Below are 115,343 nucleotides of genomic sequence, written 5' to 3'. Positions count from 1 at the left end.
CGCTTTGTCGCGCGGTGTGCAGTTGGACAGCAAGGGCGGCAGCAGCGGGCTGGGCCTGGCGATCGTCTCGGACATTGTCGAAGCCTATGGCGGACGCCTGACCATGACCAACGCCGATCCAGGCCTGGTGGTGACCATAGCCATGCCCCGCCACGGCTGACTCAGGCAAAGCCCGGGAAATAGTCGACCTTTATCTTCGAACGGCGAACGCCCATGGCCAGCAGCTTGTCGCGCATTGCCTTGACCATGGCCTGAGGCCCGGAAATGTAGAAGGTCCGCTCCAGGTAGTCTGGGATGGCGAGGCGCACCAGCCGCTGGTCGATATAGCCGGGATACTGGCCGCGCTCGGCGCCCCTGGCCACGGCAAAGACTGTCTTGATGCCCAGTTCCCGTCTCGCCGCGCCGAGCACATCGCGATAGGCAATGTCCTGCTGGGTCTCGGCTCCGTAGAGGACGACGATCGGCCGTCTTTCATGACTGTCGATGAGATACTGCAGCATCGAGCGGAATGGCGTGATGCCGATACCGCCGGCCAGGAAGGCGATCTTGGCTTCAGGATCGGCCGGCAGGGTGAAGTCGCCGGCGAGCTGAGAGGCGTGGATCGTGCTACCCGGCTTCATCGTGCCCAGCGCCTGCTTGAAGGCGCTCGATTGCGGATAGAACTTGACGCCAAGTCGTATGGATTGCTCCGTTGGCGCCGATGCGACGGTGAAATAGCGACGATTGCCGCGATTGTCCGAGCGGTCGAGACCGAGCGTCCATTCAAGATACTGGCCGGCCTGGAAGGCAAGCTTTCGCGGCGACCTGAAGATGAAGTCATAACTGTCGGCCGCCGATTGCTCGATGCGCTCGAGCGTTAGCACAAGGCGCCCCTTCGGGCTCACGGCGTAGGCGAAAAGATTGCCCGCCAGGAGCGCCAGCTCCGGCGTGAAATAGAACGAGCCGATATGGATGTTGGGCGCGAACAGGAAGCCGACGATGGCGGCGAAGGCGAGGCGCGGCCAGCGCGTCGTCGGCGCTGTCAACGGCTCGGTCAGCATCACGAAGGCGAAGAACAGCAGCGGCGACGAGCCCACCGTCTCCTGCAGCGCGGAGGCGTATTGCGACGGGTCGGTGGTCGCCAGGATTGTCGCAAGCGCGACAGCGACGAAGGTGGCGACCAGATCGAGCCGCCGCAGCTTGCGCATGATCAGGAGGCCTCCGGCAAGCACGACTGGGAGTAGTTGCAAATTACCTCCGACCCACCAGCTGGCCGGCTGGTCGAGAAGCAGCGCGGTCAGTGCCACGCCCAGAGCGGCGGGATTGAACAGGTGCTTCCCTCCGATGGCGAGAATGAATTTGGATGAAATCGCCCAGACGCAGGCGAACACCACCGCGCATATCCCCTTTACGTCCGTGGTGGCCACCGGATCGAGGATGAGCGCCAGGATGAGGGCGGTGATGTAGACCGACTCGTTGTTGGCGGGAACCTTGAAGACGGCGGCAAAAACCCTGTTGGTGATCCAGCAGACGGCCAAGATCAATCCCGTCGAGAAGGCGAGGGCGATAGGGTCATGCGGCAACAGTTGGAAGAAATCGAGCACGAGAGCCGAGCCCAGCAGGGCGATCAGGTAGTAGAGGACCAGCCGGTACATGGTCTGATGGTCGAGAAGCCGGTCGACGGTCTTGATCATGGCTGGCAGAAGGCTCCGAAGCCGCTCGTTGGCGTGGCTCGACCGTTTCGGTCGACGACGTAACCTTCGAGGCCAGGCGCCTGCTCGAGAAACAGAATGCCTTCCCGGCCCATGGCGAAGGCGGCAGTGGCGAAACGGTCGGCTTCCAACACATCCGACCCGATGACGGTCAGGCTGACGATCTCGGTGACCGGATCGCCAATCCCAGGCGAAACGTAATCGCCAATCCCAGGTGGAATGTAGATGTGCTGCCCGCGCACGTAGGTGCCGGAGGTGGCGACGCCGTGTCCTCGCGGATAGACGATCTTGATGATCTCATCGGCTTTGAAGGGATTGCGGATGCCGACGCTCCAGTCGAGGCCAGAAGCGTTCTTGCCACGGGGCTGGATATCGCCACCGGCCTCGATGAAGAAATCGCCAACGCCGGCCCGCTGGACGATCTCGGCTGCGTTGCGGATGGCCCAGCCCTTGACGATGCCGGACGGATCCAGCGAACCGTCGGGCTTACGGATGTCGAAATATCCACCGGTCTGACTTTTGGTATGTTCGGCGAGAGCCATCACTTCCATCATTCCGCCGCTCCAGTCGCGGACCGGAAGGTCGCCACGGTTGATGGCCGAAATCTCGCTGTCGCTCTTGTAGGTGCTGAAGCGTTGGTCGATCTGCCCGAAATAGTCGAAGACGGTGTCGACAAGTGCCGCGCCCGTGGGGCCACCGATGTCGACAGTGATGGGCATCCCCATCAATATCCTGGTCTCGCGCATGGATCAGGACGATGCTTTTTTCAACGCGCCGCCAAGCGACTGGATGAACGCCCTGCTGGTCAGTGTCGCGCCCGAAATGATGTCGACGTTGGCGCTTTGCGCGCTGATCGCCTCATCGCGCAGCATCGGCAGCGCCTGCCTGTTGATGTTGATCGAGGTCCGGCGGTCATTCGGGTATTTCAGGACTTTGAGGGATGTGAGACGGCCGCCCTGGATGGACGCCTGGATCTGGAGGAGGCCGTAGTATGCATCGGTGACGGGGCCGGTGTAGGTCCCGTCGGCAAAGCCGTGACCAGCCGGCTTTGTGCTGGGATTCACGGAGAGCTTCATGCCGGCCTTGATGACGTGGGCGGATGCCTGCGGATAACTCGGCCTCGGCTGGGGAATGGGTATGTAGACCGCCGGGGTGATGGCGAAGGATGCTGCCTGGGGCGCGGCATCGGCGATGAATTGGGTCGGCGTCTGTTTCGGCGGTGGGGCGGGTGCCTGCGAAAGCTGAGGCTGACTGACCGCAAGCGGCTGGTTCTCAGCGGCGACCGGCTTTGCCGCTTGCTTTTCTTGGGCGATCGCGGTGGTGGTTTCGCTGCCGGCCGTGGCTGGTCGGCTTGCCGGCGGCTCGAGCCGCAGGCCTTGCTCTTCAATCGCAGAAGCTGGCAGGGCGGGTGGCGCAACGGCACCCGCCAGAGCAGGCGCCGGATCGACCGGCTGCAACACGCTGTCCCTGTCTTCCGCAGCGTTGGCGGCACCTGCTGCGTCGATCATGTCGGCGGCAGGACCCTTGCCCGCCTGATCCCAGACGTAGGCGCCTGAAGATGCGAGCACAAAGAGCGATAAGGCAATCTGTTTCATAGGTGTCCAATTCCACGTTGAGCCGAGAGTCCGGAAAGTGGTTTCGAACGCAATATCCCATAGCGAAGCTGACAACTGGCTGTCAGATCGGTTGTCCCTGGGAGGGATCTGCCAGGGCATGACGCAAGCGTAGTTGATTTGATGTCGTGAGATGCCAGCGCGGATCGATCCCGCTCCTCGTTGGCCGAGGATACACGGTGCCAGGGATCGATGATCCCACCGGAGCTATGCGGACACGGTTGCTGCATCATCTGGCGCGCGCTGTGGCCCACGATCGGGACATCAACGGCCGCGTTGGATGATCGCGCTGCCGAGTTTGTTATGACGCTTGCACTTTCGGCAAATTCCACTCCGCGTTTCGGTGGGCATAATGGACCCGCCTGTTGAGCGCGAGCGGCGTCGTCGGCAGGCACGGCCCCTCGCGGGGCCGTGCCTGCCGACAGGAAGCTGATCAGAAGAACCCGAGCTTCTTTGGGCTGTAGCTGACCAGCATGTTCTTGGTCTGCTGATAGTGGTCGAGCATCATCTTGTGCGTCTCGCGGCCGATGCCGGATTGCTTGTAGCCGCCGAAAGCCGCATGCGCCGGATAGGCGTGGTAGCAGTTGGTCCACACGCGGCCGGCCTGGATGGCGCGGCCGAAGCGGTAGCAGCGGTTCGCGTCGCGGCTCCAGATACCGGCGCCGAGGCCATAGAGCGTATCGTTGGCGATGCTGAGCGCTTCGTCATCGTCCTTGAAGGTCGTGACAGAAACTACCGGCCCGAAAATCTCCTCCTGGAAGATGCGCATCTTGTTGTGGCCCCTGAACACGGTCGGCTGGACGTAGTAGCCACCCGCCAGGTCGCCAGGCAGAACGTTGCGGGCGCCGCCAGTCAGCACCTCGGCGCCTTCCTGGCGGCCGATGTCGATGTAGGACAGGATCTTTTCAAGCTGCTCGGACGAAGCCTGGGCACCGATCATCGTCGTCGGGTCGAGCGGATCGCCCTGCACGATCGCCTCGACGCGCTTGAGCGCGCGTTCCATGAACCTGTCGTAGATCGATTCATGGATGAGCGCGCGGCTCGGGCAGGTGCAGACTTCGCCCTGGTTCAGCGCGAACATGACGAAGCCTTCGATCGCCTTGTCGAAGAAGTCGTCGTCCTCGGCCACAACGTCCTTGAAGAAGATGTTGGGCGACTTGCCGCCCAGTTCCAGCGTAACGGGAATGAGGTTCTGGCTGGCGTATTGCATGATCAGCCGGCCCGTTGTGGTTTCGCCGGTAAAGGCGATCTTGGCGATGCGCGGTGACGACGCGAGCGGCTTGCCGGCCTCGAGGCCGAAGCCGTTGACGATGTTGAGCACGCCTGGCGGCAGCAGATCGCCGATCAGATCGGCCCAGAGCAGGATGGCGGCCGGGGTCTGCTCGGCTGGCTTCAGCACCACGCAGTTGCCGGCCGCAAGCGCGGGAGCAAGTTTCCAGCATGCCATCAGCAGCGGGAAGTTCCACGGGATGATCTGGCCGACCACGCCGAGCGGTTCATGGAAATGATATGCGACGGTGTCGTCGTCGATCTGCGAAAGGCTGCCTTCCTGGCCGCGCACGGCACCGGCGAAATAGCGGAAATGGTCGATGGCCAGAGGCAGGTCGGCGGCGGTCGTTTCGCGGATCGGCTTGCCGTTGTCCCAGGTTTCGGCGCAGGCGAGGAGATCGAGGTTCTCTTCCATACGATCGGCGATGCGGTTGAGGATAAGCGACCGCTCTGCCACGCTTGTGCGTCCCCACGCGTCCTTGGCGGCATGGGCCGCATCCAGGGCCGCCTCGATGTCCTGGGCATCCGAGCGCGCCACCTCGCACAGCAACTGACCGTTCACCGGCGAATGGTTCTCGAAGTAGCGGCCGGAACGGGGCTCGGTCCATTTGCCGCCGATGAAATTGCCGTAACGCTTGTCGAAGGGCGCCTTCACCGGGCGTGAGAATTCAACCTTGTTCATGTGTCTTCCTCCCAAACGGACGTCGCGGGATGCGACGTTTCGGAAAGGAGATTTTGCGATTTCCGCCACCAAGTCACCGTGCCGAGGACCGTGGGCGACAAGCATGTGTCGCAGAATTGCGACACTCATGCTGGAGGTCGAAGGTCAGTGAGGCCGGTGGACATCCAGGCGGTTGAGCTTCCGGTGAAGCGTCGCGCGGCTGATGCCAAGCGCCTGGGCAGCCGCCGAGACATTGCCGCCCGCTCGCGCCAGCGCACGCTGCAGCATCCCGCGCTCTGCCTCGGCGAGGATTTCCGGGCCGGTTTCGCCCCAGCCGAGCAGATCGGTCGCGGGCATCGGCTTGTCGAGACACTGTTGCGTGATGCCAAGCGCCAGCCGGGCCGAACGTGTCGCGCCGACCACAAGGTCATCGGCGTCGACGGCGATCAGCGCGCCGGAACCTTTGTCACTCACCGGCGCCACCAGAATGCGCGCCCTCGGGAATGCCACCTTGAAGTTTTCCGCCTCGATCCGCCGCGCCGCGTCGACCACGGCAACCGAAATGAGATTGGCGAAGGCTTCGGTCAGGTCGGCTCGGCAGGAAGACACGTCAAGCGCAGCTACTAGCTCTCCCTGGTGATCGTAGATTGGAGCGGTGGTGCAACTAAGCCCCGTGTTGCGTGTATGGAAATGCTGGTCGCGGTGGATTGTCAGCGCGCGCCGTTCGACCAGGCAGGTGCCGATCCCGTTGGTGCCTTGGCTTTCTTCGTTCCAGACGGAGCCCGTCCACAAGCCCCAGGAACGAAACGTCTCGTCATCCACAGGCGCGCCGCGCCGTTCGACCGGCACGCCGTCACGATCGGCGAGCAGGACACAGCATCCGACGCCGCCTACAGCAAGATAGAGACGGTCGAGACTCGATTGGGCAACCCGGACGAGTAACTCGACGCGCTGTTGGGCCTGTCCCAGTTCGGTCTCGGTGAGGTAGCGTGGGGAACTGCAGTCGGCCGGGTTGAGCCGATGCAAATTTGAAGACCGCCGCCAAGATGCGACCAGTGCTGACTTCGCCGCTGCATCCGAAGCGATGGCGGCCTGAATGCGATCGGCATGATGACCGGATAGGTCTCCGCCCATGCTATCCTCCCAAACCGGACTCTTTCCTTTAATTCCTGCACTATCGCCGGTGTCGTGCCAGGGTCTGACTTCAATCGGTGCACTGTCAATTCGACAGAAGACTCAGAGGAGGCGGCACTGAGCTACGCATCTCGCTGAACCATAGTCGACCTCGCCGCGAACACTCCTTGCCGTAGGGCTCCCTTCAATTGGTTCAAAAGCCTAGCAGAACGAACCGGGCATTCTTTGATCGAGAGCAAGGTCTGCGCAGTCCGCGGAACGACTGCCAAACCCTTTGAATAGAGATCGAATGCCGTCTCCATTTCGCTCACGACATCGATGCCGGAGAGCACGTTCTTGACCTGGGAAAGATTGAAAACAGCAGTCATCACAGCCCCGCGGCGCAGGAAACTGAACCTGATCGAAGACTGAAAACACTCATCTCGGGAAAATCTGCCGAATGGCTCGCAGCGACGGAATCTTCCGCCCGATGCGGGGCGAGATCATTCCCGCTGCCGAAGGGGAAGGGGTGCGCATGTGCATCCACCCGGGCTCGGGAGCCGCCGCCGAGGTTTTCAAGACGGGTTGGCCGGGTCATGGCCGAGATAGTCTGTGCTAAGCAGTTCGTGCAACCTGTTGGCGGCCGCACTCAGGAATCCACCTCGACGCGTAACGATGAAAATTGGAATGGTAAGCGTCAAATCCCTGACGTCGATCGTGGTGAGCGTTCCGGCGGCGCGTTCCTCGGCGACACCGCTTTCGGCCATCAAGGCGAGACCAAAGCCTGCTTCGACGAGACGCTTTTGCGCGGTCAGGCTGTCGACAGGCGTCCAGTCGACGTCGCCCAGCCCAAGTGTCTGGAAAATGCTGAAGACGTGCGACGCCCAAATTTCGCGCTGCCCCGGGATCTCGGGGAAGGCGATCCACCGCTCATCGACCAATCCGGAGAGAGACGGGATCGACCCGCCAGCCAAGGCATGATCGGTTGAGCAGACGACCTGCAATCCTTCCACGCCGAGGCAATCATACTGCAGGTCAGCTGAGCGATCCCGGTCATAGCGGATGCCAATTGTGGCTTCGCCACGCCGCACCAGATCGCTGACCTCGGTGCTGCGGACTGTCTGCAGCGCCAGGTCCACGGACGGATGACCGGCTGCGAAGCGCTTCAGTATGGCGGTAAGGCGGGTGCTGGCCAGAGTGCCCACGACCGCCAGGGACACGGGACCCGCGTTCTCCGTCTTGAGTGCTCGAACGGCGGCCTCGGCATCCTGCAGGGCGGCAAGCGCGCGCTCCGCATAGGGCAGCAGGACGCGCCCCGCCTGGCTCAGCGCGATGCCATTGGACATCCGCTCGAAGAGCGGCATGCCAAGCTCCTGCTCCAACAGGCTGATACGATGCGAAATGGCTGGCTGTGTCCGGTTCAGAACGCGAGCCGCTGTCGAAAAGCCACGTTGCCGATAGACCGTCAGAAAGGTGTTCAGTGCTTCAGCGTCCATTTTCGCCTATAAATAGAATTTATGAGGTAGAGAAATATTAGAAATTGGACGAATGGGGTCAAGCCAAATAGCAATGTCCTCGTCTGCAAATTCCAGTGGAGAGACGGTCATGGCCACCCAGGTTGAGAAAGCGATAGCATTTAAGGCGCTGCACTCGACGGAACGTGGTTTCGTCATGCCCAATGCATGGGACGCGGGAAGCGCGGTCGTCCTGGCCGAAGGCGGCGTCCCGGCACTCGGCACCACCAGTGCTGGCATCGCTTTCTCGCTAGGCAAGCCCGACTTTGACATTCGAGATGCAAGCAGCGTGCTGACACGCGAAGAGATGTTCCAACGGCTTCGGCAGATCGTCGACGCCGTCGTCTTGCCGGTGAACGGCGATCTCGAGGACGGCTACGGCCGCGATGCACAATCGGTTGCCGAAACGATAAGCCTTGCCATCGCGGCGGGCCTTGCTGGCGGCAACATTGAAGACAACAACCCTCGTACCGAAGGCCTCTACGAGGAGAAGGTTGCCGTCGAGCGCATAAGGGCGGCCAGAGGTGCGATCGAGGCAAGCGGCGGCGCCTTTGTCTTGAACGCCAAGATCGATGCATTCCTTGTCGGGGTGCCTGATCCGCTGGAGACAGCGATAAGGCGGGCGAACCTGTTCCTCGAGGCGGGTGCCGACTGTGTGTATCCCTGCGGTCCCAACAATCTGGACACGATCCAAACCTTGGTCCGCGAAATCAATGGTCCGCTCAACATTGTCATCGGTTGGGGCACCGTGCCCCTGAGCGTGCCGGTGTTGCTCGACATCGGTGTGAAACGGGTCAGTCTCGGTGGCAGCATAGCACGATCCGCGCTTGGCCTTGTGCGCCGCAGTGTCCGCGAATTGTGTGACCAGGGCACCATCAATTTCGCGGCCGACCAGATCGGCCAGCAGGAACTGAACGCTCTCTTCTCAAAGATGACCGCCTCAAGGTGATCGGATCGCCGGCGCGTCGCCGTGTGCGCAGGCGCCATTTCACGCAGGCAAACCAAGACGAATGCGGAGATCGGCGGCCCCGATGCTCCGATCGAATCCATGGGTTCAAAAAAGGGGGAATGGAAGTGACCAAGTTGCTGAGATTGGTGCTCGCCGTGCCACTGCTTGTATTCGCGGCGGCGGCGGCGGCGGACACGCTTGAGAATGTCAAGGCCGCCGGCTTCGTCAAATGCGGTGTGAGTACAGGCGTTACCGGGTTTTCAACACCCGACAACAAGGGTGAGTGGTCCGGTCTCGATGTCGATCTTTGCCGCGCTGTTGCAGCTGCAATTTTCGATGATCCCAATGCGGCCAAATTTTCCCCCTTGTCGGCCAAGGAGCGGTTTACGGCCATCCAGTCGGGCGAGGTCGACATCCTTCAATACAACACCACATGGTCTCTCAACCGCGACACCGCCCTTGGCCTGAACTTCAGAGCCGTCAACTACTATGACGGCCAAGGCTTCATGATCAATTCCAAGAAGTTGCCGGCGGTAAAATCTGCCCGGCAGCTGGACGGTGCTTCGGTCTGTATTCAGACGGGCACGACCAGTGAGTTGAATGTTGCCGACTACTTCAAGGCCAACAAGATCGAGTACAATCCCGTCGTCTTTGAAAAGCTCGAGGAAATCCAGTCCGCGTACGATTCCGGACGCTGTGATGTCGTCACCATCGACCAGTCGGCGCTGTACAGCGTCCGGCTGACGCTCGCCAATCCGGCCGACCACATTGTCCTTCCCGAGGTTATTTCAAAGGAGCCGCTTGGATCGGCGGTCCGCCAAGGCGACGACAGGTGGTTCGATATCGTCAACTGGACCCACTACGCGATGGTGACTGCGGAGGAACTGGGCATAACCCAGGCCAACGTCGAGGACATGAAAGTTAATGGCAATCCTGAAGTGAAACGCGTTCTCGGCCAGGAAGCGGACAGCAAGTTGGGCGCGGATCTTGGTCTCGATAGCGACTGGGTTGCTCGCATCGTCAAGCACGTCGGCAACTACGGCGAGGTTTTCGAACGCAATGTCGGCGCCGGGAGCCCGTTGAAGATCGCCCGCGGCATCAACGCTTTGTGGACCAATGGCGGTCTGCAATATGCGCCGCCCCTGCGCTGATGCCGTACACCCAATTCAAACTGCGCCGCTGTCGAGAGACCACATGATGCCCGACGGAAAGAGTCCGACACAGACGGGCATGAACACGCGGCTGGCGCGTATCGGTTACGAGCCAAGTGACTATTTCGGGTTCGTCAATCCGCCCGTGGTGCATGCATCGACCGTGCTTTTCCCCAATGCTCGAACGATGGCGGAGCGGGGCCAGAAGTACATCTATGCAACACACGGAACCCCAACCACCGAGGCACTTTGCCATGCCATCGATGCGTTGGAAGGTTCGGCCGGCACGGTCCTGGTCCCGTCGGGTCAGGCGGCCGTCGCCCTATCGCTGCTGGCTTTTCTTTCGGCCGGTGATCACGTGCTGATCACCGATTCCGTCTATGCACCGACCCGCCAACTCGCGGATACCGTGTTGAGCCGCATGGGGATAGAGGTCGAGTATTATGAGCCGCGCATTGGTGCCGGCATCAAACGGCTTTTGAAATCAAACAGCAAAGTCGTCTTCACCGAGTCTCCGGCCTCCAACACGTTTGAAGTGCAGGACATTCCCGCGATCGCCAGAGGCGCTCACACGGGCAACGCTGTCGTGATGATGGACAACACCTGGGCGACACCGCTGTTCTTCCGGCCGCTCGACCATGGCGTCGATATCTCGATCCATGCGGCGACGAAATATCCCGCTGGCCATTCCGACCTGTTGCTTGGCACGGCCTCAGCGAATGCCGCAACCTGGCCAAGGCTCTGGGCGATGTTCCTGGCGCTCGGAATTCCCGCCGCGCCCAATGACACATATCAAGTTCTGCGTGGTCTGCGCACGATGGGGGTGCGGCTCGCCCACCACCAGAAGAGCGCGATCGAAATCGCGTCGTGGCTCGAGCATCAGCCCGGCATTGCGGGTGTGCGCCATCCCGCCCTTCCGAGCCATCCCGACCATGCCATCTGGAAGCGCGATTTCTCCGGTGCGAGCGGGGTCTTCTCGATTGTTCTCGAAGGCGATCCGCAGGCGCACGCATTTCTCGATGCGCTGACGATATTCGGCCTAGGCTTTTCCTGGGGTGGCTATGGCAGCCTCGCCATGCAGGTCGATCTCGCGGATCGGACCGTCGCTGCCGGCGCTTTAAAGGGGGCGCTGATCCGTTTGCAAATAGGCCTCGAGGACATCGAGGACCTCAAGCAGGATTTGGTGCGTGGATTGAGAGCGGCAACACGCGCAGGCCAACCCGGCATTGATCAATCGGTTTTTGTGAAGGAGATCTGACTTGGCGAATCCGCAGGACGATGCTGATACATCCAAGGCGCCCAGCGCTGCAGGTCTGGGCGAGTTCATGCCGAGCGGCGCCGATGAACCGCTTCACGTGCGGGCGGCGCCGGCACACGCCAACCCCTATCCCTTCTATTCTCGTCTGCTTTCTGGCGCGCCGATTTATCGAGAGGGGCCGGGCGAGCCTTGGGTCGTCGTCAGCGCGGCAGCGGTGAACGCCGTGCTGACCAGCCCRCTTTGTCTGACGAGGCCGGCGGTCAACCGGGTGCCCGAGCCGCTCATCGGTACGCCTGTCGCCGAGATTTTCAGCCGCCTCGTGCGGATGAATGATGGAGAAATTCATTGTCCGTTGAAAAGCACGGTGACGGCTACATTCGAAGGCTTGAGCGAACGGCGTATCGCAGATCTCACGGCTGATCTGGCGAAGGACCTGGCGGCAACCATCGTGCCGGAGAGCGGCGGCGAGCGGCTGAACCAGTTTGTTTCTGCCTTGCCGGCACAGGTCATCATGAGTCTGCTAGGAATTCCGGCCGACAGCTTTTCGGACGCCTCACGCTGGATGGGCGACTACGGCGCGGCGGCAACGGCAGCGGTTACGGGTGTTCCGACGCTCACCGCTGCCATTTTACAAGCCGGCGCTGACAGTTCGGCCAAGCTGCTCGATCTGTTTCGCAGCATGGTGGAAGCCCTGCGCGTTGATGATTGCTCGCTGTTTGCCATGCGCCAAGCGGCCTGTTCAAACCGGCTGGATGCGGATTTGGTGATCGCCAACGGCATAGGGCTGATGGCGCAAGGCTTTGCCGGAACCTCCGCCCTGATCGGCTCGACCCTTATCGCGTTGGCACGCCATCCCGATGTATTGGCGGCTGCCCGCCGCGATCGCGCCGTGCTTGGGCTGGCCATTCAGGAGGTGCTACGGTTCGATCCGATAACACACAGTACCCTTCGCTTCGTGGCCCGCGATGGCTTCGTCGCTGGGCAAGAGATGCAGGCCAATGACATGATCATCGTAACCCTGGCGGCGGCCAGCCGCGATCCGGCAATCAACCCTGATCCGGATAGCTTTGATATATTTCGCGACCACAGACGATACCTGGAGTTCGGCGCCGGCGTGCATGCCTGCCCTAGCGCCGTACTCGCGACGACGATCACCGAGATCGCCCTGTGCCATCTGCTTGATCGAGGCATCGTTTGCGAAGGCCTTGAGGAAAGGGTTTCCTACCGACCCTCAGCGCATGTCCGGATGCCTGTTTTCGGTGTTTAGGTCTCCGCTCAGTCAGGAGAGGAGCCGGCGACCGTTCGAGCGGTTTTGACGGCCCAACCTCAGGGCGAGGGGTTGTTGCTGTGGCTGATGAATTGCGGATCGCTGCTCGTGCAGCAGCCTGCCGCGCACAACGCCTCGCGCAGTCCCCTGCATCTCCAACTCCCTTGCATCTCCGACACTGAATGGCCCAGGTCGAACTATGCTTCGGGCCAACACTATGTGCCTGCTCCGGCAGCAACTCGGGCACGCCGGACATAGCATTTGACTTGAAACCGCAGTGCCTGTAGCTTTTGTTTTGCCTGTTGAGCAGGCAGGTGGCAACGAGGCCACCGTTTCAGATCAAGGCAAAAGGGCCTCCCTTTGACTCCGCTTCAGGAGCCATCGGGAGGCCTTTGTCGTTTGTGCGATACCGACCGAGAAGCCGAGGGGAACAGGCGCCGGTTGGCCAGAACAATGGGGAGAGGCGCGGAAGGCATATAAGCCTGCTGCGATCCGTTTCCGAATTCATGGCCAAAGGCACTTAACCGAGGAAGCGCGGGCACGGACAAGGGCGTCTCATCGCGACGACGGGCCTCCACGCAACGCGATTGACCCAGGAGGGTGCAATGACGAAAACCTCGGACATCGACAAGCTCGATGAAGTCGACCACGTCCTCGGCGACGAATACGAGCACGAACCCGTTCCCGCTTCGGCCAGGCGAAGCACTTTTTCTGTGACGACCGTTTGGATCGGCTTCCCGATGATCATCACCGGCGCCATGACCGGATCCATCCTCGTGCTCGGCATGGGGTTCCGAAATGCGCTTTGGTCCATGATCATCGGCAACCTCATCATGTTTGCCTATGTCGGCGCGCTCGGCGTTCTGGGCACACGGCGCGGCATGAACTTTGCGCTTCTTGCCTCCATTGTCTTCGGCAAGAAGGGCTATGTCTTCGCCTCCGGCCTGCTGTCGACGTTGCTGCTCGGCTGGTATGCCGTTCAAACCGGCATCACCGGCGCCCTCATCAGTTCGACCTATGGGCTGAACTACGTCGCCATGACCACCGTCGCAGGACTGCTCTATATCGGCATCACCTTCATCGGCGTGCGCGGCCTGCATCTCATCGGCCTGGTGTCGGTTCCGTTGTTCGTGATCCTCGGCGGTTGGGTTGCGCTGGATGCCGCGGCAACGTCAGGATGGACTGCCATCCTGAACTATCCGGGCAACAACGGTGCCGCGAGCATGACGATGGGCATCGGCCTCACCGTCGTCATCGCGCTTTTCATCGATGCCGGCACCGTCACTGCCGACTTCAACCGTTGGGCGAAGGACTCCCGCAGTTCCATCATCGCGACCTTTTCAGCCTTTCCGTTCGCCAACGTCTTGGCGATGCTGGTCGGTGGCGTGATGACCGCAGCCCTCGCCGTGCCCAACGCCAATCCGTTCGGCGCCGACAACATCTTCGGCTACATGAACGGGCGGCAGATCGGTTGGCTTAGCGCGCTGGCTTTCCTGTTCCTCTACTGCAATCTCGGCTCGGTCTGCGCGCATTGCCTCTACAATTCGGCAACGGGTTGGTCGCGCATTCTGCATACACGCATGCGCGTCATGGCCGTGGTGCTGGGCGTCATCGGCATCATCGTTGCCGCCGGCAATGTCTGGGCTTTCTTCATCCAGTGGCTGTCGCTGCTCGGCGTCGTGGTGCCACCGATCGGCGCCATCGTCTTGGTCGACCAGTACCTTTACCGCAAGAACGCCGAGATCAGCGAAGACTGGCGGCCAAACGCCTTCATCGCCTGGGCAATTGGATCGGCGGTCGCACTGATTGTCGAGTTCTATGCGCCGCATTTCTCGACTGCCATCAGCGCCATGCTGGCCGGCGGCATCGCCTATGCAGTCATCGGTCGGCAGCCGCAGACCGTGCGCGCCGCAGCTTGAATTGAACCCGGGCGGGAGCGTTCCGGCGGTCCCGCCCCATACGCAAAGAGAGTGAAACCAAAATGGCAGACCACGAGATCTTCGACCTTGGCGATTTCAAATTCCAGCGTGGAGCCACCTTGCGCGGCGCCAAGCTCGCCTACAAAACCTTCGGGAAGCTCAATGCCAAGAAGGACAATGTCATTGTTTATCCGACCTGGTATTCAGGTCAGCAACAGGACAATGAATGGCTGATAGGCAAGGGCATGGCCCTCGATCCGGCCAAATACTTCATCATCATCCCGAACATGTTCGGCAACGGCCTGTCATCCTCGCCGAGCAATACGCCCGAACCTTACAACGGACCGCGCTTTCCCAAGATCACTATCTACGACAACGTGCGCGCACAGCACCGGCTCATCACCGAGAAGTTCGGCATCAAGAAGATCAGGATGGTGGTCGGCTGGTCCATGGGCGGCTTGCAGTCCTTCCAGTGGGGCGCACTCTATCCCGATATGATCGACCTCATCGCGCCGTTCTGCGGCTCGGCCAAATGCTCGCGTCACAACTTCGTCTTTCTGGAGGGCGTCAAGGCAGCGCTCACCGCCGACGGGACGTGGGCTGAAGGTTGGTACGACACGCGCCCGACCCGCGGTCTGCGCGCCGCCGGCCGCGTCTATGCCGGCTGGGGTTTCTCGCAAGCGTTCTATCGTCAGGAGCTCGATCTCAAGGACCTCGGCTTTTCCAGCCTGGAGGATTTCCTGGTTGCCTTCTGGGAGGGACATTTCCTGGCGCGCGATGCCAACAATCTGCTTGCCATGCTATGGACCTGGCAGAACGGCGATATCTCCGACAACGAAGTCTATCATGGCGATTTCAAGAAGGCGCTCGGCGCCATCAAGCCGAAAGCCTATGTCATGCCCTGTCGTACCGATCTTTATTTCCCACCGGAAGACAGCGAGATGGAGGTCGCCAACATGCCCAATGCGAAATTCATTCCGATCGAATCCGTCTGGGGTCATTTCGCCGGCGGCCCAGGCACCAGCCCCAAGGATGTCAAGTTCCTCGACGGGAAACTGAAGGAATTGCTGGCCGGTTGACCGCGATCGCGGCCGCCCGCAGGATATGGGCGGCCGCGTCCGCACAATCAGAAAAACGACGTTGGGGACACGGGATGATGTTGGGGAACCATGGGAGCGTAGATTGACCAGATCGAGCAATACCTCCGAACCTTGGCGCGTCGGGGTCCTCTTTTCCCGCTCGGGCTTCATGGCCCTCATCGAGGAAACGCAGTTGCGGGGCACGCTGACGGCGATCGAGGAAATAAACGACGCAGGTGGCGTGAACGGCAGACCGATCGAGCCGATCTGCTACGATCCGGGTTCGCAGGCCAGCGCCTTCGGCCGCTACGCCAAGCGACTGATGGTGGAGGACGGCGTCAGCACGATATTCGGCTGCTACACGTCGAGCAGCCGTAAGGCCGTGCTGCCTGTTGTCGAACGGCTCAATGGTCTGCTTTGGTACCCAACCCTTTATGAGGGTTTCGAGTTTTCTCCCAATGTCATCTACACCGGCGCCACGCCCAACCAGAACAGCGTGGAGCTCTGTCGCGTGCTCATGCAGACCTATGGCACGCGCTTCTACTTCATCGGCTCGGACTACATCTATCCGCGCGAATCCAATCGCATCATGCGTGAGTTGATCCGCAACAGCGGCGGCAGCGTCATCGGCGAATCCTATATAGGCATGGGCGCCAAGCGCGCCGATTTCCTGCCGGTCATGCGCGACGTCAAACGCGCTCAGCCTGACGTCATTTTTTCGACCGTGGTCGGGGACGGCACTGTCTATCTCTACCAGGCCTATGCCGATCTCGGACTCAATCCGAAGGTGATGCCGATCGCCAGCCTGACCACGACAGAGGCCGAGATCCGCGCCATGGGCCATGATGTCGGCGAAGGCCACATCACCGCCGCTCCCTACTTCCAGGGCGTTGGCAGCGAGCGCAACTCGACCTTCGTGCGCCATTATCAGAAGCGCTATGGCGATGATGAGCCAACCAACATGTGCCTGGAGGCCTCGTACTTCCAGGTCAATGTTTTCGCCAAGACCCTCGAACAGACGGACTCTATGGATACCGAGATTCTGCGGGCGTCGGTGATGGGCTCCGAGTTCGAGGCGCCGCAAGGCGATGTCGTCATCAACCCGCTCTGGGGCCACGCGGATCTGTGGACGCGCATCGGTCGTGCCAACAGAAAGGGCCAGTTCGACCTCGTCTATGAATCGCAGAGCTGTGTTCTGTCCGACCCTTATTTGCTGGGGTACGGCCGAAGCCTTCGCCAGCGAACGCTTGAACTGACCTGACCGACGGCAGCAAGGGAGGACCATCATGCAAGAAACCGTCGACATGAGGAACATTAGTCGCGACAAGTCGGGGCAGGGCGGGCCGCAGCGAAAAGAAGGCGGCGTCTACGCCCAGACAGTCGCATCCCCCGCGGCCAAGTCGCTTTGGGATCTCAAGGTCGCCGTCGTCGTCGAGCGCGACGATGATGGCGAGCGCCTGATACGCGAGCTGCAAAGGCTGCGCTGCCAGATTCACCACGAATGGCCAATGCCGCCGCAGATACCGGCGCACTGCGATGTTGTCTTCTGCGCTCTGTCGGCGGACCTGCCGCAGAGGCTGCCCTGGATACCGGGTGAGCCGGGGGCCGCGCTTGTCGTTGTGGACCGCGGCGACGGTCCGCTCGATCTGCAGCTTCTGCACAATTGCGCAGCGCATGGCGTGTTGCACTATCCCACCACGGCGCGGTCGGTCCAGGCCGTGCTATCACTCGCGCGAAGCCATTTCCTCTACGAGCGCCGCCTGCGCGGCCGTATCGACAAGCTCGACGAGAGCCTGCGTACGATGCGTAGCGTGGAGCGGGCAAAGTCGGTGTTGATGCGCGTGAAGAACATCACCGAGGAAGAGGCCTATAACTATCTTCGCCGGCAAGCGATGGAGCGACGGGTCACGATCGGCGCCGTTGCCAATGCCATTGTTGACTCGCACGATCTTCTCAGCTAGCGTTTTTGAATTGGCGGCAACGATGCCGCTGGCGAAATACAGGTAACGGAACCTCACGGCATTCGCGGAAGCGGAACGTGGGGTTTTTTGTTGCGAACGACAGGGTTCGCGAGCGGCGTCCAGCCGCGCACATCAAAGGCAATGAGGCCTCGAAACGATCTGCTTCCGGCGGATCGCTTCGAGGCCTTTTTTCATTTTCAGGGGAGAAAAAATGAACAAGGACCGTCGCAGTTTTCTGAAGGCCACCGCCGCGCTCGGCACAGTGTCTCTCGTTGGATTCCCGCATATCTGGAACAAGAATGCTTCACTGGCACGCGCGGCCGACGGCCAGATCAAGGTCGGCGTGCTTTTCTCGCTGACCGGCACCACCGCCATCATCGAGGAATCGCTGAACAAGGCGACGATCATGGCCATCGAGGAGATCAATGCCGCCGGCGGCATCAACGGCATGCAGATCGTACCCGTGGTCGAGGACCCAGCGTCCGACCCGGCCACCTTCGCCGAGAAGGCGCGCAAGCTGGTGCTGTCCGACAAATGCGTTTCGGTGTTCGGCTCCTATACGTCGGCCAGCCGCAAGGCCGTACTGCCGGTGTTCGAGAAGCAGAACAACCTCTATTGGTACCCGACGCTTTATGAGGGCCGCGAGTGCTCGAAGAACGTCATCTATACCGGTGCGGTGCCCAATCAGCAGCAGGATGATTTCGTTCCCTGGCTGGTCAAGACGTTCGGCAAGCGCTGGTACCTGATCGGGTCGAATTACATCTATCCGAAGGAAGAGAACAATTACTGCAAGAAGCTGCTGGCCGAGCTTGGCGCCGAGGTCGTGGCGGAGGAATATGTTCCGCTTGGCCATTCGGAATTCTCTTCCGTCATCAACAAGCTGAAGGCCGAAAAGCCTAACGTCATCTTCTCGACAGTCGTCGGCGATTCCGTCGTTGCCCTGCACCGCCAGTACCATGCCGCAGGCCTCGATCCCGCAACCATGCCGATGGCCAGCCTCACCACCTCCGAAAACGAAGTGGCGGCGATGGGCGGCGAGGCGGCGGCGGGCCACTTCACCTCCGCGCCGTATTTCATGGTGTGGGACTCGCCCGAGAACCACAAATTCGTCGACGCCTACAAGAAGCGCTGGGGCGCCGACAAGGTCACGCACTTCGTCTCCGAACCGTCCTACTTCCAGGTTCACCTGTTCAAGCAAGCGGTGGAGAAGCTGGCAGGCAGCGATATCACGCCCAACACCATCCGCGAGGCTGTGAAGGGCCAGGAAATGGTGGCGCCGCAAGGCAAGGTCCGCATCGAGCCGGAGAACCTTCACACCTGGCTGTGGCCGAAGATCGGCCAATGCCAGGCCGACGGCCAGTTCAAGATCCTGAAGCAGTCCGCCGACTGGCTGGAGCCGGTGCCTTACAAGGCCTACCCGAACCAGAAGTGCACGGCCGAAGGCCTCAAGCAGATCTGAGACCGCAACTCGCATTGGCGGCGCCACCCGCGGCGCCGCCCTTTCCAACGGTGTGGCCAAAGGCGTGAAATGGACATCCTCGTATCGCAGCTCATGACCGGCCTCAGCATCGCATCGATCCTGATGCTGGTGGCGCTCGGCCTCGCCATCATCTACGGCGTCACGGGCGTCATCAATCTCGCGCATGGCGAGTTCGTGATGCTCGGCGCCTATGCCGCCTGGGCCCTGCAGACCCAGTTCGGCATGGGGTTGATCGCCAGCCTGCTGCCGATCTTCATCATCATGGCTGCCGTCGGCTGGTTGGTGGAAGTGCTGGTCATCAGCCGGCTCTACGACCGGCTGCTCGATACCATCCTGGCGACATGGGGCATTGGCGTGATCGCGCAGCAAGCGGTGCGCCTGGCCGTGGGCGGCGAGCTCCGCTACGTGCAGATGCCGGAGTCTCTTTCGAAAAGTGTCACCATCCTCGGCGCGACGGACTCGGCCTATCGCCTTTTCATCCTGTTTGTGTCGCTTGCGCTGTTCGGCTTGACCTGGGGGATCTACCGCTACACCAATTTCGGTCTGAAGCTCAGGGCCATTACCCAGAACCGCTCCGTCGCCTCGAGCTGCGGCATCAACGCCGGCCGTATCTATCGGCTGACCTTCGCTTACGGGGCGGGTATTGCCGGTCTGGCCGGCGCGCTGGTCTCGCCGCTGAAGAGCGTCTCACCCGAGATGGGCACCGGCTATGTCGTCGATGCCTTCATGGTCGTCGTTCTCGGCGGCACGCAAAGCCTGATGGGAACGCTGGCAAGCTCCGGCATTCTTGGCGAGCTCTCCGGCTACCTCGCCTTCTACTCCAACGACACGATCGCCAAGGCGCTCGTCCTGCTCGCCATCGTCGTCCTCATCCGCTTCCGGCCGCAAGGTCTCTTCACCGCGCGCGTGCGGACCTGAACCGTTACCGATCAGAACCAGGGAAACAGCATAGTGTCCGGCAAGACAAAAACAGAAATCGCGATCTGCGCGCTGGTATGCTTGGCGATCCTGATCGTGCCCGTCTTCCTCGACGACGCGTTCCTGCTCAACAAATACGCGCGCTATCTCGTGCTCGGCATGCTAGCCATCGCGCTGAGCCTTTCCTGGGGCTACGCCGGTATCCTTAACCTCGGCCAGGCCACCACCTTCGGCCTCGGTTCCTATTGCATGGCAATGGCGCTGAAACTGAAGACCATCCCCGTCCATACCGGTCCGGACGGGCTGCCTGATTTCATGGTCTGGAATAATGTTCCGGAACTGCCGTGGTTCTGGAAGCCCTTCTATTCGATGAGCTTTGGCGTGGCGGCCGGCATTGTCGTGCCGGTGCTGTTCGCGGCACTTCTCGGCTGGTTCATGTTCCGTGGCCGCGTCACCGGGGTCTATGCCGCCATCATCACGCTGGCCGCCATGGTCGTGGTGCAACTCGTCATCATTGATCAGCAGGCCTACACAGGCGGCTTCAACGGCATCACCGATCTGGCCCAGTTCGATGTCGCCGGTTTTGCCTTCGATGCCTATGGCTCGGCGAGCTATTACCTCGTTGCGATCTGCCTGACAGCCTCGCTGTTCATCGCCCTGGCGGTGACCAAGAGCAAAGCCGGCCTCATCGTGCAAGCAATTCGCGATCAGGAAGATCGCGTCCGCTTCTTCGGCTATGACGTCGCGTTCTACAAGATGTTCATTTTCGCCGTCTCAGGCGCCATCGCCGGCCTCGCCGGCATGCTCTACACGATCGTTATGGAGTTCGCCTCGCCGACCTTCATGGGTGTGCCGCTTTCCCTCTCCGTCGTCATCTGGGTTGCCGTTGGCGGCCGCCAGAGCCTGGTCGGTGCCATGGTCGGCGCGCTCGTCGTGGCCGGTATGCAAGGCGCGCTGTCCGAATCGGAGACTTTCCTCGACAGCTGGACGCTCGTCATGGGCCTGCTCTTTGTCCTTGTCGTGCTGTTCCTGCCGAAAGGCATCGCCGGCGCTCTGAAGGCAATCGGAGGCCGCTTCGAGCGCAAGCGCTTGGCAACCACCGAACAGCCGGAGCGCAAGGACGTGGAAAGCAATCCCCGCCATCTGGAGAGCCTGTCATGACCGAGGCCCAGCTTCTGATCGACCAGGCGCGTGTCACCTTCAGCGGCTTCGTCGCCGTGTCGGACTTGACGCTGCGCGTGGCGAAGGGCGAGCTGCGCTGCCTCATAGGGCCGAACGGTGCTGGCAAGACGACGGCGCTGGATCTGATCTGCGGCAAGACCCGGCTGGCGGCGGGTGCGGTGTACTTCCGCGACAAGCCCATCCATCGCCTCAGCGAGCACGCCATCGCCCGCACCGGCATCGGTCGCAAGTTCCAGGTGCCGAGCGTATTTCGCGATCTCAGCGTGCGCGACAATTTGCATATCGGTCGCTCGAGCAGGCCGGGCGTTCTGGCGAATCTGTTCAGTTTCGGCCAGGGCGGTGACAAGGCCGAAATCGAACGGCTGGCCGAGCTTGTCGGCCTCGAGGAGGAACTGGCGACGCCGGCCGCGCATCTGTCGCACGGACAGACCCAGTGGCTCGAGATCGCACTCATCCTGGCGCAGGATCCTTTGCTCATCCTGATGGATGAGCCGACCGCCGGCATGACTCAGCAGGAGACGAAGAAGACTGCCGACCTCTTCTGCCGGCTACGCGGCAAGCACACGCTGATCGTGGTCGAGCACGACATGGGCTTCGTGCGCGACATCGCGCAGACCATCTCAGTCATGCATCAGGGCAAGCTGCTCGCCGAAGGAACGATCGCCGAGGTCGAATCCAACCAGGCCGTGCGTGACGCCTATCTCGGCTCGGGAGGAATCGGCCATGCTTGAGCTTGCCAATGTCGATGGCTTCTATGGTCGCAGCCGTGCGCTGCAGTCGGTGTCGCTGAACGTCGGCGCGGGCGATTTCTTTTCCGTGCTGGGCCGCAACGGCGTCGGCAAGACGACACTGCTGCGCACGATCCTCGGCTTGATGAGTCGCACGACCGGTTCGATCCGGCTCGACGGCGAGGAACTGGTCGACCAACCCACGCACAAGCGCGCGCTGGCCGGCGTCGGCTACGTGCCGCAAGGGCGCGGCATCCTGCCTGGCTTCACGGTGCGGGAAAACCTCATGGTGGGAACGTTCGCCGCCAAAGGCGGCGGGCGGATCGCGGAATGGGTGCTCGAGCTTTTCCCGATCCTCAAGGAATTCCTTGGGCGCCGCGGCGGCAACCTGTCCGGTGGCCAGCAGCAGCAGCTCGCCATTGCGCGCGCCCTGCTGTCAGATCCCAAGATCATGCTGCTCGACGAGCCGACGGAAGGCATCCAGCCCAACATCGTCGAGCAGATCGAGAACGTGCTGATCGACCTCAATCGTACGCGCGGGCTCACGATCGTGCTTGTCGAGCAGAACATCGCCTTTGCCCGCCGCGCGTCGCAGCGTTTCGCCATTCTCAATCGCGGCAGCGTCGCTATCAGTGGCCCGATCGGCCAGCTCAGCGACGAGATGATCCACCAGCATCTGGTTGTCTAGACGGACACCGGCAAACCCAAGGAGGAGTAAGACATGTATCACGGCGATATTTCGAGCAGCAACGACACGGTCGGTGTTGCCGTCGTCAACTACAAGATGCCGCGTTTGCACACGCGCGACGAGGTGCTCGCCAACGCCCGCAACATCGCCGAGATGGTGGAAGGGATGAAGCGTGGCCTGCCGGGCATGGATCTGGTCATCTTCCCCGAATATTCCACCCACGGCATCATGTACGACCAGAAGGAGATGTATGAGACCGCCTCGTCCATCCCCGGCGAAGAGACCCAGATTTTCGCCGAAGCCTGCAAGAAGGCCCGGGTCTGGGGCGTCTTTTCGCTGACCGGGGAACGGCATGAGGAACACCCCAACAAGGCGCCCTACAATACTTTGATCTTGATGAACGATAAGGGCGAGATCGTGCAGAGGTATCGCAAGATCATGCCCTGGGTGCCGATCGAGGGCTGGTATCCCGGCGACTGCACCTATGTCTCGGAAGGCCCGAAAGGCATGAAGATCAGCCTGATCATCTGCGACGACGGCAACTACCCGGAAATATGGCGCGACTGCGCCATGCGCGGAGCCGAATTGATCATCCGCTGCCAGGGTTACATGTACCCGGCCAAGGAGCAGCAGATCCTGATTTCGAAGTCGATGGCCTGGGCCAACAACGTCTATGTCGCCGTCGCCAACGCGGCCGGCTTCGACGGCGTCTATTCCTATTTCGGCCATTCGGCGATCATCGGCTTCGACGGACGCACGCTGGGCGAATGCGGCACCGAGGAAAACGGCATCCAGTATGCGCAGCTTTCGACCTCGCTGCTGCGCGACGCACGTCGCAACATGCAGTCGCAGAACCATCTCTTCAAGCTGCTGCATCGTGGCTACACCGGCCTCATCAACTCCGGCGACGACACCCGCGGGCACGCCGTATGTCCGTACAATTTCTACAAGCAGTGGATCACGGATCCGGAAGGCACGCGCGAGCGCGTCGAGGCAATGACCCGCCAGACCGTCGGCACGCCGGAGAGCCCGATCGAAGGCATCCCCAACAAAGTGGCGGCCCACCGCTGAGGCGATGGCTCCTCCCAAGTGCCGCGGCCTGACGAGGGTCGCGGCGCGCCCGGCTTTGCGACGTGCATCTGGAGACTGACATGAATCGGGGGACGGCAACGCGCGAGGACGATGCGCTGAAGGATTTTCGCATCGCTTCCGAGCCTTATTTCCGACCGGTAGGCAACGAAGTGGCGCTGTTCGAGGCGGCGTTCGCATCGCGCATGCCGGTCATGCTGAAAGGTCCGACCGGATGCGGCAAGACGCGCTTCGTCGAGCACATGGCCTGGCGGCTCGGGCGACCGCTGATCACCGTGTCCTGCCATGAGGATATGACTGCTTCCGATCTCGTCGGCCGCTATCTGCTCGATGCGGACGGCACGGTGTGGCATGACGGGCCGCTGACGCTTGCTGTGCGCACCGGCGCCATCTGTTATCTCGACGAGATCGTCGAGGCCCGCCAGGACACCACCGTCGTCATCCATTCGCTGACCGATGACCGCCGCATCCTGCCGCTGGAGAAGAGGAACGAGGTGCTGAAGGCGCATCCGGATTTCCAGCTCGTGATCTCCTACAATCCCGGCTACCAGAGCGTGCTGAAGGATCTCAAGGAATCGACCAAGCAACGTTTCGCCGCCATCGCTTTCTCCTATCCGCAGGAAGCGATCGAGGCTGAGATCGTCGCAACCGAGTCCGGCGTCGATCGCGCCGTCGCGCAGACGCTTGTGCGCATCGCGCACCGGGCCCGCAATCTCAAAGGGCATGGTCTGGAGGAGGGCGCATCGACGCGCATGCTGATCAATGCCGGACTGCTCGCCCGACACGGCATTGGTTTGGCCGAAGCGTGCGAAGTCGCCTTGGTGCTGCCCATAACCGACGATCCGGACATGCGCGACGCGCTCAAGGCCGCGGTCGCGGCCTGCATCTAGGATGGTCGAGCATGCGCACAGACGCGACATGGCCCATCAGGACGCTTTAAGCCAGGAAGCGCGGAACGCTTTTCCCGGCGACCTGCACCCAGCCTGGATTCGTGCCTGTCGCCGGCTGGCCGGCGCCGGCTATGGCGAGGCGGTGGCCAAAGCCTATGTCCGCTCGTCACCGCGACTTGCGCTGCTCGTGTCGCCGCAGGCGGCTGTCGATCTTGCCGGCGCTGTTTCGGGAGTTGCCATCCGCGCCGGAAGGGTCGCGGCTGAGCTGCTCCCGCAGCAAGCGGTCTCGGTCGCGGAAATGCTCGGAGAAGACGGGTTTCTGCGATGGCTGCGACTTGTCGAGGACGTCGGTGTAAAAGCCTCCGAGTCGCTGGCGCATTTGCTTGAACAGACGCCGCAGCTTCTCACCCAGATAGGCCTGGAAGGTCTGGAAACATGGACGCGCATCGGCATAAGGATGGCCGAGGGAGATAAGCAGCGGCGCCTTCGCTTCTTTCGGCTGGAGGACCCCTCCGCCGTCCGGTGGCTGCAGCGGGCGAGCGGACAGACCGGCTTCACCGATATGGAGTCCAGGCTGCGGCCGTTCCTCACTGCCTTGTGGGGAGACAGCCCGCCATTGCGCGAAACGCCGGCCAACGCCCCCGAGCAGGCACGTCGGCGGGCAGGCTTTGATGGCGGCATCGTGCGTCTGCCGTCGTCTTTCCCAGGCTTCCAAGCCCGCGATGCGGAACACCTGTACCGGGCAGCCGCGGCTCACATAGCGGCGCATTTGCGTTTCACGCGTGACCGTTTTCCGGTCGGTGGATTGAAGCCGGCGCAGGTTGCTCTGGTGTCGCTGATCGAGGATGCTCGCGTCGAGCAACTTGCGATGCTCGAGCTGCCGGGACTGGCGCGGCTGTTCCTGCCCCTCCACAGCGCGCAACCGTCCAGCGCCGTCACCGCACCGGCGCTTTTCGCCCGGCTGTCGCGAGCACTGGCCGATCCATCCTATGAAGATCCAAACCCGTGGATCGCCAAAGCGCGCAAAGCCTTTGCCGGGGAAGAGCTTCATGACCAGCAGCTCAGTCGGCGCATCGGAAATCTGTTGGGCAATGACCTCGGCCAGATGCGCGTCCAGTTCGATCCCAAAAACTACGTCGTGCAGCCGCCCTATCGCGACGACAATCTCGCCCTTTGGGATTTCGGCGACGACGACAGCCAGGCGCAGGATGCCGAGCAGGTCTTGTCATCGGCGCGCATCCGGCGAGAGGAAAACGACGAACATCCCGGTCGCACCGAGCAGGAGAACAAGCCTGACGGCGAGGCGGGGCGTGTCGAGCTCCAGCCGGCGCTCATGGAAGGCGTGCCGGTGGCGCGCTATGGCGAGTTCGATTATGTCACCGGTCGCGAACAGCCGGACTGGGTTTCGGTCAAGGAGTATCCGGCGCAAGCCGCTTCAGCCGGGCAGGTTGCAAGGCTGCGCGACGATAGAACAGATCTGGCCAACAGGGTCACCGCGCTGATCCGTTCCGCGAAGGTGAGTCGCGCCGAGCGCCTGCGCCGGCAGTCCGAGGGCGAGTTCCTCGACATTGACGCATGCATCGACGCCGCGATCGCGCGGCGCATAGGCGAACCGCCCAGCCCACGCATCCATGGCCGTTACGAACGCCGCAGCCGTGACCTCTCTGTGCTTTTGCTGCTCGACGTCTCGCAATCCACCAGCGATCTCGTCGGAAACCGGCGCCACACCGTGCTCGACGTCGAGCGACAGGCCGCGGCTCTCTTGTCGCAGGCCATGTCCGGTCTCGACGATCCTTTCGCCATTGCCGCATTCTGTTCCGACCGGCGCGAGGATGTGCGTTATTTCCGGATCAAGGATTTCGCTCAGTCTTATGACGGTCTCGTGGAAGCAAGGCTGGCGGGGTTGCAAAGCGGCTTTTCGACTCGTCTCGGCGCAGCGGTCCGGCACGCCGGCGCCGACCTCGCCAAACAGCGCAGCTACAGACGGCTGCTGCTCGTCGTCAGCGACGGCGAGCCGTCAGATATCGATACCGAGGACCGCCGCTACCTCGTCGAGGACGCGCGCAGGGCTGTTCAGGGCTTGAGCCGCCTTGGTGTAAACACGTTCTGCGTCGGCCTGGATTCCACCGCGGAGGGCTCCTTGGAACGCATCTTCGGGCAGAGGAATGCCATCAACATTGCCACGGTCGAGCGATTGACGGAGATGCTACCCAAACTCTACCTGACACTTGGGAAATAACTGCGGCTTGATCGCCAGGCGGCACGCACTGGTCTGCCTGTCGACGATATCATCAAGATTTCCGACCCCCCGCATGGCGCATTTCCCGTGTGAATGGCGATATCGAGAACTTCGCTCCCGCGCACTTCGGCTGACAGGTCCAGGTCAACTCGCACGGCTCCGGGACGGCGATGACATTTCGGCAGGCGCGGTGCCAACCGGCGCGCTCTGAACGTGACCGCGGCCATTGCCAACGCCGTCTTCGAGGCGACGGATATTCGCATCAGGGAGTTGTCGATCTGAATAGACCGGGTTCTCGCCACCGCGAGGCTGTCCATGTCGTTCCATTCACCGGTGACGCAGAAGGGCCGCTCGCCGGTCTTGACCAGCGCGCCCTAGTCGCACACCAAAAGGGCCTTGGGCCAATCATCAAAGTCCTGTCCATGCTGCCTTTGCGCTGGATAGACCGCCAGCAGCAATAGCAGCAAATGAATGATGCGCTTCATGCCTGTCTTTGACAGAAAGACAAAAGATCATTGAGATTCCAGCTGGCTTAATGCCGGAATGAAAACGGGTCTTAGCCATGAAGCGGGTCTTTGTCGAAGCCATCGGCAGCAACGTATCAAGTATCGGTTTTGGCTGTGCTTCGCTTGGTTCTCGCATCGGAGTTCGCAAGGGGATCGAGACGCTCGAACGCGCCTACGAAGCGGGGGTAACATGGTACGACGTAGCGCCTTCTTATGGCGACGGGATGGCTGAATCTATCTGGGGCGAATTTGCATCAGGCAAGCGCGATCGCGTCTGCGTCTGCACCAAGGTTGGCATGCGTCCGCCGAAGACCTCCGCCACCATGCGACTGATGAAGCCGTTGTCGCGGATCGCTGTTGCGGGGGCTCCGGCGCTCAAGCGGTATGCCTCAAAAGTGCGCCCCACGCCCTTCAAGGTGCCGCTGTCCGCGGAGTTGATAAGATCAAGTGTCGAGGAGAGCCTGGGGCGCCTTCGCACGGACTATGTCGATGTCCTCGCGCTGCACCGTCCAACCGCGGAGGAACTTGTTCGCGAGGATATCATCCGGGCTGTGGAGCGCGTGGTTCAGGACGGGAAGGCTCGGGCCATTTCGGTCGCAGGAGACCTCGAGGCTGGAATGACGGCTTTCAAGGAATCGCTGCCTTATCGGTTCGTGCAGATTGCCAATACCCCGCTGGAGCCAAACCTCGGGAAGTTGAAGGCGCGTGCTCACCGCCACAGAACGTTTGTAACGCACGGGACATTCTCGGGCCTCGAACGGATCGTCGCGAAGTTCAACGCGCAAAAGGAGATACTGGTCGCTCTCGGCGATCTCGGATACCGCGGCAGTCCCCGTGAAATTGCTGTCTCGTTTCTCGCCGACTATGCATTCGCATCGAATTCGGCGGGCATCACGTTGGTCTCCATGTTCAAGAAGGAACACCTCGATTTCAATCTGCGGCGATTGAAGAACGATCCAACAGCCGAGCGCCTGAATGCCGTCATTGCCGCGCTCGACATGGATGTAAAAGCCTGATCGGCTGGCGGCTTGCCGGGGTTCTCCAATGACAGGTTTGACTGGCGTGCGAATGCCGAACGCCTATACTGGGAAGGTCAGGGGTTCGCGATGAGCAAAGAGTTCAGTGTCGCCGACGCCTATGGTTCGGGCCGCGCCGTCTTCATGGGACTTGAGCTGCTCGTCGCGCCCGGCGCGCTCGTCCCCCGGCCAGAGACGGAATTGCTGGGCACGACGGCCCTCGGTGTCTTGCATCAAATGAATCTGCCGGCGCCGCGCATCGTCGACATGTGTTGCGGCACTGGCAATCTGGCGTGTGCCATCGCCCACCGCAGTCCCACCGCGAGTGTCTGGGCGAGCGACCTCACCGACGGATGCGTCGACGTGGCACGCCGTAACGCCGCCCATCACGGCATGGCTGACCGTGTTTCGGTGCTTCAGGGCGACTTGTTCGACGCGCTCTCGGGCCTCGAGCTTGACGGGACGATCGACGTGATCGTCTGCAATCCGCCCTACATTTCGGAAAAGCGGCTCGAGGGCGACCGCGCGCATCTGGTCGAATTCGAGCCGCGTGAAGCGTTCGCGGCCGGCCCTTACGGCCTGAGCATCCATATGCGGGTGGTGAAAGACGCGCCGCGATACTTGCGGCCTGGCGGCATCCTGCTCTTCGAGGTCGGCCTAGGCCAGGACCGGCAGGTGATGGGGCTGCTGGAACGCAGCAAGGCATACGAGAACATCCGCATTGTATCGAACGAAGCGGGCGAGGGCCGGGTGGTTCTGGGGCAAGCCAAGGCGCAGGCGTGAGCGTGCGGACAGCTGAGCAATTGCGGGACCGCTCCGGGTTTTACGCCGGCGATCAGTTCATCTTGCGGATGATGTACTGCTCGATCCCTTGAATGGAATCGAGGTTTTCAGGCAAGAGCTCGCTGTCTTCGACGGTGATGCCAAAGGTCTCCTCGATAAAGCCGATAATCTCAAGCACTCCCGTCGAGTCGACGATGCCTTGATCGAGCAAGGACGTGTCGTCTACCAACGCCTTCACGTCGCTCACGTAGAAATTCGAAACCAGGAAACTGCGGATCTGCTCGCTGTAGGTTCGGTCCTTGACAGTCAACATGAATTCACCCTCCGTGGCGACACCACCGATTTAGCGACCCCGCCTCATGACAGGGCCGTTTTCTTGAGTTTGCCCGTGTCCGTCATCGGCAGGCTGGCCACGACGACGATGGACTTCGGAACCATGAAGTTCTCCAGTCGTTTCTGGCATTCCATCTGCAACTGCTTTTCGCCGATGGTTCTTCCGTTCTCCATCACGACAAACGCCTTCACCGCCTGCCCAAGGAGCTCGTCGGGAACACCGATGACCGCGGCTTCCCGGACCCCCGGAATATCCATCAGCACGTTCTCCACTTCCTTCGGCGCCACCTTCTCGCCGCGCGATTTTATGATCTCATCACCACGGCCGACGAAGTAGAGGTAGCCCTCCGTGTCCATCCGGCAGTAGTCGCCGGTGTACAGGACCTGCTCGCCGGGCAGCGGGCCGGGTTTGAGCTTCCTGGCCGTCGCTTCGGGCTTGCCCCAATATCCCTTCATCACCGTTGCGCCGCGAATGACGAGCTGGCCGACGACGCCGGGGCCGACCCGCCTGTCATGTTCGTCGACGATCCACATTTCCGTATTCGGGATCGCGATCCCGACACTCAATGGCTTTCGCTTGAGATCCTCCGGCGGCAGATAGGTGCAACGCTTGCATTCGGTGAGGCCGTACATCGAATAGATGCGTGCGCTCGAAAACAGCTCCTGAAGCATGAGAATATGCTTGAGGGGCAGCGCGGCCGCGGTGTTTGTCACGTAGCGAATGCTTGAGAAATCCTGGTCCCTGAGGGACTTGAGTTCGGAGAGCGCCGCAAAGATGGTCGGCACGCCGGGAAACCCCGTAACCCTCTCTTGCCTGATCAGCGCAAGCACCTGCGCCGGGAATGCGAATGAGCGTTCGAGCACCAGCCGGGCGCCGGTGCGAAACGCCATGATCATCTGGTACAGACCGTAGTCGAAGGCGAGGGGCAGGACATTGAGGATCACCTCGTCCTCGGCAAGCTCGAGGTAGGACGCGATAGACGTGCACGCGGTCATCATGTTCCTGTGCGTCAGCATCACACCCTTGGGTTCGCCAGTCGAGCCGGAGGTGTAGATGATGGCGGCAAGATCGATATCGATGCAGCGCCGCGACGGCGGTGCGTCTCCGGCGGCGACCGCGGTTTCCCAGCGCACGGCTTGCGGCAATCGGGAGAGCTCGGTGTCGTCGATCGATCCGGAAACGATCGTCCGCAGAAGTGACGGACAATTGCGCGCCGGCTCGCGGAAGATGGAGTGCAGATGCGCATCCGTGATCAGCGCCGCCGGTCGGCAGTCGTTGAGCAGATAATCAAGCTTGTCGCTCTTGGTCAGCGGGTTGACGATGCACACCACCGCATTCGCCTTGAGCACCGCCCAGAAGCTCACCACCGTCTCGACCGTATTGTCGGCGAAGATCATCACGCAATCGCCGCGCGCCACCCCTGATGCGGCCAGATCCCCGGCGATCGCATTGGCGCGCGCCTCGAGCTCGCCATAGGTGACACGTTGCTTGCCGCACACCAGCGCCACCTTGTCGCCGAGCCGGCCGGCGGAGTGCGCGAGATAGTCATGCAGCAGGGGTACGGCATCATGCAACATGCAAGCGCTCCTCCCGATGTTCGTGGTCGACATCGACGCTCAGCCCATGCACGCGCGCTGCACTGGGACAGCTCGCGACAAACTGCTGGTGAAGGAGTTGGGTCGACAGCACGCCGACGAGCGCCATGTTGTCGGCATTGGAAAGGTCGCCGTCGCCGGTCCTGGCCTGGCATTTGCCGAGCAGGCGTGCGACCGAAGCCGGATCGAAAACATTGGCCTTGCGTATCGCCGTCTCCGAAAGCGCTTCGCGAATATATTCCGGTGCGGTTTCGTCGGCGAAGCAAAGCGCGTTGGGCGCCCGGAATGGCTGCTTCTTGCGGGTCACGATCTCGGCGGGCACGATCGGCTCCGCCACGCGTTTCAGCACGTGCTTCTCATCGAGGACACGCAGCTTGTAGGAAGGCGGAAGGGAATTCGCGAGGCTCACGAGCTCATCGTCCAGGAAGGGGAAGCGCCCCTCGACGGAGTGGGCCATCAGCATCCTGTCGCCCTGCGAGGAAAGCAGATATCCCGACATCAAGGTCTGGACCTCGAGATACTGGTCCTGCGCAAGCGGGCTCCAGCGCGAGAACGCCTCGGGCAGGCCGGCGAGCAATTCGGAAACGGTGTCATGACGCTGGGTTTCGGCGCGCAGCTCCGCGCAAAACAGGCGCTTGATGGCGCTGGTGCCGCGCCAGCGCGTGTCGTGGGCGAAGCCGGGGGCGTCATGGCTCTCGATGCCGCGCCCGAAGAACTGGCGCGCCATCGCCTGCTGTTGCACCGGCGAGCGGGTGAGATAGGGATAAAGGCGCTCCAGCAGCCGCGAGCGTCGTGTCGATGCCGGCTGGTGCCCCCAGAACCGGCGAACCTTGGCTTCGCGAAACAGGTCGTAGCCGGCGAACATTTCATCGGCGCCTTCGCCGGTCAGCACGACCTTGATGCCACGCTCACGCACCAGCTTCGAAAGCAGGAACAGCGGCGCCGGGGCGGTCCTCAGTATCGGGCGTTCGGTGTGGTAGATCACCTCTGGAAAGATCGTGGCGATATCGCTGCGCAAAACCACCACCTCATGGTGCTCACTGCCGGTTGCTTCGGCAACCAGGCGCTGGAAGCGGGTCTCGTCGTATTCGGCGTCGGCAAAACGCAAGGAGAAGGTCTGGAAGCGCCGGCCGGCGAAGCGCCTTCCCAGTGTCGCCACAAGCGAACTGTCCAGCCCGCCGGAAAGGTAACAGCCGACGGGCACGTCGGCGCGCACCATTCGTAGCGCCGTCGCGGCCTCGAGCGCGCTGCGCACGCGGTCCACGGCCTCATCGCACGATCCGGTGAACTCGCCCTGCGGCGATCCGAAATTTTCAGGATAGGAAGGTTGCCAGAAGGCGTGGTCACGAACGGTGCCGTCCTGGTAGGTGCGGACATGCCCTGGCACGAGTTCATGGATGCCCTGAAATACCCCTTGCGGGGGAACGACCGTCCAGAGCGTGAAGGTCTGATCGAGGCCGGCGGGATCAAGAGCGCGCGGGATGGTCGGATCGGCGGCGAAAATAGCCTTCACTTCACTGGCGAAATAAAGCCGGCCCGCATGCTCGCAAAAATGCAGGGGGCAAATGCCGAACCGGTCGCGCGACAAGACGAGACGACCCGCCATTGAGTCCCAGATTGCGATTGCCCATTGGCCGTTCATCCGCTCGAAGGCCGCTTCGCCCCACGCGCGATACGCGTGCAGCGCGACCTCCGTGTCGCTGCGGGTTCGGAAGCGGTGACCGAGCGCAATCAGCTTTTCGCGCAGCTCGACATAGTTGAATATCTCGCCGTTGAAGACGATCCAGGTCGTATCGCCTGTGTCCGCGAGCGGCTGCTGGCCACTGGAGAGATCGACGACAGACAGGCGGGCATGCGCCAGCCCCGCGCGCTTGTCCCGGTAAAGGCCGCGCTCGTCCGGGCCGCGATGCGCCAGCGCGCCCACCATCCGTATCAGCGCCTCACGCGAAGGAGAAGCCGCCGCGGCGTTCAGCGCCACAATTCCAGCGATGCCGCACATCCCCGGTCAATCCTCGCCAATTTCCATGGACAGCAAAGGCCGCGCGTGAAGATAGTGGGCGGCCCGCCGTTTCGCGTCGATGTCCTTGAAGACTTTCTGCAGTTGGAGCTCGGTGAGACCGGCAACCGCCGCGACTTCATCGCTGGCGATCCCATGGTTCAGGCCGTAAAGGCATAGATCCATCAGGTGATAGGGCAGCGCGAAGTAGAACTCCTCCTGGCTTTGCGCCATGGAGAATGTGTCGGTGGTTGGTGGCCGCTGGCGAATTTCCTCGTCCACGCCAAGATATTCCGCGAGCTGATAGACCTGGCTTTTGTAAAGGTGGACGATCGGCATCACGTCGGCGGTTCCGTCGCCCTGCTTGACGAAAAACCCCTGGTCGTACTCCAAACGGTTTGGTGTCCCCGCAACCGCGTATTTGAGGCGGTCGGCGTGGTAATATTCCGTCATCTTGCGCAGGCGCTGTTTGTAGTTGGTTGCCGCGACGATCTGCAGATAGGCGGCTGGCGAAAGACGCACCGTGTCGACCTTGCCCTCTGGATCCTGGACGGTGAGCCGGGTGATGTTGAGGCCGTTGCTGGCGAGCACCGGCTCAATCACCAGTTTGCATTTCCAGCCGTCCCCATAGTCGGGAACGACGGTCCGGATCGCCTCGAGCTGCCGACGGTAGGCGCCGACGGCCTCTACTGCCGGGCCTATGTCTTCCAGGATGTTCTCGATCCCCAGCTGTGCCGAGACACGGCGGCCAAGTCTGAGCGAGTCGCCGGAGGAATCGCGCTCCGGCATGAACAGCCCCAGGACTTTGTCCTTGCCGAAGGCGCGTGTGCACAAGGTCGCGACGACGGAGCTGTCGATGCCGCCGGAAAGGCCGACAACCACGCCGCGACGATGGAGCGTGCCAAGAACCTGCTTGCGCAAGGTGTCAACGATGCGATCGACCTCCGCACGGGCATCGAGCAGCAACGCGTCCTTGCTGAAGTGTGAGATCACGTCGATGACAGATCCTCCCTTTTGCGAGACTCGGCCGCGGAGTAGGTCTGCACGACGGCCGTCTCGATGAGCGGACGGTTGGTGGCAAGATTGGGCTCTATGACAAGGTCGATGTGATTGCCCATGATCGGCACCACGTCCAGATGTGCCAGGGCGCTGTCCCAGCCCAGGGCCCGGGGCATTCCCTCCCGTCGACAGCGGAACAAGGTGCCGGAGATGGGCAGCGCCGGTTTGGGTGCCTCCAGCCACTGGAAGAACGACCGCGCCCGCATGACTTCCTGCAGTTCCAGCTTGGTTCTGAAGCTTGTCGGGCTGAACTCTCCCTTGGCAAAGCGGTCGAGAATCCTCGCGAGATACGCCTCGCAGCCCATGGCAACGGTGATCTTCGCGAGGGCTCGGCAAGCCATGCGGTGGGCGGAAATGCGGTTCGTGCGAATGCGATGGAACGTGCGGGTGAGCGTTCCCCAATGGTTGCTCGGCTCGTCCAGAAGGCTCGTGTCGAGGATACCCAAAAACCTTACCGATCGGCCGGCTGCCAGAAGCCGCGCGGCGACCTCGAACGCAACCGCGCCACCAAGCGAATGGCCGAGAAGCCGCACGGGGCCGGTAGGCTGGGCGCGGTCTATCTGCCCGAGCGCGGCGGCAGCCATGGCGGCGAGACTGTTGTGTCCGTCCAATATCGCGGCGAGGCCAGGATACCGGATCGGGTTCACCCGGGCGACTTTGCCCATGGCGGCTGCGAACGCAGCCAGGCTCGGACCATAGCCGACGGATCCTGGAAACAGGAAAAGCATCGGAGGATGCTGCTTCTTGGCGCGCTGCTCCCCCGCCTGTGCGGACACGACCGCCTCAACCATCTCGTCGAAGCTCATGCCGACGGTGAAGGCCTCGAGGCCCAGTTCTTGCCCGATGGCGCTTTCGATCGCCATGACGCAATGCAGCAGCTGCAGCGAATCTCCTCCCGCGTCATCCCAGTTCCCCGCCGCGGCGCCCGTGTTGAGAACCTGCATCCACGCGTGCTGCACGATTTGCCTTGTATTCAGTTCGCCTCCCGCGGGGAGCGGCCGGGCAGTGGTCGGCTGGGCGACTGGCGCCGTCTTTCTCTCCGAGCGATCCATTTCGGTGAGCGTTGCCAGGTCGACCTTGCCTCCCGGCAGGCGGGGGATCTCGGCGATGGTGTGCAACCGCAAGGGACGCAGCGGCGCCGGCAACGTCGTTCTGACGAGTTGGCGAAGCTCCTCCGCAAAAGCGGCTCCGGCAAAGTGCTGCGGAGCCGCGAATGCGATGAGTTCCTCGGCCGGCGTTACGATTGCCACGGCATCCGCCACCGAAGGCGCGCAGCGCAGGACCCGTTCGAGCTCCGCGGGCTCGACGCGCCGACCATTGATCTTGATCTGGCGCCCTTTGCGGCCGACGATGCGCAACAGGCCATCACCGTCCAGCCGAACGAGGTCGCCCGTCGCAAAAACCCGAACACCGGGATCGTCAGGGTCGGGCCGCGCGGGAACGACGACACCGTTCTCCCAATGACCAAGCAGGACATAGGGGCTTCTGATCAGAAGCTCCCCGCTCTCGCCTGTCCCAACATTGCGACCCGCCTCGTCGACAATGGCGAATGCCATCCCAGGGAGCAGCCTGCCAACGGGGATCGATGCGTCCTGCTCCGGCCAATCCTGCGGCAGGAACCATTGCGAGCCGGTGGTCTCGGTTGACGAGTAGCCGATCTGGATCAGGCACTGGTCCGAAACGGCCTTGCGCAGCAACGCGACGTCCGTCCAGGACACCTTCTCGCCACCGATCCGGGCCACCCGGAGCGACTGGAAGGCGTCAGCGGGGGCCTCGGTCAACAGCGCCCGCAGCAGAGCCGGCACGAGATAGGCGATCGTCACACCTTCGGCTTGAACCCGAGCGCGGACCGCGCGCAGGCCGACCGCTTCCACCTCGAGAAGATGCAACGTGGCGCCTGTCAGCAGCGCCGTAAGAATCTCCCGGCAGCCGGCAATCGTGGCAGGCCCGGTCAGAGGCAGGAAAACGTCATCCGCGTTGATATGGCACGCCTCGACATATTGCCGGACCCGCCACAGCAGGCTGCGTTGGCTGTTGACGATGCCCTTGGGACGTCCCGTGCTACCTGATGTGTAAAGCACCATCGCGGGCGCATCGACGGAAACGGAAGGGAGCTTCGGCTGCTGTGATGCCTGCTGACCGTTCGGTGCGACGCCGGCGGCAATATCGATCCATAGGACTTCCGGCGCCAAATCGATGGGGCGAACGTTTCCAGCGCCTATGATGGCGCCGAGCCGCGCGGCGTTCGCAATCTCGATGATCCGAGAGCCCGGATCTCTCATGTTCAGCGGAACCGAAGGCCGCCCGGCCGCCATGCTTGCCAGTATCGCCACAGCGTACCAGGTCGAATTGGCCTGAAGGATTCCGACCGCCTGTCTTTCGGGAACGACGGCGGCGATACGGTGCGATAATGTCTCGACAGCCCGGAAAAGCTCGGAATAAGTCAGGCGATTGGCACCGTCGCCAATCGCGAGCTTGTCGGGATATTGACTGGTGACGTTTCTGAGGTGATCGAAGACGGGAATGTCCGCAAAACCGGCGCCCATCTGTTGATACCGGCGCCCGAGGGGGCCCCCATCGTCAAGAGCATATTCGGGAATATCTGACCATCCGCGGGTCGTCGTCGGTCGACAATCCAACCGTCGATCTTGATCCACCGCTTCAGACTGCAAATACGCTGAAGACATTCAGGGCCCCACCAAGCTGAAAGTCGACCATCACTTGCCACCGAAATATTTTCATCAATCATTCGGATGATGCCTCGATCTTGTTCAGGCAGCGCTTTCCCGCCCTTGGCCTCCCGGAAGTTCTCTGATTTCCCTGCTGTGACGGCCGTTCGCCCGGGATGCCGACCGTGAAACGTTTACCAAGGGCCAATCCCCCGCGTGCCTTCGGCAGCGGATATGAAAGGCCATTCAAATGAACGTTGGTGTGGGTTGTAATCTGGCTAAGCTTTGATTCGCAGACGAATGACTGCTTGTTGGGAGACGGTTGGGCATACCGCCATGATCATCGAGTTGTTTGGACCGCCTGGTGCAGGCAAGACCACACTTCTTCGCGGCCTCTGCCAGGGGATGGCGAAACACGGCATCAACGTGAAGACAGTGAACGGGTATCGCCTGATTGAATATGGGTCGGCCCAGGAAGACGGTCCGGAAGTACGCCATGGCATTGGCCGTATTGGCAAAAAGATTGCCACCTCCGGGCCGGTCCTGCTGTCGACCCTGCCGAAGGATGGTGTCGCGGCCAGGCTGCTGGCGTCAATCCCGCTGCGAAGCCGCACATGGTCATGGCGCATGAAGGTCGACGTCGCCCTGCTGTGCGAATCCTGGCGTCAGGCGCAGCAATCGGAAGGTTATTTCATTTTCGAAGAGGGCTTGATCCAGGCTTTGTGTGCGCTGGTTGTGCTGGCGCGAACTCCAAGCATCGAAGTGGTTCGTGACTGCCTGGCGTTCCTGCCGCGGCCAGACCTGCTTATCCAGCTCGATGCGCCGCAGGAAACCTTGCGCCGCCGTCTTATGGATCGGCATGCGCAGCAACCGCTCCTGGAGGTCCTCCTGTTCGAACTCGGCGTAGACAAAGGCTTGAGGCAGGCCGATATCTCAAGAGAGATCGGCAAGTGTTTGCGCCAGGATGGATGGCCCTTGATGCAAGTCAACGGTGCTGAACCTCACGATCTCGACAAGGTCATCACGCGGGTCTTGGAACAGCACGAGACCGTCCCGGTTTGACCAAAAGCCAAGCCACTGGCCAAACCACTGGCTTGGCTGGCAATCATGAAGTTGGTAGGCACCGCACTTCGGTGAGCAGCAGGTGTGTCGACCATGGGCTTCTGCGGCGTTGCCAATGCAACCGGCCGAGCAATCATTTTGTATCGCGTTGGTCGAGCACTTCAAGCATGGTGGTCAGCATGCTTCCGACCTCTTCCGAGATTTCCTCGAGGCGAATTCCCGCCTTAATGGCGTCCGCCGTCACCTGGTCGGCGAGTCTCGCCGCCAGGGTCGGATCGGAGTTGGAATAGGGTGGGACATTGTCCTCCACCCACTTCTGCAGGAATTCGATGCCCCGAGCGCTCATGATGGACTAACGAGCGTTCGAGAGATTTCGTTCCGCCGGATGTGTTCAAGAAAACGTCAGGCCCCCCATGATCGGGCCTGACGTTCCCCAAGGCTCACATTACGATGAACGAGGACGCCGTCAGCGCAAGGTGCGGAGAAACAGTGGCAAACTGGATCTGGGGTGCGCCGCCCGCGCCATCCGCGTCGAAAGAGAGGGCGCCGGTCGAACTGTTGTAGATAATGTGGTCGTTGCTGTCATGCGCACCCTTGCCGACGTGGAATGCCGAGGTGGGAAGGGCGCTGTAGGTGGGAAGGGCGCCCGGTTGAAGGCCGGTAAACACATTGTGGTCGAGCAGGATCTTGTCCTGGGCTACATTGAAGTCAGTGATCTTGTCGATATTGCTGTTCTTGAGGGCGGAATTGAAGACAAAGACGTCCGTGCCCCCATTTCCCGTGAGAACGTCTTTCCCGCCACCGCCGTTGATGAAGTTGTTGCCGGCATTGCCATCTATGGTTTGGGAGAACTCGTTTCCTTTGAGATTGAGGGGGAGGGTGCCGGACTTGCTCGTGGTGGCGAGATGTTCGATCTCCGAGCCGGCCGACAATACATAACTGACAGATGCCAGCACGGTATCGTTGCCGCCGCCCGGCAGTTCCACCACCTTGTCGCCGGCGTTGTTGACATAATAGGTGTCGTTGTAGCCACCGCCGATCATCGTGTCGGCGCCGGTGGTGCCGTGAAGCACATCCGCGCCGCCCGTGCCATAGAAAGTGTGGTCGCTGGTCGGGGGCACCGTGCTGGGCGGGGGCACGGTGCTGGTGGGCGGAGGCACGGTGCTGGTGGGCGGGGTCACTTCGCCGGTCGAAGGCGCGCTGGTGGTGCTCTGGTTGTGCTGAAGGAAGAGGGCCTGCAGCTCCGGCGAGTTGCCAAGCGCGGTGTCGCCCTGTTGAGAGCCCCACGCATAGGCATAGTCGAAGGCGGGCGATGGCGCCACCTTGGCCCAGTGATCCAGCATGGTCTGCTCCTGGGCGACGCTGGGAAGGACATATTGGCCGCCCGTGTCGGTGGTGTAATTGCCGCCGCCGAACGTCTGGTAGACCGGAACGACCTGGCTGAGCGGGATGCCCGAGGCGACCGCCGCGGCCACGGTCCTGTCGATCATGTTGTAGTCGACGGTGCTTATGCCGGTGCGCACTGGGTAGGGATCCAGGCCGTAATAGTCGATATGCGTGTTGGCGGGATTATAAGTGTTTGAAAAATCTGGATTTTCCGAAGATCCCATGTTCATCATGGTGATGAAGGTCTTGGCGCCGGGCAGGTTGTTGTGGATCCAGTCGGATTCCGCCTTCAGGTTGTCGGCCGTCGCATAGGTTCCCCATTTGCCCGTGGGATCGGGCTCGTCGACGAGGAAGAAGCCGAACACCTTCGGATTGCCGATGAAGGGCGTGACTTTCTGAATGAAAGACGAGGTTGCGCCATTGGCTTCATCGAGCCAGACCAGACCTTTCGTGCCATCCGGCAAAGCGTTGAGTTCGTCCACGGATGAAACATCGACAAGATTGAATCCGGCGGTTGCGACCTCGGAGGCCGACCCACCCGAGGCATAGTGGAGGGTTGTCATGCAAATATCCTTCGTCCAATTCGGTGGTGCCCCGTGCCTGCCTATTGGAAAGGGTATATTAGGGCCAAATCAAATACCGGTGCCCCTTGATAGAATCCTTGATCATGGCAAGGAGAGCCTACGCGACGGGAAGGCTGCCCTGGTCCTGTTACTTGTTGATTGTTTAGGGATATTTCAGCACGGCGACGCAGGATCAGGCTGTTCTCGCCATGGCGGTATCGCTGCCGGATTTGTTGTGGATCCGTCAGGAGGATGCACGAGCATCCTGTCCATTTCAGCTCCGAGAGCGCGAATCATCGGCTATGCGCCGCTCACCACAAACGCTCTTTCTATCAGCGGACGGTTGTGGCTGAGATAGGGTTCAACCAGCATGTCCAGGTGCCCGCCGACGATCGGAATTATGTTCAGGCCGGTGACGAAAGCACTCCAGCCAAGGTCTGACGGAACGCCTGTGCGCCTGCACCGAAACAGGGTGGCGGTAATCGGCAATGCGGGCTTCGGCTGCGCCAGCCACTGACCAAATGCACGCATCCGCAGGATTTCTTCCAGCTCAAGGCGCAAGATGAATCGTATTCTGGCGAAGCTCCTCCATTTCAGCCAGTCGATGCCCCTCGCAAGCACAGCCTCGGCACCAAATTGGGCGAACAATTTTGCCAGAGCCCGCAAAATCATGCGATCCACCGTCACTCGATGCGTGCGGATGCGCTGGGCGGTGCGTGCGAGTCTTTCACGATAGTTGTGCTGTCCAGGCCCGATATTGGTGTCGAGGATTCCCAGGAACGTGACCGACCGACCGGCGGCAACAAGTTTGGCGGCAACCTCGAAGGCGACGCCGCCGCCAAGCGAATAACCGATCAGTTTCACATTGCCATCGGGCTGGACCTGGCTGATCTGGTCGACAACCGCATCCACCATCCGCGGTATCGTGCCATGTCCCTTCAGCAGATCGTTCAAATCCCCATAGCGCACGGCAACAACCCTGGCGACATCGCCCATCTCGGCACCGAAGGCCGCCAAGCTCGGACCATAGCCGATCGATCCGGGCACGATGAACAGAACAGGTCTCGGGTCGGAAACCTCGACAAGCGAGTTGCTTGTGTCTTGCCCTGGAGACGCTGCCCGGACGACATCGGCGAAGCTCATCCCGACGGTGAAGGCGTCCAGGTTGAGTTCCCGCCCCAGCGCCGTCTCAAGTTCCATGACGAATTGCAGCAGCTTCAGTGAATCGCCACCGGCATCGTCCCAGCGGCTGCCAGCCGCCCTTTTGCCCGGGAGTATCCTCTCCCATACGGCCGCCGCGGTGCCCTCGACATCGAGCGGGTTGGCCGCTTGCCGGGCGATAGGCGTGTTCTCTTGCGCGCTCAGCGCGCGATCCAGTTCCCGCAGCGTGACACCGTCGACCTTGCCGCCTTTGAGCCGCGGTATCTCGGCAACACTGTGCAGTCGCGTCGGGTGAACAGCCGGCGGCAGGCCCGCCCTGATCAGGTCGCGCAGTCCGGCAATGAACTCGCTTCCGGCCGGTCTCGCGGGGACGACAAAGGCCACCAGTTCGTTCGCGTCCGTCACCACCGCGACAGCATCATCCACCCGAGGCGCCCGGCGCAGGACGAGTTCCAGTTCGGCAGGTTCGACCCGCCTCCCGTTTATCTTGATCTGGCGTCCCTTTCGTCCGACGATCCACATCATTCCAGTGTCGTCGATCTTGACCAGATCACCCGTTGCGAAGGTTCGAAGCCAGGGGTTGCCGGAGTTCGCCTGAAGAGGGACATTTTCTCCATCCGCCCAGTAGCCGAGCGTGGTGTAGTTGCCTCTGATCAGCAACTCTCCTTCATCGCCCGGGGCGACCTCGCATGCGTCCTCATCCACGATGGTGTATTCGATGCCGGGCAGCACGAAGCCGACGGGCACCGTTGCGCCGCGCTCTTGGTAGCCCCTCGGCAGGAACCATTGCGTGCCGGTCGTTTCCGTGGACGAATAGCTGATCTGGACGAGGCAGGACTCGGGAACGCTGCCGCGAAGCCGATCGATGTCGGACCATAGGATCTTTTCTCCGCCGACCCGCACGATCCGCAAGGAAGAGAATGTGTCGGGCGCGGAACCATTCATCAACACACGCAGCAGCGCTGGCACGAGATAGACGACCGTTACCCGCCATTTCTGAAAATTGTCGCGGGCGGCGCGAATACCGGCGCTCTCGATATCCGAGAGGTACAATGTGGCGCCGCACAGCATCGGCGTCATCATCTCGCGGCATCCGGCGATCGTTGCAGGCCCAGTCAGTGGCATGAATACGTCGTCGGGGCCGAAGTGGCAGGCATCCACATATTGCTGAACGCGTTGGAGGATCGCCCGCTGGCTGTTCACGACGCCTTTCGGCGCCCCGGTGCTGCCTGAGGTGTACAGAACGATTGCAGGTGCATCGACCGACACGTCGGACGGCAACGCAGACAGGCTGCCATCCGGCGTTGCGGCCATGCAACTTGCCGCATCGATCCATTCAAGCGAGGGGGCATCCGGCCAGTCTGCCGGTTTGCCCGGCCCTGGCTTGATGATCGCAGCCAGCCGCGCGCTGGTGGCAATCGCGGCGAGGCGCTGAAATGGATCCCGGGGGTTCAACGGCACAGCGGGCCTGCCGGCACGCATGGCGGCGAGCATGGCCACCGGATACCAAAGTGTATTTCCGATGAGGATACCGACCGCCTTGCCCGGTGGGGCCGAACCTGCAATCGCACTTGCCAGGTTTTGGACTGCGTTGAGCAGTTCCGAAAAGCTGAGGGATGTAGAGCCGTCGCTGATCGCGATCTTGTCCGGGTATTTTTCGACGGTCCGCTCGAGGTGCGAGAACGCCGACTTTTCGGAGAAGTCGTCGCCCATCCGCGGGAAGGGACGGCTGGTTGGTCCGTCCATGTCCAGAGGGCGGGTTGAGGCCCGTTTCCATGTGAAGCCGTCTGGAGGGCTGATGTTGCGGGCCATCACAACATCTTGATCCGTTGTCGGTCCCCCAACGGATGGCAAGGCGCGTGGAAAACGGCTCTCTAAACGCGGGTGCCCCGACGTTTCCAACACAGCCCCCTTGTTTGCTGACTGGATTTGCCGTGTCGTACGCGACCCCGTTGACCGTGGCATCGTTAGAACGAATGAGTTCCAGTTCAACTCATCGATCCGGCGGCCGTTGCCGCTACATCGCCGCATCGCCCAACCCCTTGCTTCATTTAAACAGACGAGGACAACGCGTGAGCCTGCTCCTAGCGTGAAACCTGGGTGTTGTGCGTACAGGGGCGATGAAACCGGGCCATGAAAACAGGTCATAGGGCCAGCGGTTTAGCGCGGTTGGGATTCTGCCGGCATCCAGGAGGGACAGGATGAGTCCGCATCTGGTTTGCATTGGAGGCGAGGATCACCGGCTTAGAATTCCGTTCCTTCTGGCACTGCGTGAAAGGGGCTTTCGGGTCACTGCCGTCTCGAGCGACGCCGGAGACGCCTTTTCACCTTACGGCATTCCGCATCGGCGGTTTGGGTTCGACCGCTTTGCCACCGGCGGTGGAGAATGGGGCGCTGTCGGCGCGATCCGTAAATTGATGTCCGAATTGCGTCCGGACATTGTTCAAAGTTTCGACACCAAGCCCAACCTCCTGACCCCTTTGGCCGTACGCGGGCAGGTTCCGGTCATCCGCACCATCAATGGGCTTGGTTGGACGTTCTCGTCACGGCAACCGCGGGCGTTGGCGCTGCGCCCGGTCTTTTGTGGCCTGCAGGGACTGGCGTCGCTTTGGACAGCCGTGACGGTCTTCCAGAATCGCGACGACCAGGCCTTCTTCGAGCGCTATCGGCTGCTGGGCCGCGGCAAGGGGCGACTGATCCGGAGCTCCGGCATCGACCCGAGCGCATTCTCGACAGCAAGGTATCGTGGTCCTTCGGCCGCCATGATGCGCGAGGCGCTTGGGCTTCAGTCGGCCGAAGTCATCATCTTTGTCGGTCGGCTGACTCGCCAGAAGGGGATTCCGACCCTGATCAAGGCGGTTCCCCGCGTCCTCTCCGAGAGGCCTAATGCACGTTTCGTGCTTGTCGGTCCGCAGGACTCCGAAGGTCCGTTCGCAGTCAGCAGGTCCGATATCGAGCAATATGCCCCTTACGTCGTCGCCTTGGGACCAAGGCGGGATGTTCCAGCTCTCCTTGGCATGGCCGATCTGTTCGCGTTTCCAACACAGTATCGCGAGGGTGTTCCGCGCGTCCTGCTGGAGGCGGGATTGTCGGGATTGCCAATCGTCGCCTCGAGAATGCCCGGCTGCAATGACGTCGTTGAAGATGGCTGGAATGGCTATCTCGTCGCGCCGCGCGATGCCGATGGCCTGGCATCCAGAATAATCGATCTTCTGTCCGACCGCGCCCGCGGCAAGATCATGGGCAGCCGTTCCGTCGGCCTCGTGCGGGAACGCTTTTCGCTGTCGTGGGTCGTCGACCAGTACTGCGATCTGTACAAGACCGTCCTCGGCGGCAAATACCGCGGCAGCCTTGCCCGGTCCGCACCCGCAATCTCCAGGGAAGAGGGTGGGATGGGTCCGCGACTGGGTGAGGCGCGGCAATGATCCGTGACGCGATCCTGGCCATCGGCATCGTGATGTCCTACGCGGTGCAACTCAGCATCCCGGGGCTGCCGTTCGGCTACAGCGAACTGTTCCTCTCGCTCTGGATATTGCTGTCGATCACGCGGGTTCTTGCTGGCGGCCGACTGGAGGTTACGCCGGCCCTCACCAAACTTGCCCTTTTCTGGGTGATCCTGACGCTTGCCCTGGGCGTGGGCTCCATCGTCGGCTTTCTGACGACCACACTGTTCCTCGATCCGTTGTTGCATGACACGATGGCCTACGTGCTGCTGGCCTGCGTCACCTGCCTGGCTGCCGCGGAGCCCAACGCGGCTGTCCGTTTGCGCCGTATCGCCTGGTGGATGATCGCTGTCGCGAATGCTGGCTTTGTCATTCAGGTCGGGGTTGGTTTCGGCTGGATCCATCAGTCTGGCGTCCACCCCTGGTACTGGGACCGCTTCTCCGGTTGGTCTGAAAATCCGAACCAGCTTGCGCTCTACTGCGCGCTCCTCGGTCCTTTGGCCCTGCATCTTGCCACAACCACCAGCAATACCTGGGGAAGATGCCTTGCGCTGTGCAGCCTGATCCTCACCTTCTATGTCGGTCGGCTGACAAAGAGCGATACCTATCTCTATACGACGGTCCTGGCTTGCCTGATCCTTCTGGGACTGCGGGTTCGGGCATGGCTGACAAGCGACGGCAAGGTCAGCCTTTCACGGCAACTTGCCCTCCTGTTCACGATTGCGTTCGTTCCGCTGGCAATCTCCATCGCGCCTTACGCCCTCAGCGAGGCCGCCAGCGCCGAAGACTTCGCCAAGAGCCTCACCAAGGACAAGGGCGGGGAAGCGACCGCGGAAACCGCCGCACTTCGCCTCTACCTTTGGGACGAGGCATTGGACAAGGGAGCAAGATCCGGGTCGCTGGGTCTCGGACCAGGCCCGCACCTTGATCGTCCCCCCATCGTCAACCAGCAGTTTCTGCCGCGGCCTTTCGAGGCCCATAGCACGATCCTCGATCTCTACACTCAGGGCGGCCTGATTTCGGTCCTGGCCCTGCTGTGGATCCTCGGCTCGGCCGGCTGGTCCGCCTGGCGTGCGAGACAGGACGCCCTCGTGGCGCTCGTGGCATCGATCGCTGTCTTCAGTGCACCGCACCTGATCATCCGTCATCCGATCCTGTGGTTCTGTCTGACCCTCTCCCTTGTCGCTGGAACGCCGCAGGCGATCCCCGCGATCGTTCGCCGGAGGAGATATTAGAATGTGTGGGATCGCCGGAATTCTCTTGGCGCCCGATGCCGCCGATACGAACGCGCTCAGGTCGATCGGGCCGATGACGATGGCCCTTCGTCATCGCGGGCCTGACGGCGAGGCATTCTGGACGAGCCGCGAAGCCGGGATCGCCTTCGGCCACCGGCGTCTGGCCATTGTCGACCTGTCGGAGGCGGGTCGCCAGCCGATGCACTCCGCGAGCGGCCGGTATGTCATTACGTTCAATGGCGAAATATATAATTTTCGCGATCTGCGCCGCGAACTGGAAGGGGCGGGCCACCAATTCCGCGGCACCAGCGACACGGAAGTCATGCTCTGCGCGATCGAGAGCTGGGGCCTCGATGCGGCACTCCAGCGCTTCGCCGGCATGTTCGCTTTCGGATTGTGGGATCTGAAGGACCGGATTCTCCACCTCGCCCGCGACCGCATGGGCAAAAAGCCGCTCTATGTCGCCTCGACACGTGAAGCGCTCGTCTTCGCCTCGGAGCTGAAGGCGATCACTTGTTTTCCGGGCTTCAGCCCTGAACTCGATGTCGATGCGGCTGCAATGATGCTTTCGAAAGGGTGGGTGCCGGATGACCGTTGCATCTGGGAGGGCGTGTTCAAGCTGCCGCCCGGTTCGGTCCTGTCGGTGACGGCGGCGGATTTCGCCAATGGCCGCGGTGCCGGAACGCTCGCGCATCGCATTCGCCGCTGGTGGTCGCTGGCCGATGTCGCCGGCAAGGCGCAGCGGGATCCGATCACCGGCAGCGACGAGGACCTTACGACCGAGCTCGACAGGCTGCTTCGCCTTGCCGTCAAAGAACGCATGATTGCCGATGTACCGCTCGGCGCCTTTCTGTCGGGGGGGATTGACAGCTCGGCGGTCGTAGCCCTGATGCAGGCACAGTCCCGGACGCCCGTTCGCACGTTCACCATAGCGTTCGGCGAGAGCGGGTTCGACGAGGCCCCCCATGCGGCGGCGGTGGCGCGGCACCTGGGCACCGATCATACGGAACTTCATCTTTCACCGGCCGCGGCGCTTGAGGTCATTCCGGAGCTGCCGCGAATTTGGGACGAGCCGTTCGCCGATGAGTCGCAGATACCGACGCTGCTGGTGTCGCGCCTCGCCCGGCGACATGTAACCGTGGCTCTGTCGGGCGATGGTGGCGACGAGTGCTTCGCGGGCTATTCCCGCCATTTCCTCGCAACCCGCCTCAGAAGGCAGCATGAGTTGCCGTCGTCGTTTCGCCGGATGTTGGCGGCCGGGGCTGGATTGCTGGCCCAGGCCTCCCAGAAAGACATCTTCGGCAGCCTGCCGCTTTCGGCGACCATGCGGCACGGATTGCGCGGCGACCGGTTGAACCGCCTCGCCCGCCTGTTCGAGGCGGCAAACGAGGACCAACTGCTTCAGCGGCTGACGGAATCTTCGACCAACAAGCTTCTTCATCACAAGCCAGCGGCATCCAAGGCCAGCGCGGCACAACTCGACGACCTGCTGTCACGCCTCCTGTTTGACGACATGACCGGCTATCTCCCCGGCGACATCCTGGTGAAGCTCGATCGCGCCACCATGGCCAACAGCCTCGAGGGGCGATGCCCGATTCTGGACCATCGCGTCGTCGAATTCGCCTGGCGCCTGCCAACCAATGCCAAGGTCCGAAGCGGCAAGGGCAAATGGATACTTCGCCAGCTCCTCGATCGTTATGTACCGCGCCGATTGGTGGATCGGCCCAAGCAGGGTTTCGACGTTCCGGTCGGAGCCTGGCTGAGAGGCCCCCTGCGCGACTGGGCATCGGATATCATTGCCACGACACGCCGCTCCGGAGACGGGGTCATCGACTCTGCGAAGGTCGACGCATGTTGGCGCGATCATCTGCAAGGAAACCAGGATCATTTCCGCGACTTGTGGCCGCTGCTGATGTTCCAGGCATGGCGCAACGAAGCCATGCGGCCATCGGTGCCGGCAACCCGTCCTTCTTACGATATCGAACTGACAGGGGATTGAGATGGAAGGTTCCATAGCCAGCCGCGCCAGGCTTCCGCGTGCAACGCAAATGGCCGTCGCCACGCTCGACACCAATCCGCGGATGAGGCGACCGCCACGCGAGCCCGTGCAGCCGCCGTCTCCCTTCCATCAGCTCGTCGTCACCCTGGCGACGAGAAAATGGCTCCTGCTTGCCGTCGCCCTGCTGGGCGGCATACTGGCCGGCCTCGCGGGCTTTGCTCGCCCGGTGCTGTTCGAGGCGACGACCCAGATCATCATCGACGCCCCAAGCACCGGCACTTCGAACGCCACGGCGACCGCTCAGGACTCGCTGGATTCGAGCATCGATGACCACCTGACGATGCTCTCGTCGCAAGCCCATCTGCGTCGGGTTCTGGCGGCATTGCGTCAACCGCAGGCAGCCRACATCGCCGCAAAAAGCGGCATCAGTGCCGTTCCACCCACCGGAAGCTCGTTCGTGGGCAATCTGCTGAACCGGATCTGGTCGCGGGGCAAGCCCGCGGCGGAAAGTCCGGAAGCCGCGGATGCCGCCGCGTTGAAGACGCTGTGGAGCGGTATGAGGGTCGGACAAGAGCTGCGCTCACGCGTCATCACCATTGGCTTCACCGATGCCAGTCCGGCGCGTGCCGCGCTTGTCGCGAACATATTTGCTCAGGTTTACATCGAAGATCTCGTACAGAAACGGCGTGCGTCGGATCAGCGCGAACTGGAATCGCTGGTCGCCAGCCTGCCGCAAGTACAAAGGGATCTGGTCGACGCGACGGATCGGCTGGAGACGTACCGGCTGACGCATGGCGCTGTCGATCAAAGTGCGGCCAACAACGCAGCCAATGAGACAGCGGAGCTAGGCCGACAGATCTTCTTGTCGAAGGCAAATCTTTCCGCATCGGAATCGCGTCTTCGCCATATCGAGGATCTGCGAAAGGCGGGCGCGCCCGTCTCGGCCATCGCCGAGGAAATCGGGTCGCCCGTGTTGGCCGATCTCGTGGCGCGCCAGTCGGGCACGACTGCGGACGACGCTCTGGGCAAGGCGATCTCCCTTGAAATAGAACAGGGCATCGCGCGCATCGCCGCCGAGGCAAACGTCTACCGCGCCCAGGTTGCGGCCCTCGAGGACCGCAAGAGGGTGCAAGATGCGGCCGTCGCCGACACCGCGAATCAACTTTCCGGCCTGCGTGCCCTTGAGCCGCAGGTGGCCATCGTCACGCAGCACTACAATGAACTCCTTGCACGGCAGCAGGATCTGATACGGCGCATCGCCGCTCCCTCGCCAGGTGTAGCGGTCCTGTCGACGGCATGGCCGCCGTCAAATCCCAAGACCCTGTCGCCAATTTTCCTGATCCCGCCCGGTATGATCGTGTTTGGTCTGATGGCGGCGGTCTTCGTCCTGGTCCGCAACATGTTCAACCAGACCTTGCGCGGCGAAGCCGAAGCCGAAGCCGAACTTGGGATCCCGTGCGTAGGACTGCTTCCCAAGGTTTCCGGGCTGCATGCCAGACAGCTGCGGCATCTGGTTCTGGGTCAGCAGAACTCGCCGTTCAGTCGCGCCGCGACATCCCTTCTGGTCACCGCGGCGCCAACTCAGGGAAGGGGGCAGCCGCCGCATATGATCCTCGTGACGTCCAGCATCCTTGACGACGGCAAGACAGAGTTGGCGTGGAGCCTGGCGCTGGCGGCAACGCGACTGGGAGGAAGGGTGCTTTTCCTCGACCTCGACCGCAAGGACACGCGCCTTACGAACGAGTTTCGTGGCGAATTCGGCACCATCAAGGCTCACAACTCCTTTGGCGACTATGTGAGTGAACGCTGCGTGCTCCAGGACGCAATCACGAGAATGCCGGAAATCGGCATCGATCTCATGGCTGCCCCAGCACCTTCGGATGATCTGCTGACGCTTCTGTCCACGGTCGACAAATCCCAGTTCACCGAAGAACTGCTCTCGGTCTACGACGTCGTCATCATCAACGGGCCGCTGGGACTTGGAGGCCCCGAGACCAGGCTCCTGAAGCGCTGGGCCGATGCGGTGCTTTTTGCCGTTCGCTGGGCCAAGACGAGGCGCAGCATCGCCCGTGGTGTTCTGGAGTCGCTCCGGGCCGGTGGATCCGTCACCGTTCCAGTCGGGAGTGTCCTTACCCAAGTGAACCTGAAGAGGTACGCCGGTTCCAGGTTCGAGGACAACGCAGACCTTCTGTTGGAGAGGGTTTGATGAGGACCGTCGTCTCCGCTCTTCAAAGAAATGCCACAGGGAACCACTGCGTTCCCGCAACTCGGCCTGTCCCAGAATGATCATTGAATTTTTCGGACCGCCAGGGTCCGGCAAAACAACATTTGCGCATACGCTCGCCGAGCAGCTGCGTGGGAAAGGCTATAACGCCAAGGTCGCTCTCAGCTACAAGCCCAGCACCAGGGCCGGGAGCTTCGATCTTGGCATCTTTCTGTTCGTCTCAAGAATAGTATCGGCGCTATTTTCGACCGCCGGAATATTGCTTTCGTCAATCGGGCGACTGGACGATATTTCCGGTTCGTTGTCGATGGTGAGGCTGATACCGCCAAAGAAGCGAATATGGCGCGCCCGAATCTGGCGATATATCCTGCACCTCTCGCGTCGCTGGAATGCCGCGAAGAAATCACCGGAAATTGTCATATTCGATCAAGGATACGTTCAGGCGATTGGATCGCTGGCGATGTTCAATGGAGGCACCGACCGCGAAGCGCTCGAAAAGGCACTCAGCCTCGCGCCGCCGGCCGACCTAACCGTCAGGCTGGTGGTGCCGTCCGCGGTCGTGGAGAGCCGCCTGCGGCAGCGGATGGAGAACGAGCCGCCGGCGGAACGGATTTTCGAGGCCGACCTGAACGTCAACATGAGCTCCTTCGGCGTGTTCGAATCCATAAACGATCTCCTCGCGATTTCTGGCCGAAAAGTCTTTTCCGCCGAGAACGCCGACAGTCAATCAGGCCTCAAAAGTATTTGTAAGGTCGAGAAGCAAATCATTTCCGCGATTTCGCGTATGGATAAGGGATTCGCAGATCCCGTTGCGCACGCCGCGGCAATCGATAGTCGCATGTCTCGAGAGTCTCCAGGCCATCCCGCCGGTGTTCTTCCGACGGCCACACCCCGGCGAAGCAAGGACGTAGGCTCGCGGCTCGCGAGGGCGAGCGTCTTTGCCCTCTTGATCTATATCGGAGGTGCCGGGCTGACCAGCCTTGCACAGTTGGCCATCGCGCGCCTCATCGGGCCCCGCGACTACGGCATCTATGCCTACGTTCTGGCCTGGACCTCCGTGCTCGCCTATCTGGCAACGCTTGGTTTCAATGTGTCTCTGTTGCGTTTTGTGCCCGCCTATAGAGCCAATGGCAGGCTTGATCTGGCGCGAGGGGTGATCAAATTCGCCCTGCAGAGATCGCTTCTTGCCGCGACACTGTTCGGGATAGCCGGTGCTGCCTTGGTCCTCTTCTTTTCAGGGCACGCGCAACCGGATCACACGCAAAGAGGACTGGAGACAAGCATCGTGCTTGGCATGGCGGCCGTGCCCTTGATTGCCGCCTATGCCCTTGGCGCCACGCTGGTGCGTGCCTTCGGCGGCGTCGTCTCGGCGCTGTTGCCGGAGCGCATCGTGCGAGATGGGCTGCTGCTCATACTGGTGGCGATAATGGCCAAGTCCGGATTGTGGGCGGTGCACGCGCCGGAGGTGATGCTGGCGGTGCTGGCAAGTTCCGCCATTACGGTCGGGCTGGTGTTCATCACCGCCAGGAAGCTCGAGCCACCTGGCCTGCGGCAGGCTCAGCCCGCTTACGAACCGAGGGGATGGTGGCTTGCCGTCCCGCCGCTCATGCTCATTACCGGTCTCGATGTTTTCGTCAGTCGCGCCGGCGTTCTGGTGTTGGGCTGGACCAACCATATTCGCGAGGCCGGTATATTCGCCCTGGCGTTGAACGTGGCGATGCTTGTGGGACTTTCCCGCATCGCTGTCGCTACCATGTTTTCGCCTACGGCAGCCGATCTGCATGCCAGGGGCGATCAAAAAGGCCTGCAGCAGCTGTTCGCGCGGGCAACTTTGCTGTCCGCGGGCGGCGCCATCGTGGTGGCCATCCCGATGATGTTGATTGCCGAGCCGTTCCTGGCCTTCTTCGGCGAGGGCTTCGCCGCCGGAGCGCCGATCGCGCGGGTTCTCATTTTGGGCTATGTTTTTGTTGCGCTGTGCGGGCCTCAGCAGAATCTGCTGGCGATGACCGGAAACGAATGGGCCGCGGCAACGACCATGATCGCCGGTGCGGCGGCCAACATCATAGCCTGCGCCGTGGGCGTCGAGATATACGGCCCAATTGGCGCCGCTGTCGGTGTCGCGCTTGCCCTGGCCATCTGGAACGTTGCCATGGCCGTCTATATCGGCAAGCGACTGAAAATCCTGCCTGGTCTGGTGTCTGCCGTGCTCTCGATCAGGCTGAGCGCGATTGGCGGCCAACAATGGAACTGGCTGTTGAGGGCCGGCAAATGAAGCGGCCGATCCATTGATGATGTCTTCGTGACGGCGCCGGCGTATCGATCGGCGCGCGGCCGCTGGTCCCATGCCCTCAGCCGTAAGCCCGGACAAATGAACCGGTGTTGTGCCAGTCGTCCGGCCGTCGTGCCATCGCCTATGCCCGAACGAACGCTTGTCGTTCCCGGTCGAGGGGGCTTGCATGGAAATCCCGATACCATTCCACGAAACGTTGCACGCCGTCCTCGAGTGCCGTCGCCGGTGCGAAGCCGACGGCACGGCGGAGATCGCTGACGTCGGCGCGGGTTTTCATGACGTCACCTGGAGGCAGAGGTACGTTGACGCGAAGGGCGCGGCGGCCAAGGGCGGTCTCGATGATCGCGATCAGGCGGTTGATTTCTTCGGGCCGGTCATTGCCGATATTGTAGATCCGATATGGCGCCGAACTGGTGGCCGGATCAGCCGCGCGGCTGTCCCAGTCCGGATCCGGACGAGGTGGCGCGGCGAGCACGCGAACCACGCCCTCCACGATGTCGTCGATATAGGTGAAATCCCGCCATACGCGGCCGGCATTGGCAATCTCGATCGTCCGCCCCTCGGCGATGGCATGGGTGAACGTATAGACCGCCATGTCAGGCCTGCCCCAGGGACCATAGACGGTGAAGAAGCGCAATCCGGTCACCGGCAAGCCGAACAGGTGGCTGTAGGAATGCGCCATGCATTCGTTTGCGCTTTTGGTCGCGGCATAGAAGCTGACCGGATGGCTGGCGCCATGGTGCTCGGAAAACGGTATGTTTCGATTGGCGCCGTAGACGGAGCTCGACGAGGCATAGACGAGATGGCTGACGCCGGCGTGCCGGCAGCCCTCCAGGACATTGAGAAACGCGACTATGTTCGACTGCACATAGGCATGCGGGTCGGCGAGCGAATAACGTACCCCGGCCTGGGCGGCGAGGTGCACGAAGTGCGATGGCTTGAAGTCTGAAAACAGGGCTTTCACCAGCGTCTGGTCCGCCAGGTCCATCCGCATGGGGGTGAACCTCGGCTCGGCACAGAGTTGCGCAAATCGCGCCTCCTTTAGCCCGACGTCGTAGTAGGGCGTGAAATTGTCGACCCCGATGACGACAAGGCCGCGCCGCAAAAGTCGCGACGCGACATGAAACCCGATGAATCCTGCGGCACCTGTGACGACGATCGGCCCCGCGCGCGCAAGTTTCAAGACAGCTCCATCCGACCGCGTACGCGCGGCATCCGCCAACCCGTGGACCGCCGAATTTGTTTCGCCCATGGCAAGTTACTCCAATTGCGAAAGTCCGCGCTCCGCCTGAGTTCGATGGTGCGTCGAAGGGCTGGAGATGGCACCGCGAGTTTTGCCATCAGCGCGACCGCGGCCGCAGAATGTGCAGCGGCGATGCCATGGCATATGTCTCGGTTTGCTGAATTCGGGCGGGTCCTGATGCCCGCCGAAATCGCTATTTCATGGCAGGACCGAAATGCGCCCCAGAAGAGCCACCAGTTCAGCCTGACGCCTTGTCTCGGTCTTGGCGAACAGCGAGGCAAGCTGGGAGCGGATCGTGGTGCGGCTGAGATGCCAGCTGCGGGCGATCTCCAGGGGCGCATCGCCTTGCGCCAGGCGCAACGCCAGCTGCGTTTCCGCGCTGGTCAGACCGAACATCCTTTGCAAGGTCTGAGGGTTGGCCGCCGATGTGTTCTCCCGGTCCAGCAATGCGACGATGCTCGTGCCGTCGGGTGTGACGACGCCCGTCTCATTCAGGATCACGGGCCTGTCGCCTCTGCTGCGGATCACCACCCATGAGAGGGAGCCCGGCTGGAAATGGACCGGAACATTCGCGACCAGCCGCCTTAGCCCCGCGGACAGCTCGACGGCCGTGTCGGCCGCTTCGCCCTGGCGCTCAAGCGTGTCCTGCGCGGCTGCGTTCCATTCGATGACTTTCCGGTCGCGGTCCAGCACGAAATAGCCGCAGCCGATGCGGTCAAGCATGCCGGTTATGGATTCCAAACTGCGTCGCTGCGGTCCGCCAGGTTTGGCGTCCGGTCGATCCGACAGGTTTATCGGACGTGTGTGACGAACATCTTTGAGTACAATGTATTGGCTGGCCGCAACGGTTTCGTTGCGCCTCTCGATCAGTGTCATCGCTTCTACCCCAACCCTAGTTGCTACCGACCCAAGTAAATTGTGCGTAATTTACTTGATTTAAACCCTACATATCGACGAGGAACGCGCTCCCTTAGTTTGAAATTTCGACACAACTGGAGAGATCTGCGGAAGGCTGTTCCGCAGCGTTAGTTGAATATGCCTTCCTGAAGAGCCCTGCCGACCGTGATTCTACTCGCCGGCAAAGGCGTGGCAATCCGGCAGTGGTATTAGGCTGTCCCGGCGAGGCCTAGTCTCGACGAACTAGATAGAAGGTTGTAGTCTGGCGTATGGGCTCCTACCTGCGCTGGCTCAAATCGAACATGTCAAACACCCCGTTGGCTCATGTAGCTTCTCTACTGGTGCTTGCGGCGGCGGTAGTATTTGAGGCAATAAATACAATATATTTTGGCCAGGGCGTAACATTTATTGCGCTAATCCCCATAATTATTGTTATAGTTTATCTTGAAGGACGTTTGGTTGCCATCGCCGCAACGCTTCTCATGGCCGCCGCCGGTCTGTGGATGCGACGCGTCCTGAATGGCCAACTCTCCGCGGAAGATTGGACGAGCGCCATCTTCCTTCTGGTCTCGGGCGGCCTGGTCGCGTCCGTGTTCCACCGCTTGCGACAGGATTTGCAAGGCGCGCTCGAGGTTGCCGAAACGAGGCTCGCCGCCATCGACGCAGCCGAGAGCCGCTATCGTTGGGCGTTCGAGCGCGCGGCCTTGGGTTTTGCAAATGCCAATCGACGCGGCGAACTGTTGCAATCGAACAGGCGTCTTTTTGAGATGACCGGCTACGGAGAAAAGGAACTTGCCCGGCTGAAGCTGGAAGGGCTCGTTCTTCCCGAGGATCGAGATGCCGTGCGGGCCTTGTTGAAAGATCTGGACAATGGCGCCGCGTCGTCCGCGGCCGATATTCGCGTGTTGCGCAAGGACGGCAAGGCATTCTGGGCCCGTATGTCGCTGTCCTCGTCGCGGCCTGACGAGGCATCCACCGAGAGCGTGTTCGTGGTGGTCGACGATATTTCCGAGCGGCGAGCCGCGCGCGAGGCTCTTCGGGCTCAGAAGGAATGGCTCGATCTCGCTCTGTCCGCCGGACGCCTGGGCACGTGGCGAATAGATATCAAGGAGGGGACAGTCGCGGGCTCCGGCAAGTTCTGGGACATTCTTGGCCTGCCCTCCAAGCCCGTCCGCCCTCTGGAGGAACTCTCGGCCGTGATCCATCCGGCCGACTGGCCGAAATTGGCTGCCCCGGCAAAACACTCATCGGCGGTGAACTACGACGTCGAGATTCGTGTCAGGCGGACGGATGGGCACGTACGCTGGGTTGCTCTGCGCGGACGGCAGGAAGAACATGGCGACCGCGCAGTGCGCATCGGGGTGGCGGCCGACCTGACCGAACGTCGGCAGACCACGCTTCTTCGCGCCGCCGTAAAGAAGCGCGAGCGCATCATGCTCGAAGACCGCCATCGGTTCAGCAATTTGTTCCCGGTGATCACGGCCCTGGTAAGGATGATCAATGTTCCCGAGAACGACGTTGCCAAATACAAGGAGATGCTGATCGATCGGATCAGAACGCTGGAAGCGACGCATCTCATCCTGTCTCGTCATACCAGCCTGTCGGGGATGCTCCACGATCTCGTGGCTCAGGAATTGCAGCCCTTCAAGGAGACACGGGACATATCGATCAGCGGCCCCTCACTCACGGTTCCAAGTGGCGTTGCCGAGAGCTTTGCGATGATCCTTCACGAACTGACGACAAACTCCGTGAAACACGGCGCGTTGCGTGACTCTCAAGGCAAGGTCGAGGTTAAGTGGCAATTCGCATCCGACGGCGCAGGCGACGATCTCATGTTCGATTGGGTGGAATCTGGACGTCGGAAGAACGCAAACGTCGTGCGCCACGGGTTCGGGTCCATGATAATCGGCGTGGACGGCACGCCGCTTGTCGGGCATTCCCCGAAATTGGAAATATCGGAATATGGGCTGCGATATTCGTTGCGGATATCGCGGAAGGAAATTGAATTGTAGCGCATGCTGCCCCGAACGACCCTGCTTCGGCGGCAACATCAACTCACATTTCTCGACAGCCAGCTTTGCAGCAAAACGGCTGCTTCAGTCCGGTTTCGCACCCCGAGCTCGCGCAGAATGGCGGCGGCGTGGATTTTCGTTGTCGCTTCGGCAATGTCCAGATTGCGGGCGATCTCCTTGTTCGAGTACCCTTCCGCCATCAGCTTGAGGACGTCCTTTTGCCTCGATGTCAGTCTGCCAAGATCGCTTGAGCCCACGCGCTGACGGATTGGATTTTTCGCCGAGGGCAGGGCGGCATACGATCTCTGGTCGGCAGACGTGCGAGACAAGAGTGATGGTACATAGATCCGCCCCGCAAGGATCTCATTCACCGCCAGCACGACTTCTTCGTCTTTCTGCGATTTGACGATGTAGCCGTGAAGCCCGATCGAAAGAGCGGTCAGGATTTCCGAGCGGGAATCGTCCCCGGAAACGATGGCAAAACGTGTGTCGGGATACGCAGAGAGAACGTCGCTGAGCACCTCCTGGTTAAACAGGCCAGGCATGTTCAGGTCGAGGATCGCGAGATCGATCGATGCCTGCTCCTCCAGAAGATTGACCACAGCATCGAAACACGCGGCCTCGAATATTTCGGCGCTTGGAATTCCAGCCATAAGTGCCAGCCGGAGGCCGCGCCGATACAAGCCGTGATCGTCGGCGATGACGATCCGATACATTGAACTACCCCAACGCGTTACCCGGTTCCCGACGGGAATATCCGCTGGAACCTCCCATTCCTTTGTGATGGTCGGAACCGCGGTGATCCCTGAAGTCGTGGCCTACCGCTGGTCATCGCATCACCGTGATGTTCGCAGCGTCCCAACCCACGCACATCACGAATGACTAATATAATACTAATTTTCGAAAACGCGTCGTTATTTTTTTTAACGCTGGCGTCCCGTGCCTGCCTGCCGAGCGACATCGAGTGCCCGTCGGGTGCGCAGGCCTGTTCCGGCACGTGGCGGATCACTGTTTTTTGATCGCAAGATTCGTTCGGCTTCATTGGTCTCATGGCCAGGTCCGGATGCTTGGGTCGGTCCTTGATCAAGCGGTTATCTAATACCGGAAACGCTTTGGATCGGTACCATTCGAATGCACGACGACAGCCGCCCCGGCTGTCACATACGCTTCAAATATGATGTTCGGATTGCCGCCGAGGGTCGAGCCGGATTGGACGGATGCCAGGTCCAGATGAGCTCGAACACGAAATGCCCGGACACAGCCAACTGCAAATCAGGGAGGATCGGATGAAAGCGGTGATTCAATGTGGCGGGATGGGTACACGCCTTCGGCCCYTCACGTCGGTCCTGCCGAAACCCTTGATGCCGATAGGGGCCAGGCCTGTTCTTGAGCTGCTTCTGAAGTGGCTGCGGCGCAACGGCATCGAAGAGGTCTATATCACGACCGGTTATCTCGGGCATCTGATCCGCAGCGTCTGCGGCGACGGATCGCAATGGAATCTGAAGATCAGGTACACGCAGGAAATGGAGCCATTGGGCACCATCGGGCCTCTCTCTCTGATCAGGGATGAACTGAACGACACATTTGTCGTGCTCAACGGCGATGTTCTCACCGACCTGAGCCTCAGCCGGTTCGTGGCCGCGCACCGCATGCACAAGGACCCGGTTACGATCGCCACGGCCTGCCGTCTCATCAAGATGGACTTCGGCGTCATCGACGAGATCGACAATGCCGTTCAGCTCTTCCGGGAAAAGCCGACGCTTTCCCATCTCGTCAGCATGGGAATTTACTGCATGAACCCGGATGTCCTGCGCTTCATTCCTTCCGGCATCCCATTCGGATTCGATGACCTGATGCTGCAGATGATGCAGGGCGGCACGACCGTGCACGTGTACAAGCATGACGGTCTCTGGCTCGACATCGGTCGCGTCGATGACTTCCAGAATGCGCAGGCGATTGCCTGGGAAGAGCAGTCGACCTCGATCGAGGTCGCGGCCGCGGCCGCATGAAGATCTGGATGTAGAGGCCGAACCCACCGTAAGGATTTTTAGGAGGTCAAGATGCTCTTGGTGAGCGCCCCGATCCTAGGCGTACCCGAGAAGGCAGCCCTGTCAAAGGTGATTGACAGCGGCTGGCTTACCATGGGGGAACAGGTGCGGGCATTCGAACTGGCCTTTGCCGACATGCATGGCGCGCGAGATTGCGTGGCGGTTGGTTCCTGCACCGCCGCACTTCATCTTATCCTGCATGCACTGGGGATAGGACCGGGCGACGAAGTACTGGTCCCGTCGCTGACCTTCGTGGCGACCGCGAATGCGGTGCTCTATGTCGGGGCTACCCCCGTCTTTGTCGATATCGAGTCAGTCGACGTACCGTTGATGTCGCTCGCGGAAGCCGAAGCGCGGTGCACACCACGCACAAAGGCGGTCATTCTCGTTCACTTCGCGGGCTATCTCGCCAATCGGGAACACTGGCAGCGGTTCGCCCGGCTTCGAGGGCTCCATATCATCGAGGACGCCGCGCATGCGCCCGGCCTGAGGGAGGTGGGAACGTTCGGCGCCGCGGCTGCCTTCAGCTTCTACGGCAACAAGAACATGACAACGGCGGAAGGGGGCGCGGTGATCGCCCGTGATCCCGATCTGCTCGACAAGATCCGCCAGGCCCGCGGCCACGGGATGACCAGTGGGACGCATCAGCGGCTGAACAGTCGTACCCCGCAATATGATGTCACGATGCTCGGGTTCAACTACCGCATGGACGAGATGCGGGCGGCGATTGGGCTGGTCCAGCTGCAAAACCTGCAGGAGTGGAACGAAATCAGGCGTATCCTGGCCGTCCTGTACCGGCGCCTCATCGCCGAACACTGCCCGGCCGTGACCATTCCCTTCAGCGAACCCCGCACGTCGGCTCACCACATAATGCCGGTTCTCTTGCCGCGCTACGCGAGGCGGCAGGAGGTTATCGACGAACTGCGGGAGCAGGGGATACAGACCACGATTCATTATCCGCCGGTGCACCAAATGACGTACTATCGCGAGCGTTTCCCCGGCGTTGCCTTGCCGCGCACAGAGGACTTTGCTCAGCGAGAGCTGACAATTCCTCTGCATCCCCAGATCACGTCGCCGGTCGCCGAAGCGGTTGTGGCTGCACTCGCAAGCGCACTCAAAGGCGGCGCCCAAACAGGAACTGCCGCATGAACGCGTTCGATGTTTCCCTTCAGCGGAGCTTCGTCTCAAGCCCCGCTCACGGCTTTGTAAGACGCTCGATCGATCTCGCGGTCGCGGGCGCCGCGACCATCATATTTGCACCGCTGATGCTTTTGATCGCCGGAGCGCTTCTGCTCGAAGGCGGTGGCTCGATCTTGTTCGCACAGACCCGCATGGGCGCTGGCGGCAGACCCTTCCGCATGTACAAATTTCGCAAGTTCGGTGTGAACTGCGATCCCCAAGGCCTCGCACTGACCGTCGTGGGCGACAGCCGCATGACGACGGTGGGCCGGTTCCTCGCGGCAACGAAGTTCGACGAGTTGCCGCAGCTGTGGAACGTCCTCAAAGGCGAGATGGCGATCGTCGGGCCGCGACCCGAGAGCATGGCTTTCGCCGATTGTTTCCGGGGCGGCCTCGAGGCCGTCCTGCAATTCAAGCCTGGCCTGCTGGGGCCAACCCAGGTGCTCTTCCGGCACGAGGCGCATTTCTTTCCCCGATCCACGGATCCGATCCTGTTCTATCGGGAGGTTATGTTCCCCGCCAAAGCCAGGCTCGACCTCTCCTACTATCCGCAGCGTACCATCGTCTCCGACATCGTGTGGATGGCGCGCGGCGTGCTGGCGGTTGTCGGCTGGGTTCCATCGCAGCCGATCGACGTATGAACCCAAAAGGAAAGCGCTCCAGTCAGCCAAGGGAATGCGCAGTCATGAGCTACAACGGCAAGAAAGTTCTGGTGACGGGCGCGGATGGATTTATCGGTTCGCATCTCACTGAAGCGCTCGTCCGCAACGGCGCGGATGTCACGGCTCTGGCGCTTTACAATTCATTCGACAGCCATGGATGGCTTGACGATTTGCCGGACAAGATCCGCAGCCAGCTGAAGCTTGTCCGCGGTGACGTGCGCGACTGCGCGTTCCTGAACCGGATCGTGCGTGGCCAGGCCGTCGTGTTTCACCTGGCCGCGCTCATTGCGATTCCATATTCCTATGCGGCTGCCCAGTCCTATGTCGAAACCAACATCCTGGGCACGGTGAACGTTCTTGAAGCCGCGCGTCAATGGGAGACGGAGCGGGTGGTGCATACCTCCACGAGCGAGGTCTATGGAACCGCCCAGACAATGCCCATCCGTGAAGCGCATCCGTTACAGGGACAGTCACCCTATTCGGCATCCAAGATCGGCGCAGACATGATGGCCGAGTCTTACGCCAGGTCGTTCGATGTCCCCGTGGTCATCATGCGGCCCTTCAACACTTATGGCCCGCGCCAGAGTGAGCGCGCGATCGTGCCGACCATCATCCGGCAGGCCCTCGATGCGAATTGCCCGGCGATCATGGTCGGCGATACAAGCCCGATCCGCGACCTGACCTTTGTCGAAGACACTGCGGCAGCGTTCCTGACCGCGGGCCTGGCCAGGCTCGAATTCGGCCAGGCCTACAATGCCGGCAGCCAACGCGCCGCGACCATCTCAGACGTGTTGGACCTTGTCCTGGAATTGAGCGGTTCCAAGAAACCGGTCCATCGTGACGAAAGGCGTCTGCGGCCGCAAAATTCGGAGGTTCGTGCCCTGCTCGCCGATTCCTCGCGTTTTGAAGGCGAGACCGGATGGCGGGCGCAGACCAGCCTTCGCGATGGCCTGGAGCGAACGATCGCGTGGTGGCGCGCGCGCCTTAGCGAAGGCCGGGTGCGGCGCGAAATGGGCTACATGACATGACCCTGCACCGCCGACACATGTTGGCACTGTTGTTGATAGCCGGTGCCATGTTCCCCAGTATCTATATGGCCGGCGGTCGCGAAAGCAGCGCATCGCAACCGTCGGCCACACTGGTGGCAAAAAACCTGCCGGGTTATCTGAGCGAAACGACGGATCCGTGGTCCGGTATGGTTCTCGTACGGATCACCGAGCCCGGAATTCTCGGCCTCGCGGGTGTCTGCGGGAAGAAATACTGCACCCACCGTTACTCGAGCGCACAGGCCTGGAATGCCGACCAGAGCCTTCTCCTGATCGTCAATGGTTGCGGTGGCATGTGCTTTCTCGACGGGCGCACCTACGTTCCATTGTTCCACCGCGACCGCTCGACCGAATGCGAATGGCATCCCAAAGATCCCGAGCTGATGATCTGCGTTGCTGGCCGGCAGATCTCGACCTGGGCGCCACGCACCGATCACGAAGACGTCGTGTTCACCTCGGCAGCCTACAGCAAGCTTCAGTTCGGGCCCAACAAAGGCAATCCGAGCCGCGACGGCAGCCGCATTGCGGTGCGCGCAACGCGCAATGACGGCAAAGCGGTGGTGTTTGGCTACGACCTCAAGGAGCGGCGGAAATTCCCGGACATCGATCTTACCCAGCTTCCAGGAACCACCGGCTCTTGCTCGATCTCCCCGCTCGGGCTCAACATTGTGTGCACACAGGCTCTGTCGGACGAACATGAGCCGACCTTCATCTTCTCCATCGACGGCGTCTTGCGCCAGAAGTGGATGGAGCACCACCGGCCCGGTCACGGCGACATGACGGTCGATGCCGACGGCAGCGAAATCTCTGTCGGGATCAGCAAATCGGATCCCGACAAATATCAGGTGATCAAGCGCCGACTGGCCGATGGCAAGGTCACGGCGCTGATGAAATATGGCGAGGCCATGCATGCGTCGCTCAGGTCCCTGGACAGGCCCGGCTGGGTGTTTCTGAGCTATGGCGGCACGCCAGCCGAAGTATCGCAGCACCCGGATTGGGCGCCTTACGCGCAGCAGGTCATTGCGCTGCGTCTGGACGGCAGCGGAGAGGTCCGCCGTATCGTGGACACGCAGAACGCCCACTTCGACTACTGGAGCGAGACGCATGGCTCGCCGTCGCCAGACGGCTCACAGGTGGTCTGGTCGAGCAATTGGGGTGTGCCCGGTGGCCCGGTATACGATTTCGTTACCCGTGTCGGATGGCCTTTGGAGCCGGTGCAGAACCAGAAGGAGATTGTCGCAAATGGCCTTCGCTAAACGAACCGTTCTCGCTGCGATCGCCGCGATGTCCATGACATCGATGGCCGCCGCCGGCGAAGCCGAGCCCTATCAACTGTCACCGGGCGATACCGTCGAGATAGGGATAGCGCCAATCCCGGATCGGACCCAGCGTGCCGTGGTCCAGATGGACGGCAATATCGCTCTTCCCGAAGTCGGGATGGTCATGGTCGCAGGCCTGACGGCGTCTCAACTGCAGACGCGCATGCAAGCGCTTTTGCCGACCAAGATTTTTCACGCGCGCCTGGCCGATGGGCGGGGGCAGATGGTCGTCGTCAAGCCAGACGACGTGACCGCCATCATCGTGGACTACCGCCCGATCTACGTCACGGGCGACGTGCTCACCCCGGGACAACAGGCCTACCGTCCGCTCATGACGGTACGGCAGGCGCTTGCCGTCTCCGGCGGCTTCAGCCTCTTGCGGTCACGCGCAGGCCAGACCGGACCCGATCCGGTCGATCTCAGGCGCGATTACGAGACACTTTGGGGGGATTACACCAAAGACTATTTTCACGCTGCCCGTGTCCGCGCCGAACTTCAGGGGCAGGCGGATTTCGACAAGCAGACGCCGCAGGGGTCGCCCCTGTCGCCCAGCGTCGGAGCCTCGATCGCCCAGGCTGAAGCTGACGGGCTGAAGATTGCGCTGAGCGATTTCCAGCAGGAGCAGGCCTTTCTCGAGAAGGGCGAGAAAGATGCGGCGGATCAAATCGAGATTTTGCAGAAGCGCGAACAGGTCGAGGCCGAGAGCGTGAAGGCGGATCAGGAAGATTTGGCGAAGGTAACCAAGGCGTTTGACGCAGGCAATCTGACCAACACCCGGCTCGCCGATGTCAGGCGCGCCTTGCTTCTGTCGTCGAGCGGTGCACTGCAAACCACGGTCGAGCTCATGAGAGCGCGGCGCCAGCAGGAGGACTATGTCAGGCAGCACGAACGCAATGACAATCAAAAGAAGATTGCCTTGCTTACGGATCTGAAGGAAACCAACGCGCGGCTGGCCGATGTCACCGCCAGGCTCCACGCCGCCAGCGAGAAGCTGCAACCGACCGGGGCATCCACCCAGCCATTGCCGATTGCCGGCGAAACAATCCGGGCTCAGGTCACGATCGTCCGCAAGGTCGGCGATGAATGGCGCAAGCTGTCGGCTGACGAAGATACGGTCGTGATGCCTGGGGACACCGTCGAAGCCAGGTTCAGCAGCGATCTGCAAAGCGCGGCGATCGAATAGGCCGCTCAGTCGCAGTCCGAAAAAATGAATGGGGGGTGCTTACTGTTCGACCGGGCAGTCGAACAGAACCGCACGGGAGATACAGGTGAGGCTCAATTCCAGACAAGGGATGAAGCCGGTGCCGCCGACGAACGCGGCTCAAATGGCTCAGTCCGCTTTCGACACGCCTTTGGCAGCGCGATTTTCGCAAGCCAAGCCGCGGAACGGTGAGCCTGGAATTTGGCGGGAACTGACGTCCAACCAGCAGATCCACACGCAGGGCGACCGGGTGTCGGACGACTACAGGGCCAGCCATTGCGCCCCGGGCTACGGCGCGCATTACAACAAAACGCATGAGTCCGGCTATTATGGCGCGCTTTGGGAGAAAATCGAAAAGCCTCTGATCCTGGACGTTCTTCGCCCAATGGGCGGGGCCGGCCGAACCTGCCTCGATTTCGCATGCGGAACAGGCCGCATCGCCAACGTTGCAGCCGTGCTCTTCGGCGAGGTGGTCGGCGCCGACGTTTCCAAATCCATGCTCGACTGCGCGCAGGTTCCGCCCAATGTGAGACTGGTTCACATCGATATGACAACACAGCCCCTCGGCGAGACCTTCGACGTCACAACCGCGTTTCGCTTCTTCCTGAACGCAGAGGATCAGCTGAAGCGGGATGCGCTCAAGGCAATCAATGAGCATCTGAAGGATGGCGGGCGACTCGTGTGCAACGTTCACATGAATGCGACTTCGCCCATCGGCCTGGTTTGCCGGCTGCTCAATCGGTCGTTTGGACGCACAATTCGCCACACGCTAAGCGTAGCGAGGTTGAGCGAACTCCTGACCGCGTCGGGGTTTCTCGTCGAGGAGATGATACCTTACGGCTATCTGCCTCGGCCGGGAAACCTCTTGCCAGGAGTCTGTGAAGCGTTGATGGAACCCTTCGAGAAGGTGTCCAGGACCCTTCGCATTCCTGGACAACTGGCTCAACATTTCCTGGTTGTCGCGAAGAAGCGCCAGAGGGGATCGCTCACTCGAATGGCTCCGTGAAAACGGCCGCGGAGGCGTTTGCGCAAGGCGCGACTCACCCCCAAAGCGACGCCATGGCGTCGCTTTCACGGCCTGGAGCGTGACCGCCAGAACCTTCTTGTTATCCCCTGAAACGGCGGTTTTCCCCTGAATTAATGCGTCAGATTCGTGTTTCTCGGGCTGGCGTCACGATTTCGCTACATTTTGAACGAAGGCCAAGTACGTTAGTGGGGCGTAATATTAGAAGGTAAAGAGGGATACGCTCCTGAAAACCCAAAAATTGTCCGTGGCCAACGGGGCCAGCGAGCTTGCGCAACGATTTCTCACCGGAGGTCGCAAGCGATGAGCTCCAGAGGGATACGTTCGCCCGATCTGCGTGGCGCCATGCTGGGCGCGGTACCCGGGCTGGTAGGCGTCGGCGTCTTCTCGGCGGTCATAAACCTTCTCGCCCTGACCGGTTCCGTCTATATGCTGCAGGTCTACGACCGCGTTTTGCCTTCGCAGAGCGTTCCGACACTTGTCGGATTTACGATCGGAATGCTGGGCCTTTACGCGGTCTACGGATTGCTGGATTTCGTGCGCCTCCGCCTCCTGGTTCGAATAGGCAATCGTCTCCATAAGAATCTGCAGCAAAGGGTGTTTGGCCTCTCGCTGTCCTTGCCGCTTATCGGCGGGCAGGATGCGAACCGGATACAGCCGCTGCGTGATCTGGATCAGATCCGCGGCTTCCTTTCAGGATTGGGGCCGACCGTCATCTTCGACGCGCCGTGGATACCGTTTTATCTGCTGATCATCTATCTTCTGCATCCCGCGCTCGGCCTGCTGGCAACAAGCGGTGCGATTGTTGTCGTGCTGCTCACGGTGATCGCGGAAGTCCTTGGCCGCGCATCCGCTGCGCGCGCGTCCGAGACACTGGTGTCGCAACGCAATCTTGCCGATTCCGGGCGCCGCAACGCGGAGGTTGTGCGCGCCATGGGCCTTTCCGGGCGGCTTGCCCGCCGCTGGAGCGACATCAATCACGCCTATCTCACGCACCAGGAACGGCTTTCCGACATTGTCGGTGCCACCGGCGCGCTCTCGAGGGCGCTGCGCATGGCCTTGCAGTCCTCTGTTCTGGGACTGGGCGCCTATCTTGTGATCGGCGGGGAAGCGTCTCCGGGCGTCATCATAGCATCCTCGATACTGCTGGGCCGCTCGTTGGCTCCGGTTGACGCTGCGCTCGCAAACTGGCGGGGCTTCGCGGCCTTCCGGCAAAGCTATTCCCAACTGGCAACGGCGCTGGCTGCCGTCGGGGGAAATGAGGAACCTATGGCACTGCCGCGCCCGCAGGCGATGCTTGCGGTCGAGGACTTGGCAATAGCGCCGCCGGGCCAGCAAAAACCGACAGTGGCCAATGTCAGCTTTAGCCTGTCCGGGGGCGCGGGAATGGCCATTGTCGGCCCGAGCGGTTCTGGGAAAACGACACTTGTGCGCGCGCTGGTGGGAGTGTGGCAGCCAGCTCGCGGAAGGGTTCGGCTGGACGAAGCCTCGCTCGACCAATGGAGCCCGGAAGAGCTTGGCGCCCATATCGGCTACCTGCCGCAGGACGTCGAACTGTTTGACGGGACGGTTGCCGACAACATTTCGCGATTTGGCGGCAAGGACGACGCAAAGGGTGTGCTGGCGGCTGCCAGGGCCGCCGGCGTCGACAAGATGATCATGCGCCTGCCGAACGGGTTTCAAACACGCGTAGGCGAGGGAGGGGCAGCCTTGTCGGCCGGACAGAGGCAACTCGTCGGGCTTGCCAGGGCACTTTATGGCGACCCGTTCCTGGTCGTCCTCGACGAGCCGAATTCAAACCTGGACGTCGACGGCGACGCCGCCCTGGCCGGCGCGATCCTGGGGGTGCGCCGACGTGGAGGCATCGTCATCATTGTTGCGCACCGTCCTTCTGCCCTCACCAATATCGACAAGGTGCTCGTCATGTCGAACGGGATGCTTCACTCCTTCGGCTCGCGCGAGGAGGTCCTGGCCAATGTGATCCGGCCCTTCCCTTCGCCTGCCGAACGGCCGGCGTCGGTTGTTCCGATGCAGAAAGGGGTGAGTGGCCATGCGTAAGGTGTTGAATCGTGTCTGACGTCACAATGGTTTCATATGCTCCGATCGACAACGGGAGCCGAAGGGCCGAGGCGGCCGAGGCGCGGGATGATATCAGGTCCAACCTGATCCTGGGCGCGGCGGTCACGGCCATGTTGGTTGTCGGCGGCGGGCTTTGGCTGGGTTTGACCAGGATCGCCGGCGCGGTGATAGCGCCTGCCACCGTGGTGGTCGAAAGCAACATAAAGAAGGTCCAGCATCTGACCGGCGGCACGATCGGCGGCATCTTCGCGCAAGATGGGGACCACGTGCGGGCTGGCGATGTGGTGGCCAGGCTGGACGACACGCTGACGCGGGCCAACCTGCAAATAGTCAGTGAGGATCTTGATCGTGCGACCGTCCGGCTTGCGCGGCTGGAGGCCGAGCGGCAAGGCCTGCCGGAAATGCAGCTTCCGTCCGACCTTCAAGCACGGATGGGCGACCCGGAACTGGCTGCACTGGTGAGGGGAGAGCGCACTCTCTTCGAAAGCCGCGCAACGGCGTTGACGGGGCAGAAGGCGCAGTTGCAAAGCCGCTCGAAGCAGCTCGAGCGCCAGATCGATGGCCTCAAGGCGCAGCAGGCCGCGGAAGACCAGTCCGTGGTCCTGCTGGATGGAGATCTTGGCGATGTCCAGGCGCTTTATACAAAGAAGTTGGTGTCCAAGGAGCGACTGAGTAACATCAGACTGGATGCCACCCGGGCGCACGGAGAATCAGGACGCCTCGCGGCGGCGGTCGCTGAGGCACAGGCCCGGGTCAGCGAGACCGAACTGCAAATTCTTCAGCTGGATGAGCAAAGGCGCAGCGAAGTCACGAGCGAACTTCGTGAAACGGAAGCCAAGCAGACCGAACTCAGCGAGCGCAAGGTCGTGGCTCAGGACGAACTGACCAAAACCAACATCCGCGCTCCGCAATCCGGAACGGTGCAGGAATCGGCTATCCATACAATCGGCGGTGTAATCGCTCCGGGAGAGGTGATCATGATGATTGTCCCCGACACCGACAACCTCGTCGTCGACGCGCTGATCCCTCCGTCGCGCATAGATGACGTTCGTCCAGGTCAGCGCGTCTCGATCCGGTTTCCGGCTTTCGATGCCGGCACTACGCCTGCTTGCCAGGGGTCGGTCAAGCGCATCTCGGCGGATCTGATCAAAGACCAGCAAAAACAGCTTTCGTATTTCTCGGCGCGCATCAACGTCGAGAACAAGGCGGCCTGCCTGACCGATGCCAAGGTGCTCAAACCCGGCATGCCGGCGGAGGTTCACATAAGCACGGACGAACGCAGCGTCTGGTCTTATCTGCTGAAGCCTCTCACGGATCAGATGTCCAGGGCTTTCCGCCAATGACGTGACGAACGGTTGGAAGCGAGCCGCAAATACGACCGGCTGGCTCGTCCTCCTACGACGCGGTGAGCGCCCTCCGACGAACGCGGCGAGCCGTACGCGCGGTTCGCTCCGCCGTCACCTGTAGCTTGGCCACATCATTCTTATGCGGCAAGGCGTTCGTGGCGCCATGGAGCCTCTCGTAGGGCAGCAATTCCCGGATCCGGGCGTTGACTGACGCAATTTCGGCCCGCAGATCTTCGCATTCCTGCCGGCGGATATCGAGCTGTATCTGATCGGAGGCCCGCTGCAGCGAAAGCTGTGAGAAATTGGCGGTTATCTTCGAAAGGTTCAGCTTGTCGGTTTCGGCCTCCTTGGTGAGTGCCGCCAACCTTTCGTCCGCCACCTGTTTTTCAGCCACGGCGTCGCTCCATTGAAGCTTGAGCCTGGCGATCTCGGCCGAGGCCTCGCTGTTTGCGTTCGATGCGTGCTCCAGTCGCGAATTGAGGTTCTGAATTTCGGAACGCAATCCTCGTATCTCGGCACGGCTGCGTTCGAGCTCGGCGGCTTTGTCCGCCTCCATGATCCTGGCGGTTTCCGTCAATTCCGACAGTTTCGCCTGGGTGGCCTCGAGCGCGGTGTGGAGCCGTGTCGCTTCCTTTTCGCTCTTGCCGAGCGCACCAAGCATTTCGGAATTTCGCGCGGCTTCGTTGGCATGGAGCGTGGAGAAGGCGTCCAGCCTGTGCCGCGCCTCGTCCTCCCGTTTCAGCGCCTTTTCCAGGTCGATCGACAGGCTGACATTCTTTTCACGCAGCTGCCTGTTCTCTCGCGCGCGCCTGTCGGCCTCGACGGTTGCGGCGGCAAGCGTGTTTGTGAGGTCTCCGAATTCCGCTTCGTTTTTTGCGTTGGTGTTCGCAGCCTCCACGAGTTCCAGCCTTGCCGCGGCCAAGGCGCTACGAAGCGCCTCGCCGTCCTGAACCAGGCTTGCCTCGCGCTGCTGCAAGGCCTCCACCATGCTTTCACGCTCATACTGCTTCCGGCTCAGATCATTGAGCTTGTCCGACAGGCTCTTTTGCTCCGCCGTCAGGTTTAGATTCGCCAGCTCCAGTTCGTTGGCGCGGAGAATGTCGGCATGAAGGATGTGAAAGAATTCAAAGGTCAGCTGATGTGTGCTCGCGATCTCGGACAGCTTCGCGCTGATCTCCTCGAAATGGGGCTTCGCATCGCGAAACAGCCCGTCAAAGGAACTCAAGGCAGCCATGCGGCTCTGCGTATGAGAGGTCAGCCGTCGCACGGGTTCGGGAGTGCGGGCGTCGTCGGTGCCCGCATCGTCCTCGGCTTGCGCACCGTGGTCCTGTTCGCTGTTGTCGTCTGGGATTGGCGGCTCGTCCGCGACATCGTCCATTGCCAGCGCTGACAGGTCCTCCAGACCAAGGCACTCGTCGACGGCATTAGCCAAGTCAGCTTCGAGATCCTCGAATGACCTCTCCACATTGTTGTCGGCACGTCTGATCAGATCCCGGAACTTCATGCCCTGCATCCCCTTTCCGCATGCCTGGACCCAGAAAGGCGCGGACTGAGCTTCCTTCTGTATCGAGAGATCGGATCCGCGTCTTCGTGCAATCAAACGATGCCAGGTGATGGCAATTCAGTGCTTTAGCGGTAGCAAGTCGTCTGTTTGGCGGTCGCCGGTCACCGAGGATGGCTTTTGCGTTGGATGGTCCCTCTCGTGTTCATATTGACGTCTTTTGCTGCCTGGACCCCAGCGCCGCTCGCTTGTCGGCACGCGAGGCAGTCAGGAGCGCTTTCGCGTGCAAGCCTCAGACAGATCAAGCGGCCCGACAGCCTCTTGTAGGGGGGCATCAGGCGGCCGGGCCTAACCGGCTGTTGGGTGTGTTTTGGTTTGCCGGCTGCCTCAACATGCGCCCGGGCCGACGCAAGCGCATCATTCGAACGAACTGTTCGTCGGGGGCTTCACGCGGCCAACGACGCAGACTCGCCAGCGCCGGACGCACGCTCTGCAGGATCACTTCGCAAGCACGACGAATGACGGCAACGCCGATGGTCTTTCATCTCGTCGAAGGGACGATCGACAAGAGCCGCAGTCACTTATCAATGCCTGCGGGATCGCCCGCGTCAGCTCACCGGTTGTTATTATGCCGCGGTCTGCATGGCCGCTCTCAGCAGCATGCCATAGAGGTCGCGCGGCTCGTCCGGATCGGCCAGCAGATCGAGCTCCTCGTAGAGGCCCGTAGCCTGCAGCTGATCGCGCACATAACGCAGCGCCGAAAAGTCCTCGATGGCGAAGCCGACGGAATCGAACAGCGTGATCTGTTTGGCGTCCCGGCGGCCTGGCGTCTTGCCGGCAATCACTTGCCAAAGCTCGGTCACCGGATGGTCGGCATCCAATTGCTGGATCTCGCCCTCGATGCGTGTCTGGGGAGGGAACTCGACGAAAATGTCGGAGCGCAGCAGGATGTCCCTGTGCAGTTCGGTCTTGCCGGGGCAATCGCCGCCGACGGCGTTGATGTGGACGCCGGCGCCGACCATGTTGTCGGTGAGAATGGTGGCGCATTGCTTGTCTGCGGTGACGGTCGTGATGATCCCGGCCCCTTCGACCGCTTCCTGCCCGGTTTCGCAGATGGTGATGTCGAATCCCATGCCAGCCAGGTTCTTGGCGCATTTGTGCGAAGCAGACCGATCGATATCATAGAGTCTGAGCCGGTCGACGCCGGTCAGTGCTTTGAACGCGATCGCCTGGAATTCCGACTGCGCGCCGTTGCCGATAATGGCCATGGTGCGCGCTCCGCGCGGCGCCAGGTACTTGGCCGCGACGGCCGATGTGGCGGCGGTGCGCAGCGCGGTCAGGATCGTCATTTCGGTGAGCAGCATCGGATAGCCGCTGCCGACATCGGCAAGCACGCCGAAGGCGGTGACCGTCTGCAGACCCTGGCGCATGTTCTTGGGATGGCCGTTGACATATTTGAAGCCGTAGAGCCGCCCGTCGCTCGTCGGCATCAGCTCGATGACGCCGTCATGGCTGTGCGAGGCGATGCGAGGCGTCTTGTCGAAAAGCTCCCAGCGCTGAAAATCTTCCTCGATGTAGCCGGCGAGCTCCGTCAGGAAGCGCTCGACGCCGATGGTGATGACCAGCTTCATCATGCGGTCGACGCTGACGAAGGGGACGATGTTCAGTTTTGCCGTGGTCATGGTCAAAAGCTCCCGGAATGGCTGCGGGTCGGGCGGTCCATGATGCGGCGGCCCATCAGGCTCGCCGTCAGGTCGACCATAAGCGTCGCGGTCCGGCCACGCTCGTCGAGAAAAGGATTCAGCTCGACCAGGTCGAGGCTGGAGACGAGGCCGCTGTCGGACAGCATCTCCATCACCAGATGCGCCTCGCGGAACGTCGCACCGCCGGGAACCGTGGTGCCGACAGCCGGTGCAATCGACGGGTCGAGAAAGTCGACGTCGAGACTGACATGCAGCAGCCCATTCTCATCAGACACGCGCGCCAGGAAGGCGCGCAGCAGCGGCGCGATGCCATGCTCGTCGATGGCGCGCATGTCGTGCACGGTCACGCCCGCCTGGTTGAGCGCGCTGCGCTCGGCCGGGTCGACGCTGCGCAGACCCATGGTGCAGATACGCTTGGGGTCGACCGCCGCCGGCAGGTCCGGAAAGTAGCCATGGAAACCGGGCTGGCCGCTGGCATAGGCGAGCGGAACGCCGTGCAGATTGCCGCTGGCGGTGGTGTCCAGCGTGTGGAAGTCCGGATGCGCGTCGAGCCACAGCACGAACAGTGGACGCCCGGCCTCAGCGGCGCGGCGGGCGAGACCCGACACGGTACCGGCTGAGATCGAATGGTCGCCGCCGAGAAAGATCGGCATGGCGTCCTCGCTCGCCGCATAGGCGGCCGCTGCGATGGCTGATGTCCAGGCCGATATTTCGGGCAAGGCCTTCAGGGCGAGGTTGCCATGCACGACGCGCTTCACCGGCATGGCCTGAACGGCGCCCATATCCTCGACGACATGGCCGAGGCCGGACAGCACCTCGGCAAGCCCTGCCGTCCTCAGCGCACTCGGCCCCATTTCGCAGCCCATTCTGCCAGCGCCGTCCTGCACCGGCGCCCCGACGATCTTGCAACGCATTGTCTTTCCCGCGGCCAAAGTTCGAATGGGCGACAGCAGACCATGGCGAGCCGGCAATATGAACAGGTAGAATTGGCAATCCGCGAAGCATCATCTATCATAATGGCGGAAGAATTTATCAAAATGGTAATCCCGATGGATGCATTGGACGAACGGCTCGTCACCTTGCTGCGGCATGACGCCCGGCGCAGCGTATCCGACCTCGCCGTCGATCTCGGCGTCTCGCGCGCCACGGTGCGGGCACGCATGGAGCGGCTGGAACGTTCGGGCGACATCATCGGCTACACGGTGGTCCTGCGCGCCGACGCCGTCGATCAGCGCATCCGCGGCATCATGCTCATCGAGATCGAGGGCCACGCCGCCGACCGCGTGGTCCGGGCACTGGGCGGCTTCCCGGAAGTCTCGACCATCCATACCACCAATGGCCGGTGGGATCTGGTGGTCGAACTCGGGACGGCCTCGTTGACCGATTTCGATGCCGTGCTGCGGCGCATCCGATTGATCGCCGGAATCACGGGCAGCGAAACGAGCCTGCTCCTCGCCACGCCGCGCACGACGCGAGCACGACTGACGTAGGCACGTTCAATGACGTTCGGATGCCGAGGACGCGCAGGAGTGCTTGAGCGCGCGTCGACGCGATGAACGAGGGACGACGCGACTTCTGAGATTAATGGCGAGCGTCAGCCGAGAAGCTCGGCGGCGACTTCGAGCGTGTTTCGAAGTGACGTCTCGAGATGATTCTCCATCGCCCGCGCGGCGGCCTCGGCATCGTGGAGCTTCAGCGCGTCGAGAATGGCCTGGTGCTGCTCGATCGTCTGTTCGCCATAGCCGGGCTTGGGAATGGCGAGATAGCGGCCGCGGTCCATCTGCGCCTTGGAGATGTCGACCGCCCGCCAGATCATCGGCAGGCCGCAGATCTCGGCAATGGTGCGATGGAAGACGTCGTCGAGCTGGATCGCGGTGGCAAACCTTCCGCGCGCTATGGCGAGCTTGTGCGCCGCCATATTGTCCTCCAGCAGTTCGGCGGACGCCGGGGTCAACTTGGCGGCGGCGCGCCTGGCGCTTTCCATCTCCAGCGCCCTGCGGATGACATAGGCTTCTTCCAGGTCGGCGCGGCTGATCGGCGCGACATAGGTGCCGGTCTGAGCCAGGATTTTCACCAGGCCTTCATCGCTGATGCGCTTGACCGCTTCTCGCACCGGCGTGCGCGAGACTCCGAGCGCTTCGGCGATGGCCACTTCGTTGATGACTTCACCCGGCTTCATCTGTCCGACGACGATCAGATTGCGGATCTTGTGATAGATCTGATCGCGCAGCGGCAGCGCCCGATTTAGCGTCGAAGGATCCAGGTCCATGTCAAATCCATATCTTCGTTCGCCTGAGATCACCAAATTATATTAGCAAGGTCAGCGCAAGCCTCTCACCTTGGTCAGGATATCTTCCGTCAGCGCCGAGACGAGTGCCTTGTCGGCGCCCTTGCTGGGGATCAGGACGAATTCCACATCCTCCAACGGCGGCAGGCGCCCCGATGGGATCTCTTTCAAACCCGAGGGCGACATGCTTTGCGGTTGCACCAGAACCCCCATGCCGGCGCGGGCGGCGGCTGTCAGCCCGCTCAGGCTGCCGCATGTGCAGACAATGCGCCACGGCATGCGGTGCCGTTCGAGCACTTCCAGCGCAATGCTGCGCGTGACGCTGGGCGCCGGGAAGGCAATCAACGGCAAGGCCGCGAGCGACAGGACGTGTTCCGGATCGCGGGCGAGCCAGACAAGCGGCTCGCGATAGACGAGCCGGCCACGGCTGTCGCCCAGCCGGCGCTTTGCCAGAACGAGATCGAGCTCGCCATTGTCCTGCATCTGGTAGAGCACGCCGCTGAGCGCGACGGTCAGTTCAAGATCGACGGATGGGTGAGACCGGACGAAATCCTCCAGCACCAGCGGGAGCCGGCTCGTCACCAGGTCCTCGGATACGCCGAGCCTCAAGGTGCCCCGCAGCCGCTGCGCGGTGAACAACGCCTGCACTTGCCCCTCTATGGACAACAGGGTCCGGGCATGGCCGAGCAGGGCTTCGCCGTCCGGCGTCAGCATCACCTTGTGCGTATCACGGGCAAGCAACTGCCTGCCAAGCGCGGCCTCAAGCTTGCTGATGTGCTGGCTGACGGTGGATTGCCCGAGCCCCAGCCTCTCGGCCGCGAAGGTAAAGCTTCCCATCTGCTGGACGGTGACGAAGCTGCGCAGTTGGACCAGGTCGAGCATTGATATCCCAAAATGCGATAACTGTTATTCGTTGTATCCGGTTTCGCGATGCGCGAGAAGACGGCGCCGCCATTCTGGAGCGAACATGTCATGCGCCGCTTTCTGCCGGACACCTTTCTGATCCTCCTGTTGTGCACAGTCGCGCTTGCGTCGGTGGCGCCCGCGACTGGGACATTCGCGGGATGGTTCGCGATCGCGACCAATCTTGCCGTGGCGCTGCTGTTCTTCCTGCATGGTGCGAGGCTCTCGCGCGATGTCGTCGTCGCCGGCCTGATGCATTGGCGCCTGCACCTGGTGATCCTTCTGACGACCTTTGGCCTGTTCCCGCTGCTGGGCATGGCGCTTGGCTATCTGCCTGCTTCGATCCTGCCCAAGCCGCTCTATCTCGGCATTCTGTTTCTCTGTGTCCTGCCGTCGACGGTGCAGTCCTCGATCGCGTTCACCTCGATCGCCGGCGGAAATGTCCCCGCGGCCATCTGCTCGGCTTCCGCCTCCAACATCTTCGGCATGTTCCTGACGCCCCTGCTCGTCGGCCTGCTCTTCTCCATCGGTGGTCACGGCGGATTTTCGTGGGATTCGGTGAGCCAGATCCTGGTGCAGCTGCTCCTGCCCTTTGCGCTCGGACAGTTGCTGGAACCGCGGATCGGCAACTGGATACGCGCCCGCAAGACACTGTTGATGCCTGTCGATCGCGGCTCGATCCTGATGGTCGTCTATCTGGCCTTCAGCACGGCGGTCGCCGAGGGGCTTTGGCACATGTTCTCGCTGCGCGACATTGCCGTGGTCGTCGTCGCCGACATGGTGCTCCTCGGCCTGGTGCTTCTGTTGACGACCTATGGCAGCCGGCTTCTCGGCTTCGACAGGGCCGACCAGATCACGATCACCTTCTGCGGTTCGAAGAAGAGCCTGGCAAGCGGCGTGCCGATAGCCAACGTCATCTTCGCCGGCCAGGGCGTCGGCGCSATCGTYCTGCCGCTGATGCTCTTCCACCAGATMCAGCTSATGGYCTGCGCCRTKATCGCCCAGAAATATGCCAGTGCGGCGCGCCGGTCTTCCGTACCGCAAGCCGAGCCGGCGGCTTCGGTGGTTTAGTGCCGTCGGGCGAAAGTCTCGGCGATCGCGAGGACCGCGGCGTGAATCGGTCCCGCGGTGAGCCTGGGCATGATCGACGCGTCCACGACAAAGACATTGTCGAGCGCCTTCAGCCGTAGATTTGCATCGACGACGGCGTCCGGGTCCTTGCCCATCCTGCATGTACCGCAGGGATGATGGTGCGTGATGACCGACCGCGCGATGAAGTCGTCGATCTCGGCCGCACTGTTCAGGCTGCCTGGCAGGAGTTCGCGCTCGCGCCAGCCTGCGAGTTCCTCTCCATGCCCGATTGTCCGTGCCGCCTCAAGCGCTTGGCGAAACAACTCGCGGTCGCGGCCGGTTTGCAGGTATCCCGGATCGATGATCAATCGATCGCCGAGCTCAGGCCCGCTTATGCGCACGCTGCCGCGGCTCGTCGGATGGGTGATGCCGAACAGCAGCGAGTATGCCGTGCCGGCGGCGGGCGCCCGAAAGCATTCCGACACGATCGGCGCGACACCGCAGCCAACGACTATTTCAGGCTGCCCGGCAGCGGTGAAGCTGTCAGCCCGCATATAGGCCATCGATTCCGAATGCTGGAGGCGCGATGGCGGCACCGGCTTGCGGGCCGCGTAGAGGTTGCCGGCGCCAAGCAGGTGGTCCTGCAGGTTCCGACCGATGTCAGGCATATCGATCAGGCAGCCGACGCCTGCCGCATCGAGCACATCGCGCGGACCGATGCCCGAACGCATCAGCAAGGCCGGACTTTCCAGCGCTCCGGCGCAAAGGACGACTCGATCCGCCAAGATCTCGACCGAGCCCTGTCGCCCGACGACCTCGAGGCTGCGGACCTGATTGCCCTCCAGCTTGAGCCGCCACACCCGGGAGCCCGTAAGGATGGTCAGGTTCTTGCGGCCGCGAACCGCCTCTGTGAGCCAGGCGTCCGCCACTGTGACCCGCCGCCCGTCGCGAATATTCAAGGAGTTCGGGGTGACGCCRATCATCTCTCCGCTATTGTGGCCCTCGAGGCGAGGCAGGCCCAACGATGCGCCGGCCTCGATGAAGGCACGGGCAAGCGGACTGACTTCGTCCACCGGTAAATGGACAGGCAGCGGCCCGCCTTTGCCGTGAATGCCGTCGCCACCAAGCGGGTGGTCTTCGATAGACTGGAAAACCGGCAGCAGTTCATCCCAGCTCCATCGGCGATCCCCGGTCGCGTCGACCCAGGCCTGGAAGTCGGCAGGATGCCCGCGCATATAACCCATCGCGTGCAGGCAGCTCGAGCCGCCGATCAACCGCCCGCGCGCCCAATGATGCACCCGGCCTGCGGTGCCGGCCTGCGGCTCCGTGCGATAGTCCCAATCGTAGCTGCGGCCCTGAAGCGCCGGCCATGCGGCGGGGTTCCAGATGTCGGGATCCGTCGCCTCTTCGCCTGCCTCGATCAGCAGAACGCGACTGTCCGGATCTTCACTCAGTCGCGCGGCAAGCAACGATCCGGCCGACCCGCCGCCGACGATGACGATATCGCAATTCGGTCTACGCTCGACATCGGCCCTGGTCATCATCACTCCATCTGCCATTTGCCGGCTTCGATGGCCGGCATGTCTGACACCGACATGAAGAAAGCCGCGCACCGATCTGCGTTCGGCCGATCCGAAAACGTCATGAAGGACGTCGAGTCTTCAGACGGAACAACAGTCGATCGAAGAACTCAAATCCCGTGGTCCATGGATATCTTCGCCGCCGCTTTCGCCCTCAGGACGTGATGTTTCGAGGCTTTGCGGGCGGCCTTCTCGTCGCCAGCGGCGATGGATTCGAAGATCTCCCTCATCTCCGCCAGGCTGCTTTGCGCTCTACCCTCCAGGGACATCGACCGTCCTCGAAAGAAGCTGATCCTGGCCACCAGACCGCGATGGACTTCCTCCAGGATCGGATTGCCGCAGTTCGCCAGTATGATCGAATAGAAGTCCGCGGCGGTCATGACCTGCGCCAGGCTGTCATTGCTCGATGCGGCCTCTTCGAACGCCGAAAGGGATTTCTCGAGTTCACGCAACTGTTCCGGCGAAATCCTCAGCGCGCATCGTCCCGCCGCCTCGACTTCCAACAGCTCTCGAACCTCGTAGATGGCGGTTGCCACCTCCCAGGAAAGCGCCGGTATCGACGGCCCGCGGTTGGGCACGATCTCGATCAGGCGTTCGGCCTCAAGACTGCGCAAAGCCTCCCGCAGCGAGGGGCGGCTGATGCCGAGTTGTGTGCACAGTTGACTTTCGATGAGGCGGCTTCCCGGCTGAAACAAACCGGAGAAGATCGCCAGCCGTAACTTGTCGACGGTCTCCCGTTGCACGGTCCGTGGCGAAATTCGCAAATTCAAATCTGGGGGCATAGGTAACGTCTCATGGCCTTTGAGTCGCAAAACTGAAGCAGCATACGCCACGCCATGGAAATTTGACAGCAGGATAGACAGATTGTCAAATCCGAAGATTGCAAGAATGTCAGACAATCTACTTGACGAGGCCACGGTCTGTATGATCCTTTTGCTGGAGACGGGCAGCGGAGGAGAGGATCATGGACATGGCGGCAGAGGGTGCTTCCGACCACTTCATCTCGCGACGCGTCGACATCGGCCGCATCGCCTTGAACGTGCGCCAGAGGGGCAGCGGCCCGTTGATGCTGTTCTTCCACGGCATCACCTCCAACTCCGCCGTCTTCGAGCCGTTGATGGCTCGGCTCTCGGACCGGTTCACGACGATAGCGGTTGACCAGAGGGGGCATGGCCTCAGCGACAAGCCGGAAACCGGCTACGAGGCGAATGACTATGCCGACGACATCGCCGGCCTGATACGCACGCTCGATCGAGGCCGTGCCATCCTCGTCGGGCATTCGCTTGGTGCTCGAAATTCCGTCACGGCCGCGGCGAAATACCCGGATCTGGTGCGCTCGGTCGTCGCGATCGACTTTACGCCTTATATCGAGACCGAAGCGTTGGACGCGCTGGAAGCGCGCGTGAACGCGGGGAGCCAGCTTTTCGACGATGTCGGGGCTGTCGAGGCATACCTCGCCGGCCGCTATCCGAACATTCCCGCCGACGCCATCAGGATCAGAGCTGAAAGCGGCTATCAGCCGGTCGACGGCGGATTGCGTCCATTGGCCTCGCCCGCGGCGATGGCGCAGACCGCCAGGGGCCTGCGAGCGGACCTGGTGCCGGCCTACCGCGACGTGACGAAGCCCGTCCTCATCGTTCGCGGCGAGTCGAGCAAATTGGTTTCGGCGGCGGCGCTGGCCAAGACAAGCCAGCTGCGGCCCGATCTGCCTGTCGTCGTCATCCCGGGCGCCGACCACTACGTCAACGAGGTCTCTCCCGAGATCACGCTGAAAGCCATCACCAACTTTATAGACGCCTGACGGCCAGACGCGCCGTCTTCTTGTACGCAGCATCAGGATAGAAAATGGCCAATGTAAACAAGACTCTGGGCAAGACGCGACGTGCCGAGGTTGCCGGCGGCGGCTTTGCCGGCCTGACCGCCGCCATCGCTCTCAAGCAGAATGGCTGGGATGTCAGGCTGCACGAAAAGAGCTCGGAACTGCGGGCGTTCGGCGCGGGCATCTATCTCTGGCACAATGGCCTTCGCGTGCTCGAAGGGCTGGGCGCCCTGGACGATGTTCTCCAGGGTTCGCACACGCCTCCGACCTATGAGACCTGGATGCACAACAAGTCGGTTTCCAAGGAGACGTTCAACGGTCTCCCCTGGCGCATCATGACCCGCAGCCACCTGCACGATGCCCTGGTCAACCGTGCCCGTGCGCTTGGCGTCGACATAAGCGTCAATTCCGAGGCCGTCGCCGCCGATCCGGAAGGGCGCCTGACGCTTCAGACCGGAGAGGTTCTCGAAGCCGACCTGATCGTCGGCGCCGATGGCGTCGGCTCCAAGGTCAGGGATTCCATCGGCTTCAAACAGGATCGCTGGGTTTCGAAAGATGGTCTTATCCGGCTGATCGTCCCGCGCATGAAGAAAGAGCTTGGTCATGGCGAGTGGGACAACACCATCGACATGTGGAACTTCTGGCCGCGCGTCCAGCGCATTCTCTATTCGCCCTGCAATGAGAACGAGCTCTATCTCGGCCTGATGGCTCCGGCCGCCGATCCGCGCGGATCGAGCGTGCCGATCGATCTCGAAGTCTGGGTCGAGATGTTTCCTTTCCTGGAGCCATGCCTGATCGAGGCGGCCAAGCTGAAAACCGCCCGGTACGACAAGTACGAAACAACCAAGCTCGATAGCTGGACAAGAGGCAAGGTCGCCCTCGTTGGAGACGCCGCGCATGCCATGTGCCCGGCTCTTGCCCAGGGTGCCGGTTGTGCGATGGTCAACGCCTTCAGCCTGTCGCAGGACCTGGAAGAGGGTTCTTCGGTCGAGGATGCGCTCGTCGCGTGGGAGACGCGCATCCGCCCGATCACCGATCGCTGCCAGGCCCTGTCCGGCGACTACGCGGCAAACCGCTCGCTCTCGAAGGGAAACATGTTCACGCCGGCAGCACTGGAAGCCGCCCGCTACGACCCGCTGCGCCGTGTGTTCTCATGGCCGCAGTAGCGTCGGGCAAACCGGCCAACGAATTAATCGGTGCGTGCGGAAACAGCGCGCGCCTTTCAGGAGATAAAGATGAATTATTCCAGTGAAGTCGAACGGGACTATGATGTCAGGGGATGGTACGCCTGCGTCCAGGAAAGCCGGCATGACGGCGGCACGCCTGGCGAAACCCTTGTCAAAGTCGCGACTGGCGTTGTCATACGCAATCCCTTCGCCGGAAAGTTCGTCGCCGAACTGTCTGATCTGACCAATCCGAGCGCAGCGATCGGTCATGCGCTCGGCGAGAGAGCCGTGGCGCTGCTCGGCAACAGGCCGGTCGAAAGCTACGGCAAGGGCGGTATCGCGGGTACGTCAGGCGAACAGGAGCATGTCGTCGCCTGCATCACCACTGTGTTCGGCGATCCGCTGCGCCAGCAGGTGGGCGGTGGCAAGGCCTGGATTTCGTCGGTCAGCAAGGTCGCTGTCGCCGGCACGACCATCGACATCCCGCTTGCCCACAAGGACGAGCTCTACATCCGTTCCCACTATGACGCCGTCACCTTTTCCGTGCCGGATGCCCCGCGCCCGGACGAGCTTCTAATCTGCGTCGCCGTCGCATCGGGTCCGCGCGTGCACCAGCGCGTCGGCGGCAAATCCGTCGCCGACCTCAAGGCCGGCGTCTAGCTCGATCGAATTGCTGAAAGGACGAAAATTTCATGCCTTTGAACATCAAGGACCTCAAGATCACGTCGGCGGATTTCAAGCCGCTCGGGAAACTGCGCGACGAACATGCCGGCGACAAGGGCAACGTATTGCCCAGGCTTACCGTCAGCGGCGTCCCGGCAGGGACGAAGGAACTCGCGATCATCTGCCACGATCCGGACGCGCCGCTCGCCAACGGCTTCACCCATTGGGTGGTCTACGGCATCGATCCCTCGACGACGGATCTTTCGGACGCGCAGGAAAAGTTCCGCGTCGGCCCCAACGGCGCCGGCGGCAAGCAATATTACGGACCCCAGCCGCCCGCTGGCCATGGAGAACATCACTACTATTTCTGGGTCTATGCCCTGGACACTAAGGTCGAAGGGACGCCCACCCGGGAGGAGTTCCTGCAGAAATATGCCGGCAACATCATCGAGCAGAATCGGATTGTCGGCATCTACGAAAACAAGTGAAATCCGCGGCCCTGGCGACCGATAACAACAACAAGAATGGTCGCCATCGCCGCAATGGGAGAATTTGGAAATGACAGACAACAGCCCGGTACACCAGAAGGTTTTCGAGGAGCTGGTTACAGCGACGAAGATACTTCTGAACGAAGGCATCMTGGATACGTTCGGGCACATCAGTGCCCGTGATCCCGAGGATCCCGCAAGCTTCTTCCTGGCGCAGAAGCTTGCTCCAAGCCTGATAACGGCCGGTGACATGCAGCGTTTCAACCTCGACGGCGAAACGTCGGACAACCGGCCGTCCTATCTGGAGCGCTATATCCACAGCGAGATCTACAGGGCGCGGCCCGACGTCCAGTGCGTGCTCCACACCCATTCCCCTGCCGTGCTGCCCTATTGCTTCGTCGACACGCCGCTTCGGCCGGTCACCCATATGGGAGCTTTCATGGGCGAGTCGGTTCCAGTCTATGAGATCCGCGACAAGCACGGCGACGAGACGGATCTCTTCGGCGGTGGCCATGATGTCTGCGCGGATATCGCCGAAAGCCTCGGCGACAGCACCGTGGTCCTCATGGCCCGTCATGGCGTCGTCAATGTCGGCAACTCCGTGCGCGAGGTCGTCTTCCGAGCCTTCTATCTCGAGCAGGAAGCGAAGGCGCTTACGGCCGGCCTGCAGATCGGCAAGATCAAGTATCTGTCGCCAGGCGAGGTCAAGACGGCGGGAAAGCTCGTCGGCGCTCAAATCGACCGGGGGTGGAACCACTGGTCGCAGCGTCTGAGAGAGGCTGGCCTGATCTAGAGCCGGTCGCCTTGTGGAATACCTAGATGGTCCCGGCCCGTGCCGGGATTTCCAGGCCCGGTTTTCAATAGTTCCCTGACGCCACGGCGTCAGCCGAAGGCAATGAAACGCACCATGCCGCACGCTGAAAGCTACGATTACATCATTGTTGGGGCCGGCTCGGCCGGTTGCGTGCTCGCCAACCGGCTGAGCGCCGACCCGGGATGTTCGGTGCTGTTGCTGGAGGCCGGCGGCTGGGACCGCGATCCGATGATCCATATACCGCTTGGATGGGGCAAGATCCTGACCGAGCGTCGCCATGACTGGATGTATTTCTGCGAGCCGGAAGACAATGTCGGCGGACGCCGGGTCGAGTGCGCGCGCGGAAAGGTTATTGGCGGATCCTCGTCGACCAACGCCATGGCCTATGTGCGGGGCAATCGCGGCGATTACGATCGCTGGGCAGGCACGGGGCTCAGCGACTGGTCGTACGACAAGGTGCTGCCGTATTTCCGCAAGCAGGAAAGCTGGGAAGGCGGCGGGAACCAGTATCGTGGCGGCAACGGCCCGGTCAGCACCCAGTTCTGCCGCTACAAGGACACGCTGATCGACGCCTTTGCGAAAGCCAGCGTGGACGCCGGCTATGCGCAGACGAACGACTACAACGGCGAGCGGCAGGAAGGGTTCGGCCGCCTCCAGATGACGATTTCAAAAGGTCGGCGCGCCTCGACCGCGTCAGCCTATCTGCGGCCGGTGCTGAAGCGGCCCAATCTGACCGTCCTGACGGAAGCGAGCGCAACGAAGATCGTGCTGGAGGGTACGCGCGCCACTGGCGTCACCATCAACCATCGCGGCGGCGAACGCAGGGTTCTCGCCCGCAAGGAAGTGCTGCTTGCCGGCGGCGTGATCAACACGCCGCAACTCATGATGCTGTCGGGCATCGGGGCGCAGGATGAGCTTGCCGCGCACGGGATCCAGACGCGGGTCAACCTGCCGGCCGTCGGCAAGAACCTGCAGGATCACGTCTCGGTCATCCTCATGTACCGGCGCCGGGCTCCGGGCGGCCCTTTCCTGCGCAACATGCGCGCCGATCGCATCGGCTTCGATTTCGTCAAGACCTACCTCACGGGACGCGGTTTTTCCGGCGATGTGCCCGGCGGTGTTGTCGCCTTCCTGAAGAGCGGTCCGGCGCGGCCGTTGCCGGACGTGCAATTGCTCTTCACGGCGGCGCCGCTCGCCGCATGGCCCTATTTCAAGCCGTTCAAGGCGCCGTTTGCGGACGGTTTCGCGACGCGCATCGTGGCGACGCAGCCTGAGAGCCGGGGAGCGGTGAAACTGGCGTCGGCTGATCCCTCGGCGGCGCCGCTGATCCACCAGAATTTCCTCGCGTCGCCGAAGGATTGGGAGTCGTTGCGGGCCGGTTTCCGGGTGGCAAGGGATCTGGCCGCGCAGCCCTCCATGCAGCCGTTCATCGAGGCGGAATTCTTTCCCGGTCCGAAGTGCCAGAGCGACGACGAGATCGACGAGCATATCCGCAAGACCTCCATCACCGTGCACCATCCGGCCGGGACCTGCCGGATGGGGGCCGATGCGGCCTCGGTCGTTGACCCGCAACTGCGGGTTCGCGGCGTCGACGGCCTCAGGGTGGTGGACGCGTCCGTCATGCCCGACCTGGTCTGCGGCAACATCAACGCGGCAGTGATCATGATTGCCGAGAAAGCCGCCGACCTCATCGCGAGCTCAAAACAAAGCGGGGCAGTCCAATGATCCGAAATATCGCCATCATCGGTATGGGTACGATGGGGCCGGGCATGGCCGCGCGTCTCGCCAGAGGCGGCCTGCAGGTGGTCGCCTACGATGTCGCCCCGGCAGCGATCGAGCGCGCGCGATCCATGCTGGGCGTGGCCGAGACCGTTCTCGACGCCTTGGGTATCGCGCCACCGTCGGCTGGCACCGGAACGGTCCGCTTCACCGATGATATCCGCGATGCGGTATCCGGGGCCGACCTCGTCATCGAGAACGTTCCCGAGAACATTTCGGTCAAGGCCGATGTGTATCGCACGATCGATGGCCTTATAGGCTCCGATACGATCGTCGCCTCCGACACGTCTGGTATCCCGATCACCAAGCTGCAGGCGCATATCTCGCATCCCGAGCGGATGGTGGGCATGCACTGGTCGAACCCGCCGCACATCATCCCGATGATCGAGGTGATCGCCGGCGAGAACACCGCGCCACAGACCGTGGCTGTTATCCGCGACCTGATCCGCTCGATCGGCCTGCTGCCGGTGGTGGTGAAGAAGGATGTTCCGGGCTTCGTCGAAAACCGCGTGCTCTATGCGCTGCTGCGCGAGGCGGTCGACCTCGTCGAGCGCGGCGTCATCGATCCCGAAGATCTCGACACCTGCGTGTCCTGGGGCATCGGTTACAAGATCGCCGTGATCGGACCGATGGCGCTTCTCGATATGGCGGGGCTGGATATCTACAAGTCCGTCTCCTCCTTCCTCAACGCCGATCTCTCCAATCGCGACGACGTCGCGCCGATGGTGCTGGAAAAGACCAACGCGTCGAAGCTCGGCATCAAGTCGGGCGAGGGCATGTTCTCCTACACGCCCGAGCAGACCAAGGCGCTGCAAGGCGAAAGGGCGCGCAAACTCGTCGCGGTGCGACGCATCCTGGAGGGCCGAGAGTAGCCGTGCGCATGGAACCCATTCGAGCAGCAGGTGGTCGGCCAGCCCATATCCGCCACGATGACGATCTGATTTCCGCCAAGGGCGTTTCGGTGGTCATGGCCAAGCAGCTGGTTCTGCAGAATATCGATCTTTCGGTGCCGAAAGGGTCGTTTGTCTCGCTTATTGGCCCGTCCGGTTGTGGCAAGAGCACTTTGCTCAAGGTCCTGGCCGGACTTGTCAATCCGACGAGCGGCAGCGTTTCGATTGCCGGGCTTTCGCCGGTCGAGGCGGCGCGCAAGCGCATGATCGGCCTCGTCTTCCAGGACGCCAATTTGCTTCCCTGGAAGAACGCCGTCGACAACGCCTCGATGCTGCTTGGCATTGCCGACAAGTCGCTCTCGCGCGCTGAGTTGCGGGCGCGCGGCCAGCAGATGCTGAAACTGGTGGGGCTGGGCGACAGCGCCCACAAGCGCCCCCATGAATTGTCAGGCGGCATGCGCCAGCGCGTCGCCATCGCGCGGGCCCTGGCGCTCGATCCGGCGGTGCTTTTGATGGACGAGCCGTTCGGCGCGCTCGACGCCATCACCCGCGATGCGATGGGCCAGTCGTTGCTGGAGATCTGGCAGCGCACCGGCAAGACCATCGTCCTCGTCACCCATTCGATAGACGAGGCCATTCACCTGTCGCGCCATGTCCACGTGCTGGGGATCAAGCCTGGGCGCATCACCGAGAGCCTCGACATTGGCCTGCCGTATCCGCGCGACCTGTCGGTCACGGAAGATCCGGAGTTCGTCAGGCTGGTGGTTCAACTGCGCACCATGCTGCGCGCCAGCCACCAACCGGGAGGCGCGTCATGAGCGATCAACCCTTCACCAATTTCTCCGAGTCGCGGCCTGAGTCGCGCTTTGCCTCGACCTGGGGGGCGGCGACAGGCAGCTGGCTTCCGGCGGTCATCCTTCTGTTGGTGACGATCGTCGTGTGGGAAGCCGTGGTGCGGATTTTCGCCATATCCGCCTTCATCATTCCCGCCCCGTCCGAGATCGCGCAATCGCTGGTCGCGCAATGGGGAACGCTGATGCAGGCGACGCTGGTGACGGCGGGCGAGATCCTGTTTGGCTTCCTTGTCTCCGTCGTGGTTGGCATTGCCATTGCGCTGGTCATCGTGCGCTTCGACTGGCTGGGGCGAGCGCTCTATCCGCTGGTGGTGCTGTTCCAGAACGTGCCCAAGGTGGCGCTGGCGCCGATCTTCATCCTCTGGTTCGGCTACGGGCTTGCGCCCAAGATCGGCCTGATCCTGGTCATCGCCTTCTTCCCGGTGACCTTGTCGATGCTGGCGGGCATGCAGTCGGTCGATCGCTCGCTGCTGTCGCTGATGAATTCGGTCGGCGCCAGCTCGACGCAGATCCTGTTCAGGATTCGCGTTCCGCATTCGCTGCCCAACCTGATGGCAGGCACCAAGATCGCCGCGACGCTCAGCGTCATCGGCGCCATCGTCGGCGAATTCGCCGGCGCCTCGGATGGGCTCGGCTACGTCATCCAGTTCGCCTCGACCCAGCTCGACACCGCGCTGGTCTTCGCGGCCCTGCTCCTCGTTTCGGTGCTGGGCATCGCCTTCTACTACGCGGCCGAAATTCTCGAACGCATCGTGGTGCCGTGGGCGCCGAAATTCAGCCAGTCCTAGGTCCGCTCTCAACCAATGAAAAAGGGAACAAAAATGCTCAGACGCTCACTCATCAAGGCAGCCGCGCTTGCGGCGTGTGTCGGGACACTCGGCTTCTCGGGCGCGGCCCTGGCGGCGGACAAGGTCAACGTCCAGCTCGACTGGGTGGTGCGCGGCAACCACGCCATGTTCTTCGTCGGCAAGGAAAAGGGCTTCTTCGCCAAGAACGACATCGACGTCGCCGAAATCCGCAAGGGCTCCGGCTCGCCGGACGCCATGCGGCTGGTGGGCAATGGCAACGCGGATTTCGGATTCGGCGACCTTCCCACGCTCGCCGTCGCGCGGTCGCAGAATGTCCCGGTGGTGGCGCTTGCCGCGGTCAACCAGCACTCGCCGCTGGCGATCATCTCGCTGGCGAAGACGATGAAGCTCGCCAAGCCGGCGGATCTCAAGGGTCTCACCATCGGCATTCACCCGGCCGGTTCGACCTACATCTTCTTCAAGGGCTTCCTGGCGGCCAATGGCTTGACTGAGAAGGACATGACGCTGAACAGCGTCTCGCCGCCCTATGAAAGCTATCTGCTTCTGGGCCGGGTCCAGACGGTGGTCGGCTATGTCGACGCCGAGGTCCCCGAACTGGAGGCCAAGGCGGGCGGTCCCGGTTCGCTCAGCATCATGATGGGCTCGGATCATGGTTGGAAGGCCTATGGCTCCGGCCTGTTCACCTCGCAGACAATGATCAAGGACAAGCCCGAAATCGTCGCCCGCTTCGTAAAGGCATACAGGGAGGCCTTCGACTATGTCGTGGCGCACCCCGAAGAGGCCGCCGAGATCACCGCCAAGGCCGCACCCGGCTATGCCGACAAGAAGGATGTGCTGCTGGCGCAGATCAACGCCGACATCGCGTCGACCTTCACCAGCCCGGACACCAAGGAACACGGCCTTGGCTGGATGACGAAGACGCAGTGGGAGGAAACGCTGAAGACGCTCACCGATCAGGGCGTGCTCAAGGCGGCCCTGTCGGCGGACGACGTCTTCACCGACAAATTCCTAGCCAAGGAGTAGGTCGCGCCATGTCGCGGGCCAACGGATCGATGAGCACCTATCGGCATGCCAGCCGGTCCTGCTCCACGCCGCAGGACACGGCGCGCGCTCCCTTGGCCGCGTCAGTGCGGTCGAGCGTGATCTGCACCCGTGTGGCATATGCGCGGCCCGACAGGCCGCACCACAGCCGCTCGACCGGCAGGTTCTCGCGCTTGTCGTTGAGGATCGTGAACGTGCCGCTCTTTCGGTCGAACCAGAGCTCGACGCGGGCGCTCTTGCCCGGCTCGACCGTCGCGATCCCTGCCGAATACCAGTGGGCGAAGTCGGCATTGCAGGACAGCCCTTCATTGCCCGCATTCGAAATCGTCAACGGCACCATGGCAAGCCCGTCGGTGCCCTTGCGGACGATGACATGGTGCAACTCGACCGCGTTGGCGAAGGGTGTGAACGCCAGCATCACCGGAAGGACATAACGAATCTTCACTTTGCCCGATCTCCATGGGTAGATTTTCATCGGGCAGTCTATCTCGCTTCTGCGCAATAACAATAAGAATATTGATTGGGAAATCAAACAGAGAGGGTAACATGTTAAAGATTCTTAAGAGCAGTGTCAGTGCAATTATACTGAGCAGTGTCTTGTTGGGTGGCGCGCTTGCCGGCGAAGTCAAGTCGATCGCCATTCTGACCCCCGAAGAAGGCACCGACTACGGCTGGAACCAGCAAGGCATCGACGCCGCCAAGGCGGCGGGCAAGGCCGCCGGCGTCGAAGTGGTCGTGGCCCAGGGCCTCGGCTACGGCGATGTTCGCCCGACCTTGCGCGAGCTTGCATCCGACGGCGCCAGCCTGCTGATCGCCCATGCCAGCGGTTACAACACCTCGGCGCCTGAAATCGCAAAGGAACTGAAGGTTCCGGTGGCGATCGTCGACACGCCGAACGGCCTGGAGAAGGGCCTCGTCGCCGACTACACGCTGAGCGGCCACCAGGGTGCCTATCTCGCTGGCCGTCTCGCCGCCAAGATGTCGCGTTCCAAGTCGGTCGGCATCGTCGTCTCGGGCGAACCGCCATCGTGGAATTCGCAGTCGGCGGCTTTCGCGCAAGGCGTGAAGGCGGAGAACCCGGACGTCAAGATCACCTATGCGGTGATCGGCCCGGCCGCCTACAGCGACGCGGCCGGCGGCAAGCGCGTCACCGAGAGCGTGATCGCGTCGGGCGCCGACATCATCTTCGGCCAGGGCAACGGTTCGAGCTTCGGTATGCTGCAGGCGGTCGAAACGACCAAGGCAGCGGATGGCGGCAAGGTCTATTTCATCGACGTCATCGGCGACAAATCGCCGATCGACAAGGGCTTCCTGCTGTCGTCGGTGGTGTGGAACATCGAGCCTGTCTATGCGGCGATGATCGCCGACCTCAAGGCCGACACGTTCGGCACCAAACACTACACGATCGGCCTCAAGGACGACTCGGTGAAGCTGCTGAAAACCGCTGCCATTCCGGACAAGGTCTGGACGGAAATCCAGGCGCTGCGCGAGGACGTCATTTCCGGCAAGATCAAGGTCGATCCGGTCTATGACGCGGCCGCCGTCAGGGCATTGATGACCAGCGTCGCCCAGTAAGGCGATCGCGGTCGGCTGCCGGAGGGGTGATCCGTTCACCCCTCCGGCTGATAACCATTTTTGGCGCAGGCATTCATGAGCAGTTCTTCATCATCGTCCGTTGTCGGGCGCGACATTGTCGCGCTTGAAGCCGTGACCAAACGCTTTCCCGGCATCGTCGCCAATGACAGCGTCGACCTGTCGATCCGCCCCGGCGAGGTGCATGTTCTGCTCGGCGAGAACGGTGCTGGAAAATCGACATTGATCGGCATGCTGTCGGGCCTGCAGCAGCCGGACGAAGGACGCATACTGGTCGACGGCAAACCAAAGCCGATCACCTCGCCGCGCCATGCACTGGCGCTGGGCATCGGCACTGTGTTCCAGCACATGATGCTGGTGCCGACGCTGACGGTGGCGGAAAACCTTTTGCTTGGCGGACCGTGGTGGCAACGCCCCCGGACCGAGGAGCTTGAGGCGCGCGTCGCCGAGATCACCCGCAGCCTCGGCATCACGGTGAAGCTGCATGTCAAGGTTTCGGAGCTTTCGCTGGGTGAGCAGCAGCAGGTCGAAATCCTGCGCGCCATGGTGCGCAACAGCCGGCTGCTGATCCTCGACGAATCCACCTCCATGCTGACACCGAAAGGCATCGATGAACTGGGCGCGCTGATGCGCCGCCTTGTCGAGCAGGGCCTGGCGATCGTCTTCATCACCCACAAGCTCAAGGAGGCGGCAGCCTTCGGCGACCGCATCTCGGTGCTGAAGCTCGGCCGCAAGGTCGGCGAGATTCCACCCGAGCGGTTTCGCGCACTGGGTGAGCAGGCGATCATCTCTGAGATCGTGGAATTGATGTTCGGCAAGCGGAAAGACGATCCGGAAGCTGTCGAGCGTCCGGTCCGTACAGTCCAGGCCGATGCGGCGCCGCTGCTTCAGGTCGCGGATCTGGCGGTCGCGCCGACGGACAATGCGCCCGGCCTCTCGTCGATCTCCTTCGACATCCGCCCGGGCGAGATCCTGGGCATCGCCGGTATCGACGGCAACGGCCAGAAGCAACTGGCGGAAGCGCTGGCCGGCCAACGCGCGGCGACCGGCGGTTCAGTGCGGCTGGAGGGCATTCCCATCGAGGCGCTGAGCGTCGGCGAACGCCGCCGCCGCGGTCTGCGCTACCTGACCGATGACCGGCTGGGCGAAGGCACTGTCGGCACCTTCCCGGTATCGATCAACTTCTTCCTCAAGCAGGTTGGCGCGGCCCCGTTCTGGCGCCACGGCGTCGAGCAGCGCGGCGAGATCGACAGGCGCGCGGCAGAGCTCGTGCGTGAATACGACGTGCGCACGCCAAGCCTGAAGACGCCGGTCGCCCGGCTGTCCGGCGGCAACATCCAGAAGGTGCTGCTGGCACGAGAACTGGCGGAGGGTGCCAAGGTGGTGATTTTCAACAAACCGACCTATGGGCTCGATCTCGCCAACACTTTGGCGTCACGCCAACGCATCCGCGATACGGCGGCCCGCGGCCTCGCCGTGCTGCTCATCTCCACCGACCTCGAGGAGTTGCTGAGCATGTGCGACCGTGTTGCCGTCATCGCCAATGGAGCGCTGGTCGGCACCGTCGAGAACACCGACGACGCCCGCACCAGGATCGGCCGCCTGATGATCGGACTTGCCGCATGAGCATCGACACCGCACCCACGGCCAGTGCCACCGCGCTCGATGCCACGAGCGCGGCGACGACGCGCCGCGACATCCTGCACCGGCTGCTGATGACGCTCGGCCCGATCCTCATCGCTCTCGTCATCGCCGGCTGCATCCTGCTTGCCGTCGGCGTCGACCCGCTCGCCTATTACGGCTTCGTGCTGGAGAAAGGACTGTTCTCGCCGCTCGGTATCCAGCAAACGTTGACGCGGATGGCGCCGCTGCTGTTTCTTGCCGCCGGCCTGATCGTCGCCTTTCGCGCCGGCATGTGGAATCTCGGCGGCGACGGCCAGTTCCTGCTCGGTGCGGTGACGGCGGCCGCCAGCGCTCCGGTGTTGGTGGAGATATTGCCGGCTTGGCTGGCGCTCATCTGCTCGTTCCTCATCGCCATGGTCGTGGCGATGATCTGGTCGCTGGTACCGGCTCTGCTGCGTGCCTATCAGGGTGTCAACGAGATCATCACCACGCTGATGATGACGTTCCTCGGCACTTCGCTCGCCAACGTGCTGGTCAAGCTCATGTTTCGCGATCCCGGCACGACCGTGCCGCAGACGCGCACGCTGCCGGTGGAAGACCGGCTGCCGCGCCTGTTCGAAACGACCATCACCAGCGGCCTGCTGCTTGGGCTGGCGGCGATCATCATCGTGCATCTGGTGATGACGCGCACGGCGTTCGGGCTGAAGCTGCGGATCGTCGGCGCCAATCCGCGCGCGGCGATCCATTCGGGCCTGGGCGTGCCCGGCCTGACCGTCGCTGTCTTCGCCATTTCAGCGGGGCTTGCCGGCCTTGCCGGCGCCGTCGACATCATCGGCGTGCAGGGCAATGTCCGCGCCGACTGGAACCCCGCCTACGGACTTGCCGTGATTCCCGCGGTGTTTCTCGCCCGCATGAATGGCTTTGCGGCCATCGGCTTCGTGTTCCTGCTCTCGGTGCTGTCGATCGGCGGGGAGAGCGCGGCCCGGCGGCTCGGCGTGCCCAATCATTTCACGCTGGTTCTGGTCTCCATCGTGCTGATCGTGCTGGCGCTCGCCGAATATGTCGACCATCGCTACAACCAGTCGAGAAAGGCTTAGGGCATGACCGGGCTCTTCAGCGAAGTCTTTCTCAGCGCGTTGCTGTTCGGGGCCGTCACCGCGGCCATCCCGCTGCTGCTTGCCGGCCTAGGCGAGCAGATGTCGGAAAAAGCCGGCGTGCTCAACATCGGCATCGAAGGCATGATGCTGGCCGGCGCCTATCTCGGTTTCGTCGGCGCCTTCTATTCCGGATCGCTGTGGCTCGGCTTCCTCACCGGTGCCGCCGGCGGCGTCGCCGTGGCGCTGGTCATGGCGCTGCTTTGCGTGCGCATCGGGCTGAACCAGATCGTCATCGGCATCGCGCTGACGCTCGGTCTCGAAGGCCTGACGGCGCTGCTTCATCATTTTCAGTTCTCGCGCAGCTATCCCCGTCTGCCGGCGGCGGAAGCCACCGTCATTCCGCTGCTGTCGGATATTCCTGTCATCGGGCCGGCCTTCTTCAAGCATCATCTGATCGTCTATCTGGCGGTCGCGCTGGTGTTCGCCATGGGCTACCTCTACCGGCGCACGCAGCTTGGCCTCAATCTGCAGGCTGCGGGCGACAAGCCGGCCGCGCTCGACGTCGCGGGTATCGACGTCATCAGGACCCGGACCATCGCGGTGCTGACGACCGGCGCGTTGGCCGGGCTTGGCGGCGCCTATCTCGCCAATGTCGGGGCGGGCCTGTTCATTCCATTCATCACCAACGGCGCCGGTTTCCTTGGCATCGTGCTGGCCATGCTGGCGCGCGGCCGTCCGGTCTGGGTGCTGTTCGGCGCCCTGCTGTTCGGCGTCTGCCTGTCGCTGACGACGGCCATGCAGGTGGCCGGCATCAACATACCGACCGACATCATCCAGATGCTGCCGTTCCTGGCGGTGATGATCATGCTGGTGCTGTTCGGCCGGCGCGCCAGCCTGCCGGCGGCACTTGGCATTCCATACGAGCGCGGCGCGCGCTGACAACAATCATGCGCGGATGGGACCCGCGTCAAAAAAGGAGGCAAGAATGTCTGATACCAAGGTCTACCTGCTCGACGGCGGCTCGCTCGTTCTCGACGGCTACCATGTGTTCTGGAACCGCGGCCCTGGCGGCGAAGTGCGCTTCCCCGTCTATTCGATCCTGATCGAGCATGCCGAGGGCCGTTTCCTCATCGACACCGGCTACGACTACGATCATGTCATGAAGGTGCTGCCCTTCGAAAAGCCGATTCAGGAAAAACACCAGACCATCCCTGGCGCGCTTGGCCTGCTCGGGCTCGAGCCCAAGGATATCGACGTCGTCGTCAATTCGCATTTCCACTTCGACCATTGCGGCGGCAACAAGTATTTTCCGCACGCCAAGAAGATTTGCCATCGCTCGGAAGTGCCGCAGGCCTGCGATCCGCAGCCTTTCGAGCATCTCGGCTATTCCGACCTGAGCTTCTCGGTGGAGGCCGCCGAAGCGCGTGGCGCCACCGCGCAACTGCTGGAAGGCACGACGCGCGCCAACTCGACCTTCGAGGGCATCGACGGCGACGTCGATCTCGCCAAGGGCGTAAAGCTGATCTCGACACCAGGCCATTCGATCGGCCACTACAGCCTGCTGGTCGAGTTCCCCAAGCGCAAGCCGATCCTGTTCACCATCGACGCCGCCTACACCCAGAAGAGCCTTGAGACGCTGTGCCAGGCGGCTTTCCACATCGATCCGGTGGCGGGCGTCAATTCGATGCGCAAGGTGAGGAAGCTCGCCGAGGACCATGGCGCCGAGCTGATGTACTCGCACGACATGGACAACTTCAAGACCTACAGGACCGGCACGCAATTCTACGGCTGACCGCCGCCAATCCGGAGACAAGATGATGCGCTATCCCGAACACGCCGATCCCGTCATCACCCTGACCGCGGGGCCGGTGAATGCCTATCCAGAAGTCCTGCGCGGCCTCGGCCGAACGGTGCTCTACGATTACGATCCAGCATTCCAGCTCTTCTACGAGGGTGTGGTCGACAAGGCGCAGAAGGCGATGCGCCTGTCGAACAAGCCGGTCATCCTGCATGGCGAGCCGGTGCTCGGCCTCGAGGCGGCGGCAGCGTCGCTGATCACGCCAGACGATGTCGTGCTCAACCTTGCCTCCGGCGTCTACGGCAAGGGCTTTGGCTTCTGGGCGAAACGGTATTCGCCGCATCTGCTGGAGATCGAGGTCCCCTATAACGAGGCGATCGAACCACAGGCGGTCGCCGACATGCTCAAGGCGCATCCGGAGATCACCATCGTGTCGGTCTGTCATCACGACACGCCGTCGGGCACCATCAATCCGATCGACGCGATCGGCACGCTGATCTCGGCGCATGGTGGCTACCTGATCGTCGATGCCGTCTCTTCCTTTGGCGGCATGAAGACGCATCCAGACGACTGCAAGGCCGATATCTATGTCACCGGCCCAAACAAATGCCTGGGCGCCCCTCCCGGCCTCACCATGATGGGCGTCAGCGAGCGGGCCTGGGCCAAGATGAAGGCCAACCCCCTGGCGCCGCGGTCGTCGATGCTGAGCATCGTCGACTGGGAAAATGCCTGGTCGAGGGACAAGCCGTTTCCGTTCACGCCGTCGGTCTCGGAAATCAACGGGCTCGACGTCGCGCTCGACCTCTATCTCAATGAGGGGCCGGAGGCGGTGTGGGCGCGCCACGCGCTCACCGCCAAGGCCATGCGCGCGGGCGTCACCGCGATGGGCCTGTCGATCTGGGCCGCCAGCGACAGCATCGCGTCGCCGACCACCACCGCCGTCCGCACCCCCGAAGGTGTCGACGAGCAGGCGCTTCGCCAGGCCGCGCGCGCCCGCTACGGCGTGGTGTTTTCGTCGGGGCGCGGGGAGACATTGGGGAGGCTGACGCGCATCGGCCATATGGGGCCGACCGCCCAGCCGATCTATGCGATCGCCGCACTCATGGCGCTTGGCGGCGCCATGAACGCGGCCGGTCAGAAACTAACGATCGGCAAAGGCATCGAGGCGGCGCTGGCCGTTATCGATGCCGACGCCTGAACCGACATCACCAGATCACGGATTGAGGGAGCATTTTCATGACTGAACGGCTTGCGGGAAAGACGGCCCTGGTGACGGGCGCCGCACAGGGTATCGGCAAGGCGATCGCGGCGCGGCTTGCCGCCGACGGGGCGACCGTCATCGTCAGCGACATCAACGCCGAAGGCGCCAAGACTGCCGCCGCGGCGATCGGCGGAAAGGCGAGGGCGATCGCCGCCGACATTTCCGATCCGGCCTCGGTCAAGGCACTCTTCGCCGAAATCCTGGCGCTGACCGGAGGCATCGATATTCTGGTCAACAATGCCAGCATCGTGCCGTTCGTCGCCTGGGACGACGTCGATCTCGACCATTGGCGCAAGATCGTCGACGTCAATCTGACCGGCACCTTCATTGTCAGCCGCGCCGGCACGGACCAGATGCGTGCGGCGGGCAAGGCCGGGCGGGTGATCAGCATTGCCTCCAACACCTTCTTTGCCGGCACGCCGAACATGGCGGCCTATGTCGCGGCCAAGGGCGGCGTCATCGGCTTCACCCGGGCGCTGGCCACCGAACTCGGCAAATACAACATCACGGCCAATGCTGTGACGCCCGGCCTGATCGAGAGCGATGGCGTCAAGGCGAGCCCGCATAACGAGGCGTTCGGCTTTGTCGAGATGCTGCAGGCGATGAAGGGCAAGGGCCAGCCCGAGCATATCGCCGATGTGGTTTCGTTCCTGGCCTCCGACGATGCGCGCTGGATCACCGGCCAGACGCTGAATGTCGATGCCGGGATGGTCAGGCACTAAGTCGGAGAGCGACTGCTCAGCCCCGCAATGCGACCAGCGGCCGTATCATAGCCGCCTGATCGCACTTGCCGGGTCAGGCGGCAGACCTTGCAATCACGCCGGGTTGTCTCGACCACTGGGCATACCAGCTGTCGAACAATTTGAGCTGCGCCTCGGCATAGCCGCGCTGGCTGTCGGTCAGGGCGTCCGTCTCGTTGAAGTGCAGCTTGTATTCGGGAGCGCCCTTCAGCACCATCATGTGCTTGAAATAGAGCACCAGGTCGGGACCTTCGTCGAACGAGGACAACACGGCGAGCGCGGCGTCCAGCTCCAGCGCGCGCTGGCGGGCCTCGACGTCGCCCTTGGCTGCCGCCTGGCTCAAGCCCACAAGGTGCAGCACCTCCTTCGGCAGGACGTTGCCGATGCCGGTGATGGCACCGGACGCACCGCAATTGACGAAACCGTGGAAGACGGCGGTGTCGACGCCGATCATCAGGGCCACCTCATCGTCGCGGCTGGTGATGTTTTCCGCTGCGTAGCGCAGATCCGACGGTCCGCCGAACTCCTTGAAGCCGACCAGGTTGGGGTGTTCGGCGCGCAGCGCGAAGAACAGGTCCGCGCGCGTGGCAAAGCCGTAATAGGGGCTGTTGTAGATGACCGCCGGCAAGTCGGGCGCGGCGGCAAGGATTGCCTTGAAATGATGGCGTTGCGCCGTCACCGAGGGCCCGCGCGACAAAACACGCGGGATCACCATCAGGCCCCGGGCGCCGACCTTCTGGGCGTGAGCGGCATGCGCCACGGCCTTGGCGGTGTTGACCGCGCCGGTTCCCACGATCACCGGCACGCCGGCCTTCACCAGGCGCTCGACACCTTCCATGCGCTGCTCGTCGGTCAGGAGCGGCCAGTCGCCCATCGAGCCGCAATAGACGACGGCCGACATGCCGGCCGCGATTAGCTCGCGTCCCTTGCGCACCAGCGCGTCGAAGTCAGGCTGGCGGTCCTGCGTGCACGGGGTCATCAACGCCGGCATGCAGCCGGAAAAAACATTAGGGGTCATTTCGGATTCTCCTTGAGGCTGGCACGCGGATTGATCAGTTTGTCCCGAAGCAGCACGGCTTGCCAAGCAAAATAGTCGTGGCCGCCAGGGACCAACGCAGGAACAGCAATGCGCAGCAAAACCAGCATTCATGTCGTCGGCTGCCATGCCGAGGGCGAGGTCGGCGACGTCATCATCGGCGGCGTGCTGCCGCCGGCGGGCCGCACGATGATGGACAAGATGATCACGATGGAACGTGATCACGACCATATCAGGCGCATGCTGATCTGCGAGCCGCGGGGCAGCGTCGCGCGCCACGTCAACCTTCTGGTTCCCTCGACGCGCGAGGATTGCGTCGCCGGCGCCATCATCATGGAGCCGACGGAATACCCGCCAATGTCCGGCTCCAACACGATCTGCGTCGCCACCGTGCTGCTGGAGACCGGCATGGTGCCGATGCAGGAGCCCGAGACGCGCTTCAAGCTCGACATGCCGGGCGGCGTCATCGAGGTGCGCGCCGAATGCCGCGACGGCAAATGCGTCTCGATCACCCTGCGCAACGCGCCGGCCTTTGTTGACCGCCTCGATGCCAAAATCGAGGTTGAAGGGCTTGGAACGCTCATCGTCGACATCGCCTATGGCGGCATGTTCTACGCCATTGTCGATGCCAAGGCGCTCGGCTTCTCGGTCGCCCCCGACGAGGCGCGCGAGCTGGCGGTGGCCGGCGAGAAGATCAGACGGGCCGCGCGCGAGCAGCTCGATGTCGTCCATCCGGAATTCGACCATGTGCGCGGCGTGTCGATCGTGCAGTTCGCCATGCCGTTCCAGGGGCCGGGCAATGTCACGCGCAACACCTGCATCGTCTCGCCGGGACGCTCCGACCGCAGCCCGACCGGAACCGGCACATCGGCCCGCATGGCCGTGCTGCAGGCGCGCGGCTTGATGGGCGTTGGCGATGTGTTGATCCATGAATCGATCATCGGCTCGCGCTTCACCGGCAGGATCGTGAAACTGACGGAAATTGCCGGGCGCAAGGCCATCGTTCCGGAGATCACGGGCCGGGCATGGATTACCGGCGAGCACAGCTACTATCTCGACCCGACCGATCCCTATCCCCAGGGCTACGTGCTGTCGGATACGTGGGGCACTTCCACCTCGGTGAAACAGTAGGCCGGAGCCGGCAATTCGCTGGACTGGTGGGTTCCCGCCGAGCCAGAATGGTGCCAATGGCGGCATACGTCGGTCCGCATCTGGTGAGAATTTCATCCATGAACATAGATGGTATCTGCGATCCGCGCTTTGCCGCCGTTCGCCAAGCTTTCGCCGAGTGTTTCGCCCAAGGGTTGGAGCATGGCGGCGGCGTGTCCGTCGTCGTCCACGGCAGGACTGTCGTTGACCTGTGGGGCGGTCATGCGGATGCCGCGCGAACCCGTCCGTGGCGGCAGGACACGCTGATCAATGTCTGGTCCTGCACCAAGGGCGTCGTGGCGCTGGCGATCGCAATGTTGGTGGAGCGCGGCAAACTGGATTATGCCGCACCCATTGCCCGCTATTGGCCGGAATTCGCGGCTGGCGGCAAGCAAAACATCACGCTTGACCAGGTGATGTCGCACCAGGCCGGGCTGAATGGTCTTGCCGTGCCGATGGACGAAGCGGGCATGTTCGCGTGGACGCCCTTCGTCCACGCGCTCGCGGCCATGTCGCCACTCTGGGAGCCCGGCAGCCGCTGCATCTATCACGCGCTTACCTATGGCCACCTTGCCGGCGAGGTGCTGCGCCGGGTCGACGGGCGAAGCATCGGCCGCTTCATCGCCGAAGAGATCGCTGGCCCGCTTGGAGCCGACTTTCATGTCGGCCTGCCGGACCGCGAGGATTCCAGGGTCGCCGAGACGATCGAGGGCCCTGGCGCTTCGGACTGGGTCGACGACGTCCGCGCCTCGCCATTTCCCCATGCGGGCGACAATCCGGCGCCCCGTGCATTGGCCCCCAACGACCGCGCCTGGCGCGCCGCCGAGGTGCCGGGCGGCAATGGCCAGTCGACGGCGCATGCACTGGCACGCATCTACGGCATGATGGCGGCCGGCGGTGTCTGGGAGGGCAAGGCTCTGATCAGCCGCGCGGCGATAGAGGAAGCAACGCATCCGCGCTTTCGCGGCATGGATGAAAGCTTCGCGGTTCCAACGGCCTTCGCCGCCGGCTATCAGATGGAGGATCCGGTCTATGCTGACCGCGCGTCGCCGCAAACCTTCGGCCACACCGGCTGGGGCGGCGCCATCGGTTTCGCCGATCCCGGCGCCGGCGTCGGTTTCGGCTACGTCACCAACCGCATGCTGGGTTTTGACGACATGGACCCACGCCGCAAGGTGTTGATCGACGCCGTTTACGACTCGCTCTGACTGAGTGGGCGAAGGCCAGCCGGGACACTGCACGCCGGAGCGAAAAGTGATCCTGGTCCGCACCGTCGGCTTGCCGCCTTCGGGTCGTTCGAGACGCGTAGCTCTCGCTATCTCCTGGCTCTCCAACAAAAGCTGTGGCTAATCCCTGTCGCGCGCCTTCGCGAATATCCGCATCACGCTACCATCTGTAGTAGTCTCAATTTGAAAACCCCGGTTGAGAATCAGCCGGGTGGCGGGTGGTTGATTGTGGCGACACTCAACGCGCAGGTTCTGGATTTTTTCGACTGGTGGCTCGATGAGCTGCGAGGGGTCTGGGCGCGGGTCGTCCCCGGGAAAGGGCAAGCCGCCACCAGCGACTGGATCGTCAGCTTGGCGGATGACGGCATTCGTGTGCGCGAGGCCAAGGCGCCGGAGTTCCAGTCGATCCCGCTGGCGCTGACGGCTTCCTCCGACGAGATCCTGGCGCTGCTGCAGGGCGGGTCCCGGCGCCGGCGGCCGAGCTTCGATATCGCGGTCCAGCCCGGCCTGTTCCTGACCCGGCAGCTCGCGGCGCGGCGTCTGCCGGTTCGGCAGGCGCGCGACATGGCCGAACTCGACCTTCTGGCCGCAACGCCGATCGACCCGGCGCAGGTGCATATCGTCTTCGCCGCGACGGCGGAACAGGACAGCGCCTACCACGTCGTCAAGTCCAAGACGCTTGCCGCCGTGCTGGACGCGGTCCGGCGCGCCGGCGGCTCGGTCCGCTGCCTGGCGCTGTCGCGGCCGGCCGGAACGCTGCGCGCCGATCCGCTCAGCCTCGCCGCCATCTGGCCGCCGACGGCGCGTGACCGGCTTGCCAGGACTGCCTGGATTGCGGCTCTGTCGGTGCTGGCCGGCGCCGTGCTGGTGACCTTCGCGCATGCGCATTGGCGCGCCTGGCAGGCCGAGGCCGAACTGGACACGCAGATCGCCGATGCGCAGGTGCTGGCCAAGGCGGCGCGCGCCTCGCTGCAGAAGCGCCAGGCCGGCATCGAGCGGATCGAAAAGATCCGTCAGGAAAAGAAGACGACGGCGTCGCTGGTGCGCGTCTGGGCCGAGCTGACGCATCTGCTGCCCGACACGGCCTGGCTGACCGATCTCTCGGCCAAGGGCGACGACCTGACCATATCAGGCTTCTCCACCTCGGCCGCCGAACTGATCCAGCCGATCGACGCCTCGCCGCTGTTTTCGGCGCCTGAATTCGCCTCGCCGGTGGTCAAGGTTCCCGGTCAGGACGGCGAGCACTTCACCATTTCGGCCAAGATCGGAGCGCTCTGACGATGCTCTCCGCCATCCTCAACATGAGGCCGACGATCCGCCGCCTGATCGCGCTGGCGATCGCCGCGGTCACGGCCTGCGTGCTTGCCTGGGTGGTGTTCGCGGCGTTCGACAGCGTCGCGTCCGCGCAGGCCGGGATCGAGGAAAAGCGCGAGCTTCTCGGCCAGCTGCAGAGCGTGGCCGCCCTGGCAAAGCGCCTCGACAGCGCTGCCAGTCCGGAGGCGGCTGCCAATCCCGAATTTCTCACCGGCGGCAGCGAGGCGGTCATCCGAGGCGGGTTGCAGACCCGGCTGAACGCGATTGCCGCCGCCAATGGGGTGAGTGTGCTGTCTGCCGGCAATGCACCGGTGCTCAGCGAAGCCGGTGTCGATTTCATCGGGCTGCAGGCCAACCTTTCGGGACCGCTGGAAGGCATCCACAACGCCATTCTCGCCATCGAGACGTCGCTGCCGGTGCTGTTCATCCGCGAGGCCACCTTGCGCACCACCAATGTCGGGCCGGCCGCGGGACGGACCGGCGATCCCGAGCTTTTCGCCGAGATCCTGTTTTACGGGCCGCTGCAGACGCAGATGGCGCCGGCCGGGGCCAAGCCATGACCGGGAAATTCGCAGGCCTCGCGATCGCGGCTGTGATCGCGGCCCTCGCTTTGGTCAATGTCGCGCTCTACGATACCCCCGTCGACATCACGCCCGTCGCCTCCGGCAAGGGGCATGATGGCGGGCCGACTTCAGTGGCGGGATCGCTGGAGTTTCCCGAGGCTGGCGATTTCAGCGAGACGTTCCAGCGTCCGCTGTTCACGCCGACACGCCGAAAATTCGTGCCGCCGCCAGTCGCCCCGCCGCCGCCAGTCGAGGTTGCGGTCGCGCCGGTAAAACAGGCGCCACCGCCACCACCCGAAGCCGCACCGGCCGTCGCGCCATCGCTGCTGGGCATCAGCATTCACGGCGGTGCCGCGAAGGCGTTGCTGCGTGTCGCCGGCAGCGAGAGCGCGGTTTGGTATGGCAATGGCGAGACCGTCGACGGCTGGACGGTGTCGGCGATCGACAAGGATCAGGCCGTGCTGGAGCGCGACGGCAAGGTGGCGCGCATACCGCTTTATCCGCCCTGGAAAAATGTCGCGCCAACCCCGAATGCCCCGGAACTATGAGCGACCGCGCCCCTCATGACAGCGCAAGTGCAGCGGACGAAAGCGCGAGCTCCGGCTTTTCGCTGGTCGCCGTGCTGGTGTTCATGCTGATCGTCTCGGCGATCGTCGTCCCCTTCGCCGTGACGGCCAAGACGCGGCTGATGATCGCCAACAGCGAGGTCGAGCAGGAGCGCCTGTCGCTGCTTGCCGAAGGCCTCGGCAATGTGGTCGCGAGTGCATTGACCGGCGCCTCCGATGGGCAAAAATTTCCGCTGGATTCCACACCGGCATCATGCCGCTCGGGAGAGTTGAGCTTCGCTGTGCGCGTCCAGGATCATGGCGGGCTGATCGATCTCAATGCCGCCGATGACAGCCTGCTGGGGCTTGGCTTTGCGGCGCTCGGCTTCGAGCAGCAGACATCGGCCGAACTGGCCAAGGCCACGATCCGGTTTCGCGACAGCGCCAAGCTGTTCGCCGACCTGCCGCGGTCGAGAAGCGCCGTCGGGCCGCCCGAGGACAAGCAGGCGCCGTTCGAATCGGTGTCCGAGCTGCAGGAGTTTCCGGCACTTGCGTCGATACCGCTGCGGGCCTTGAACGGCGTTTTCACGGTCAACTCGAAGCGTGGCACGGTCAGCGCCGATCGCGCGCCGAGCCGGCTGCGCGCCGCCCTTGCAAGCGGCTCCAGCGCTTCGGTGGTTCAGGCGCTGGCCGATGCATCTGCCTACACGGTCGACGTGGTGGTGAGACGGGACGGCTCCGGGATTGCGGGCGAGGCCGGGTTCATCATCGAAAAATCTCCGACAGGCGCGGCGTTCTCCCGCGTCTCCCGCAGCCCGGTCGCCGAAGCCGGGGCATTGCCGCCAGTCGCCGGCACCGCCGGCTGCGAGGTGCTTTTCGGCACCGAGGCGGCGCGGCTCCTTGGGGGGTTGAATTCATGAACGCTTCCGCCCAGACGAAGGGGATCGAGGCGTTTCTCGCCTTTCTCGAGGGTGAGAAAGTGCTGACCGCGCATGCCGCTCAACGTGCGTTGGGGGCATCGCGAACATCGGGGCACCCGTTCGATACGGTGATGACCGAACTCGGGCTGATCGGCGAGCAGGATCTGGCCAGCAGCCTCAGCCGCTATCTCGAAGCGCCGACGCCGGTCGAGATCCCCGAGCAGGTCAGCCCCGAAATGCTGGCAAGCGTGCCACTGGCGTATCTCAAGGAGAACGCCATCCTGCCGCTGCAGATGGACGCCGAGCGGCTGGTCGTCGCCGTGGCCGATCCTTTCTCCTCGGCCACCATCGATGCACTGGCCTTCCACTATGAGCGGACCCTGGCGCTACGCATCTTGCCAAGGCGCATGATTGCCGAGTGCATCGACCGCATCGAGCAATCGGCGCTGGCTGCCGTTTCGAACGGCGGCGGTAGTGGCGAAACCCTGGATTTCGGCCCCGACGACCTCGAGCGCTTAAAGGATTTTGCCCGTGAGGCGCCGATCGTGCGCTTCGTCGCCGAGACCATCCACAAGGCGGTCGATGCGAGAGCCACCGACATCCACATCGAGCCGCTTGAGGACCATGTCCGCATCCGTTTCAGGCATGATGGCATGCTGTCCACCGTCGACACCGCGTCGATCGCGATGCTGTCCGGCATCTCGACCCGCATCAAGATCCTGTCGCGTCTCAACATCGCCGAACGGCGCCTGCCGCAGGACGGACGCATGCGCATTGCCGTGCGCGGCAGGGATGTCGACCTGCGCGTCTCGGTCATTCCGTCCATTCACGGCGAGGCCATCGTGCTGCGCATTCTCGATCGCGCCGGCGTCGAACTGAAGCTGGAGAAGCTCGGCTTCGATGGCGCCGCGCAGGCCAAGATCCGCAACATGTCGCAATCGGCCAACGGCATCGTGCTGATCACCGGGCCGACCGGCAGCGGCAAGACCACGACGCTCTATTCCATCCTGGCCGAGCGCTCGCGGCCGGACGTCAAGATTTTCACGGTCGAGGATCCGGTCGAATACCGCATGGCCGGCATCACCCAGCTGCAGGTCAATCCGGCGATCGACCTCGACTTCGCCGCAGCCCTGCGCTCGATCCTTCGCCAGGATCCCGACATCATCCTGCTCGGCGAAATCCGCGACCGCGAGACGGCGCAGGTCGCGGTCCAGGCGGCGCTCACCGGCCACCTCGTGTTCTCGACACTGCACACCAACAGTGCCGCGGGCGCGCTGACGCGCCTTCGCGACATGGGCATCGATGGCTATCTGCTTGGCGCGACGATCCGCGGCGTCATCGCGCAGCGGCTGTTGCGCCGTATCTGCCCGACCTGCCGGGGCGCGGAGCAGACTGGCCCTGCCTGCCGCACCTGCAACGGCTCCGGCTACAGCGGCCGCACGGTAACCTATGAAATGCTGCAAGTGTCGCCGCGGATCGCCGAACTCATCGACCAGGGCGCCGGCGAAATGGAGATCGGCCGCATTGCCGCCGAGGACGACCTCGTGCCGATGTCGGCCCACGCGACCGCCCTTGCCCGGTCGCAGGTCACCACCATGGACGAGGTCCGCCGTGTCATCGATCTGGCGGGAGGTGACTGATGCCGGCGTTCGCCTATCGCGCCTACCTGGCCGACGGCTCGACGGAAGCCGGCGTTCTCGATGCGTCGACCAAACAGGACGCAGCGCGGAAATTGGCGCAGCAGGGTCGCCGATCCTATCATCTTGCGCCCGTGAACAGCGAAAGGCCGCAGCTTCGCCTGCCGGGGCGCAGCGCGCTGACGCTGACCCGCAAGGTCGACCTCAGCCGCTTGTTCTCCGAGCTTTCGGTTCTCCTGAACGCCGGCTTCACGGTCGACCGCGCCTTGGGCGCGGTCATTTCCGGCGAAGCCAACCGGCAGCGGCGCCAGCAACTGCAATCGGTGCTTGACCTCACGACCGGCGGCCGGCCGATCGCCGAAGCCTTCGCCGCTCTGCCGGGCATCACGCCGGATGTGGCCGCTTTGCTTGCCAGCGGCGAGCGCAGCGGCAAGATGGCCTATATCTGCCAGCGGCTGGCGGACACGTTCGAAGCGACGGCCAAGCGCCGCGCCGCGATCATCGAGGCGCTGGCCTATCCGGCCTTCCTGCTCCTGGTCATGAGCGGGGCGTTGGTCATTCTGGCAACGGTTCTGGTGCCGGCACTGGAGCCGATCTTCGAGGGCTCATCCGCTCCGAAGCCCTTCACCATGACCATGCTTTCCGCCTTCGGCACGGTGTTCCGCGACTACCCCTTCGTTTTCCCGCTGGCGGCGGTGCTCGGCCTGCTGTGCTATCTCCTGGTGTCCCGTTCCGCAGGCGCCAGAAGACAGCTTTCGCATGGGCTGTTGAAGGTCCCGCTGATCGGCGGGCTGGTCAGGGACGCGGTGATCGCGCGCTATCTTGAAACGCTTGCGCTGCTGCTCGGCAATGGCGTGGCGATGACCGAGGCGCTTGGCCTTGCCGCCAATGTTTCCAGGCAGAGTTCACTGGCGGCGAGCTTCGCATCGATCGAAGACAATGTCGCCAATGGCGCGCGCCTGCACGGCGCGATCGTCAAGGCAGGGATATTCGACCACGCGACAATGTCGCTGGTCTCCCTTGGCGAGGAGGCCAATGCGCTTCCCGTGGTGCTGGATCGCGCCGCCAGGATGCTTCAGCTGACGCTGGCGCGGCGGATCGACACCGTGCTGAAACTGCTGACGCCGGCGCTGACCATTTCGCTCGGCTTTCTCGTCGGCAGCCTGGTCATTTCGGTGATGACCACGATCCTCAGCATCAACGATCTGGCGCTACAATGACCGCCGCTCGCGGAGTCGACACACAGGCACACGCAACGGCGGGGTTCACCCTGGTCGAGATGCTGGTGGTGCTGGCGATCATGGCGCTTGTCGCGGCCATCGCCGCGCCGGGGCTGGTCAGCCACTATCGCACCAAGAGCCTGGAGACGGTGGCCGGCGAGATCACCATGCGGTTGCGCCTGTCGCGCACATCGGCGATCGCCACCGCCCGGCCGACGCAGGTCGTTGTCGATCTGGGCAACCGTCTCATCCGCTTCGGCGAACGGGACAGCCTGGCCTTGCCGGACGATGTCAAGATGACCGTCATCACCGGCCAGGAGACTGTAGTCGCCGACCGGCAGACGCTGCTGACCTTCCTTCCTGACGGCCGCGCTTCCGGCATGGACATCGCGCTGCAGCAAAAGGGACGGACCGCGCGCATCGCGGTCAACTGGCTGACAGGGCTCCCGACATGGCGAACCCTGCCATGACGGCGCCGGCGCCCCAATCCTCGTCCGAAGCCGGCTTCTCGATCCTGGAGATGATCGTCGCCATGACGATCCTGGCGCTGGTGCTGGGCATCGCCAGCCAGTCGATCGTGCTGGCCAGCCGCAGCATTGCCGCGGCCAAACGCCAGGTCGAAGCGGCCCGAACGGTTCGAATGATGCTGGCCGACTACGAGGCCCGGGTACAAACCGCCGCGCAACCCGGCTGGACCCTGAAGACCCGCACGATAGATGTCGCCAAAGCGAAGGTGACCGCCGTTCTCATCGAGAAGCCGGGCGGGGCGTTTCCAAGCGGGCCGTTCCTGACCTTTGTACCGGCGCAAGGCCCGGCCGCGCCATGAGTTGGCTGCTCTCCCGCGTCCGGCGGAGGGTCCGCGCCGTTCGCCGCCGTCTTGCAGGCGCGGCTTCGTCAGGCAGCAATGCGCATCCGGAATCCCCGGCATCGGTGGCGGGTTTTGCGCTCATCGATGTGCTGGTGGGGCTGGCGCTGATCGGCGTCATCACATCGCTGATGATGGTCTTTCTCGGCCAGGCCCGAACGATGATGCGCATCGAAAAGGCGACCGAGTTCCAGATGGAGGTCGACGCCGCATCGCGCTTCCTCGAGACGGCGATCAGCCACGCCGAGCCCTTGCCGCTGTCGAAATCGTCGCCGGACCAGGTGCTCTATCTCAGCGGCGATGGTGCCCTCATCGAGTTCAATGCCGTTCAGGCGATCGGTTTCAAATCCTCCGCATTGCGCGAAATCGTGGTTTCGCTTGCCGATGGTGGCCAGGCCGGTGCCGCCCTGGCCATCGTCCAGAAAACGCGGCGCGGCAGCAAACCCGGCGCATCGGTCTCGAGCGAACCGGTACGGCTGATCGGCGGCGTGAGCGCCATGAAATTCGAATATCTCGACAACGCGCTGGCACCGCCATCGTGGCTGCCGGGCTGGAATGCGCCGCGGCGGCTGCCCGCCGCCGTGCGCTTCACTCTCTCGGTGGTGCGCGATGGCGCGGCCTATTCATCGCGGGGTCTTGCCCGCCTCGATCTGGCCGGCACCGCACCGCCTCGAACGAATTGAGCGCGCGCTCTTCGACCACCGTCAGTTGGTGACGTCCTGGTCCTCGCCGGTTCCGTCGGGCTTGCCGTCCTTGCCGAGGCTGCGGATGACCACACCGCTGGCATCGGCCTTCACTTCGTAGGAGTAGGGCCTGCCCCATGGATCCTTCAGGCCGGTTGTCCCCTTGAGATAAGGCCCGTTCCAGCGCGTTTCACCGGCCGGCTGCGCGACCAGGGCGTTGAGCCCCTCTTCGGAGGTCGGGTATTTCGCATTGTCGACATAGTAGAGTTCGAGCGCGCTTTCGATGTTGCGGATCTGCGCCTTGGCCGCATTGGTCCTGGCCGCGCCGAGATAGCGCAGCACTTGCGGCGCCGCCAGCGTGGCGATCAGTGCGATGATGGCGAGCACGACCAGAAGCTCGACCAGGGTGAAGCCGCTTTCGCGATCGTCGCGGTCGCGGCCCGGTTTCTTGGAGAATTGAAGAAAGCGCATCATCAGAGCAGTCCCATGTCCAGACCTGCAAATTGTTCCAGCGCCCAGCTCGAGCCGAGGCCGATGGCGATGAACGGACCGAAGGCGACGCGGGCCCGTGCCGCCGCCGGCCCTGTCGCGACCACCTGTCCGCCGACGAACAGCAAAGCGCTGGCGCTGGCGATGAACAGCAGTACCGGCAGGAGCAGCGGGCTGATCCAGCATGCGGCCGCCGCCAGCATCTTGACGTCGCCGAGGCCGAGACCGACGCGTCCGGTCATGAGGAAATGGCCGCGCCGCAGCAGCCAGGCAGCAGCGAAGGTCGCGGCGGCGAAGAGGATCTGCACCGGCAGACCGTTTGCGTCCGCCGCCAGCTGATAGAGAAGGCCGATGCAGGCGAGCGCCAGGTTGAGCCCGTCCGGGATGATCTGCCGGCGGAAATCGGTGATCGAAATGGCGGCGAGAACGGCCGCCAGGGCGATCGTGGCGGCAAGCACGAGAGAGGGGTGCGTGGCCATCGTCAATACGCCAGCCTCTTCAAATCCTGCTGCAGCTTGGTGCCGCCGCGCCGCTTCTGGATCGGCGTCTGCAGGCTGATCTTGCCGCGGAATTCGTCGGTCACCTCGCGGGCCTCATTGATATCACGAACGACATGCGGCCGGATGAAGATAATCAATTCGGTCCGCCTGATGGAATCGTCTTTTTGCTTGAACGCATTGCCGAGAATCGGGATGTCGCCGAGGATCGGCACCTGGCTGCGGTCGACATTGTTGTTCTGCTGGATGAGGCCGCCCAGCGCCAGGCTCTCGCCGTCATTGACCAGCACGCGCGTCTGGATCTTGCGCTGCTGGATGGTTGGCGAGTCGATATCGGAACTGTCCGTCTTGGTGACGTTGCTGACCTCCTGCTGGATGTCGAGCATGACCCTGCCGGCATTGTTGATGCGCGGCGTCACCGTCAGGATGACGCCGGTATCCTTCATCTGGACCGAGTTGATGATCGGCGCGCTGCCGTTGCCGGTGTCCTGCGATTGCTGGGTCAGGATCGGCACCTGGTCGCCGACCTGCAAGATCGCCTTCTGGTTGTTGAGCGCCATGATGGTGGGCGCCGAAATGACGTTGACGTCGGTGACCTTGGAAAGCGCGTTCAGCGTCACCTGGATGTTGTCGGTTGCGTAGCTCCAGTTGAAGCCGGGCAGGGTGGCGGCCGCGGCGGCCTTGGCCAGGTCGGTGACGGAGACCTTGGTGCCGCCATTCTCGAAGAACCAGCGCAGGCCGTATTTCAAATCGTCGTTGAGCGTGACTTCGGCGATCACCGCTTCCAGCATGACTTGCGTCGGCAGCACGTCCACCTTGGTCAGGATCTGCTCGATGCGCTGGTAGTCGCGCGCCGTGGTCTGGATCAAAAGCGCATTGTTCTCGACATCGGCGACGACAGTGGCATGGGCGGGCGCCTCATTGTCCTGCTGAGGCAGCGAGGGCGAGGGCCCGGTCAGCGGCGCCGGCGTGACGCCGTCCGACTGCATGGCGATCGGCGTTTGGTCGGGCGACACGTTCGAGCCGCCCGATTGGCCTTCGGTCTTCACCGCGGTGCCGAGAACCGAGCTCAACACCGTTGCCAGCTCCTTGGCCGGCCGGTTCTGGATCTGGTAGACGAAGAGCTGGCTTTCATTGGTCTCGGCCAGCCTGTCGAGCTTGTTGATCCAGGTCGCCGCGCGCGCCAGATAGGCCGGGCGCGAGGTGATCACCAGCACCGAATTCAGCCGGTCATTGGGGATGAACTGGATGAGCTTGGCGCCTGGCCCCTCCTTGGTGCCGAAGATCGAATCGAGTTCGGCGGCGACCGCTTCCGGCTTGGAGGTCTTCAGGGGATGCAGCGCCACCGACATGCCGCGCATCCAGTCGACATCGAATACCGAGACCGCTTCCCGAATGGCGTTGAGGTCGCTGTCGCTGCCGGCGACGGTGATGATGTTGCGGGTGGAATCGACGCGCAGCACCGAGCCCTGGCGGGTGATCGGCTCGAGAATGGTCTTCATCTCGTCGGCGGCGATGAATTGCAGCTGCAGCACCTGCACCTTGACGCCGGGCCCGGACGGCGAGGTCGACGGCACGCTGACCGGCGGCGTCGAGGCCATGATCTCGGACAGCGGCACGATCTGGTAGGTGCCGCCGCGGCTGGTGATGCCGGCGGCATTCACCGCCAGCGCCGATTGCAGGATGTCGACCAGCGCATCCTGCGACACCGGCTGCGAGGTCTGCAGCGTCACGGTACCCTGCACGCGCGGGTCGACGATGTAGTTGAGGTGCAGCGCGTCCCCCAGCACTGCCTTGGCCGCGTCGGCGATCGGCGCGTTGACCAGATTGAGCTCGAACTTGCCGGAACCGTCGCCCGTCACCTTGGTGACCGGCGCCCCCGACGACACGAACTGGCCGGTGCCCTGATATTGCGCGCCGTTGAAGCGCTGCGCCGCGCCCGACGCCGAAGTGACGGCGGCAGGCCCGGTATAGCCCGCCCGCAGGGGCGAATTCTTGGCATGCAGGCTGTCGATGGTCTCGGTGAAGAAGTCCTTGCCCGGCGCGGAGGTGCAGCCGGCAACAGCCAGCAGCGTGAACAACACGACGCAATGACTCAGCTTGCTCGACATCCACCCGATTCCCCTGGGGCTTCAGTCTAGGGCTTCTTGCAAGCCGATGTCGGGAATGATGGCGGTGTTTGGGGTCTATCCACAGGGTAGGTGGGGGAGGGGGCGGGTTAGGATGGGAGCGCTGGATATTGGTGGAGGACGGGTGTTACTTCAGGAGACGTGATCTCGCTCAGGACTGCCCCTTGGGCTACAGAGGTGGCGTGGCTTTAACCGTCAGGGAAAAGTGCACTGTCACCGCAATTTGTAGTCTTCGGCGCGAAGAACATTTGAGTGCGCCCATTGCCGCGCTGTGTCACGTGGTGCGGCAGACCGGGAACGACAATGCGGACAAGGCGAGCCATGTGGTCAATTTATACGCAGCGGCAACCATGTGAACAGAGATAAAAGTGCACTGTCACCGTAACTTGCGATCGGATCGCGCCTTCTCAAATGTTTCCAGCGTATCGGATTCCAGATTAATAAGTCTCGCAAGATGATCGATGTCATCAAAGTAGTCCCACAGAATCATAAATCCTTTGTTGTGCGCCATGGGATGAATTTTGAAATCAGCGCCCAAATTCGAATCAACAATGTCGATTTCATCAAAAGACTCAGCGCTCAAACCAAGCATACCGTCTTCAAATGCATAGAATACGGCCCTAGTTCTAAGCCCGAAATCTTCCGATGTGTAAACTGCTATCGCGTACACGTCGTGTGTATTGTGGCGGCCTTTATTACGGATTTTCATCTTAATACGCCCCTGCAGCGTCAAATGGGTTTAGAGATGTTTCTCGAAGGGCTGTATCAACTATGCCCAGCGCAACACCTAGATGAATAGCAGTGCTAGACCAGAATCCCTTGGATTGGTCTGCAGCCCTGTTTATCGATTTTACGTCCGCAACCGCCCCTGTCCTTGTATTGTATTGGTAATGTACCTCAACTGTAACATCATCTGAGCTTTTTGTCTTCATAGACATCTTTTGCCAGCCATCTTCTGCCAAAAAATTCTTATCGTTGTTCATCCCGGCAAGTGGAGTTCCATTCTTCGGATTCTGTCTGGCCTCATTTGACAAGATTCGTTCGATGAGGTTCTCAGGTTTCTGATAAGTTCCCTTCTTCTTGTCGGCAGTTGAGATACCTTTGTCATTAGCAGCCTTGATCCCGGGCAAGCTATCCTGCGCGGCTTTTTCGGCGCCTTCGCCTAATGCCCTTTCGGCATCCTTCGCGACGCTTCGTTCAGCACCTCCTAGCAAGGCTCTACCTAGTGCTGTCAGCGCTCTACCGATTTCGCCGAAGATATGCCCATTCGGATCACTCTTGTTGACGGGATCATTGTTTGCATAGGCATACCGATTGGTACCAACGCCTTCCTTGGTCGGATCCCAATCATCCGGCGAAATAAACCGCCCCAGCACCGGATCCATGTACCGTGCATTGAGATAGAGCAGTCCTGTCTCGGCATCGAAGCGTTCGCCGATATAGCCCTTCAGCGTCTGGAAGCCGGTGTTGAGCTGCTCGCCATAGGTGGCGTAGGTGGTGCCTTCGACCACGGCGCCCGACATGTCGGTGACCAGCCGCACCGAGGCCAGATGCTCGCGGTGCAGGAAGTATTTTGCCGTGCCGACCACCTTGATGTCGGGATGCGGATAGCGCGTGTAGACCTCCGCGCCCGGCATCGCCGGATTGATCTCGACATTGGCGTCGGGATAGAGCGTGGTGGCAAAGCTCGATGATTTCTTGGCGCGCGCTCCGTCCGGTCCATAGGCGAGGTTGACGGTGTTGGAGGCAAGGCTGACGGTCTTCAGCCGGCTGGCCTCGTCCCAGGCGAGCGTGCGGCTGCCATCGGATGTGAGATTGCCATTGGCATCATAGGCCATCGCATTGGCGCCGACGGTGAGCGGCGCATGCGGACGGGCTGCACTCGCCGCGGGATAGACATAGGTGCCGGCGACACGGCTGCGTGAGACCATGTTGTCGTTGGCGGCATAGACGAAGGTTTCGTCCAGCGTGTTGTCGCCGAGATTGTCCGCCGAGATCAGCCGGTCGGCATTGTCATAGACATAGTTCCAGCTGCCGGGCGCGGAGGCGCCGACGATGCTGGTGATGCGGCCGAGGGCATCGCGGGTGTATTGCCGGTCCATCAATGTGGCGGCGCCAAGAGCCGTGGTGATGCGCGTCAGCCAGCGGCGTGTCGGCGAATAGGTGAAGGACGTCTTCACGCCATTGACGTAAGTGATCTCCCTGGTCTGGCCATCGGCCTCGTAAATGATCGAGGTGATGTAGCCGGGTGCCGAGGCAAGCCTGTTGCCGGCGGTGTATTGCAGCGGGGCGGCAAGCGTGCCGAAATCGAGCTGCATTGGCAGATACTGTGTCGCCAGTGTTTGCCCCGAGGCATCGCGCACGCTGGTCGTGGTGTGGGTCAGTGTGCCGATGGTGGCATCCTGGCGGGCGACCTTGCCGAAGCCGTCATATTTGTAAGCCTGCGTGGCCGCTGCATTCTGCGATGTGGTCAGCTGGCCTATGTTGTAAGAGCCGGCGGCTGACTGATCGTAGCTGTTCTGCGTCAGCGTCACCGGGCTGCCGCCAGGAGCGGTGGCCGTCTTTAGCGTCAGCCGGTCCATCTGGTCGTAGCTGAGATTGGTGACGGTGCCCCTGGCATCGGTCTGGCTGATCAGTCGGTTGGCGGCATCGTAGGTGTAGGTCCAGGTGCCGAGATCGGGATCGGTCGCCGACAGCCGGTTGCCGAGCAGGTCGTAGGTGTAGGACCAGGTCGAGCCGCCGGGATCGGTCACCCCGATCAAGCGGCCGAGCACGTCGTAGCTGCGCGTCTCCATCAGATTGAGGCCGCCCACGTCGCGAACGATGACGGCGATATCGCCATGCGTCGACCATGCCGTCCGGGTCTGGTGGCCGAGCTCGTCGGTCATCGTCGTGCCGTTGAGCCGCGGGTTGACGAGATCGACCGTCGCCAGGTTGTGCGCATAGGAGCGCTGGCTGGCATCCGGATTGACCGTCAGCACCAGCCGGTCGGCCCAGTCATAGCTGTTGGTGGTCCACTGCGCGGTATCGCCGACAAAGCGCGGGAAGGCGGTGCGCAGGACATTGCCGCGAAGATCATAGTCGGTGTCGGCAATGCGCCTTGGTCCGGCCCCTGTCTCTCCGGGCGTTTCCACGCGGTAGACCCGGCCAAGGCCGTCATACCAGGAGCGGGTGAAGTCTTCCCCCGCACCATTGGGCAGCGGTGTGTATTTGACCAACGCCTGTGTCGCTGGATTGCCTTCGTTCTCGAAGCGCGTCTTGGCATAGGCGCCGGTGACGCTCTGCGAGACCTGGTAAGGCCGGCAGAACGGATCGTAGGCGAAAGTCTTCACCAGGCCGTTGGGATCGCTCTTGGTGGCCGGCAGGCCGCAGACGGGATTGTAGGTGGCGCTCGAGACGAAGCGCGTGTCGACTGTCTGGCCGCCCGTCGCAAAGTACCGAGGCGCCCGCTCTGTTGTGGGATAGAGATGATAGGTGGCATCATAGTCCCACTCGGTCTTGTGGCCGAGGCTGTTGGTTGCCGAGACCTTGTTGCCGTAGGTGTCATAGGCAAAATACTGGGTCACCGCATTGGTCAAAGCGCTGAAGCTCTGTACCTGGGTCAGATTGCCCTTGGTCGGCACCGCCCACACGTCGGTCGTGTTGCCGTCATAGAAATTTTGCTTGTAGGCGACATAGGGGTCCGTGACATTGAGCCCGGCATGGGTGCGCTCGACAATCGGGGCCGAGACGATGTAGGCCGAGGTGTTGGGCGAGAAGAAGCGCTCCGTCCAGGTCTCGTCGCCATCGATATCGGTGCGGCCATAGTCCTTGAGGCCGACGATGTTGTTGTAGGCATCGAAGCCCCGGAAGACCCTGAGCGTGCGCGAGACATTCTCGGTCAGCGTCGTGTCGGTCACCGTGTTCTGCACCGTGTATGGCTTGCTCGCCGTGTTGACCGCATAGGTCTCGGCCACCTGCTTGTGCACGACACCCGCGCCATCCTTCCATACCGTCAGCGACGGCAGGCCGTAGCTGGCCAGGTCCTGGCGATAGGTGGTTTCGATGGTCGACGGCGCCGTCTCGCGATTGGCCAGCGGTCTGGTCTCGACAATCGAGGCGAAGCCCAAAAACTTGCGCGCCGCCGGATCGTACTTGCCGCCGGCATAGGCATAAGTGCTCACCGCCGTCTGGCCGCGGCCATCGCTGACCGACAGCTTCGTCACCGCATGCACCACCTGCGGCAGGTAGTTGTTTGTCCATGTCGAGGACGGCGTGTACTCGACCGCGACCGTGCCGCCGAGCTCCGTGGTGATCTGCTTGACGAGGTTCGGATTGCCCGTCCCTGCGTTCGAGATGAACATGTGGCTGTAGTCAGTGAAATCCGGCAGGCCATCGCCATTGAAGTCGCCGATCAACGTGCCTGCGCTCATGGCTGCAGGCAGCGTGAACTGCACTGGCGTCATAGAAGTCGAGGACGGCTGCAGTGAGAAAATCCTAACCGTCCCTGTCCTGCGAGAATAGGCCGTTGGGGTTCCATCGATGGTAACGACATCCAGCCTTCCATCATTGTCGAAGTCGCGCAGAACCGCCGACGTGCCTGCCGCCGATGAAGTCCAAAAGTTCTTAAAACCAATGCCGGTCGAAAGCCACAATCCGACGCTGCTGTTGTTGCCGTTGTAGCGCAGAATATCCGTTGCCCCGTCGCCATTGAGGTCGCCAAGAACGCAAGTACCTGGCGAAGTTTGGGTTGAGCAGTTGATCTCGAATGGTGTTCCGCTGCTTTGCCATACACCATTCGAGAGCACGCCCTTCTTAACGAACGTTCCCGCTGTATAAAGCGGTAGCTGCCTGCCATTGCCCAGGAAGTCCCCCACGCCAACGGGCTTGGCCGTATTGCTGTCGACATTGACATTATCAACGCCGTCGCCGTCAGGATCGGCAACAAATGTTGGCGCGTCGGGAGGCGTAGTAAAATTGGCGCCGTATGGCAAAGCACTGCAGACCGACTGATAGCCGGCAGGTGGTGTCGGATTGCAGTTCGATTTGGTCATTGCGAGTTGTGCGTCTGTCACAAGCAACGACCCAGACGCCGAAGAGCCGGCGTAATGGTAAAATACAAAATCCATTGTATTTTTGGTGGGAATAAAACGCCCAGGTTCCGAGAAGTCAAAGTCACCAATAGTCCATCCGCCAGTCTCTGTGGTCTTGGTGTCTGCCACACCTCCGGTGAAATCGAACTTGATTATTCTCTTGTATGTCTTGCTTGAGGCGGTGTTCCCTATTGTTTTCTGCTCGGCGTAACGTCCAAAGACTTCGTCCCGACCGTCAAGGTTGAGATCGCCAACCTGGCTTGGTCTGGTAATTACACTTTGACCCCATACGAGTGGCTGATCATAAATAGCTGAGTTCACTGTCCCATAGACGCCATCGGCATTCTGATAGGTCATCTGACCGAGCACCTTCGCCGTTCCTCCTGATATGGTGCCGTCGGCGGCGACAGCCGCATCCGTGCCATAGCGGGTGACGGTTGTGAGTCGTGAGGTGTTGGAGAACGGCGCCTGGTCGTAGGTGA

The 115,343-nt window shown here is 62.3% G+C and carries 97 protein-coding genes and 1 pseudogene (2 of these 98 only partly in view); 66 read left to right on the top strand and 32 right to left on the bottom strand.

Annotation, left to right across the window (positions count from 1 at the left end; all coding sequences use genetic code 11):
- Positions 1-160: the end of a sensor histidine kinase gene (locus AC1DPX_RS23495; RefSeq protein WP_477239806.1), read on the top strand. The gene continues 1,184 nt to the left of window position 1, outside the view; only the last 160 of its 1,344 coding nucleotides appear in the window; its start codon lies off the left edge, out of view; it ends in the stop codon at positions 158-160.
- 1 nt (position 161) lies between these two features.
- On the opposite strand, the gene AC1DPX_RS23490 is transcribed toward AC1DPX_RS23495, so the two are convergent.
- The 6 genes from AC1DPX_RS23490 to AC1DPX_RS23465 all read right to left on the bottom strand — a co-directional run bounded on the left by AC1DPX_RS23490 (position 162) and on the right by AC1DPX_RS23465 (position 7,843).
- Positions 162-1,673: an RnfABCDGE type electron transport complex subunit D gene (locus AC1DPX_RS23490; protein ID WP_477239805.1), complete on the bottom strand. Its 1,512-nt coding sequence runs from the start codon at positions 1,671-1,673 to the stop codon at positions 162-164.
- Positions 1,670-2,410 carry an FAD:protein FMN transferase gene (locus AC1DPX_RS23485; RefSeq protein WP_477239804.1) on the bottom strand — a complete coding sequence of 247 codons (741 nt, stop codon included), beginning with the start codon at positions 2,408-2,410 and terminating at the stop codon, positions 1,670-1,672. Before AC1DPX_RS23485 ends, AC1DPX_RS23490 begins: the two co-directional genes overlap by 4 nt.
- 30 nt (positions 2,411-2,440) lie before the next feature.
- On the bottom strand, positions 2,441-3,286 hold the full coding sequence (locus AC1DPX_RS23480) for an FMN-binding protein (RefSeq protein WP_477239803.1): 846 nt from the start codon (positions 3,284-3,286) through the stop codon (positions 2,441-2,443).
- Between the two features lie 451 nt (positions 3,287-3,737).
- Complete coding sequence (gene adh, locus AC1DPX_RS23475; protein ID WP_477239802.1) at positions 3,738-5,255, bottom strand: aldehyde dehydrogenase; 1,518 nt, start codon at positions 5,253-5,255, stop codon at positions 3,738-3,740.
- A 144-nt stretch (positions 5,256-5,399) separates the two neighbouring features.
- A complete protein-coding gene (locus tag AC1DPX_RS23470) occupies positions 5,400-6,368 on the bottom strand; it encodes a helix-turn-helix domain-containing protein (RefSeq protein ID WP_477239801.1) in 969 nt (322 codons plus the stop codon).
- A 554-nt stretch (positions 6,369-6,922) separates the two neighbouring features.
- A complete protein-coding gene (locus AC1DPX_RS23465; RefSeq protein ID WP_202355997.1) occupies positions 6,923-7,843 on the bottom strand; it encodes a LysR family transcriptional regulator in 921 nt (306 codons plus the stop codon).
- A 52-nt stretch (positions 7,844-7,895) separates the two neighbouring features.
- Between AC1DPX_RS23465 and AC1DPX_RS23460 the strand changes: the two genes are divergently transcribed.
- The 16 genes from AC1DPX_RS23460 to AC1DPX_RS23385 all read left to right on the top strand — a co-directional run bounded on the left by AC1DPX_RS23460 (position 7,896) and on the right by AC1DPX_RS23385 (position 26,659).
- Positions 7,896-8,810, top strand: a complete 915-nt coding sequence (locus AC1DPX_RS23460) for an isocitrate lyase/PEP mutase family protein (RefSeq protein ID WP_477239800.1) — start codon at positions 7,896-7,898, stop codon at positions 8,808-8,810.
- Positions 8,811-8,929: 119 nt separating this feature from the next.
- On the top strand, positions 8,930-9,961 hold the full coding sequence (locus tag AC1DPX_RS23455) for an amino acid ABC transporter substrate-binding protein (RefSeq protein WP_477239799.1): 1,032 nt from the start codon (positions 8,930-8,932) through the stop codon (positions 9,959-9,961).
- A 43-nt stretch (positions 9,962-10,004) separates the two neighbouring features.
- Positions 10,005-11,219 carry a cystathionine beta-lyase gene (locus AC1DPX_RS23450; RefSeq protein WP_477239798.1) on the top strand — a complete coding sequence of 405 codons (1,215 nt, stop codon included), beginning with the start codon at positions 10,005-10,007 and terminating at the stop codon, positions 11,217-11,219.
- 1 nt (position 11,220) lies between these two features.
- The gene (locus AC1DPX_RS23445; RefSeq protein ID WP_477239797.1) at positions 11,221-12,486 is read left to right on the top strand and encodes a cytochrome P450; all 1,266 of its coding nucleotides are present in this window, start codon (positions 11,221-11,223) and stop codon (positions 12,484-12,486) included.
- Between the two features lie 605 nt (positions 12,487-13,091).
- Complete coding sequence (locus AC1DPX_RS23440; RefSeq protein ID WP_202355992.1) at positions 13,092-14,405, top strand: purine-cytosine permease family protein; 1,314 nt, start codon at positions 13,092-13,094, stop codon at positions 14,403-14,405.
- Between the two features lie 62 nt (positions 14,406-14,467).
- The gene (locus AC1DPX_RS23435; protein ID WP_202355991.1) at positions 14,468-15,484 is read left to right on the top strand and encodes an alpha/beta fold hydrolase; all 1,017 of its coding nucleotides are present in this window, start codon (positions 14,468-14,470) and stop codon (positions 15,482-15,484) included.
- A gap of 103 nt (positions 15,485-15,587) precedes the next feature.
- Positions 15,588-16,745: a transporter substrate-binding domain-containing protein gene (locus tag AC1DPX_RS23430; protein WP_477239796.1), complete on the top strand. Its 1,158-nt coding sequence runs from the start codon at positions 15,588-15,590 to the stop codon at positions 16,743-16,745.
- A gap of 25 nt (positions 16,746-16,770) precedes the next feature.
- A complete protein-coding gene (locus AC1DPX_RS23425; RefSeq protein ID WP_477239795.1) occupies positions 16,771-17,445 on the top strand; it encodes an ANTAR domain-containing response regulator in 675 nt (224 codons plus the stop codon).
- Between the two features lie 211 nt (positions 17,446-17,656).
- Positions 17,657-18,904 (top strand): transporter substrate-binding domain-containing protein, encoded by a 1,248-nt coding sequence (locus AC1DPX_RS23420; RefSeq protein ID WP_202355988.1) that lies wholly within the window; start codon positions 17,657-17,659, stop codon positions 18,902-18,904.
- A 69-nt stretch (positions 18,905-18,973) separates the two neighbouring features.
- On the top strand, positions 18,974-19,843 hold the full coding sequence (urtB, locus tag AC1DPX_RS23415) for an urea ABC transporter permease subunit UrtB (protein WP_477239794.1): 870 nt from the start codon (positions 18,974-18,976) through the stop codon (positions 19,841-19,843).
- A gap of 33 nt (positions 19,844-19,876) precedes the next feature.
- Positions 19,877-21,004, top strand: a complete 1,128-nt coding sequence (gene urtC / locus AC1DPX_RS23410; RefSeq protein ID WP_477239793.1) for an urea ABC transporter permease subunit UrtC — start codon at positions 19,877-19,879, stop codon at positions 21,002-21,004.
- Positions 21,001-21,756 (top strand): urea ABC transporter ATP-binding protein UrtD, encoded by a 756-nt coding sequence (gene urtD / locus AC1DPX_RS23405; RefSeq protein WP_202355986.1) that lies wholly within the window; start codon positions 21,001-21,003, stop codon positions 21,754-21,756. Before urtC ends, urtD begins: the two co-directional genes overlap by 4 nt.
- Positions 21,749-22,441 carry an urea ABC transporter ATP-binding subunit UrtE gene (urtE, locus tag AC1DPX_RS23400; protein ID WP_477239792.1) on the top strand — a complete coding sequence of 231 codons (693 nt, stop codon included), beginning with the start codon at positions 21,749-21,751 and terminating at the stop codon, positions 22,439-22,441. Before urtD ends, urtE begins: the two co-directional genes overlap by 8 nt.
- A gap of 33 nt (positions 22,442-22,474) precedes the next feature.
- Positions 22,475-23,512 carry an aliphatic amidase gene (locus AC1DPX_RS23395; RefSeq protein WP_477239791.1) on the top strand — a complete coding sequence of 346 codons (1,038 nt, stop codon included), beginning with the start codon at positions 22,475-22,477 and terminating at the stop codon, positions 23,510-23,512.
- 80 nt (positions 23,513-23,592) lie between these two features.
- The gene (locus tag AC1DPX_RS23390; protein ID WP_202355983.1) at positions 23,593-24,420 is read left to right on the top strand and encodes a CbbQ/NirQ/NorQ/GpvN family protein; all 828 of its coding nucleotides are present in this window, start codon (positions 23,593-23,595) and stop codon (positions 24,418-24,420) included.
- A 28-nt stretch (positions 24,421-24,448) separates the two neighbouring features.
- A complete protein-coding gene (locus tag AC1DPX_RS23385) occupies positions 24,449-26,659 on the top strand; it encodes a nitric oxide reductase activation protein NorD (RefSeq protein ID WP_477239790.1) in 2,211 nt (736 codons plus the stop codon).
- A gap of 408 nt (positions 26,660-27,067) precedes the next feature.
- Here the strand turns inward: AC1DPX_RS23385 and AC1DPX_RS23380 are convergent, their stop codons facing one another.
- Positions 27,068-27,223 carry a hypothetical protein gene (locus AC1DPX_RS23380; RefSeq protein ID WP_202355981.1) on the bottom strand — a complete coding sequence of 52 codons (156 nt, stop codon included), beginning with the start codon at positions 27,221-27,223 and terminating at the stop codon, positions 27,068-27,070.
- Here AC1DPX_RS23380 and AC1DPX_RS23375 point away from each other — a divergent pair.
- Both AC1DPX_RS23375 and AC1DPX_RS23370 read left to right on the top strand, forming a co-directional pair.
- Complete coding sequence (locus tag AC1DPX_RS23375; protein WP_477239789.1) at positions 27,222-28,181, top strand: aldo/keto reductase; 960 nt, start codon at positions 27,222-27,224, stop codon at positions 28,179-28,181. The two genes, AC1DPX_RS23380 and AC1DPX_RS23375, sit on opposite strands and share 2 nt — an antisense overlap.
- A 90-nt stretch (positions 28,182-28,271) precedes the next feature.
- Entirely contained in the window at positions 28,272-28,964 is a 693-nt protein-coding gene (locus AC1DPX_RS23370; protein WP_477239788.1) for a N5-glutamine methyltransferase family protein, read from the top strand.
- 52 nt (positions 28,965-29,016) lie between these two features.
- Here the strand turns inward: AC1DPX_RS23370 and AC1DPX_RS23365 are convergent, their stop codons facing one another.
- The 5 genes from AC1DPX_RS23365 to AC1DPX_RS23345 are packed head-to-tail and all read right to left on the bottom strand — an operon-like array spanning position 29,017 to position 36,635.
- The gene (locus tag AC1DPX_RS23365) at positions 29,017-29,277 is read right to left on the bottom strand and encodes an acyl carrier protein (RefSeq protein ID WP_202355978.1); all 261 of its coding nucleotides are present in this window, start codon (positions 29,275-29,277) and stop codon (positions 29,017-29,019) included.
- 44 nt (positions 29,278-29,321) lie between these two features.
- Positions 29,322-30,875, bottom strand: a complete 1,554-nt coding sequence (locus AC1DPX_RS23360) for a class I adenylate-forming enzyme family protein (protein ID WP_477239787.1) — start codon at positions 30,873-30,875, stop codon at positions 29,322-29,324.
- Positions 30,865-32,892, bottom strand: coding sequence for an asparagine synthase (glutamine-hydrolyzing) (gene asnB, locus AC1DPX_RS23355; protein WP_477239786.1), 2,028 nt, complete (start codon positions 32,890-32,892; stop codon positions 30,865-30,867). The genes AC1DPX_RS23360 and asnB (AC1DPX_RS23355) overlap by 11 nt, the downstream gene beginning before the upstream one ends.
- 6 nt (positions 32,893-32,898) lie before the next feature.
- The gene (gene nadE / locus AC1DPX_RS23350; protein ID WP_477239785.1) at positions 32,899-33,882 is read right to left on the bottom strand and encodes an NAD(+) synthase; all 984 of its coding nucleotides are present in this window, start codon (positions 33,880-33,882) and stop codon (positions 32,899-32,901) included.
- Positions 33,879-36,635, bottom strand: coding sequence for an AMP-binding protein (locus AC1DPX_RS23345; protein WP_477239784.1), 2,757 nt, complete (start codon positions 36,633-36,635; stop codon positions 33,879-33,881). Before AC1DPX_RS23345 ends, nadE begins: the two co-directional genes overlap by 4 nt.
- 318 nt (positions 36,636-36,953) lie before the next feature.
- On the opposite strand from AC1DPX_RS23345, the gene AC1DPX_RS23340 reads away from it, so the two are divergent.
- The gene (locus AC1DPX_RS23340; RefSeq protein ID WP_477239783.1) at positions 36,954-37,679 is read left to right on the top strand and encodes an AAA family ATPase; all 726 of its coding nucleotides are present in this window, start codon (positions 36,954-36,956) and stop codon (positions 37,677-37,679) included.
- Positions 37,680-37,812: 133 nt separating this feature from the next.
- On the opposite strand, the gene AC1DPX_RS23335 is transcribed toward AC1DPX_RS23340, so the two are convergent.
- The 3 genes from AC1DPX_RS23335 to AC1DPX_RS23325 all read right to left on the bottom strand — a co-directional run bounded on the left by AC1DPX_RS23335 (position 37,813) and on the right by AC1DPX_RS23325 (position 42,601).
- Positions 37,813-38,025 (bottom strand): DUF768 domain-containing protein, encoded by a 213-nt coding sequence (locus AC1DPX_RS23335; RefSeq protein WP_202355972.1) that lies wholly within the window; start codon positions 38,023-38,025, stop codon positions 37,813-37,815.
- Between the two features lie 94 nt (positions 38,026-38,119).
- Positions 38,120-39,628: a calcium-binding protein gene (locus AC1DPX_RS23330; protein WP_477239782.1), complete on the bottom strand. Its 1,509-nt coding sequence runs from the start codon at positions 39,626-39,628 to the stop codon at positions 38,120-38,122.
- A gap of 300 nt (positions 39,629-39,928) precedes the next feature.
- A complete protein-coding gene (locus AC1DPX_RS23325) occupies positions 39,929-42,601 on the bottom strand; it encodes an AMP-binding protein (protein ID WP_244730536.1) in 2,673 nt (890 codons plus the stop codon).
- A 389-nt stretch (positions 42,602-42,990) separates the two neighbouring features.
- Here AC1DPX_RS23325 and AC1DPX_RS23320 point away from each other — a divergent pair.
- The 6 genes and pseudogenes from AC1DPX_RS23320 to AC1DPX_RS23295 all read left to right on the top strand — a co-directional run.
- Positions 42,991-43,335: pseudogene (locus AC1DPX_RS23320) on the top strand (glycosyltransferase); the annotation flags it as partial.
- 15 nt (positions 43,336-43,350) lie between these two features.
- Positions 43,351-44,214, top strand: a complete 864-nt coding sequence (locus tag AC1DPX_RS23315) for a glycosyltransferase (protein WP_477239835.1) — start codon at positions 43,351-43,353, stop codon at positions 44,212-44,214.
- Positions 44,211-45,467, top strand: a complete 1,257-nt coding sequence (locus AC1DPX_RS23310) for an O-antigen ligase family protein (RefSeq protein WP_477239781.1) — start codon at positions 44,211-44,213, stop codon at positions 45,465-45,467. Before AC1DPX_RS23315 ends, AC1DPX_RS23310 begins: the two co-directional genes overlap by 4 nt.
- 1 nt (position 45,468) lies before the next feature.
- A complete protein-coding gene (gene asnB / locus AC1DPX_RS23305) occupies positions 45,469-47,466 on the top strand; it encodes an asparagine synthase (glutamine-hydrolyzing) (protein WP_477239834.1) in 1,998 nt (665 codons plus the stop codon).
- A gap of 1 nt (position 47,467) precedes the next feature.
- Positions 47,468-49,672 (top strand): GumC family protein, encoded by a 2,205-nt coding sequence (locus AC1DPX_RS23300; protein WP_477239780.1) that lies wholly within the window; start codon positions 47,468-47,470, stop codon positions 49,670-49,672.
- 76 nt (positions 49,673-49,748) lie between these two features.
- A complete protein-coding gene (locus tag AC1DPX_RS23295) occupies positions 49,749-51,962 on the top strand; it encodes an oligosaccharide flippase family protein (RefSeq protein WP_477239779.1) in 2,214 nt (737 codons plus the stop codon).
- Between the two features lie 139 nt (positions 51,963-52,101).
- On the opposite strand, the gene AC1DPX_RS23290 is transcribed toward AC1DPX_RS23295, so the two are convergent.
- Both AC1DPX_RS23290 and AC1DPX_RS23285 read right to left on the bottom strand, forming a co-directional pair.
- Complete coding sequence (locus tag AC1DPX_RS23290) at positions 52,102-53,163, bottom strand: NAD-dependent epimerase/dehydratase family protein (protein WP_477239778.1); 1,062 nt, start codon at positions 53,161-53,163, stop codon at positions 52,102-52,104.
- 258 nt (positions 53,164-53,421) lie between these two features.
- Positions 53,422-54,099: a helix-turn-helix transcriptional regulator gene (locus AC1DPX_RS23285; RefSeq protein WP_477239777.1), complete on the bottom strand. Its 678-nt coding sequence runs from the start codon at positions 54,097-54,099 to the stop codon at positions 53,422-53,424.
- Between the two features lie 476 nt (positions 54,100-54,575).
- Here AC1DPX_RS23285 and AC1DPX_RS23280 point away from each other — a divergent pair, with 476 nt between their 5' ends.
- Positions 54,576-56,132, top strand: a complete 1,557-nt coding sequence (locus AC1DPX_RS23280; protein ID WP_477239776.1) for a sensor histidine kinase — start codon at positions 54,576-54,578, stop codon at positions 56,130-56,132.
- A gap of 38 nt (positions 56,133-56,170) precedes the next feature.
- On the opposite strand, the gene AC1DPX_RS23275 is transcribed toward AC1DPX_RS23280, so the two are convergent.
- Positions 56,171-56,848 carry a LuxR C-terminal-related transcriptional regulator gene (locus AC1DPX_RS23275; RefSeq protein ID WP_202355962.1) on the bottom strand — a complete coding sequence of 226 codons (678 nt, stop codon included), beginning with the start codon at positions 56,846-56,848 and terminating at the stop codon, positions 56,171-56,173.
- A gap of 570 nt (positions 56,849-57,418) precedes the next feature.
- Here AC1DPX_RS23275 and AC1DPX_RS23270 point away from each other — a divergent pair.
- The 9 genes from AC1DPX_RS23270 to AC1DPX_RS23230 all read left to right on the top strand — a co-directional run bounded on the left by AC1DPX_RS23270 (position 57,419) and on the right by AC1DPX_RS23230 (position 68,033).
- Entirely contained in the window at positions 57,419-58,141 is a 723-nt protein-coding gene (locus AC1DPX_RS23270) for a nucleotidyltransferase family protein (protein WP_477239775.1), read from the top strand.
- A gap of 51 nt (positions 58,142-58,192) precedes the next feature.
- The gene (locus AC1DPX_RS23265) at positions 58,193-59,329 is read left to right on the top strand and encodes a DegT/DnrJ/EryC1/StrS family aminotransferase (RefSeq protein ID WP_202355960.1); all 1,137 of its coding nucleotides are present in this window, start codon (positions 58,193-58,195) and stop codon (positions 59,327-59,329) included.
- Positions 59,326-60,000 carry a sugar transferase gene (locus tag AC1DPX_RS23260; RefSeq protein ID WP_202355959.1) on the top strand — a complete coding sequence of 225 codons (675 nt, stop codon included), beginning with the start codon at positions 59,326-59,328 and terminating at the stop codon, positions 59,998-60,000. The genes AC1DPX_RS23265 and AC1DPX_RS23260 overlap by 4 nt, the downstream gene beginning before the upstream one ends.
- Positions 60,001-60,044: 44 nt before the next feature.
- A complete protein-coding gene (locus AC1DPX_RS23255) occupies positions 60,045-61,049 on the top strand; it encodes an NAD-dependent epimerase/dehydratase family protein (RefSeq protein WP_202355958.1) in 1,005 nt (334 codons plus the stop codon).
- On the top strand, positions 61,046-62,323 hold the full coding sequence (locus AC1DPX_RS23250; protein ID WP_477239774.1) for a hypothetical protein: 1,278 nt from the start codon (positions 61,046-61,048) through the stop codon (positions 62,321-62,323). Before AC1DPX_RS23255 ends, AC1DPX_RS23250 begins: the two co-directional genes overlap by 4 nt.
- On the top strand, positions 62,310-63,569 hold the full coding sequence (locus tag AC1DPX_RS23245) for a polysaccharide biosynthesis/export family protein (RefSeq protein WP_202355956.1): 1,260 nt from the start codon (positions 62,310-62,312) through the stop codon (positions 63,567-63,569). The genes AC1DPX_RS23250 and AC1DPX_RS23245 overlap by 14 nt, the downstream gene beginning before the upstream one ends.
- Positions 63,570-63,654: 85 nt before the next feature.
- Positions 63,655-64,593, top strand: coding sequence for a class I SAM-dependent methyltransferase (locus AC1DPX_RS23240; protein WP_477239773.1), 939 nt, complete (start codon positions 63,655-63,657; stop codon positions 64,591-64,593).
- 321 nt (positions 64,594-64,914) lie between these two features.
- The gene (locus AC1DPX_RS23235) at positions 64,915-66,669 is read left to right on the top strand and encodes a type I secretion system permease/ATPase (protein WP_477239772.1); all 1,755 of its coding nucleotides are present in this window, start codon (positions 64,915-64,917) and stop codon (positions 66,667-66,669) included.
- A gap of 26 nt (positions 66,670-66,695) precedes the next feature.
- Complete coding sequence (locus tag AC1DPX_RS23230; RefSeq protein ID WP_202359525.1) at positions 66,696-68,033, top strand: HlyD family type I secretion periplasmic adaptor subunit; 1,338 nt, start codon at positions 66,696-66,698, stop codon at positions 68,031-68,033.
- Between the two features lie 52 nt (positions 68,034-68,085).
- Here the strand turns inward: AC1DPX_RS23230 and AC1DPX_RS23225 are convergent, their stop codons facing one another.
- From AC1DPX_RS23225 to rocF, 3 genes are all read right to left on the bottom strand, one after another.
- Positions 68,086-69,549 carry a coiled-coil domain-containing protein gene (locus AC1DPX_RS23225; protein WP_244730530.1) on the bottom strand — a complete coding sequence of 488 codons (1,464 nt, stop codon included), beginning with the start codon at positions 69,547-69,549 and terminating at the stop codon, positions 68,086-68,088.
- Between the two features lie 614 nt (positions 69,550-70,163).
- Positions 70,164-71,219 (bottom strand): ornithine cyclodeaminase, encoded by a 1,056-nt coding sequence (locus AC1DPX_RS23220; protein ID WP_477239771.1) that lies wholly within the window; start codon positions 71,217-71,219, stop codon positions 70,164-70,166.
- Positions 71,220-71,221: 2 nt separating this feature from the next.
- Complete coding sequence (rocF, locus tag AC1DPX_RS23215) at positions 71,222-72,154, bottom strand: arginase (RefSeq protein ID WP_202355953.1); 933 nt, start codon at positions 72,152-72,154, stop codon at positions 71,222-71,224.
- A gap of 135 nt (positions 72,155-72,289) precedes the next feature.
- On the opposite strand from rocF, the gene AC1DPX_RS23210 reads away from it, so the two are divergent.
- Positions 72,290-72,730, top strand: coding sequence for an Lrp/AsnC family transcriptional regulator (locus AC1DPX_RS23210; protein ID WP_031261243.1), 441 nt, complete (start codon positions 72,290-72,292; stop codon positions 72,728-72,730).
- A 104-nt stretch (positions 72,731-72,834) separates the two neighbouring features.
- On the opposite strand, the gene AC1DPX_RS23205 is transcribed toward AC1DPX_RS23210, so the two are convergent.
- A complete protein-coding gene (locus AC1DPX_RS23205) occupies positions 72,835-73,509 on the bottom strand; it encodes a GntR family transcriptional regulator (RefSeq protein ID WP_202355952.1) in 675 nt (224 codons plus the stop codon).
- A gap of 51 nt (positions 73,510-73,560) precedes the next feature.
- Positions 73,561-74,409, bottom strand: a complete 849-nt coding sequence (locus AC1DPX_RS23200) for a LysR family transcriptional regulator (RefSeq protein WP_477239770.1) — start codon at positions 74,407-74,409, stop codon at positions 73,561-73,563.
- Between the two features lie 48 nt (positions 74,410-74,457).
- Here AC1DPX_RS23200 and AC1DPX_RS23195 point away from each other — a divergent pair, with 48 nt between their 5' ends.
- Positions 74,458-75,501 carry a bile acid:sodium symporter family protein gene (locus tag AC1DPX_RS23195; RefSeq protein ID WP_477239769.1) on the top strand — a complete coding sequence of 348 codons (1,044 nt, stop codon included), beginning with the start codon at positions 74,458-74,460 and terminating at the stop codon, positions 75,499-75,501.
- Here AC1DPX_RS23195 and AC1DPX_RS23190 read toward each other — a convergent pair.
- Together AC1DPX_RS23190 and AC1DPX_RS23185 are read right to left on the bottom strand one after the other, a co-directional pair.
- Positions 75,498-77,060, bottom strand: coding sequence for a GMC family oxidoreductase (locus tag AC1DPX_RS23190; RefSeq protein WP_477239768.1), 1,563 nt, complete (start codon positions 77,058-77,060; stop codon positions 75,498-75,500). The two genes, AC1DPX_RS23195 and AC1DPX_RS23190, sit on opposite strands and share 4 nt — an antisense overlap.
- Before the next feature lie 131 nt (positions 77,061-77,191).
- Positions 77,192-77,980, bottom strand: a complete 789-nt coding sequence (locus AC1DPX_RS23185; RefSeq protein WP_244730527.1) for a GntR family transcriptional regulator — start codon at positions 77,978-77,980, stop codon at positions 77,192-77,194.
- 65 nt (positions 77,981-78,045) lie between these two features.
- Between AC1DPX_RS23185 and AC1DPX_RS23180 the strand changes: the two genes are divergently transcribed.
- The 10 genes from AC1DPX_RS23180 (at position 78,046) to AC1DPX_RS23135 (ending at position 87,386) form a co-directional block, all read left to right on the top strand.
- Positions 78,046-78,882, top strand: coding sequence for a 2-(acetamidomethylene)succinate hydrolase (locus AC1DPX_RS23180; protein WP_477239767.1), 837 nt, complete (start codon positions 78,046-78,048; stop codon positions 78,880-78,882).
- A 44-nt stretch (positions 78,883-78,926) separates the two neighbouring features.
- Positions 78,927-80,066, top strand: a complete 1,140-nt coding sequence (locus AC1DPX_RS23175; protein WP_477239766.1) for an FAD-dependent oxidoreductase — start codon at positions 78,927-78,929, stop codon at positions 80,064-80,066.
- 69 nt (positions 80,067-80,135) lie between these two features.
- The gene (locus tag AC1DPX_RS23170; protein ID WP_202355946.1) at positions 80,136-80,726 is read left to right on the top strand and encodes an amino acid synthesis family protein; all 591 of its coding nucleotides are present in this window, start codon (positions 80,136-80,138) and stop codon (positions 80,724-80,726) included.
- A gap of 32 nt (positions 80,727-80,758) precedes the next feature.
- Positions 80,759-81,217: a YbhB/YbcL family Raf kinase inhibitor-like protein gene (locus AC1DPX_RS23165; protein WP_202355945.1), complete on the top strand. Its 459-nt coding sequence runs from the start codon at positions 80,759-80,761 to the stop codon at positions 81,215-81,217.
- Positions 81,218-81,287: 70 nt separating this feature from the next.
- On the top strand, positions 81,288-82,010 hold the full coding sequence (locus AC1DPX_RS23160) for a class II aldolase/adducin family protein (RefSeq protein ID WP_477239765.1): 723 nt from the start codon (positions 81,288-81,290) through the stop codon (positions 82,008-82,010).
- 114 nt (positions 82,011-82,124) lie between these two features.
- Positions 82,125-83,756 carry a GMC family oxidoreductase gene (locus tag AC1DPX_RS23155; RefSeq protein ID WP_477239764.1) on the top strand — a complete coding sequence of 544 codons (1,632 nt, stop codon included), beginning with the start codon at positions 82,125-82,127 and terminating at the stop codon, positions 83,754-83,756.
- Positions 83,753-84,682, top strand: coding sequence for a 5-formyl-3-hydroxy-2-methylpyridine 4-carboxylate 5-dehydrogenase (fhmpcd1, locus tag AC1DPX_RS23150; RefSeq protein ID WP_477239763.1), 930 nt, complete (start codon positions 83,753-83,755; stop codon positions 84,680-84,682). Before AC1DPX_RS23155 ends, fhmpcd1 begins: the two co-directional genes overlap by 4 nt.
- 2 nt (positions 84,683-84,684) lie before the next feature.
- Positions 84,685-85,518: an ABC transporter ATP-binding protein gene (locus AC1DPX_RS23145; RefSeq protein WP_477239762.1), complete on the top strand. Its 834-nt coding sequence runs from the start codon at positions 84,685-84,687 to the stop codon at positions 85,516-85,518.
- The gene (locus AC1DPX_RS23140) at positions 85,515-86,342 is read left to right on the top strand and encodes an ABC transporter permease (RefSeq protein ID WP_477239761.1); all 828 of its coding nucleotides are present in this window, start codon (positions 85,515-85,517) and stop codon (positions 86,340-86,342) included. Before AC1DPX_RS23145 ends, AC1DPX_RS23140 begins: the two co-directional genes overlap by 4 nt.
- Before the next feature lie 33 nt (positions 86,343-86,375).
- Positions 86,376-87,386, top strand: a complete 1,011-nt coding sequence (locus AC1DPX_RS23135; protein ID WP_477239760.1) for an ABC transporter substrate-binding protein — start codon at positions 86,376-86,378, stop codon at positions 87,384-87,386.
- A 37-nt stretch (positions 87,387-87,423) separates the two neighbouring features.
- Here AC1DPX_RS23135 and AC1DPX_RS23130 read toward each other — a convergent pair whose 3' ends face one another.
- Positions 87,424-87,849 (bottom strand): hypothetical protein, encoded by a 426-nt coding sequence (locus tag AC1DPX_RS23130; protein ID WP_477239759.1) that lies wholly within the window; start codon positions 87,847-87,849, stop codon positions 87,424-87,426.
- 101 nt (positions 87,850-87,950) lie between these two features.
- On the opposite strand from AC1DPX_RS23130, the gene AC1DPX_RS23125 reads away from it, so the two are divergent.
- The 7 genes from AC1DPX_RS23125 (at position 87,951) to pldH (ending at position 95,498) form a co-directional block, all read left to right on the top strand.
- Positions 87,951-88,979 (top strand): putative B6 ABC transporter substrate-binding protein, encoded by a 1,029-nt coding sequence (locus AC1DPX_RS23125; protein WP_477239758.1) that lies wholly within the window; start codon positions 87,951-87,953, stop codon positions 88,977-88,979.
- A gap of 75 nt (positions 88,980-89,054) precedes the next feature.
- A complete protein-coding gene (locus tag AC1DPX_RS23120; protein ID WP_477239757.1) occupies positions 89,055-90,623 on the top strand; it encodes a putative B6 ABC transporter ATP-binding protein in 1,569 nt (522 codons plus the stop codon).
- Entirely contained in the window at positions 90,620-91,717 is a 1,098-nt protein-coding gene (locus AC1DPX_RS23115; RefSeq protein WP_477239756.1) for a putative B6 ABC transporter permease subunit 2, read from the top strand. The genes AC1DPX_RS23120 and AC1DPX_RS23115 overlap by 4 nt, the downstream gene beginning before the upstream one ends.
- Before the next feature lie 3 nt (positions 91,718-91,720).
- On the top strand, positions 91,721-92,656 hold the full coding sequence (locus AC1DPX_RS23110; RefSeq protein WP_202355934.1) for a putative B6 ABC transporter permease subunit 1: 936 nt from the start codon (positions 91,721-91,723) through the stop codon (positions 92,654-92,656).
- A 46-nt stretch (positions 92,657-92,702) separates the two neighbouring features.
- Positions 92,703-93,509, top strand: coding sequence for a 4-pyridoxolactonase (gene pldA, locus AC1DPX_RS23105; protein ID WP_477239755.1), 807 nt, complete (start codon positions 92,703-92,705; stop codon positions 93,507-93,509).
- Positions 93,510-93,534: 25 nt separating this feature from the next.
- Positions 93,535-94,713, top strand: a complete 1,179-nt coding sequence (ppaT, locus tag AC1DPX_RS23100; protein WP_477239833.1) for a pyridoxamine--pyruvate transaminase — start codon at positions 93,535-93,537, stop codon at positions 94,711-94,713.
- 38 nt (positions 94,714-94,751) lie between these two features.
- A complete protein-coding gene (pldH, locus tag AC1DPX_RS23095; RefSeq protein WP_477239754.1) occupies positions 94,752-95,498 on the top strand; it encodes a pyridoxal 4-dehydrogenase, SDR-type in 747 nt (248 codons plus the stop codon).
- Between the two features lie 73 nt (positions 95,499-95,571).
- On the opposite strand, the gene AC1DPX_RS23090 is transcribed toward pldH, so the two are convergent.
- Positions 95,572-96,534 (bottom strand): dihydrodipicolinate synthase family protein, encoded by a 963-nt coding sequence (locus AC1DPX_RS23090; protein ID WP_477239753.1) that lies wholly within the window; start codon positions 96,532-96,534, stop codon positions 95,572-95,574.
- 108 nt (positions 96,535-96,642) lie between these two features.
- Here AC1DPX_RS23090 and AC1DPX_RS23085 point away from each other — a divergent pair, with 108 nt between their 5' ends.
- From AC1DPX_RS23085 to AC1DPX_RS23035, 11 genes are all read left to right on the top strand, one after another.
- Positions 96,643-97,683: a proline racemase family protein gene (locus AC1DPX_RS23085; protein WP_477239752.1), complete on the top strand. Its 1,041-nt coding sequence runs from the start codon at positions 96,643-96,645 to the stop codon at positions 97,681-97,683.
- Between the two features lie 98 nt (positions 97,684-97,781).
- The gene (locus tag AC1DPX_RS23080; protein ID WP_477239751.1) at positions 97,782-98,909 is read left to right on the top strand and encodes a serine hydrolase domain-containing protein; all 1,128 of its coding nucleotides are present in this window, start codon (positions 97,782-97,784) and stop codon (positions 98,907-98,909) included.
- A 246-nt stretch (positions 98,910-99,155) separates the two neighbouring features.
- Complete coding sequence (locus AC1DPX_RS23075) at positions 99,156-100,205, top strand: PilN domain-containing protein (RefSeq protein ID WP_477239750.1); 1,050 nt, start codon at positions 99,156-99,158, stop codon at positions 100,203-100,205.
- 2 nt (positions 100,206-100,207) lie between these two features.
- Entirely contained in the window at positions 100,208-100,801 is a 594-nt protein-coding gene (gene gspM / locus AC1DPX_RS23070; protein WP_477239749.1) for a type II secretion system protein GspM, read from the top strand.
- Positions 100,798-101,352, top strand: coding sequence for a hypothetical protein (locus AC1DPX_RS23065; protein ID WP_477239748.1), 555 nt, complete (start codon positions 100,798-100,800; stop codon positions 101,350-101,352). Before gspM ends, AC1DPX_RS23065 begins: the two co-directional genes overlap by 4 nt.
- Positions 101,349-102,269: a hypothetical protein gene (locus AC1DPX_RS23060; RefSeq protein ID WP_477239747.1), complete on the top strand. Its 921-nt coding sequence runs from the start codon at positions 101,349-101,351 to the stop codon at positions 102,267-102,269. The genes AC1DPX_RS23065 and AC1DPX_RS23060 overlap by 4 nt, the downstream gene beginning before the upstream one ends.
- Positions 102,266-103,909, top strand: coding sequence for a GspE/PulE family protein (locus AC1DPX_RS23055; protein WP_477239746.1), 1,644 nt, complete (start codon positions 102,266-102,268; stop codon positions 103,907-103,909). Before AC1DPX_RS23060 ends, AC1DPX_RS23055 begins: the two co-directional genes overlap by 4 nt.
- Positions 103,909-105,126: a type II secretion system F family protein gene (locus AC1DPX_RS23050; protein WP_202355923.1), complete on the top strand. Its 1,218-nt coding sequence runs from the start codon at positions 103,909-103,911 to the stop codon at positions 105,124-105,126. The genes AC1DPX_RS23055 and AC1DPX_RS23050 overlap by 1 nt, the downstream gene beginning before the upstream one ends.
- Positions 105,123-105,596, top strand: coding sequence for a GspH/FimT family pseudopilin (locus AC1DPX_RS23045; protein WP_477239745.1), 474 nt, complete (start codon positions 105,123-105,125; stop codon positions 105,594-105,596). The genes AC1DPX_RS23050 and AC1DPX_RS23045 overlap by 4 nt, the downstream gene beginning before the upstream one ends.
- Positions 105,578-105,952, top strand: a complete 375-nt coding sequence (locus AC1DPX_RS23040) for a PulJ/GspJ family protein (RefSeq protein WP_202355921.1) — start codon at positions 105,578-105,580, stop codon at positions 105,950-105,952. Before AC1DPX_RS23045 ends, AC1DPX_RS23040 begins: the two co-directional genes overlap by 19 nt.
- A gap of 104 nt (positions 105,953-106,056) precedes the next feature.
- Positions 106,057-106,674, top strand: a complete 618-nt coding sequence (locus AC1DPX_RS23035) for a PulJ/GspJ family protein (protein ID WP_477239744.1) — start codon at positions 106,057-106,059, stop codon at positions 106,672-106,674.
- Between the two features lie 21 nt (positions 106,675-106,695).
- Here AC1DPX_RS23035 and gspG read toward each other — a convergent pair whose 3' ends face one another.
- The 5 genes from gspG to AC1DPX_RS23010 all read right to left on the bottom strand — a co-directional run.
- Positions 106,696-107,148 (bottom strand): type II secretion system major pseudopilin GspG, encoded by a 453-nt coding sequence (gene gspG, locus AC1DPX_RS23030; RefSeq protein ID WP_477239743.1) that lies wholly within the window; start codon positions 107,146-107,148, stop codon positions 106,696-106,698.
- Entirely contained in the window at positions 107,148-107,642 is a 495-nt protein-coding gene (locus tag AC1DPX_RS23025) for a prepilin peptidase (RefSeq protein ID WP_477239742.1), read from the bottom strand. Before AC1DPX_RS23025 ends, gspG begins: the two co-directional genes overlap by 1 nt.
- Positions 107,643-107,644: 2 nt before the next feature.
- Positions 107,645-109,771, bottom strand: a complete 2,127-nt coding sequence (gene gspD / locus AC1DPX_RS23020) for a type II secretion system secretin GspD (RefSeq protein ID WP_477239741.1) — start codon at positions 109,769-109,771, stop codon at positions 107,645-107,647.
- A gap of 394 nt (positions 109,772-110,165) precedes the next feature.
- Positions 110,166-110,498, bottom strand: coding sequence for a hypothetical protein (locus AC1DPX_RS23015; protein WP_477239740.1), 333 nt, complete (start codon positions 110,496-110,498; stop codon positions 110,166-110,168).
- 1 nt (position 110,499) lies between these two features.
- Positions 110,500-115,343: the 3' portion of an RHS repeat-associated core domain-containing protein gene (locus AC1DPX_RS23010; protein ID WP_477239739.1), read on the bottom strand. It continues 1,207 nt past the right edge of the window; only the last 4,844 of its 6,051 coding nucleotides appear in the window; its start codon lies off the right edge, out of view; it ends in the stop codon at positions 110,500-110,502.

It is taken from the genome of Mesorhizobium sp. 01N446 (assembly GCF_056399285.1).
Note: the sequence above shows the minus strand (reverse complement) of the source record. Positions and strands in the feature narration are given on the sequence as shown.

Bases quoted from the DNA above. Each gene is read 5' to 3' on its own strand.
- asnB (WP_477239834.1), top strand. From the start codon at position 45,469: ATGTGTGGGATCGCCGGAATTCTCTTGGCGCCCGATGCCGCCGATACG.
- AC1DPX_RS23055 (WP_477239746.1), top strand. From the start codon at position 102,266: ATGAACGCTTCCGCCCAGACGAAGGGGATCGAGGCGTTTCTCGCCTTT.
- urtE (WP_477239792.1), top strand. From the start codon at position 21,749: ATGCTTGAGCTTGCCAATGTCGATGGCTTCTATGGTCGCAGCCGTGCG.
- AC1DPX_RS23080 (WP_477239751.1), top strand. From the start codon at position 97,782: ATGAACATAGATGGTATCTGCGATCCGCGCTTTGCCGCCGTTCGCCAA.
- AC1DPX_RS23175 (WP_477239766.1), top strand. From the start codon at position 78,927: ATGGCCAATGTAAACAAGACTCTGGGCAAGACGCGACGTGCCGAGGTT.
- AC1DPX_RS23370 (WP_477239788.1), top strand. From the start codon at position 28,272: ATGAGCAAAGAGTTCAGTGTCGCCGACGCCTATGGTTCGGGCCGCGCC.
- AC1DPX_RS23455 (WP_477239799.1), top strand. From the start codon at position 8,930: ATGGAAGTGACCAAGTTGCTGAGATTGGTGCTCGCCGTGCCACTGCTT.
- AC1DPX_RS23365 (WP_202355978.1), bottom strand. From the start codon at position 29,277: ATGTTGACTGTCAAGGACCGAACCTACAGCGAGCAGATCCGCAGTTTC.
- asnB (WP_477239786.1), bottom strand. From the start codon at position 32,892: ATGTGCGGCATCGCTGGAATTGTGGCGCTGAACGCCGCGGCGGCTTCT.
- AC1DPX_RS23135 (WP_477239760.1), top strand. From the start codon at position 86,376: ATGCTCAGACGCTCACTCATCAAGGCAGCCGCGCTTGCGGCGTGTGTC.
- AC1DPX_RS23125 (WP_477239758.1), top strand. From the start codon at position 87,951: ATGTTAAAGATTCTTAAGAGCAGTGTCAGTGCAATTATACTGAGCAGT.
- AC1DPX_RS23380 (WP_202355981.1), bottom strand. From the start codon at position 27,223: ATGGCTAAGACCCGTTTTCATTCCGGCATTAAGCCAGCTGGAATCTCA.
- AC1DPX_RS23425 (WP_477239795.1), top strand. From the start codon at position 16,771: ATGCAAGAAACCGTCGACATGAGGAACATTAGTCGCGACAAGTCGGGG.
- AC1DPX_RS23460 (WP_477239800.1), top strand. From the start codon at position 7,896: ATGGGGTCAAGCCAAATAGCAATGTCCTCGTCTGCAAATTCCAGTGGA.
- AC1DPX_RS23170 (WP_202355946.1), top strand. From the start codon at position 80,136: ATGAATTATTCCAGTGAAGTCGAACGGGACTATGATGTCAGGGGATGG.
- AC1DPX_RS23295 (WP_477239779.1), top strand. From the start codon at position 49,749: ATGATCATTGAATTTTTCGGACCGCCAGGGTCCGGCAAAACAACATTT.
- AC1DPX_RS23210 (WP_031261243.1), top strand. From the start codon at position 72,290: ATGGATGCATTGGACGAACGGCTCGTCACCTTGCTGCGGCATGACGCC.
- AC1DPX_RS23310 (WP_477239781.1), top strand. From the start codon at position 44,211: ATGATCCGTGACGCGATCCTGGCCATCGGCATCGTGATGTCCTACGCG.
- AC1DPX_RS23375 (WP_477239789.1), top strand. From the start codon at position 27,222: ATGAAGCGGGTCTTTGTCGAAGCCATCGGCAGCAACGTATCAAGTATC.
- AC1DPX_RS23090 (WP_477239753.1), bottom strand. From the start codon at position 96,534: ATGACCCCTAATGTTTTTTCCGGCTGCATGCCGGCGTTGATGACCCCG.
- gspD (WP_477239741.1), bottom strand. From the start codon at position 109,771: ATGTCGAGCAAGCTGAGTCATTGCGTCGTGTTGTTCACGCTGCTGGCT.
- AC1DPX_RS23255 (WP_202355958.1), top strand. From the start codon at position 60,045: ATGAGCTACAACGGCAAGAAAGTTCTGGTGACGGGCGCGGATGGATTT.
- urtD (WP_202355986.1), top strand. From the start codon at position 21,001: ATGACCGAGGCCCAGCTTCTGATCGACCAGGCGCGTGTCACCTTCAGC.
- AC1DPX_RS23140 (WP_477239761.1), top strand. From the start codon at position 85,515: ATGAGCGATCAACCCTTCACCAATTTCTCCGAGTCGCGGCCTGAGTCG.
- AC1DPX_RS23440 (WP_202355992.1), top strand. From the start codon at position 13,092: ATGACGAAAACCTCGGACATCGACAAGCTCGATGAAGTCGACCACGTC.
- AC1DPX_RS23235 (WP_477239772.1), top strand. From the start codon at position 64,915: ATGAGCTCCAGAGGGATACGTTCGCCCGATCTGCGTGGCGCCATGCTG.
- AC1DPX_RS23050 (WP_202355923.1), top strand. From the start codon at position 103,909: ATGCCGGCGTTCGCCTATCGCGCCTACCTGGCCGACGGCTCGACGGAA.
- AC1DPX_RS23040 (WP_202355921.1), top strand. From the start codon at position 105,578: ATGGCGAACCCTGCCATGACGGCGCCGGCGCCCCAATCCTCGTCCGAA.
- AC1DPX_RS23395 (WP_477239791.1), top strand. From the start codon at position 22,475: ATGTATCACGGCGATATTTCGAGCAGCAACGACACGGTCGGTGTTGCC.
- rocF (WP_202355953.1), bottom strand. From the start codon at position 72,154: ATGCGTTGCAAGATCGTCGGGGCGCCGGTGCAGGACGGCGCTGGCAGA.
- AC1DPX_RS23065 (WP_477239748.1), top strand. From the start codon at position 100,798: ATGACCGGGAAATTCGCAGGCCTCGCGATCGCGGCTGTGATCGCGGCC.
- adh (WP_477239802.1), bottom strand. From the start codon at position 5,255: ATGAACAAGGTTGAATTCTCACGCCCGGTGAAGGCGCCCTTCGACAAG.
- AC1DPX_RS23450 (WP_477239798.1), top strand. From the start codon at position 10,005: ATGATGCCCGACGGAAAGAGTCCGACACAGACGGGCATGAACACGCGG.
- AC1DPX_RS23490 (WP_477239805.1), bottom strand. From the start codon at position 1,673: ATGATCAAGACCGTCGACCGGCTTCTCGACCATCAGACCATGTACCGG.
- AC1DPX_RS23385 (WP_477239790.1), top strand. From the start codon at position 24,449: ATGGCCCATCAGGACGCTTTAAGCCAGGAAGCGCGGAACGCTTTTCCC.
- AC1DPX_RS23025 (WP_477239742.1), bottom strand. From the start codon at position 107,642: ATGGCCACGCACCCCTCTCTCGTGCTTGCCGCCACGATCGCCCTGGCG.
- AC1DPX_RS23330 (WP_477239782.1), bottom strand. From the start codon at position 39,628: ATGACAACCCTCCACTATGCCTCGGGTGGGTCGGCCTCCGAGGTCGCA.
- AC1DPX_RS23110 (WP_202355934.1), top strand. From the start codon at position 91,721: ATGACCGGGCTCTTCAGCGAAGTCTTTCTCAGCGCGTTGCTGTTCGGG.
- AC1DPX_RS23265 (WP_202355960.1), top strand. From the start codon at position 58,193: ATGCTCTTGGTGAGCGCCCCGATCCTAGGCGTACCCGAGAAGGCAGCC.
- AC1DPX_RS23015 (WP_477239740.1), bottom strand. From the start codon at position 110,498: ATGAAAATCCGTAATAAAGGCCGCCACAATACACACGACGTGTACGCG.
- AC1DPX_RS23045 (WP_477239745.1), top strand. From the start codon at position 105,123: ATGACCGCCGCTCGCGGAGTCGACACACAGGCACACGCAACGGCGGGG.
- AC1DPX_RS23220 (WP_477239771.1), bottom strand. From the start codon at position 71,219: ATGACCACGGCAAAACTGAACATCGTCCCCTTCGTCAGCGTCGACCGC.
- AC1DPX_RS23275 (WP_202355962.1), bottom strand. From the start codon at position 56,848: ATGTATCGGATCGTCATCGCCGACGATCACGGCTTGTATCGGCGCGGC.
- AC1DPX_RS23485 (WP_477239804.1), bottom strand. From the start codon at position 2,410: ATGCCCATCACTGTCGACATCGGTGGCCCCACGGGCGCGGCACTTGTC.
- gspM (WP_477239749.1), top strand. From the start codon at position 100,208: ATGCTCTCCGCCATCCTCAACATGAGGCCGACGATCCGCCGCCTGATC.
- AC1DPX_RS23200 (WP_477239770.1), bottom strand. From the start codon at position 74,409: ATGCTCGACCTGGTCCAACTGCGCAGCTTCGTCACCGTCCAGCAGATG.
- ppaT (WP_477239833.1), top strand. From the start codon at position 93,535: ATGCGCTATCCCGAACACGCCGATCCCGTCATCACCCTGACCGCGGGG.
- AC1DPX_RS23165 (WP_202355945.1), top strand. From the start codon at position 80,759: ATGCCTTTGAACATCAAGGACCTCAAGATCACGTCGGCGGATTTCAAG.
- AC1DPX_RS23480 (WP_477239803.1), bottom strand. From the start codon at position 3,286: ATGAAACAGATTGCCTTATCGCTCTTTGTGCTCGCATCTTCAGGCGCC.
- AC1DPX_RS23155 (WP_477239764.1), top strand. From the start codon at position 82,125: ATGCCGCACGCTGAAAGCTACGATTACATCATTGTTGGGGCCGGCTCG.
- AC1DPX_RS23085 (WP_477239752.1), top strand. From the start codon at position 96,643: ATGCGCAGCAAAACCAGCATTCATGTCGTCGGCTGCCATGCCGAGGGC.
- AC1DPX_RS23205 (WP_202355952.1), bottom strand. From the start codon at position 73,509: ATGGACCTGGATCCTTCGACGCTAAATCGGGCGCTGCCGCTGCGCGAT.
- AC1DPX_RS23250 (WP_477239774.1), top strand. From the start codon at position 61,046: ATGACCCTGCACCGCCGACACATGTTGGCACTGTTGTTGATAGCCGGT.
- AC1DPX_RS23390 (WP_202355983.1), top strand. From the start codon at position 23,593: ATGAATCGGGGGACGGCAACGCGCGAGGACGATGCGCTGAAGGATTTT.
- AC1DPX_RS23345 (WP_477239784.1), bottom strand. From the start codon at position 36,635: ATGTCTTCAGCGTATTTGCAGTCTGAAGCGGTGGATCAAGATCGACGG.
- AC1DPX_RS23060 (WP_477239747.1), top strand. From the start codon at position 101,349: ATGAGCGACCGCGCCCCTCATGACAGCGCAAGTGCAGCGGACGAAAGC.
- AC1DPX_RS23335 (WP_202355972.1), bottom strand. From the start codon at position 38,025: ATGAGCGCTCGGGGCATCGAATTCCTGCAGAAGTGGGTGGAGGACAAT.
- AC1DPX_RS23230 (WP_202359525.1), top strand. From the start codon at position 66,696: ATGGTTTCATATGCTCCGATCGACAACGGGAGCCGAAGGGCCGAGGCG.
- AC1DPX_RS23115 (WP_477239756.1), top strand. From the start codon at position 90,620: ATGAGCATCGACACCGCACCCACGGCCAGTGCCACCGCGCTCGATGCC.
- AC1DPX_RS23420 (WP_202355988.1), top strand. From the start codon at position 17,657: ATGAACAAGGACCGTCGCAGTTTTCTGAAGGCCACCGCCGCGCTCGGC.
- AC1DPX_RS23225 (WP_244730530.1), bottom strand. From the start codon at position 69,549: ATGCAGGGCATGAAGTTCCGGGATCTGATCAGACGTGCCGACAACAAT.
- AC1DPX_RS23465 (WP_202355997.1), bottom strand. From the start codon at position 7,843: ATGGACGCTGAAGCACTGAACACCTTTCTGACGGTCTATCGGCAACGT.
- AC1DPX_RS23325 (WP_244730536.1), bottom strand. From the start codon at position 42,601: ATGGCCCGCAACATCAGCCCTCCAGACGGCTTCACATGGAAACGGGCC.
- AC1DPX_RS23120 (WP_477239757.1), top strand. From the start codon at position 89,055: ATGAGCAGTTCTTCATCATCGTCCGTTGTCGGGCGCGACATTGTCGCG.
- AC1DPX_RS23245 (WP_202355956.1), top strand. From the start codon at position 62,310: ATGGCCTTCGCTAAACGAACCGTTCTCGCTGCGATCGCCGCGATGTCC.
- AC1DPX_RS23360 (WP_477239787.1), bottom strand. From the start codon at position 30,875: ATGTTGCATGATGCCGTACCCCTGCTGCATGACTATCTCGCGCACTCC.
- pldH (WP_477239754.1), top strand. From the start codon at position 94,752: ATGACTGAACGGCTTGCGGGAAAGACGGCCCTGGTGACGGGCGCCGCA.
- fhmpcd1 (WP_477239763.1), top strand. From the start codon at position 83,753: ATGATCCGAAATATCGCCATCATCGGTATGGGTACGATGGGGCCGGGC.
- AC1DPX_RS23340 (WP_477239783.1), top strand. From the start codon at position 36,954: ATGATCATCGAGTTGTTTGGACCGCCTGGTGCAGGCAAGACCACACTT.
- urtB (WP_477239794.1), top strand. From the start codon at position 18,974: ATGGACATCCTCGTATCGCAGCTCATGACCGGCCTCAGCATCGCATCG.
- AC1DPX_RS23180 (WP_477239767.1), top strand. From the start codon at position 78,046: ATGGACATGGCGGCAGAGGGTGCTTCCGACCACTTCATCTCGCGACGC.
- AC1DPX_RS23435 (WP_202355991.1), top strand. From the start codon at position 14,468: ATGGCAGACCACGAGATCTTCGACCTTGGCGATTTCAAATTCCAGCGT.
- AC1DPX_RS23470 (WP_477239801.1), bottom strand. From the start codon at position 6,368: ATGGGCGGAGACCTATCCGGTCATCATGCCGATCGCATTCAGGCCGCC.
- AC1DPX_RS23285 (WP_477239777.1), bottom strand. From the start codon at position 54,099: ATGACACTGATCGAGAGGCGCAACGAAACCGTTGCGGCCAGCCAATAC.
- pldA (WP_477239755.1), top strand. From the start codon at position 92,703: ATGTCTGATACCAAGGTCTACCTGCTCGACGGCGGCTCGCTCGTTCTC.
- gspG (WP_477239743.1), bottom strand. From the start codon at position 107,148: ATGATGCGCTTTCTTCAATTCTCCAAGAAACCGGGCCGCGACCGCGAC.
- AC1DPX_RS23260 (WP_202355959.1), top strand. From the start codon at position 59,326: ATGAACGCGTTCGATGTTTCCCTTCAGCGGAGCTTCGTCTCAAGCCCC.